This window comes from Qipengyuania vulgaris, assembly GCF_009827325.1.
GTDB lineage: Bacteria > Pseudomonadota > Alphaproteobacteria > Sphingomonadales > Sphingomonadaceae > Qipengyuania > Qipengyuania vulgaris.
The window spans coordinates 112,029-224,289 of record NZ_WTYC01000001.1; the positions used below are offsets into that span (position 1 = coordinate 112,029).

At 59.8% G+C, this 112,261-nt stretch carries 110 protein-coding genes, 5 tRNA genes, 1 other RNA gene and 1 pseudogene (1 of these 117 running past the window's edge); 61 read left to right on the forward strand and 56 right to left on the reverse strand.

Annotation, left to right across the window (positions count from 1 at the left end):
* Nucleotides 1-44 precede the first annotated feature (44 nt).
* Genes GRI69_RS00570 through GRI69_RS00580 form a run of 3 tightly spaced genes read right to left on the reverse strand, consistent with a single transcriptional unit; the run spans nt 45 to nt 3,894 of the window.
* Entirely contained in the window at nt 45-437 is a 393-nt protein-coding gene (locus GRI69_RS00570) for a YdbL family probable chaperone protein (protein WP_160726985.1), read from the reverse strand.
* 11 nt (nt 438-448) lie between these two features.
* Nucleotides 449-703 carry a YnbE family lipoprotein gene (locus GRI69_RS00575; protein WP_237452874.1) on the reverse strand — a complete coding sequence of 85 codons (255 nt, stop codon included), beginning with the start codon at nt 701-703 and terminating at the stop codon, nt 449-451.
* A 5-nt stretch (nt 704-708) separates the two neighbouring features.
* Entirely contained in the window at nt 709-3,894 is a 3,186-nt protein-coding gene (locus GRI69_RS00580) for an intermembrane phospholipid transport YdbH family protein (RefSeq protein ID WP_337191001.1), read from the reverse strand.
* 61 nt (nt 3,895-3,955) lie between these two features.
* On the opposite strand from GRI69_RS00580, the gene radC reads away from it, so the two are divergent.
* On the forward strand, nt 3,956-4,690 hold the full coding sequence (gene radC, locus GRI69_RS00585) for a RadC family protein (protein WP_237452875.1): 735 nt from the start codon (nt 3,956-3,958) through the stop codon (nt 4,688-4,690).
* Nucleotide 4,691: 1 nt separating this feature from the next.
* Here the strand turns inward: radC and GRI69_RS00590 are convergent, their stop codons facing one another.
* Nucleotides 4,692-7,502: a DUF3857 domain-containing protein gene (locus GRI69_RS00590; protein ID WP_160726391.1), complete on the reverse strand. Its 2,811-nt coding sequence runs from the start codon at nt 7,500-7,502 to the stop codon at nt 4,692-4,694.
* A gap of 169 nt (nt 7,503-7,671) precedes the next feature.
* Here GRI69_RS00590 and purB point away from each other — a divergent pair, with 169 nt between their 5' ends.
* From purB to GRI69_RS15680, 6 genes are all read left to right on the forward strand, one after another.
* Nucleotides 7,672-8,982 (forward strand): adenylosuccinate lyase, encoded by a 1,311-nt coding sequence (gene purB / locus GRI69_RS00595; protein WP_160726392.1) that lies wholly within the window; start codon nt 7,672-7,674, stop codon nt 8,980-8,982.
* A 59-nt stretch (nt 8,983-9,041) separates the two neighbouring features.
* Nucleotides 9,042-9,404 carry a DUF1049 domain-containing protein gene (locus tag GRI69_RS00600; protein ID WP_160726393.1) on the forward strand — a complete coding sequence of 121 codons (363 nt, stop codon included), beginning with the start codon at nt 9,042-9,044 and terminating at the stop codon, nt 9,402-9,404.
* On the forward strand, nt 9,401-10,075 hold the full coding sequence (gene pyrF, locus GRI69_RS00605; protein WP_160726394.1) for an orotidine-5'-phosphate decarboxylase: 675 nt from the start codon (nt 9,401-9,403) through the stop codon (nt 10,073-10,075). The genes GRI69_RS00600 and pyrF overlap by 4 nt, the downstream gene beginning before the upstream one ends.
* A gap of 9 nt (nt 10,076-10,084) precedes the next feature.
* Nucleotides 10,085-10,726 (forward strand): phosphoribosylanthranilate isomerase, encoded by a 642-nt coding sequence (locus tag GRI69_RS00610; RefSeq protein ID WP_160726395.1) that lies wholly within the window; start codon nt 10,085-10,087, stop codon nt 10,724-10,726.
* A gap of 173 nt (nt 10,727-10,899) precedes the next feature.
* A complete protein-coding gene (rpsD, locus tag GRI69_RS00615; protein ID WP_160726396.1) occupies nt 10,900-11,514 on the forward strand; it encodes a 30S ribosomal protein S4 in 615 nt (204 codons plus the stop codon).
* Nucleotides 11,515-11,648: 134 nt separating this feature from the next.
* Nucleotides 11,649-11,819, forward strand: coding sequence for a hypothetical protein (locus GRI69_RS15680; RefSeq protein WP_202391772.1), 171 nt, complete (start codon nt 11,649-11,651; stop codon nt 11,817-11,819).
* A 5-nt stretch (nt 11,820-11,824) separates the two neighbouring features.
* Here GRI69_RS15680 and GRI69_RS00620 read toward each other — a convergent pair whose 3' ends face one another.
* The 13 genes from GRI69_RS00620 to GRI69_RS00680 form a co-directional block, all read right to left on the reverse strand.
* A complete protein-coding gene (locus GRI69_RS00620) occupies nt 11,825-12,550 on the reverse strand; it encodes a M50 family metallopeptidase (RefSeq protein ID WP_160726397.1) in 726 nt (241 codons plus the stop codon).
* Nucleotides 12,547-13,227 (reverse strand): SDR family NAD(P)-dependent oxidoreductase, encoded by a 681-nt coding sequence (locus GRI69_RS00625; protein WP_160726398.1) that lies wholly within the window; start codon nt 13,225-13,227, stop codon nt 12,547-12,549. The genes GRI69_RS00620 and GRI69_RS00625 overlap by 4 nt, the downstream gene beginning before the upstream one ends.
* Complete coding sequence (gene tgt, locus GRI69_RS00630) at nt 13,227-14,360, reverse strand: tRNA guanosine(34) transglycosylase Tgt (protein ID WP_160726399.1); 1,134 nt, start codon at nt 14,358-14,360, stop codon at nt 13,227-13,229. Before tgt ends, GRI69_RS00625 begins: the two co-directional genes overlap by 1 nt.
* 3 nt (nt 14,361-14,363) lie before the next feature.
* Complete coding sequence (locus GRI69_RS00635) at nt 14,364-15,314, reverse strand: DUF481 domain-containing protein (protein WP_160726400.1); 951 nt, start codon at nt 15,312-15,314, stop codon at nt 14,364-14,366.
* 99 nt (nt 15,315-15,413) lie between these two features.
* Nucleotides 15,414-15,971: an outer membrane beta-barrel protein gene (locus tag GRI69_RS00640; RefSeq protein ID WP_160726401.1), complete on the reverse strand. Its 558-nt coding sequence runs from the start codon at nt 15,969-15,971 to the stop codon at nt 15,414-15,416.
* A 115-nt stretch (nt 15,972-16,086) separates the two neighbouring features.
* Complete coding sequence (locus GRI69_RS00645) at nt 16,087-16,851, reverse strand: ABC transporter permease (protein WP_160726402.1); 765 nt, start codon at nt 16,849-16,851, stop codon at nt 16,087-16,089.
* Complete coding sequence (locus tag GRI69_RS00650; RefSeq protein ID WP_160726403.1) at nt 16,848-17,789, reverse strand: ABC transporter ATP-binding protein; 942 nt, start codon at nt 17,787-17,789, stop codon at nt 16,848-16,850. Before GRI69_RS00650 ends, GRI69_RS00645 begins: the two co-directional genes overlap by 4 nt.
* A gap of 9 nt (nt 17,790-17,798) precedes the next feature.
* Nucleotides 17,799-18,827, reverse strand: coding sequence for a tRNA preQ1(34) S-adenosylmethionine ribosyltransferase-isomerase QueA (gene queA / locus GRI69_RS00655; RefSeq protein WP_160726404.1), 1,029 nt, complete (start codon nt 18,825-18,827; stop codon nt 17,799-17,801).
* 37 nt (nt 18,828-18,864) lie between these two features.
* Nucleotides 18,865-19,551, reverse strand: coding sequence for a peptidylprolyl isomerase (locus GRI69_RS00660; RefSeq protein ID WP_160726405.1), 687 nt, complete (start codon nt 19,549-19,551; stop codon nt 18,865-18,867).
* An 84-nt stretch (nt 19,552-19,635) separates the two neighbouring features.
* Nucleotides 19,636-20,148: a pantetheine-phosphate adenylyltransferase gene (gene coaD, locus GRI69_RS00665; RefSeq protein ID WP_160726406.1), complete on the reverse strand. Its 513-nt coding sequence runs from the start codon at nt 20,146-20,148 to the stop codon at nt 19,636-19,638.
* Nucleotides 20,145-20,426: a hypothetical protein gene (locus GRI69_RS00670; protein WP_160726407.1), complete on the reverse strand. Its 282-nt coding sequence runs from the start codon at nt 20,424-20,426 to the stop codon at nt 20,145-20,147. Before GRI69_RS00670 ends, coaD begins: the two co-directional genes overlap by 4 nt.
* Before the next feature lie 77 nt (nt 20,427-20,503).
* Nucleotides 20,504-21,394, reverse strand: a complete 891-nt coding sequence (locus GRI69_RS00675) for a polyprenyl synthetase family protein (protein WP_160726988.1) — start codon at nt 21,392-21,394, stop codon at nt 20,504-20,506.
* 21 nt (nt 21,395-21,415) lie between these two features.
* The gene (locus GRI69_RS00680) at nt 21,416-21,670 is read right to left on the reverse strand and encodes an exodeoxyribonuclease VII small subunit (protein ID WP_160726408.1); all 255 of its coding nucleotides are present in this window, start codon (nt 21,668-21,670) and stop codon (nt 21,416-21,418) included.
* A 64-nt stretch (nt 21,671-21,734) separates the two neighbouring features.
* On the opposite strand from GRI69_RS00680, the gene GRI69_RS00685 reads away from it, so the two are divergent.
* Genes GRI69_RS00685 through GRI69_RS00705 form a run of 5 tightly spaced genes read left to right on the forward strand, consistent with a single transcriptional unit; the run spans nt 21,735 to nt 26,197 of the window.
* Complete coding sequence (locus GRI69_RS00685) at nt 21,735-22,130, forward strand: DUF2177 family protein (protein WP_160726409.1); 396 nt, start codon at nt 21,735-21,737, stop codon at nt 22,128-22,130.
* A gap of 14 nt (nt 22,131-22,144) precedes the next feature.
* Nucleotides 22,145-22,825, forward strand: a complete 681-nt coding sequence (locus tag GRI69_RS00690; protein WP_160726410.1) for a hypothetical protein — start codon at nt 22,145-22,147, stop codon at nt 22,823-22,825.
* Nucleotides 22,826-22,874: 49 nt separating this feature from the next.
* A complete protein-coding gene (gene purL, locus GRI69_RS00695) occupies nt 22,875-25,121 on the forward strand; it encodes a phosphoribosylformylglycinamidine synthase subunit PurL (protein ID WP_160726411.1) in 2,247 nt (748 codons plus the stop codon).
* Nucleotides 25,122-25,529 carry a DUF3052 family protein gene (locus tag GRI69_RS00700; protein ID WP_160726412.1) on the forward strand — a complete coding sequence of 136 codons (408 nt, stop codon included), beginning with the start codon at nt 25,122-25,124 and terminating at the stop codon, nt 25,527-25,529.
* Entirely contained in the window at nt 25,526-26,197 is a 672-nt protein-coding gene (locus GRI69_RS00705) for a nitroreductase family protein (protein WP_160726413.1), read from the forward strand. Before GRI69_RS00700 ends, GRI69_RS00705 begins: the two co-directional genes overlap by 4 nt.
* Before the next feature lie 4 nt (nt 26,198-26,201).
* On the opposite strand, the gene GRI69_RS00710 is transcribed toward GRI69_RS00705, so the two are convergent.
* Nucleotides 26,202-27,035, reverse strand: coding sequence for a Coq4 family protein (locus GRI69_RS00710; RefSeq protein WP_160726414.1), 834 nt, complete (start codon nt 27,033-27,035; stop codon nt 26,202-26,204).
* Between the two features lie 59 nt (nt 27,036-27,094).
* Nucleotides 27,095-27,979, reverse strand: a complete 885-nt coding sequence (gene serB / locus GRI69_RS00715) for a phosphoserine phosphatase SerB (protein WP_160726415.1) — start codon at nt 27,977-27,979, stop codon at nt 27,095-27,097.
* Here serB and miaA point away from each other — a divergent pair.
* The 12 genes from miaA (at nt 27,972) to GRI69_RS00775 (ending at nt 40,285) form a co-directional block, all read left to right on the forward strand.
* Nucleotides 27,972-28,925 carry a tRNA (adenosine(37)-N6)-dimethylallyltransferase MiaA gene (miaA, locus tag GRI69_RS00720; RefSeq protein WP_160726416.1) on the forward strand — a complete coding sequence of 318 codons (954 nt, stop codon included), beginning with the start codon at nt 27,972-27,974 and terminating at the stop codon, nt 28,923-28,925. The genes serB and miaA overlap by 8 nt on opposite strands.
* A 94-nt stretch (nt 28,926-29,019) precedes the next feature.
* The gene (gene ilvB, locus GRI69_RS00725; protein WP_160726417.1) at nt 29,020-30,768 is read left to right on the forward strand and encodes a biosynthetic-type acetolactate synthase large subunit; all 1,749 of its coding nucleotides are present in this window, start codon (nt 29,020-29,022) and stop codon (nt 30,766-30,768) included.
* The gene (locus tag GRI69_RS00730) at nt 30,768-31,067 is read left to right on the forward strand and encodes a hypothetical protein (protein WP_160726418.1); all 300 of its coding nucleotides are present in this window, start codon (nt 30,768-30,770) and stop codon (nt 31,065-31,067) included. The genes ilvB and GRI69_RS00730 overlap by 1 nt, the downstream gene beginning before the upstream one ends.
* The gene (ilvN, locus tag GRI69_RS00735; protein ID WP_160726419.1) at nt 31,064-31,579 is read left to right on the forward strand and encodes an acetolactate synthase small subunit; all 516 of its coding nucleotides are present in this window, start codon (nt 31,064-31,066) and stop codon (nt 31,577-31,579) included. Before GRI69_RS00730 ends, ilvN begins: the two co-directional genes overlap by 4 nt.
* 28 nt (nt 31,580-31,607) lie before the next feature.
* Nucleotides 31,608-32,642, forward strand: coding sequence for a ketol-acid reductoisomerase (ilvC, locus tag GRI69_RS00740; RefSeq protein WP_160726420.1), 1,035 nt, complete (start codon nt 31,608-31,610; stop codon nt 32,640-32,642).
* Between the two features lie 108 nt (nt 32,643-32,750).
* Nucleotides 32,751-33,395, forward strand: a complete 645-nt coding sequence (locus GRI69_RS00745; RefSeq protein ID WP_160726421.1) for a YceI family protein — start codon at nt 32,751-32,753, stop codon at nt 33,393-33,395.
* A 72-nt stretch (nt 33,396-33,467) separates the two neighbouring features.
* Entirely contained in the window at nt 33,468-34,076 is a 609-nt protein-coding gene (locus GRI69_RS00750) for a DUF4329 domain-containing protein (protein WP_160726422.1), read from the forward strand.
* Nucleotides 34,073-35,221 (forward strand): alpha-hydroxy-acid oxidizing protein, encoded by a 1,149-nt coding sequence (locus GRI69_RS00755; protein ID WP_160726423.1) that lies wholly within the window; start codon nt 34,073-34,075, stop codon nt 35,219-35,221. Before GRI69_RS00750 ends, GRI69_RS00755 begins: the two co-directional genes overlap by 4 nt.
* Before the next feature lie 180 nt (nt 35,222-35,401).
* A complete protein-coding gene (gene leuA / locus GRI69_RS00760; protein WP_160726424.1) occupies nt 35,402-37,090 on the forward strand; it encodes a 2-isopropylmalate synthase in 1,689 nt (562 codons plus the stop codon).
* Nucleotides 37,091-37,202: 112 nt separating this feature from the next.
* On the forward strand, nt 37,203-38,018 hold the full coding sequence (locus tag GRI69_RS00765; protein WP_160726425.1) for a hypothetical protein: 816 nt from the start codon (nt 37,203-37,205) through the stop codon (nt 38,016-38,018).
* 152 nt (nt 38,019-38,170) lie between these two features.
* Entirely contained in the window at nt 38,171-39,232 is a 1,062-nt protein-coding gene (locus tag GRI69_RS00770) for an amidohydrolase family protein (protein ID WP_160726426.1), read from the forward strand.
* Between the two features lie 81 nt (nt 39,233-39,313).
* Nucleotides 39,314-40,285, forward strand: a complete 972-nt coding sequence (locus GRI69_RS00775) for an NAD(P)H-dependent flavin oxidoreductase (RefSeq protein WP_160726427.1) — start codon at nt 39,314-39,316, stop codon at nt 40,283-40,285.
* 19 nt (nt 40,286-40,304) lie between these two features.
* Here GRI69_RS00775 and GRI69_RS00780 read toward each other — a convergent pair whose 3' ends face one another.
* Entirely contained in the window at nt 40,305-40,790 is a 486-nt protein-coding gene (locus tag GRI69_RS00780) for a flavodoxin family protein (protein ID WP_160726428.1), read from the reverse strand.
* An 82-nt stretch (nt 40,791-40,872) separates the two neighbouring features.
* Between GRI69_RS00780 and recJ the strand changes: the two genes are divergently transcribed.
* The 11 genes from recJ (at nt 40,873) to phoB (ending at nt 51,699) form a co-directional block, all read left to right on the forward strand.
* Nucleotides 40,873-42,660 carry a single-stranded-DNA-specific exonuclease RecJ gene (gene recJ, locus GRI69_RS00785; RefSeq protein ID WP_160726429.1) on the forward strand — a complete coding sequence of 596 codons (1,788 nt, stop codon included), beginning with the start codon at nt 40,873-40,875 and terminating at the stop codon, nt 42,658-42,660.
* A gap of 83 nt (nt 42,661-42,743) precedes the next feature.
* Nucleotides 42,744-42,818, forward strand: a tRNA-Glu gene (locus tag GRI69_RS00790).
* A gap of 47 nt (nt 42,819-42,865) precedes the next feature.
* A tRNA-Glu gene (locus GRI69_RS00795) sits at nt 42,866-42,940 on the forward strand.
* A gap of 68 nt (nt 42,941-43,008) precedes the next feature.
* Nucleotides 43,009-44,178: an ATP-binding protein gene (locus GRI69_RS00800; protein ID WP_160726430.1), complete on the forward strand. Its 1,170-nt coding sequence runs from the start codon at nt 43,009-43,011 to the stop codon at nt 44,176-44,178.
* Between the two features lie 139 nt (nt 44,179-44,317).
* Complete coding sequence (locus tag GRI69_RS00805) at nt 44,318-45,658, forward strand: OprO/OprP family phosphate-selective porin (RefSeq protein WP_160726431.1); 1,341 nt, start codon at nt 44,318-44,320, stop codon at nt 45,656-45,658.
* 124 nt (nt 45,659-45,782) lie between these two features.
* Nucleotides 45,783-46,832: a substrate-binding domain-containing protein gene (locus GRI69_RS00810; RefSeq protein WP_160726432.1), complete on the forward strand. Its 1,050-nt coding sequence runs from the start codon at nt 45,783-45,785 to the stop codon at nt 46,830-46,832.
* A gap of 18 nt (nt 46,833-46,850) precedes the next feature.
* Complete coding sequence (gene pstC, locus GRI69_RS00815) at nt 46,851-48,236, forward strand: phosphate ABC transporter permease subunit PstC (protein ID WP_160726433.1); 1,386 nt, start codon at nt 46,851-46,853, stop codon at nt 48,234-48,236.
* Nucleotides 48,229-49,479, forward strand: coding sequence for a phosphate ABC transporter permease PstA (pstA, locus tag GRI69_RS00820; RefSeq protein WP_160726434.1), 1,251 nt, complete (start codon nt 48,229-48,231; stop codon nt 49,477-49,479). Before pstC ends, pstA begins: the two co-directional genes overlap by 8 nt.
* Complete coding sequence (gene pstB, locus GRI69_RS00825) at nt 49,473-50,264, forward strand: phosphate ABC transporter ATP-binding protein PstB (RefSeq protein ID WP_160726435.1); 792 nt, start codon at nt 49,473-49,475, stop codon at nt 50,262-50,264. Before pstA ends, pstB begins: the two co-directional genes overlap by 7 nt.
* A 12-nt stretch (nt 50,265-50,276) precedes the next feature.
* Nucleotides 50,277-50,948: a phosphate signaling complex protein PhoU gene (gene phoU, locus GRI69_RS00830; RefSeq protein ID WP_160726436.1), complete on the forward strand. Its 672-nt coding sequence runs from the start codon at nt 50,277-50,279 to the stop codon at nt 50,946-50,948.
* Between the two features lie 61 nt (nt 50,949-51,009).
* Nucleotides 51,010-51,699 (forward strand): phosphate regulon transcriptional regulator PhoB, encoded by a 690-nt coding sequence (gene phoB, locus GRI69_RS00835; protein ID WP_160726989.1) that lies wholly within the window; start codon nt 51,010-51,012, stop codon nt 51,697-51,699.
* On the opposite strand, the gene GRI69_RS00840 is transcribed toward phoB, so the two are convergent.
* From GRI69_RS00840 to GRI69_RS00855, 4 genes are all read right to left on the reverse strand, one after another.
* Nucleotides 51,700-52,425, reverse strand: coding sequence for an extensin-like domain-containing protein (locus GRI69_RS00840; protein ID WP_160726437.1), 726 nt, complete (start codon nt 52,423-52,425; stop codon nt 51,700-51,702).
* A complete protein-coding gene (locus GRI69_RS00845; RefSeq protein ID WP_160726438.1) occupies nt 52,422-53,060 on the reverse strand; it encodes a LysE family translocator in 639 nt (212 codons plus the stop codon). Before GRI69_RS00845 ends, GRI69_RS00840 begins: the two co-directional genes overlap by 4 nt.
* Before the next feature lie 75 nt (nt 53,061-53,135).
* Complete coding sequence (locus GRI69_RS00850; RefSeq protein WP_160726439.1) at nt 53,136-54,572, reverse strand: UdgX family uracil-DNA binding protein; 1,437 nt, start codon at nt 54,570-54,572, stop codon at nt 53,136-53,138.
* Nucleotides 54,569-55,813, reverse strand: a complete 1,245-nt coding sequence (locus GRI69_RS00855) for a putative DNA modification/repair radical SAM protein (RefSeq protein WP_160726440.1) — start codon at nt 55,811-55,813, stop codon at nt 54,569-54,571. Before GRI69_RS00855 ends, GRI69_RS00850 begins: the two co-directional genes overlap by 4 nt.
* Nucleotides 55,814-55,965: 152 nt before the next feature.
* Here GRI69_RS00855 and GRI69_RS00860 point away from each other — a divergent pair, with 152 nt between their 5' ends.
* The 3 genes from GRI69_RS00860 to GRI69_RS00870 all read left to right on the forward strand — a co-directional run bounded on the left by GRI69_RS00860 (nt 55,966) and on the right by GRI69_RS00870 (nt 57,331).
* Nucleotides 55,966-56,364, forward strand: a complete 399-nt coding sequence (locus tag GRI69_RS00860) for a PilZ domain-containing protein (protein WP_160726441.1) — start codon at nt 55,966-55,968, stop codon at nt 56,362-56,364.
* A 55-nt stretch (nt 56,365-56,419) separates the two neighbouring features.
* Complete coding sequence (locus GRI69_RS00865; protein ID WP_160726442.1) at nt 56,420-56,767, forward strand: hypothetical protein; 348 nt, start codon at nt 56,420-56,422, stop codon at nt 56,765-56,767.
* Nucleotides 56,768-56,845: 78 nt separating this feature from the next.
* Entirely contained in the window at nt 56,846-57,331 is a 486-nt protein-coding gene (locus tag GRI69_RS00870; protein ID WP_160726443.1) for a pyridoxamine 5'-phosphate oxidase family protein, read from the forward strand.
* A gap of 65 nt (nt 57,332-57,396) precedes the next feature.
* Here GRI69_RS00870 and GRI69_RS00875 read toward each other — a convergent pair.
* Both GRI69_RS00875 and GRI69_RS00880 read right to left on the reverse strand, forming a co-directional pair.
* Nucleotides 57,397-58,970: pseudogene (locus GRI69_RS00875) on the reverse strand (amino acid permease).
* A 102-nt stretch (nt 58,971-59,072) separates the two neighbouring features.
* Nucleotides 59,073-60,503 (reverse strand): sodium-dependent transporter, encoded by a 1,431-nt coding sequence (locus GRI69_RS00880; RefSeq protein WP_160726444.1) that lies wholly within the window; start codon nt 60,501-60,503, stop codon nt 59,073-59,075.
* Between the two features lie 126 nt (nt 60,504-60,629).
* On the opposite strand from GRI69_RS00880, the gene panB reads away from it, so the two are divergent.
* Both panB and GRI69_RS00890 read left to right on the forward strand, forming a co-directional pair.
* A complete protein-coding gene (gene panB, locus GRI69_RS00885; protein ID WP_160726445.1) occupies nt 60,630-61,502 on the forward strand; it encodes a 3-methyl-2-oxobutanoate hydroxymethyltransferase in 873 nt (290 codons plus the stop codon).
* A 14-nt stretch (nt 61,503-61,516) separates the two neighbouring features.
* The gene (locus GRI69_RS00890; RefSeq protein ID WP_160726446.1) at nt 61,517-62,584 is read left to right on the forward strand and encodes a DUF475 domain-containing protein; all 1,068 of its coding nucleotides are present in this window, start codon (nt 61,517-61,519) and stop codon (nt 62,582-62,584) included.
* On the opposite strand, the gene GRI69_RS00895 is transcribed toward GRI69_RS00890, so the two are convergent.
* From GRI69_RS00895 to GRI69_RS00915, 5 genes are all read right to left on the reverse strand, one after another.
* A complete protein-coding gene (locus GRI69_RS00895) occupies nt 62,517-63,488 on the reverse strand; it encodes a bile acid:sodium symporter family protein (protein WP_237452876.1) in 972 nt (323 codons plus the stop codon). The two genes, GRI69_RS00890 and GRI69_RS00895, sit on opposite strands and share 68 nt — an antisense overlap.
* Nucleotides 63,489-63,549: 61 nt before the next feature.
* Nucleotides 63,550-64,914: a PEP-CTERM-box response regulator transcription factor gene (gene prsR / locus GRI69_RS00900; protein ID WP_160726448.1), complete on the reverse strand. Its 1,365-nt coding sequence runs from the start codon at nt 64,912-64,914 to the stop codon at nt 63,550-63,552.
* Entirely contained in the window at nt 64,914-67,022 is a 2,109-nt protein-coding gene (gene prsK, locus GRI69_RS00905) for an XrtA/PEP-CTERM system histidine kinase PrsK (protein ID WP_160726449.1), read from the reverse strand. The genes prsR and prsK overlap by 1 nt, the downstream gene beginning before the upstream one ends.
* Nucleotides 67,023-67,210: 188 nt before the next feature.
* Nucleotides 67,211-67,507: a hypothetical protein gene (locus GRI69_RS00910; RefSeq protein WP_160726450.1), complete on the reverse strand. Its 297-nt coding sequence runs from the start codon at nt 67,505-67,507 to the stop codon at nt 67,211-67,213.
* Nucleotides 67,508-67,588: 81 nt separating this feature from the next.
* Nucleotides 67,589-68,971 (reverse strand): helix-turn-helix domain-containing protein, encoded by a 1,383-nt coding sequence (locus GRI69_RS00915; protein WP_160726451.1) that lies wholly within the window; start codon nt 68,969-68,971, stop codon nt 67,589-67,591.
* Nucleotides 68,972-69,125: 154 nt separating this feature from the next.
* Between GRI69_RS00915 and GRI69_RS00920 the strand changes: the two genes are divergently transcribed.
* A complete protein-coding gene (locus GRI69_RS00920) occupies nt 69,126-70,724 on the forward strand; it encodes an isocitrate lyase (RefSeq protein ID WP_160726452.1) in 1,599 nt (532 codons plus the stop codon).
* 20 nt (nt 70,725-70,744) lie between these two features.
* Complete coding sequence (locus tag GRI69_RS00925) at nt 70,745-70,927, forward strand: hypothetical protein (protein WP_160726990.1); 183 nt, start codon at nt 70,745-70,747, stop codon at nt 70,925-70,927.
* A gap of 109 nt (nt 70,928-71,036) precedes the next feature.
* Here the strand turns inward: GRI69_RS00925 and GRI69_RS00930 are convergent, their stop codons facing one another.
* The 6 genes from GRI69_RS00930 to efp form a co-directional block, all read right to left on the reverse strand.
* Nucleotides 71,037-72,377, reverse strand: coding sequence for an amidohydrolase (locus tag GRI69_RS00930; RefSeq protein ID WP_160726991.1), 1,341 nt, complete (start codon nt 72,375-72,377; stop codon nt 71,037-71,039).
* 125 nt (nt 72,378-72,502) lie between these two features.
* Nucleotides 72,503-74,329, reverse strand: a complete 1,827-nt coding sequence (locus GRI69_RS00935; protein ID WP_337191002.1) for an SLC13 family permease — start codon at nt 74,327-74,329, stop codon at nt 72,503-72,505.
* 112 nt (nt 74,330-74,441) lie between these two features.
* Nucleotides 74,442-74,526, reverse strand: a tRNA-Leu gene (locus GRI69_RS00940).
* 79 nt (nt 74,527-74,605) lie between these two features.
* Nucleotides 74,606-75,424, reverse strand: a complete 819-nt coding sequence (locus GRI69_RS00945; protein WP_160726453.1) for an inositol monophosphatase family protein — start codon at nt 75,422-75,424, stop codon at nt 74,606-74,608.
* A 9-nt stretch (nt 75,425-75,433) separates the two neighbouring features.
* Nucleotides 75,434-75,787 (reverse strand): hypothetical protein, encoded by a 354-nt coding sequence (locus tag GRI69_RS00950; protein WP_160726454.1) that lies wholly within the window; start codon nt 75,785-75,787, stop codon nt 75,434-75,436.
* Nucleotides 75,788-75,797: 10 nt separating this feature from the next.
* Nucleotides 75,798-76,361, reverse strand: a complete 564-nt coding sequence (gene efp, locus GRI69_RS00955; RefSeq protein WP_160726455.1) for an elongation factor P — start codon at nt 76,359-76,361, stop codon at nt 75,798-75,800.
* Nucleotides 76,362-76,502: 141 nt separating this feature from the next.
* On the opposite strand from efp, the gene GRI69_RS00960 reads away from it, so the two are divergent.
* A complete protein-coding gene (locus GRI69_RS00960; protein WP_237452877.1) occupies nt 76,503-76,868 on the forward strand; it encodes an elongation factor P in 366 nt (121 codons plus the stop codon).
* 4 nt (nt 76,869-76,872) lie between these two features.
* Here GRI69_RS00960 and GRI69_RS00965 read toward each other — a convergent pair whose 3' ends face one another.
* The 3 genes from GRI69_RS00965 to thiE are packed head-to-tail and all read right to left on the reverse strand — an operon-like array spanning nt 76,873 to nt 79,470.
* Nucleotides 76,873-77,574 (reverse strand): M23 family metallopeptidase, encoded by a 702-nt coding sequence (locus tag GRI69_RS00965; protein WP_160726456.1) that lies wholly within the window; start codon nt 77,572-77,574, stop codon nt 76,873-76,875.
* Between the two features lie 17 nt (nt 77,575-77,591).
* The gene (locus GRI69_RS00970; protein ID WP_337191003.1) at nt 77,592-78,785 is read right to left on the reverse strand and encodes a L,D-transpeptidase family protein; all 1,194 of its coding nucleotides are present in this window, start codon (nt 78,783-78,785) and stop codon (nt 77,592-77,594) included.
* Nucleotides 78,786-78,837: 52 nt separating this feature from the next.
* Nucleotides 78,838-79,470: a thiamine phosphate synthase gene (gene thiE / locus GRI69_RS00975; RefSeq protein WP_160726995.1), complete on the reverse strand. Its 633-nt coding sequence runs from the start codon at nt 79,468-79,470 to the stop codon at nt 78,838-78,840.
* Nucleotides 79,471-79,548: 78 nt separating this feature from the next.
* On the opposite strand from thiE, the gene GRI69_RS00980 reads away from it, so the two are divergent.
* On the forward strand, nt 79,549-79,941 hold the full coding sequence (locus GRI69_RS00980; protein WP_160726457.1) for a hypothetical protein: 393 nt from the start codon (nt 79,549-79,551) through the stop codon (nt 79,939-79,941).
* 18 nt (nt 79,942-79,959) lie between these two features.
* Here GRI69_RS00980 and GRI69_RS00985 read toward each other — a convergent pair whose 3' ends face one another.
* Nucleotides 79,960-80,847, reverse strand: coding sequence for a fructose bisphosphate aldolase (locus GRI69_RS00985; protein WP_160726458.1), 888 nt, complete (start codon nt 80,845-80,847; stop codon nt 79,960-79,962).
* Nucleotides 80,848-80,971: 124 nt separating this feature from the next.
* On the opposite strand from GRI69_RS00985, the gene GRI69_RS00990 reads away from it, so the two are divergent.
* The gene (locus GRI69_RS00990) at nt 80,972-81,730 is read left to right on the forward strand and encodes a flavodoxin family protein (RefSeq protein ID WP_160726459.1); all 759 of its coding nucleotides are present in this window, start codon (nt 80,972-80,974) and stop codon (nt 81,728-81,730) included.
* Between the two features lie 12 nt (nt 81,731-81,742).
* Here the strand turns inward: GRI69_RS00990 and GRI69_RS00995 are convergent, their stop codons facing one another.
* From GRI69_RS00995 to tkt, 3 genes are all read right to left on the reverse strand, one after another.
* Nucleotides 81,743-82,942, reverse strand: coding sequence for a phosphoglycerate kinase (locus tag GRI69_RS00995; protein WP_160726460.1), 1,200 nt, complete (start codon nt 82,940-82,942; stop codon nt 81,743-81,745).
* Nucleotides 82,943-83,053: 111 nt separating this feature from the next.
* Nucleotides 83,054-84,061: a type I glyceraldehyde-3-phosphate dehydrogenase gene (gene gap / locus GRI69_RS01000; protein ID WP_160726461.1), complete on the reverse strand. Its 1,008-nt coding sequence runs from the start codon at nt 84,059-84,061 to the stop codon at nt 83,054-83,056.
* 15 nt (nt 84,062-84,076) lie between these two features.
* On the reverse strand, nt 84,077-86,068 hold the full coding sequence (tkt, locus tag GRI69_RS01005; RefSeq protein ID WP_160726462.1) for a transketolase: 1,992 nt from the start codon (nt 86,066-86,068) through the stop codon (nt 84,077-84,079).
* 179 nt (nt 86,069-86,247) lie between these two features.
* On the opposite strand from tkt, the gene GRI69_RS01010 reads away from it, so the two are divergent.
* The 7 genes from GRI69_RS01010 (at nt 86,248) to GRI69_RS01035 (ending at nt 90,106) form a co-directional block, all read left to right on the forward strand.
* Complete coding sequence (locus tag GRI69_RS01010; RefSeq protein WP_160726463.1) at nt 86,248-86,430, forward strand: hypothetical protein; 183 nt, start codon at nt 86,248-86,250, stop codon at nt 86,428-86,430.
* On the forward strand, nt 86,427-86,759 hold the full coding sequence (locus GRI69_RS01015) for a cell division protein ZapA (RefSeq protein ID WP_160726464.1): 333 nt from the start codon (nt 86,427-86,429) through the stop codon (nt 86,757-86,759). The genes GRI69_RS01010 and GRI69_RS01015 overlap by 4 nt, the downstream gene beginning before the upstream one ends.
* Before the next feature lie 11 nt (nt 86,760-86,770).
* Nucleotides 86,771-86,938: non-coding RNA, 6S RNA (ssrS, locus tag GRI69_RS16460), on the forward strand.
* A gap of 94 nt (nt 86,939-87,032) precedes the next feature.
* On the forward strand, nt 87,033-87,605 hold the full coding sequence (locus GRI69_RS01020) for a 5-formyltetrahydrofolate cyclo-ligase (RefSeq protein WP_160726465.1): 573 nt from the start codon (nt 87,033-87,035) through the stop codon (nt 87,603-87,605).
* Nucleotides 87,602-87,817: a DUF2842 domain-containing protein gene (locus tag GRI69_RS01025; RefSeq protein WP_160726466.1), complete on the forward strand. Its 216-nt coding sequence runs from the start codon at nt 87,602-87,604 to the stop codon at nt 87,815-87,817. Before GRI69_RS01020 ends, GRI69_RS01025 begins: the two co-directional genes overlap by 4 nt.
* A gap of 48 nt (nt 87,818-87,865) precedes the next feature.
* On the forward strand, nt 87,866-89,287 hold the full coding sequence (locus tag GRI69_RS01030; RefSeq protein ID WP_160726467.1) for an MFS transporter: 1,422 nt from the start codon (nt 87,866-87,868) through the stop codon (nt 89,285-89,287).
* Between the two features lie 36 nt (nt 89,288-89,323).
* On the forward strand, nt 89,324-90,106 hold the full coding sequence (locus GRI69_RS01035) for an Fpg/Nei family DNA glycosylase (RefSeq protein ID WP_160726468.1): 783 nt from the start codon (nt 89,324-89,326) through the stop codon (nt 90,104-90,106).
* Nucleotides 90,107-90,121: 15 nt separating this feature from the next.
* Here GRI69_RS01035 and GRI69_RS01040 read toward each other — a convergent pair.
* The 5 genes from GRI69_RS01040 to thyA form a co-directional block, all read right to left on the reverse strand.
* Nucleotides 90,122-90,198, reverse strand: a tRNA-Asp gene (locus GRI69_RS01040).
* A 337-nt stretch (nt 90,199-90,535) separates the two neighbouring features.
* On the reverse strand, nt 90,536-91,849 hold the full coding sequence (locus GRI69_RS01045) for a dihydrolipoamide acetyltransferase family protein (RefSeq protein ID WP_160726469.1): 1,314 nt from the start codon (nt 91,847-91,849) through the stop codon (nt 90,536-90,538).
* Nucleotides 91,850-91,854: 5 nt separating this feature from the next.
* Nucleotides 91,855-92,916, reverse strand: coding sequence for an alpha-ketoacid dehydrogenase subunit beta (locus GRI69_RS01050; protein ID WP_160726470.1), 1,062 nt, complete (start codon nt 92,914-92,916; stop codon nt 91,855-91,857).
* A complete protein-coding gene (locus tag GRI69_RS01055) occupies nt 92,913-94,217 on the reverse strand; it encodes a 3-methyl-2-oxobutanoate dehydrogenase (2-methylpropanoyl-transferring) subunit alpha (protein ID WP_160726471.1) in 1,305 nt (434 codons plus the stop codon). Before GRI69_RS01055 ends, GRI69_RS01050 begins: the two co-directional genes overlap by 4 nt.
* A 90-nt stretch (nt 94,218-94,307) precedes the next feature.
* Nucleotides 94,308-95,249: a thymidylate synthase gene (gene thyA / locus GRI69_RS01060; RefSeq protein WP_160726472.1), complete on the reverse strand. Its 942-nt coding sequence runs from the start codon at nt 95,247-95,249 to the stop codon at nt 94,308-94,310.
* Nucleotides 95,250-95,389: 140 nt separating this feature from the next.
* Between thyA and GRI69_RS01065 the strand changes: the two genes are divergently transcribed.
* The 3 genes from GRI69_RS01065 (at nt 95,390) to GRI69_RS01075 (ending at nt 97,323) form a co-directional block, all read left to right on the forward strand.
* A tRNA-Pro gene (locus GRI69_RS01065) sits at nt 95,390-95,466 on the forward strand.
* Nucleotides 95,467-95,770: 304 nt separating this feature from the next.
* A complete protein-coding gene (locus GRI69_RS01070) occupies nt 95,771-96,742 on the forward strand; it encodes a hypothetical protein (protein ID WP_160726473.1) in 972 nt (323 codons plus the stop codon).
* Complete coding sequence (locus tag GRI69_RS01075) at nt 96,739-97,323, forward strand: hypothetical protein (RefSeq protein WP_160726474.1); 585 nt, start codon at nt 96,739-96,741, stop codon at nt 97,321-97,323. Before GRI69_RS01070 ends, GRI69_RS01075 begins: the two co-directional genes overlap by 4 nt.
* A 3-nt stretch (nt 97,324-97,326) precedes the next feature.
* Here GRI69_RS01075 and GRI69_RS01080 read toward each other — a convergent pair whose 3' ends face one another.
* Both GRI69_RS01080 and GRI69_RS01085 read right to left on the reverse strand, forming a co-directional pair.
* Nucleotides 97,327-97,905: a recombinase family protein gene (locus GRI69_RS01080; protein ID WP_160726475.1), complete on the reverse strand. Its 579-nt coding sequence runs from the start codon at nt 97,903-97,905 to the stop codon at nt 97,327-97,329.
* A gap of 138 nt (nt 97,906-98,043) precedes the next feature.
* Nucleotides 98,044-98,688 (reverse strand): competence protein CoiA family protein, encoded by a 645-nt coding sequence (locus tag GRI69_RS01085; protein WP_160726476.1) that lies wholly within the window; start codon nt 98,686-98,688, stop codon nt 98,044-98,046.
* 613 nt (nt 98,689-99,301) lie between these two features.
* Here GRI69_RS01085 and GRI69_RS01090 point away from each other — a divergent pair.
* Nucleotides 99,302-99,817: a hypothetical protein gene (locus GRI69_RS01090; protein ID WP_160726477.1), complete on the forward strand. Its 516-nt coding sequence runs from the start codon at nt 99,302-99,304 to the stop codon at nt 99,815-99,817.
* A 520-nt stretch (nt 99,818-100,337) separates the two neighbouring features.
* Here the strand turns inward: GRI69_RS01090 and GRI69_RS01095 are convergent.
* The 3 genes from GRI69_RS01095 to GRI69_RS01105 all read right to left on the reverse strand — a co-directional run bounded on the left by GRI69_RS01095 (nt 100,338) and on the right by GRI69_RS01105 (nt 103,057).
* Nucleotides 100,338-100,775, reverse strand: coding sequence for a Ros/MucR family transcriptional regulator (locus GRI69_RS01095; RefSeq protein ID WP_160726478.1), 438 nt, complete (start codon nt 100,773-100,775; stop codon nt 100,338-100,340).
* 50 nt (nt 100,776-100,825) lie between these two features.
* Entirely contained in the window at nt 100,826-101,206 is a 381-nt protein-coding gene (locus tag GRI69_RS01100; RefSeq protein ID WP_160726479.1) for a hypothetical protein, read from the reverse strand.
* A 108-nt stretch (nt 101,207-101,314) separates the two neighbouring features.
* On the reverse strand, nt 101,315-103,057 hold the full coding sequence (locus GRI69_RS01105; protein ID WP_160726480.1) for a site-specific integrase: 1,743 nt from the start codon (nt 103,055-103,057) through the stop codon (nt 101,315-101,317).
* Between the two features lie 301 nt (nt 103,058-103,358).
* Here GRI69_RS01105 and GRI69_RS01110 point away from each other — a divergent pair, with 301 nt between their 5' ends.
* A complete protein-coding gene (locus GRI69_RS01110; RefSeq protein WP_160726481.1) occupies nt 103,359-103,832 on the forward strand; it encodes a low molecular weight protein-tyrosine-phosphatase in 474 nt (157 codons plus the stop codon).
* Nucleotides 103,819-104,625, forward strand: coding sequence for a fructosamine kinase family protein (locus GRI69_RS01115; RefSeq protein ID WP_160726482.1), 807 nt, complete (start codon nt 103,819-103,821; stop codon nt 104,623-104,625). The genes GRI69_RS01110 and GRI69_RS01115 overlap by 14 nt, the downstream gene beginning before the upstream one ends.
* Here GRI69_RS01115 and recG read toward each other — a convergent pair.
* Nucleotides 104,622-106,685, reverse strand: coding sequence for an ATP-dependent DNA helicase RecG (gene recG / locus GRI69_RS01120; protein WP_160726483.1), 2,064 nt, complete (start codon nt 106,683-106,685; stop codon nt 104,622-104,624). The genes GRI69_RS01115 and recG overlap by 4 nt on opposite strands.
* 119 nt (nt 106,686-106,804) lie before the next feature.
* Here recG and GRI69_RS01125 point away from each other — a divergent pair, with 119 nt between their 5' ends.
* Both GRI69_RS01125 and mfd read left to right on the forward strand, forming a co-directional pair.
* Nucleotides 106,805-107,083 carry an FAD assembly factor SdhE gene (locus tag GRI69_RS01125; RefSeq protein WP_160726484.1) on the forward strand — a complete coding sequence of 93 codons (279 nt, stop codon included), beginning with the start codon at nt 106,805-106,807 and terminating at the stop codon, nt 107,081-107,083.
* A 36-nt stretch (nt 107,084-107,119) separates the two neighbouring features.
* Entirely contained in the window at nt 107,120-110,611 is a 3,492-nt protein-coding gene (gene mfd, locus GRI69_RS01130) for a transcription-repair coupling factor (RefSeq protein ID WP_160726485.1), read from the forward strand.
* Here the strand turns inward: mfd and GRI69_RS01135 are convergent.
* The gene (locus GRI69_RS01135; protein WP_337191004.1) at nt 110,608-111,978 is read right to left on the reverse strand and encodes a bifunctional diguanylate cyclase/phosphodiesterase; all 1,371 of its coding nucleotides are present in this window, start codon (nt 111,976-111,978) and stop codon (nt 110,608-110,610) included. The genes mfd and GRI69_RS01135 overlap by 4 nt on opposite strands.
* 79 nt (nt 111,979-112,057) lie before the next feature.
* Between GRI69_RS01135 and GRI69_RS01140 the strand changes: the two genes are divergently transcribed.
* Nucleotides 112,058-112,261, forward strand: partial view of an NAD kinase gene (locus GRI69_RS01140; RefSeq protein ID WP_160726487.1) — the 5' end (the start) only. 579 nt of this gene lie beyond the right edge of the window; the window shows 204 of its 783 coding nt (coding positions 1-204); the start codon lies at nt 112,058-112,060; the stop codon falls past the right edge of the window.

Below are 112,261 nucleotides of genomic sequence, written 5' to 3' on the forward strand. Positions count from 1 at the left end.
CCAGCCGGTAGAGAGGCTTTCAAATAGGCTGATGGCCTATCCCCTCAGGGGCAACGGGAATCGCGCATCGGCGGAGCGCTGGTCCGTGTCTGCCAGCTACCGTCAGGTGCCTGGTATTTCTCGCCGGGCGACGTGGCGAGTATCGCCTGGCAACCGGCAGTTAGCGCGTATTCTTCCAGAGTGGCATTATTTGCCTGTGCACGCTGGGAATAAACCGCGCGGCGCTTGATGTTGATGTCGTTGACGATGCGGCGAAGTTCGGCGGTCTCGGAACCAACGATCCCGATGTAACCGTCCATTTTTTCACCGATCTGCCCCGCTGCACGGGCGGAGGCATAGGCCGGATCGCGCTGGGCCGAAGCTGGCGCCATGATGCCGCCAAAGGCCAACGCAAATGCGGCACCGAACAGGGCTGCCCTGGTAAATCGCTTGGTCATGAAATCACCCATCAGAAAATATCCGCATTCTCTTCGATCGTATTGCCCGCATCCTCTGCGAGGCGGTAGATTACTTCCTGGCGTATGTTGACGTTGAGCTCGATCACGATCGGTTCTGTCGGTGCTTCCACGGTGACACAACCGGATAACGCGAGCGAGGCCAGGCCGGCCACCGCCGAAATCTTCAGACCATTCATGCCTGCCATCCCCTGCATGCTGCGGGTTGTCGCACGGCCCTCATGGTCGGTCAATTCGCGGGTTCTCATAGCGGCTACTCGCTTTCCTGGTCCTGAATGGTGGGTTCATCGGGCATCACGTCGTCCGGATCGATCTCGGGTTCGACTTCTTCACCGGTAATGGAGCGGCGGAGAAGCCGCTTGCCGTCGTCGCTCAGCAAGCCGAGTTCGCGCGGATCGCGCACGGAAGCCGGATCATACATCGCCTTCACCGAGGTGATGAGCTGATAGAATTGCGCGCGGATGTTGATGCGGAACTGAATGGGCAGTTTGGCGAGTTGGCGGGTAATGAAGTTCGTTTCTGCATCTTCGCCCTGCCGCACACCGTCGAAGCGCACCTGGGTGACGATTTCCCCCGTCAGCGGACCGTTCATCACTACCCGCATCTGCGAATAGTCGAGACTGCGGAGCGCATCGAAGGCAAAATTGGCGATAGCCGACAGGTCTTCGTAGGTCAGTTCTCCGACATAGGATATATTTCCGCCGGGCTCGCGCGACACCAGGACGCCCTCTTCTATTCGCCCGTTTCCGGCGGCATCGAAAATGATCGGAACGGTGCCATCGAAGATGCCGGTCGCGGAGATATTCTCCAGCTCCATCTGGGCGATGAACTGAGCTGCATCCAGTCCCACAATCTCGAAGATGTAGGCGCGCTCTTCGCTGACGCCGAGGTTGAGATCGACCTCTCGCAGGATAAGCTGCCCGCCCATGAACGGCCAGCTGCCACCTGCCACGGACAATACTTCCCCGTTCTGCAGGCTGAATTCCACCTCTCCTTCGAGCACTTCGACGCCGGGATTGACCGAAGCCACCCGGATCCGCTGGTTTGGTGCGGTCGTAAGGCCGAGCAGGTCCGTGAATTCGATCGTTCCGCTCGCCCCCTGAACGGGACCGAAAGCTGCTGCGAAATCGAGGTCTTCTGAGGAGAATGTTCCGGTGCTGGTCACTTCGCCGCTCGGTGACCAGTCGATCCGGCCCTCGCCAGTGATCACACCTTCCGCATTGGCGATGACACCGAGCGCAAGTCCGCTGACATCTTCGGGTTGAAGCTGGTCATCGAAGGCAAGGCCTTCGACTTTCAGATCTGCATGGCCTTCGCCAGACGCGAGATTGTGGCGGATGTCGGCCAAGGTGACGATCCGGTCCGTCTGCGGATTGCGCAAAGCGGCAGCGGCAGTAATGATATTGTCTACCAGGGAAAGCGACGCGTCTCTCGCAATCAACGGCTCGAACCTGTCCGGTTCTTCCCTGTCGCTGAGCCGGAAAGTCGCATCGCCAATACTAAGGGTGCCGTCGGTGTAATCCCAGTTGCCGGACGTGTCATCCAACGTCATCGGTACGGCTGCGAGTGCGATTTCAGCATCGCTGAACGTCCCGGCGATATTGTCCCCTATTTCCGCTGAAAGATCGGAAATCAGAAAGCGGCTCGCGGTATCGACGGGGCCTAGCGAGATATCCAGATTTTGCGCACGAAGCGTGCCGGGATAGGCGAAGCCCACAGGGCCGCTCGCGAGACGGATCGGCGTTTCGCCAAGCGAGCCGTTGAGGTCGAGCGCCGGTGCACCTGCGGCGAATTTCAGGCCGCCCTTGCCGAATTGCAGCATGGGCTTTCCGGGCGGTGGGCACAGGGTAAGACCCGGGCCGGACAGATTCAGTTCGGCAAATGCAAACCGGCGGAACGCGAACTCGGTGCATTCTCGCCATAGCGCCAGATCGCCGCCCGATTCCCATCTGCCACTTATCGGCAAGGACAACTGGTCGACTGCACCGCCGGGGAGCGGACCGCTCGCTTCAATCGTGCCGGAAAAACCGAGAGCGCCTGAACCGCCCTGTACTATTGTCATGCCTGGTATGGCCAGTTGCGCGCGCCCGGCTTCGTAAGGCGCCATGCTGAGCCTGAATACCGAACTGCCGTTTTCTGAGCGCTCCATGCGCCCGCTGATCCGCGGAAGATCGGGCCCTCCGGTTGCAATGTTGCCGAAAATCCTCGCGGGTTCTTCTCCGCGGGAAGCAATTTCGAATCGGGAAAGAGACAGAATTCGATTGCCGCTGCCGCCGGTCAATTCCGCCTGCGGCACAGATAGGGAATAGCCCTCATCCGTGCGCCGGAAGAGCAAATCGGCCGCCAGCGCACTGCCTCGCGTCTCTGCCTGCAAGGCTGCAGAGATGCGGCGCGCGATCGGGTTCAGGAGAGTGCCCTCCCCCGAATTTGCCAGACTTTCTATCGAATTGATGGAGACGGGCCCCAATCGCAGGCCATTGCCTTCGACATCGCCTTCCAGCTCGATCCGGGCAAAATTGTCGCGTGAGCGCAGGGTTCCTTCGATCGTCATCAGCGCGGCAAGCGCTTGAGGAGTTTCGACCCCGCGCGCCGCGACGGTGTACCGCGAAGTCATCGATCCACCGTTCAACTGCGCCCTGAGCGTGCCCGAAAGCGATTGCGCGCTGTTCGTAGCCAGGCGAACATCATCGGTCGCAATCCGGGCCTCGATCTCGGGCTGCGAAAGATCCTCGCTGGCCGTGACATCGAGTTCGGCCACCAGATCGGAAACCGAAAGCTCATTCTCGGCACATCCCAGCGAAGTCACGCGCAAAGGACCCGTGAAACTGGGTTCTCCTGCCCGGGAAGTAACTTCTCCGAAGATCGTCGAATCTGCGGCTTCGCATCCGTCAAACGCCAGCGCCGGGGCAGTGGCGGCGAAAATCCCGGCGAAGCCATTTGCGATGTTGCCCTGCCCCACCAGCTTCAGGCCGATCGGACCGTATTCGGTTTCCAGCAGACCGCGACCATCCCGGATTGCCACGTCGATATCGGGCAGCCCGGAAGGTTCACCGGTGTCGCGGAAGATTACCCGGTCGAGCGATCCGAAACTGAGCCGCCCATCGACATATCGGCCGAAGAGGCGGGGCTCTACGAGAGTTACTTCGCCGATTTCCGGCAGCCCGAAGCGATGTCTGAGGCGGACGATAACGCGCTCTGCCGTGAAATTCGGTGCGTTAGGATCGCCGATTACGAGATCGGAGATTACCTGCGTCTGCCCACCTACCCGCTCGATTTCGTAGGTCGCTGGCAGGTCGTATGCTTCCAGCTGGTCGGCAACGAAGTCGTCGGCAATGGCGAAGCGGTTCATCCATACCAGTACGGCAATCACCACCAGCATCGAAACGACGAGCGCAGGCACCTGCCAGCGCTTCTTGCGCCAGCGCGGTCTATCGCTCACATATTGGCCTGCTGACCCGTCCATCGAACCCCGCACTTGCGCGCATCGCGGCACAAAGGCAATGCAACGCCTTGAAACGGCTGGGGGAGGAAAAAGGTTGCCGGAGGTCGAGAAAAAGGCGGCAAGCCACGCCGGGGCGGGTCATCGCGCACGCCTCCGCACGCGCCTTCTGAGCGGCGGGGCCGAAGCGCTGGCGGACTACGAACTGCTGGAATTTCTTCTCTTCGCAGGCATCAGACAGGGCGATACGAAGCCTCTGGCCAAGAATCTGATCGCCCGGTTTGGTTCCTTTTCCGGCGTTCTCAATGCGGCCCCGAGCGCTCTCGCCCAGGTGAAGGGAATGGGGGAAGTGAGTGCGGCATCCCTACATGCGGTGTCGCTGACTGCCCGGCGAATGGCGCGCGGATCGGTGCAGCAGCAACCGGTGCTGGGAAGCTGGCAGGCGCTGCTCGATTACCTCGCCATCGACATGGGCGAATTGAAGCACGAACGCGTCCGTGTGCTTTATCTCGATACGCGAAACCGGTTGATCGACGACCACCTCGCTGCCGAGGGCTCCATCGACGAGGCTGCGATTCACCCGCGAGAAGTCATCCGCCGCGCCTTCGATGTAGGGGCCAGCGCGCTTATCCTCGTCCACAACCACCCCAGCGGCGATCCGGAGCCCAGCCGGGCGGATATCCAGATCACCAACCGCATCGCGGAAGCTGGCCGGCTGCTCAACGTCACGGTCCACGATCACGTTATAGTGGGGCGCGGCACGCATGTTTCTCTGCGGGCCAAGGGACTGATCTAGCTCAATTCACAGTCAGTCCGTGCCGGGCATATTGAGCCTTGAGCTCGGGTGCCATGCGAAGCGCAGTTGCGATATCGTCGCTGCCCGCCCGGTCCCCCTGTTCCATCCGGATGATTCCGCGCATGTAGAGCGAGGCGGCCATACCGGGATTGAGTTCGAGAACGCGGTTGAGGTCTTCGATAGCCGCATCGAAATTGCCCATGCGATAATGCACCATCGCCCGGCTATCGAGCATCGGCGTACTGTTCGACGCGCGCTCGATTGCCCGCGTGCAAATTTCCAGTGCACCGTCGAGCCCGGTATCGAATAGCCCGCGATACCAGCAATCGTAGTTCAGCGCGGTTTCGTTCAGTGGCTTGTCGGCCACCTCTTCCGACATGATGGCGAGACCGCCCGCGACATCGCCCGACAACCCGGTCCCGATAGCGTAGATGCCGGCATAATAGGCGCTGTCCTCATCGGAGACCGGCAGACTTTCGAGCAATTCGATCGCTTCGTCCGTTCGCCCGGCATAGGCCAGCCGCTCGCCGAGAATAAGGGCCACGTCGGTATCGGGTTCCAGATCATAGGCGCGCTGGAGGTCGGCGAGAGCGCTCTCCGTCCTGCCCAGCGAATGAAGGACGTTTGAACGCCATTGCAGAACCCATGCCGAAGTATCCTCCTCCACCAGCTTGTCCAGATCCAGTAGAGCGTCTTCGAAGCGGTAAATATCGTGCAGGAAGCCTGCCCGTTCCCCGAGAGGACCGTAATCATCCTCCTCGGCGAATTCGATCGCAGCTTCATAAGCGGCGAGGATGGGCTCGCTTCGCTTGTCGAGTTCCTTGCGGTCCAACTGCCAGCGCCAGACCATGTCTTCGGGAGCAAGAAGCCTGCTTTCCTCGCTCGCGAAGCGGCGTACTTCACGTTTCACTTCAGGCAGTTTGTCGGCGCCGATCTCACCCAATTGCTGGACTACTTCGACCGCGCCCGAGAAGCGATTACCTTTGAGCGTGTTCGCCCCTACAATGCGGGTATTGGCGTAACGGACCTCGATATTATCCGGACCTTCGAAGACGAATCCATCCATTCCGACGGGAAGAATCATTTCGCCGACAATGTGATTCCGGAGCGGTCCGTTCGTGGCGACGGGAATATCGCGCCATTCGGGTTTGGCGCGGCTCGCACTGAACGCCTCGTCGGGCTTGAGGTCCGCATCGAGCACCAAGCGCCCATCTTTCCATTCGAAGTCGGATGACGTTATGCCGGTAACACGCAGCATTCCCAGCGCTTTCTCTTCATTATAATCTACGCTGACGGAACTGACTGCGCTCCCATCCTGACCCTGTGCAAAGCTTTTAGCGATCTCGCGCAGCGAGTCCTCGTCACCCTCGTCAACCAGCTTGCGGAAGCCGGCACCTTGAGGTCCGTAGAATTCCATTTCCAACGTGTAGAGGGCCGGAAGGTCGATACCTGCCGTATAGTCGGTGACGACATTCATCACCAGATTGGGCGATGTCTGCTCACGCTGGGACATCTGGACAAGGTCGGACCCTTCCGCACTCAGCGGCAATGCATAGTAAAAAGGCGGAACCCATCCGACGTTCGCCAGACGCGTAGCCGCGCTCGTACCGTCCAGCCAGTAATCCTGTCCGTCAATCTGCGCGCGCACGATCATATGGTCGAAATTGCCCGGCACCGGCAGCAGTTCGGGTATCGCGTCACCGCCGCCTGTCTGCACCAGCACGGTCTGCGACTGGATGCCCATCTCCTTTAACAGAGCATGCAGGAGCACCGACTTGGCCTTGCAATCGCCATAGCGGTTCGCCCAGGTTTCCCCGGCATCCTGCGGCAGGTAATTCCCCCCGTCGAGCCCGTTGAGAAGATAGCTCACCTCGTCCTGTACGAGCTGTGTCGCCAACGCAGCTCGGTGCAGCGGATCGGGGGTCTTTGCCATTATCGCACGTGCTTGAGCGACCACGTCGCTATCAGGCGCGACATCGGCCGCCTCGGTAAAATGCGGAGCCATGGTGCGCGACAATTCCTGCCAATCGGAATAAGTCCCCACGCGCAGCACGGGATTGCGGCGAAAGCGCCAGGGTGCATCATTCGGCATCTCGGGTAGCTCGGCCAAGGGAAGAACGACTTCCAGCCTGCTCACGCCGTTTTCGGTCGCCGGCGCCGCGAGTCCGGCATGATCTTCCACCCGCCAGTAAACATCTTCGTCCGCTGGCCAGCTGACCACCGCTCGGGCAAAACCTACCTGCCAGGGTTCGCTGCCGAGAAACTGGAGAACCTGCATCTCGTCACCAAGGGCCTGATCGTCGATGGTGACCGAGCGGGTCACTCGCAGAACGTCACCGACTTGCAGGCCGGGGACCGCCATCGTGGCAGTCAGTTGTCCGTCGAGCAGACGTTGCTCAAGTCCTTGCTCTCGGCGGAGAATATCGAATTCCGCACCGCTGCCGATCAGATCGATCCGTTCGTCTCCGCGAAGGATCTCCACCCGGTGGATGGTCAGATCGCCCTTGTCCGGCAACCAGTCGAGCGAGATGGTGCCCTGTTCCATCAAGGCCTGCGGATTGTCTATCCGCATGGCGTTATCGGCATATGTAGTAACGACACCGTCTTCCAGCCAATGCTGCCAATCTGCGATCAGCTGGGATGGCCCTTCGTCAATTGCGGAAGTGTCGAGGCTCGCCTGGTCGATCCAGCTGGGCGTATCACCATACAAAACTTCTTCGCCGGCAAGCACGGGATTCGCGCAGCAGATGGCGAGCGCAGTTCCGCAGAACAAAGGAAAGCGGAGCGCGGATTTAATCGATTTATCGTTCATGTAGCACAGTTTACCGAGATTAATGCGTTGCGCAATCCACCTGCGATGAGCCGGTAAAGCCTGTGTTGACCAAGGATTTTAAGGGTTGGACGGGAGCCCCAGCCTTGCCAGCCTGCATCTGCCACTCTAGCGGGGCGCGGCACATTCCCGCCATTCACGGAGTCGACCCATGGTCCCCCGCTACGCCCGCCCAGAGATGTCCGCAATCTGGGAGCCGGAGTCGAAATATCGGATCTGGTTCGAAATCGAAGCGCATGCGACCGAGAAGCTCGGCGAGCTTGGCGTGGTGCCGAAGAGCGCTGCCAAAGCGCTTTGGGACTGGTGGGCCACCGATCCGAAGATCGACGTGGAAGCCATCGATGCGATCGAGGCCGTGACCAAGCATGACGTAATCGCATTCCTCACGTGGGTGGCAGAAAACGTCGGCGATGAAGCGCGCTTCATGCACCAGGGTATGACCAGTTCGGATGTCCTCGATACCACCTTGGCTGTGCAACTGGTCCGTGCGACCGACTTGCTGCTGGAAGACATGGACGCTCTGCTCGAAGCCATCGAGCGCCGAGCGAAGGAACACAAATACACCCCGACCATCGGCCGCAGCCATGGCATCCATGCAGAACCGGTAACCTTCGGCCTCAAGCTCGCACAGGCATATGCCGAGTTCGATCGCTGCAAATCGCGCCTTCTCGCTGCGCGCGAGGAAATCGCCACATGTGCCATTTCGGGTGCGGTTGGGACCTTCGCGAATATCGATCCGAGCGTGGAAGAATACGTCGCCGAGAAATTGGGCCTCAAACCCGAGCCAGTCTCGACCCAGGTTATTCCGCGGGACCGGCACGCGATGTATTTCGCGACACTCGCTGTGATCGCCGGTTCGATCGAACGGGTCGCGGTTGAAGTCCGCCACTTGCAGCGTACCGAAGTGCTCGAAGCCGAAGAGTTTTTCTCCAAGGGGCAGAAGGGTTCGAGCGCGATGCCGCACAAGCGCAACCCGATCCTGACCGAAAACCTGACCGGTCAGGCACGCATGATCCGCGCCTATGCACTGCCCGCGCTCGAAAACGTCGCGCTGTGGCATGAACGCGATATTTCGCATTCCTCGGTCGAGCGCTTCATCGGCCCGGATGCCACGATAACGCTGGATTTCGCCCTCGCCCGCCTGACCGGCGTAATCGACAAGCTGCTCGTCTACCCGGAACGCATGCAGGCCAATATGGACCGCATGGGTGGCCTGATCCATTCGCAGCGCGTCTTGCTTGCCCTCACCCAGAACGGCGTGAGCCGCGAAGATGCCTACCGCCTGGTTCAGCGCAACGCGATGAAGGTCTGGGAATCGGACGGGAGGCTGATGTTGCTCGATCTGCTCAAGCAGGACGATGAAGTGACCGCTGCGCTGACGGAAGAGCAACTCGAGGAGAGGTTCGACCTCGAATACCATTTCAGGCAGGTCGACACCATTTTCGACCGCGTGTTCGGCTAGACGCGGCGAGTTTCAGGGCTTAGCATCTCGTTCAAACGATAGAGGGGAGCTGCATTTCCATGCAAATTGTCCGAACCATACTCTGGATCCTGCTGCTGGTAGGTGTGCTCGCATTTTCATTTGGCAACTGGGATCGGCAGATCGATGTACGCATCTGGCCGGGCATTGTCTGGGATACACGCGTTCCTGCCTTGGTGATCGTGTCCTTCCTTCTCGGACTTGTCCCGATGTGGTTGTATCACCGCGGCGTGCGCTGGCGCCTCAGCCGCCGGATTTCAGGGTTGGAGACGGCGACAGCATCGATGGCGGCACCCAAAGCCGACCCCACTCCGCCGGCGCCCGTCCGCCCGGAACCGGCGCACAAGGAAACACCGGCAGAGCCCGACAATCCCGTTGAGCCGGAACCCACGACCAGGCCATGAGCAATCCGATCTTTCTCGCGCTGGACGTGCCGCGTTTGCGCGATGCCGTGGCTCTGGCAGAAAACGCCAAGGCACATATTGGCGGGGTCAAGCTGGGTCTCGAGTTCTTCAATGCCCATGGTGCGCATGGCGTTCACATGCTTGCACAGCTCGGGCTGCCGATATTTCTCGACCTCAAGCTCCACGATATTCCCAATACGGTCGCTGGCGCTATGCAGGCCATTCATGTGCTGGAACCTGCTATCGTTACAGTCCATGCCTGCGGCGGTCGCGCCATGATGGAAGATGCGAAGGCCGCTGCCGGGGAGAATACGAAAGTCGTGGCCGTCACGATGCTGACCAGCCTCGACGAGCGCGACATACAGGAAATGGGCATATCGGATTCTCCTTCCGATCATGTCCTGCGCCTGGCTGAACTGGCGCATCGGGCCGGCCTCGACGGCGCGGTATGTTCGGGCCACGAAATAAAGTCGGTCCACAACCAGTGGAAGGATGGCTTCTTCGTCGTGCCCGGCCTTCGTCCGGAGGGCGGTGCATCGGGCGATCAGAAGCGTGTGGTCACTCCTCGCCAGGCCCGGGACGACGGGGCAAGCGTGCTGGTAATCGGACGCCCGATTAGCCGTGCGGAAGACCCCGCAGAAGCAGCGCGTGCGATCGAAGCGACGCTTTAAAGCGGATCAATGCCTGCCCTTATCAAGATTTGCGGCATCTCGAGTGTGGATGCGCTGGACGCTGCAATCGAAGCCCGCGCGGATTACTTCGGAATGGTGTTCTTTCCGCCCTCGCCGCGTCATGTCGATCATCATGCAGCCAGCGCGCTTGCGATGCGCGCCGGAGTTAGGATCGGCCGAATTGGCCTATTTGTCGATGCGGACGATAATCAGATCGCCGAGGGCGTGCAGGCAGCGCGCCTCGATGCCATCCAGCTCCACGGAGAAGAAACACCTGCGCGTGTCGCCGTGATCAAGGAACGCTTCGGTCTCCCTGTCTGGAAGGCGATACCTGTCGCATCGGAAAAAGACATGGGGGCTGCCGCAGCGTACGAAGACGTTGCCGACCTCCTGCTGTTCGATGCCAAGACGCCAAGGGACGCGGCGCTGCCCGGAGGGATGGGTTTGCGTTTCGACTGGAATCTCCTGGGGCGCTGGCGCGGGCGTTCAGGCTGGGGACTGGCAGGAGGGCTTTCCCCCCTGAATGTCGCTGGAGCGATTGCCGAGACGTCTGCGCCGCTTGTCGATACCTCCAGCGGAGTGGAGAGCGCTCCGGGCGTCAAGGACCCCCAGCGCATACGGGCCTTCTGCGAGGCCGCCCGCAAAGCTTGACGCAATGCCCAATCCTGCTATGCGCGCGCCTTCGCTGATTGGCCCCGCACCCCGGTGAAGCGGTGGCCGCGTCCAAGCTCATGAGCTTGGGCGGTGCGATGCCGGGTTAGATGGCCGCCCTTGATTCCGTAGTGGAGTTGGGGGGACGGCTCTGCAAATTGAAGGAAAGACCTATGTCGAAGCGCAAGAGCGCCAAGTACAAACTCGACCGCAGGATGGGTGAAAACATCTGGGGTCGCCCGAACTCCCCGTTCAACAAGCGTCCCTATGGTCCCGGCCAGCACGGCCAGCGCCGCAAGGGCAAGGTGAGCGACTTCGGCCTGCAGCTTCGCGCCAAGCAGAAGCTCAAGGGCTACTATGGCGATGTGACCGAGAAGCAGTTCAAGCGCACCTACAAGGAAGCGTCGGCCATGAAGGGCGACACCGGTCAGAACCTGATCGGGCTGCTTGAGCAGCGCCTCGACATGGTCGTGTATCGTGCCAAGTTCGCACCGACCATCTTCGCCGCCCGCCAGATCGTGAGCCACGGCCACATCTTCCTCAACGGCGTGAAGACCAACATCGCATCGGCCCGCGTCAAGGTCGGCGACGTCGTCAGCCTCGGCAGCAAGGCCAAGGACATGGCTCTTGTCATCGAAGCGCAGAGCCTGCCCGAGCGTGAAATTCCCGATTATGTCGCGCCCGACGGCACCGACAAGATCACCTTCACCCGCGTGCCGAAGCTCGACGAAGTGCCTTACCCGGTCACCATGGAGCCGAACCTCGTTGTCGAGTTCTATTCGCGCTGAGATTTGCAGCAGAGCAAGCGGCAAAGGGCGGTCCTGCGGGGCCGCCCTTTTCGTTTCCGCGCTTGCCAACGGTTCGTCGCATTTTCAGTCACTTGCCGGAAACCTGCCGCGACGAAAGACGTTCAGATGAGACTATGACACAATATCGTTTCGTGACCCGCAATCGAGCGGGGAAATGGTACACCTCACTCGCCGAAGCACAGCATCAGGCCAACCGTATCGGAGCCGGTTTCACCGACGCTCTCGGACGGTTCATTGCCTATCGCGGAACCGTTCTGGAAATGCGGGAGATGCCTGCGACCTGAGCGCCTCAACGCTGATGGGCTATCTTCAGCGCATAGAACACCATGGCCATGATAACGGCCGTGATGAGCGCGCCCCACACCCAATAGGGCAGGAAGAGAGCTTGGGCGATATGCTCCGTATCGGACATCTGGAGACGCCCCTCCATGTATCCGCCCCTGCTGAAGAGATAGCCGAAATCGCGGTAGATCGAGATGCAGCCCTGAACGCCCAGGAACTGCACGGCGAAACGGCGATGAGCTTCTTTCCCATAGAAGGCCAGCAGGAGGCTGGCTCCGCCAAGCAGCGGAAGGACCATCCAGCCGGTCGTCGAGCGAACCCATATGACGGTAGAACCAAGTAGCGCCGCGCCCAGCAGAACCAGCGCAGCCTTAGTCGCCCGTTTCGTGCGCGAGGCAAGGATGAGGAGACACCCGGCCACGGTAGGCCCAAGGAGACCCGCCGCGGCAATCATGGCCTGAGATATACGCGAGGGATCGCCTTCAGCCAAATGGAGCGCGTAGCCCGATCCATTTGGAAAAATGACAAGCCGCTCGAATTCGTGGCCGAAAGCCATCGCGGCGAGACCGTGGCCCATTTCATGAAACCACGTCGCCAAGATACTGAACGGATAGAGCAGATACCCGCCGTAAGGCGAGTGCCAGAGCAGGATCGAGACGAACCCCAGCACGATAAGCAGGGTAATCTCCTGCCTTCCCGCTTGACTGGAATAGGACGGCGGACGTGCGGTCATGGTGCGATCTCCTGTCCAGCCCAATCGAAACAACGTCCACTCTGCTCGGGCCTCAAGGATGATAAGACACCAAGCAACTTTTCGGCGGAATATGCCGGCGTGAAGAGCTTGCCGTCCGGCACATTGCGACGAAATGGCTGACTGAGATTGGTCTCGACGGTACCTGGATGAAGAGCGACGCAGAACGCATCAGGTTTCTTGCGCGCCAGTTCTACCGAAAGCGTCCGGATGATCATGTTCAGCGCCGCCTTGCTGGCGCGATAGGAATACCAGCCACCCAGCCGGTTGTCCGATATGCTGCCGACCCGTGCCGAAAGGACTGCAAATCCTCCACGTTCGCCCTCAGGAAGAAGCGGAAGGAAGTGCTTGGCGACAAGAGCAGGGCCGGTCGCGTTTATCGCAAAATTATGCGCGAGTTCGTCGGCGGAAAGATGCCGCCAGTCCTTCTCCGGTCCTTCGCCCCCGTTATGAAGATAGCCGGTCGCGACAACGATAAGATCGAGTGGACCATCCTCGCCCAGAACCGATGCTGCCGTTTGAATGCTCTCCTCGTCTGTCAGGTCGAGAACCCCGCGCGACAAACGATGGACCTGCGTGCCTTGGTCTTGGAGCTGGCCTGCCAGCGCAGAACCTATGCCGCCGGAAGCCCCGACAACCACAGCACGCTTCCAGACCATCAGGTGTCCGCGCCCAGATAGTCGCAGCGAAAGTCGTCCGCAAAAGTGGCAAACCTGCCATCGCCGATTGCGTCCCTCACGGCCTGCATCAGCTGCTGGTAGAAGGCGATATTGTGCTCGGTCATCAGCATTGCGCCGAGGATTTCCTGGGATTTGACGAGATGGTGAAGATAGGCCCGGCTGTAGATGCCGCAGGTATCGCATGAACAGCGAGAATCGAGCGGCTCCTGGTCTTCCGCAAACCTCGCATTGCGCAGGTTCAGCGGGCCGTTCCAAGTAAACGCTTGGCCGTTGCGGCCGGATCGGCTGGGCAGCACGCAATCGAACATGTCGACCCCGCGCTCCACCGCGCCGACGAGATCGTCGGGCTTGCCGACGCCCATCAGGTAGCGAGGTCGATCTTCCGGCAACTGGCCGGGCGCAAAATCTAGCGTGGCGAACATCGCTTCCTGTCCCTCGCCCACTGCGAGACCCCCGATAGCATACCCATCGAAGCCGACTTCCGTCAGCTTTTCGGCGCTGATCTTGCGAAGATCCTCGTCGAGTGCGCCTTGCTGGATACCGAACAGCGCCGCGCGCTCCGCATGGTCGCCGCCTGCATCGAATCCGTCGCGGCTACGCTTCGCCCAGCGCATCGACATTTCCATGCTCGTGGCGATTTCATCCCGAGGACGATCGGCACGCGGACACTCGTCGAAGGCCATCACGATATCGCTGCCGAGGAGCCGCTGGATTTCCATGCTGCGTTCGGGCGTCAGCATATGCTTCGACCCGTCGATATGGCTGCGGAATTCGACGCCCTTCTCGGTCAATTTCCTGAGATCGGACAGGCTCATCACCTGGTAACCGCCGCTATCAGTCAGGATCGGGCGGTGCCAATTCATGAACTTGTGCAGCCCGCCGAGCTTCGCGACCCGTTCCGCCCCCGGTCTCAGCATCAGGTGATAGGTATTGCCGAGGATGATGTCTGCGCCCGTTTTCCGCACGGTTTCAGGCTTCATTGCCTTGACCGTAGCGGCGGTCCCGACCGGCATGAAGGCAGGTGTGCGGATGTCGCCGCGCTGCATGCGGATCGTGCCGCTACGCGCTTTTCCATCCCGCGCATGGATGGTGAAATCAAACCGCTCGCTCATCGTCTAGAAGCCGTAGACTACTGAGAAGCGGGTAATCGTGTCGGTAGACTCGGTGTCGACCGGCGGGTTGCTGTTGTAATCCACCGCATAGGACATCCGCGACCGCAGCTTTTCCGAGATTTTGAAATCCAGCCCGCTGACGAGATTGATACTGGTGTTGTTGCCATCGATGAGCACCTGCACTTCGCCCCCGCCCTCAGCCAGAGCGTTCGCGTCCTGCGTGAAGGTAAGACCCTCGACAATCTGCCAATCGAAATCGGCACCGAACAAACCTGCTATTCGGCTCGCGTTGGTTCCATCGGTATATTCGGTAATCCGCCAAGCCGGTCCGGCCTTGACCGACAGACTGACGCCCTCGTCATCGACTACTTTGTAACCCAATCCACCGGAAGCGGCGTAACGCGCATCGAAGCCTTGAAGTCGATCCCGTTCGAATTGCGCCAGACCATAAATGAACAAATCGTCGTTGAACTGCCAGCGCGGTTCGTAGGCCGCCACAAACTGCTCGCGGCTCGTCGCCCCGTTTTGCCGCTGATAGTCGGCCCGGGCGCGCAGCAGATGGGTCCACTCCAGGCCTTCGCGCTTGAGCTGCAACGCCGTGGTTACCCCGATACTTTCAGTGTTCCCGGTCGAATGAAAGCCGCCGAATTCACCTTCCCCGCTCCATCGGGCGAAGATACCGGCTTCGCTAATTGCCTTCTTCCGGGCAGCTTCGGCTGCAGCGTGCTTTGCTGCCTGACTTGCCTTCCACTCCGCTTCGATCGCATCGATTGTCGCTGCGTCATCGGGATGGGTTGTCCTTGCCAGATCAAGAACTGTCGAGACTTTCGCGGCATCATCGGTAGCGATCGCCGCGTCGATCATGGCCTGCACACCTTGCGGCAGTTCCGCAGAGGCCGGAACAGCGCCAAGGACCAGGCAGCCAGAAGCGATGAGTGCGCAAATCGTTTTCATGTCGTGTCGCCTAGCGTGCGAGAAACGCTATCGCCACCCCGTAAAAAAGAAGGGCGGCTCTCTTTCGAGAACCGCCCTCCGTGATTGCAGATCGATCGATCAGAACTTGAAGCCGACACCTGCGGTAGCGCGCAGCGTATCGAAGCCGATCGTGTCGAGGTTCACGCGAACCAGCGAACCACCAAGCGGGAAATCGGCACCCAGGCCGACCAGATAGTCGCCGTCGCTATCGTCGAGATCGTCGAATTCGTCACCGAGATCGACGTTCACGATTTCTTCGAGGTCGAGATCGACATGCTGGTAACCGCCGCGGGCGTAGAACTTGGCACCGCCGGGAGCGCGGACGCCGAGGCGTAGCGAAGCGCCGATTTCGCTGTCGATGGCGTCGAAGCCGTAGGTGTAGTTACCTTCGATGCCGGCGAATGTGGTGGCACCGATGGGCAGATCGTAACCGGCGAAGACGCCAACAATCGGGCTGGCCGTATCGATGTCGAGTTCGGCGCTGTCGAAATCGTCTCCGTCGACGCCGAGATCGTGATATCCGCCGGAGATTCCGACGAAGCCTTCACCAGGAACGACGTCCTGAGCCTGCACGGCAGTCGGAAGAGTGAATGCGCCAGCCGTTACGGCGGCAAACAGGAATGCTTTAGCTTTCATTATTACCCTCGTTGTCCGTTCGCCAAACTGACGAACCGAGGGGCCTGTGCGCCTCAATTGCTTGCGGAACAATGAACAAAAAATACCCTGCTGCGCAATATTAACTAACACCCGTTCAGGCACGGAGTCTCCAACCCGTTTTGAATATGTATGCAATCACGGCAGTGCAGGTAGCCAGGAAACCGAGGGTGATGCCGAAGCTCACCCAGATGTTCACATCGCTGCTGCCATAGAACGTCCAGCGCAGCCCGCTGACGAGATAAACGATGGGATTGGCCAGAGCGATGGTGTCCCACGGTTTTGGCAGCATATCGATCGAATAGAAGGTCCCGCCGAGGAATGTGAGCGGAGTCAGGAAAAGCATAGGGATGATACCCAGCTTTTCGAAATTGTCCGCCCAGATGCCAAGGATGAAACCGAACAGGCTGAAAGCCGCCGCAACCAGCATGATGTAGATCACCGCCAGCAGCGGATACGCGATGCTGTAGTCGACAAACAAGCGCGCCGTGACGAGGATGATCGCCGCAAGTATCAGGCTCTTGGTCATGGCCGCGCCGACGAAGCCGACAAGCGTTTCGGACACGCCAACGGGCGCGCTGAGCAATTCGTAGATGGTCCCGGTAAACCGCGGCATGTAGATGCCGAAACTGGAGTTGCTGGTCGTCTCGCCCAGCAACGTGAGCATAAGCAGGCCGGGAATGATGAAAGCACCGTAATCGACGCCGCCGAGATCGGGCATCCGCCCGCCGATCGCTGCGCCGAAGACGATGAAGTAAAGCGCGGTCGTCAGCACCGGTGCAAGGACCGACTGGAAAGCCGTGCGCAGGAAGCGCATCAGTTCGCGGGTGTAAATCGACCAGGTGGAACGCCAGGAAATCATGCCGCTTCCTCCTCGCCGAGCAGTGATACGAAGATATCTTCCAGGCTGCTTTCACGAAGGTCGATACCGTCATAGTCAATCCCGGCTGCAATCAGAGCCTTGGTAATCTCGGCCACCTCGGCCTTGCCGCGCCCGGTGCCGTCACCGCCGCGGTAGCACAGAGAGGTCCCGCCTTTCTCTATTTCTACCGGATATTGCGCGATAGAAGGCGGCAGTTCAGTGATCGGGCTGGAGAGCGAGATATGCGCCTCGGTGCGCCCGAGGCGGGCCATCATCGCCTCCTTCTCGTCGACCATGAGCAGCTTGCCGCGATTAATGATCCCTACCCGGTCGGCCATCAACTCGGCTTCCTCGATGTAATGGGTGGTCAGGATGATCGTCACCCCGCGATCGCGCATCTCATCTACGATCGCCCACATACCTTTGCGCAATTCGACGTCCACACCCGCGGTAGGTTCGTCGAGAAACAGCAGGTCAGGCTCGTGCGCCAATGCCTTGGCGATCAAGACCCGGCGCTTCATTCCGCCCGAAAGCGCCATGATCCGCTCGTCGCGCTTGTCCCACAAGCTGAGGCTGCGGAGTATTTCTTCGATCCGTTTGGGGTCGGGAGCCAGCCCGAAGAGCCCACGAGAATAGGCAACCGCGCGTTCGACCGGTTCGAACATATCAGTCGCGAGTTCCTGAGGTACCAGGCCGATCCGTGCCCTCGCTTGCCGCCAGCCTGTCGCAAGATCGTGGCCAAAGGCGCGCATCGTTCCGCTGGTGGGCCGGACCAGCCCGCAGATGGCACCAATCAGCGTTGTCTTGCCCGCTCCGTTGGGTCCGAGAAGTGCGAAGATTTCGCCCTGCCGGATTATCAGGTCGACATTGTCGAGGGCCTTGAGCCCGCCGGGATAAACCTTGCTGAGGCCATCGAGCTCGAGGATCGGTTCGTTCATGAAACCGATCTAGGGAAGGAGCAACGAGGAGTCACCATAGGAATAGAAGCGGTACTCACCAGCGATGGCGTGAGCGTAGGCTTCCTGCATCCGTTCCCTGCCCATCAGCGCGCTGACCAGCATGAAGAGCGTCGATTTCGGCAGGTGAAAATTGGTCATCAGACCGTCGATGGCACGAAAGGTGTAGCCCGGGGTGATGAAAATGTCGGTATCACCCGCGAACGGCCTGATTATCCCGTCTTCGCCGGTGGCGCTTTCAAGCAGGCGAAGACTCGTTGTACCGACTGCAATCACGCGATTGCCCCGTTCCCGCACGGCATTCAACCGATCGGCCGCATCCTGCTCGATCCGGCCCCATTCGGAATGCATCTGGTGGTCATCGGTATCGTCGGCTTTTACCGGGAGGAACGTCCCCGCACCGACGTGAAGCGTCAGGGTCTCCGTCCCGATACCACGCTCGGCAATGGCGGCTATAAGACGATCGGTGAAATGCAGCGCTGCCGTCGGCGCCGCCACCGCTCCGTCTTCGCGCGCGAACATGGTCTGGTAATCCTCGCGGTCCTGCGCATCGGTGGGTCGCTTGCCCGCGATATAGGGAGGCAGCGGCATCGTGCCGGCGCGTTCCAGGAGAACTTCGACAGGCTCCTCGCCCTCGAAGAACAGCACGAAGCTGCCGTCGGCCAGCCGTTCTTCGGCGATTGCCGTCACACCGCCGCCAAATTCGGCAACATCGCCCACACGAAGCCGCTTGGCGTTGCGGACGAAGGCCTGCCATCGCCGCAGGTCGATCCGCTTGTGCAGCGTGGCCCCGATCTTGGCCTCCCCCCGGCGCCCTTCGAGTTGTGCGGGAATGACCCGGGTGTCATTGAAAACAAGCACGTCACCCGGTTCGATCAGGTCGGGCAGATCACTCACATGGCGATCAGAGAAGGGTCCGTTTCCCTGCACGACCAGCATCCGCGCGGCATCGCGAGGCCGCGCCGGACGCAGGGCTATGCGTTCGTGGGGTAGTTCGAAATCGAAAAGGTCGACGCGCATGGCAGCGCCCCTAGACGCTGCCCCGCCCGGAGGAAACTCAGTTTTCGCTCGACGCGTTCAAATCGTCGAGAGTGACTTCTTCTTCCATGACCGCAGGCGCAGCGGCCGGCATCGGTGCCGGAACGGGCTTGCTATCCGACGCGAGCGAAGCCTGCAGGATGCGGGTGGGATTGGCGGGCGGTTCGCCGCGGTTGATCGCGTCGACTGCATCCATGTTGGAGATTACCCGGCCGAAATTGGTGTACTTCCGGTCGAGGCTGAAGCGCGGATAGAACACCATGAAAAACTGGCTGTTCGCGCTGTCCTCGCTGGCCGCACGGGCCATCGCGACCGTGCCGCGGACATGCGGCATCGGATTGAATTCTTCTTCGAGGTCGGGAAGCTCGCTGCCGCCCTGCCCGGTGCCGGTCGGATCGCCGGTCTGTGCCATGAAGCCGTCGATCACCCGGTGGAAAATTACGCCATCATAGAAGCCCTGACGCGAGAGCGTCTTGATCCGCTCGACATGATTGGGTGCCCAGCTCGGCATCAGACGGATGCCGACACGCTCGCCATTCGACAGGTCGAGGAGAAGGATATTCTCCGGATCTTCCTGCAGGTTGTAATTGATTGGCTGGTAGACCGGCTGCGCCGCGGTCTGGGCCTCGGCATCCTGCGCAGTCGCAGCGGTCGGGGCAAGCGCGGTAAGTGCGGCGGCGGCAAGGGCAAGCGAAGACTTGAGCATCGAAAATTCCGTTGAATTATGCTGTATGTGCCACGCCCTAGCGGGGCGGCGCTGTCGGTTCAATGAATGGATTACGGGATCGCGTCAGTAGTCGCCCAAGCGGCCTTTCTCATCCACCCTCGCAACGACTTCCTCGCATACTTCCTTGCTGACGAAGGGCGCAATGTTGCCCCCGAAGAGCGCGATTTCCTTGACGAGCCGCGACGCAATCGGCTGGAGCGAGACATCCGCCATGAGGAAGACGGTCTCGATATCGTCGTCGAGCTGCTGGTTCATGCCCGCCATCTGATATTCGTATTCGAAATCGGCGACGGCGCGCAGCCCCCGGATCAAGACGTTCGCGCCCATTTTGTGCGCGAATTTCACAAGCAGGGCGTTGAACCCCACCACTTCGACATTGTCGAGGCCCATGCCGGCGATTTCCCGCTCCACCATGGCAAAGCGTTCTTCGTTGGAGAACATCGGGTTCTTCGACGGGTTGGTGGTCACGCCGATGATCAGCTTGTCGACCAGCTTGCTACCCCGGCGGATAATGTCGGCATGGCCAAGCGTTATCGGATCGAAGGTCCCCGGATAAATGCCGATACGCTGAGTCACGGGTAGATTTCCTCCCAAAAGACGTTCGCTTCAGAGCCGGCGCTTTGACGCGCTATGATGAGCGTTTCAGTCCAACCTTTTTCCCGGCGTGCTACATAGACACCAGGAAGCGTTTCGGAAAAATCGAAAGCTAGTGCGGCCTTTTCGAGAGCCGACAAGCAGCCATTGTCCGCACGGTATTCGCGTATGACTTTCTGCATATTTTCCTCGCGCGAACCGGCTATTCGTAACGCCTCGATGCCAGCGCACTCGGACACGTCGAAACGGTCGACGAGCATCTCGTCGATGACAGTTAATGGCCCCTCACAGGCTGAAACAAGGCCGAAAGCGCTTGCTGCGAGAACTGGCCCGAACCTCACCGGTCACGCTCCACCACGAAGCGTGCCAGTTCTACGAGTACGCGCGCATCCTCGCCATAGCTCGACAAATGCTCACCCGCCTGCCCGACCAGCATTTCGGCCTGCGCCCGTGCCTTGTCGCGGCCCATCAGCGTGACGAAAGTCTGCTTGCCCTGCCCTTCGTCCTTGCGCAGGGCCTTGCCGGCTTTCTGCTCGTCGCCTTCCACATCGAGGAGGTCGTCGGCAATCTGGAAGGCAAGTCCGATGTCGCGGGCATAGGCACGTAGGTGCGTCCTGCCTTCGGGCGGAACCCGTCCGAGAATCGCGCCCATCTCCACGCTCGCCGCGAGCAGGGCCCCGGTCTTGAGTTGCTGGAGGCGAGTAACCTGCCCAAGGTCATATTCCTGTTCGTCCGAAACGATGTCCATCATCTGGCCGCCTGCCATGCCATCATGGCCACTTGCCCTTGCAAGCGTCGCGATCAGTTCGGAGCGGACGAATGGATCGCTGCTGGTGCCCTGCATCGAAAGGATATCGAAGGCGAGCGCATGGAGGCAATCGCCAGCCAGCACCGCCGTCGCTTCGTCATACACCTTGTGCAACGTAGGCTTGCCGTGGCGCAGATCGTCATCGTCCATGCATGGCAGATCATCGTGAATCAGCGAATAGCAGTGGATCGCCTCGACAGCGCACCCGGCAGCGATCGCAGCATCGCGGTCCACCCCGAACAGCTTGGCGGTCGCGCATACGAGTAGTGGACGCACGCGCTTTCCGCCGCCGATAACCGCATAGCGCATCGCTTCCACCAGCCTTGCGCGCGTATCCTGCGGCACCGGAAGGAAGGCGTCGAAAGCAGAGTCGACATCCTCCTGTACCTGTTCGAATGCCTCGGACAGCAGGTCGGGCATCGCTGTCATGACATTCACGCCTCAGCCTTCCGCATCGAAGGGCGCCGTGCCTGTAGGCTTGCCTTCACTGTCGGATACGATCTTGTCGATCTTGGCCTGCGCGGCATCCAGGCGCGCCTGGCAGGCCTTGCGCAACTCTTCGCCGCGTTCGTAAAGTTCGATACTCTCGTCGAGCGGGACATCGCCGCTTTCCAGCCTGCGCACGGTGACTTCCAGCGCACGCAGAGCCTCTTCAAAGCTCATTTCGCCGATCGGTTTATCTTGACCCTCTGCCATGGTCGCGGAGCATTGACGGCGCGGGGGCGCGCGGTCAAGAAGGTGCATCGGACGGGGAGCGGATATGACGTGGATTGTCGCCTTCATTGCCGCAGCTGTAGCCTTCGGCGCGCTGGACGCGCTTTGGCTCGGATGGGCAGGGCCAAATTTCTACCGGCCAAGGCTTGGCGATCTACTGGCCGACAGCTTTCGCATGGCGCCCGCGCTTGTTTTCTACGCGGCTTACGTCGCAGCCATTGTCTGGTTCGCAGTTCGCCCCGGCCTGACTGCAGGGATTGGTGCGGCAGTGCTCAACGGAGCGCTGCTGGGTGCCATCTGCTACGCGACCTATGACCTGACGAACCAGGCGACCCTGCGTCACTGGTCGACCGCGGTGACGGTGGCCGACATCGCCTGGGGCGCTTTCGCGACAGCTGCCGCGGCGGGCATCGCAACATTTGCCGCAAGCAGGATCGGCTGAGGTAGCCGAAACGCATGTTCATCGGTCATTTCGCCCCGGCCCTTGCCGCCCGTGCAATCACCAGCGAGGCGCCAAAGCTCGGCACGCTGTTCATCGCCGCGCAGCTGGTGGACTGGGCCTTTTTCATCCTTTTCCTTGGCGGTGTCGAACAGATGAGGCTGGTGCCGGGGATCACGGCAATGAATCCTTTCGACTTCTACCACTACCCGATTACGCACAGCCTCGTGGGCACGCTGGTTTTCGCAGCGGTATTCGGGCTGCTCGTGGCCATGAGGATGCGCAACTCAATCGCTGCGACATGGGCCGCCATTGTGGTCGCATCGCACTGGATGCTGGACTGGATCAGCCACAGGCCGGACCTGACCCTGGCAGGAGGCGAGGAGACCTTCGGCCTCGGCCTCTGGAACCATCCGCTCGCTGCCATCGGAGCCGAACTGGCGATCGTGGGCCTCGCATTCTGGGCGTACATGGCGCGCACCAAAGGACCGATCGTGCCTCCCATAGTGCTGTTGGGCACCATGCTGGTATTCCAGGCGATCAACTGGTTTGGTCCGGAACCGACCGATCTCGGCGCGCCATTCATCCTGCTGGCTCTGTTTGCCTTTGCCGTGCTGACCGCAATCGCCTTCTGGGTCGGATCGACCCGGTGGCACCGGAACGAGCTCGGCTTGGGAGTAGCGAGCCCGCCGATCTGAGCCGCATGGATATTGCACCAGCGCGCCCCGCACCGTAAGGGCGCGGGCCATGAGCGAAATCGAGCAGAAGATCACCGGTGACATCGTCGCCCAGCACGGACTTTCCGAAGAAGAATACGAGCGCGTGCTTCACGCTCTGGGCCGCGAGCCCAACCTGGTGGAACTGGGCATCTTCTCGGTCATGTGGAGCGAACACTGCTCCTACAAGTCCAGCCGCCTGCACCTGAAGAAACTGCCAACAGAGGCGCCGTGGGTAATCTGCGGTCCGGGCGAAAACGCGGGAGTGATCGACATCGGTGACGGTCAGGCTGCCATCTTCAAGATGGAGAGCCATAACCACCCTTCGTATATCGAGCCCTATCAGGGTGCAGCGACCGGCGTCGGCGGCATCCTGCGCGACGTCTTCACCATGGGCGCGCGTCCGGTGGCAAATGCCAATGCGCTGCGCTTCGGCCGTCCTGAACACCCGAAGATGAAGCACCTCGTGCAGGGAGTCGTCGCCGGCATCGGCGGTTATGGCAACTGCGTGGGCGTGCCGACCGTTTGCGGCGAGACCAATTTCCACCAGGCCTATGACGGCAACATCCTCGTCAACGCGATGACAGTGGGCGTCGCCGATGCAGACAAGATCTTCTATTCGGCGGCCACTGGTGTCGGCAACCCGATCGTCTACGTCGGCTCCAAGACTGGCCGCGACGGAATCCACGGCGCGACCATGGCAAGTGCGGATTTCGAGGAAGATGCCGACGCCAAGCGCCCCACCGTGCAGGTGGGCGATCCCTTCACCGAAAAGCTGCTGATAGAGGCCTGCCTCGAACTGATGGCCACCGACGCCATCGTCGCTATCCAGGACATGGGCGCCGCGGGCCTCACCTCCTCCAGCGTCGAGATGGCGACCAACGGCAAGGCGGGCATCCGTCTCGACATGGACAAGGTCCCCTGCCGTGAAGAGGGCATGACGCCGTACGAAATGATGCTGAGCGAGAGCCAGGAGCGCATGCTCATGGTGCTGAAGCCCGGCAAGGAGGCAATGGCTGCAGAGATTTTCAAGAAGTGGGAACTCGATTTTGCGGTAATTGGCGAAGTCACTGATACGCAGCACATGGTGCTCGAGTTCGGCGGCGAAGTGGTGTGCGATATACCTCTCGGGCCGCTTGCAGCAGACGCGCCCGAATACGACCGGCCCTACCTCTCGAAGGAAGAATACACCGTTTGGGCGGGTATCAAGCCGATGACGGACCGTCCCGATACGGACGATGTCGGCGGCGATCTGATGAAGCTGCTCGCATCGCCCAACCTGTCCTCGCGCAAATGGATTTCGGAGCAGTACGACAGCCAGGTTGGTGCGGACACGCTTCAGACCGGCGGCGATGCGGGCGTGGTCCGCGTGCACGGCACGAAGAAAGCGCTGGCGATCAGCACCGACTGCACCCCGCGCTATGTCCATGCCGATCCCTACGAAGGCGGCAAGCAGGCGATTGCCGAGGCATACCGTAACCTTTGCGCAGTGGGCGCGCGTCCGCTGGCTGTGACCAACTGCCTCAACTTCGCCAACCCGCAGCGTCCAGAAATCATGGCGCAGTTCGTCCACGCGCTTGAAGGCATGGGTCGCGCCTGCCGCGTGCTCGATTTCCCAATCGTGAGCGGCAACGTCAGCCTCTACAACGAGAGCAAGGCGACCGGTGGCGGCAGCGCCATCCTGCCCACGCCTGCCATCGGCGGCGTCGGCCTGATCGACGATTACGACCGCATGATGACCATGCCCTTCAAGGCCGAAGGCGAGGCGATCTATCTCATCCGCGCCGAACATTGGGCCACGCCCGATCCGGAACGCTCCCACCTCGGCAAGTCGCTATGGCTCAGTGAAATACATGGCCGCGACGAAGGGCGCACTCCTCCAACCGACCTGACGGTAGAAAAGAACGCTGGCAAGATCGTGCTCCAGCTTATCGCCGATGGTCTGGTGAGCGCCGTGCACGACGTTTCGGATGGTGGCCTGGCCGTCGCGCTGGCCGAGATGGCCATGGCCGGCGGAATCGGTGCCGAGGTCGAATGGCACGAAGACTACACGCAGGCGCAATGGTGGTTCGGCGAAGATCAAGGCCGCTATCTCGTAACCGTGCCCGATACGCAGGCGCTGAACGAAGCGCTCGCCAAGGGTACCGAGAACGACGAAACCGCCTCGATCGGCTTTCGCCGCATCGGCAAAACCGGTGGGGCAACGCTGTTCGGCAAGTCGATTGACGAAATGCGCTCTGCTCACAGCAGCTTTTTCGACAACTGGATGGAAGCCTGAATGGCGGCCGGATGTTCCGGCACGCCGCTGGCGAAGAAGCTTTCGCTGCGTGACGGGCAGCGTGTGTGGTTCGATGGCATGCCCGAGCACGTCATCGACGAGATCGACGAGTATGCACTCGAACTGACCTTCGTGGCCGCGCCGGAAGACGCACCAGATGCCGCGCATATTTTCGTGACCGACCGCGCGGCGATGGCGGAAAAGCTGACCGTGCTACGCGAAAGCATGGCGAAGGACGGTCACATCTGGGTGAGCTGGCCCAAGCAGACCTCCGGGAACGAAACCGATCTCACCGAAGACACCATCCGCGAGGTGGCGCTGCCGATGGGGCTCGTCGACACCAAGGTCTGCGCGGTCGATGATATTTGGTCTGGCCTAAAGCTGGTAATCCGCAAAGACCTGCGATGAGGGACCACGACGACCGTCCCTATTCGCTCGAGCGTTTTACGGACCGGGAGTCCGTTGCACGCGCCCGCGCGATGCGTGACCGGCTGAAGCAGCGCCGCACCTGTCGCTATTTTTCAGGCGATCCGGTTCCGCGCGAAGTGATCGAAGCGGCCATCGAGGCTGCCGGTACCGCACCAAACGGGGCAAACCATCAGCCATGGCATTTCGCGGTCGTCTCATCGCCCGACAAGAAGCGCGCGATCCGTCAGGCGGCGGAACAGGAAGAGCGCAATTTCTATGCAGGAAAGGCAAGTGAGGAATGGCTCGATGCGCTTGCCCCCCTTGGCACCAATGAAGACAAGCCTTTCCTAGAGACCGCTCCTTGGCTGATCGTCGTCTTCGCGCAGCGGAAGGGCGGGATCGAGGAAGACGGCACGACGCAGAATTACTATGTCACCGAAAGTGTCGGCATCGCGTGCGGTATGCTCATTGCAACATTGCACGAAGCCGGGGTGGCAACGCTGACCCACACGCCCTCACCCATGGGTTTCCTGCGTGATATCTGTGACCGGCCAGAGCATGAAAAGCCGCTGATGGTGATCGTGGTCGGACATCCGGCCGAAGGTGCGACCGTTCCCGAATACGCGCTGAGAAAGAAACTGCTGGAACAGATCGCCAGCTGGCTCTGAGCACTTATGCGGCGAGCGCCTCGTCCTCTTTCTTGGGGGCGAGAAGATCGTAGGGATCGATGCCCTCGTCGCGCCAGATTCGATGACATTCGCGGTACCAGTGCGGCTCCGGAATGTTCAGCTTTGCCCGCGCTTCCTCCAGATTCATCGCGAGCAATTCACGTATGGACATGGCGACAAGCGGCGGACAGGCAACGCCCGTCTTGTGCGCCTGACGGCAGGCCTTGAACACTGGCGCGCGGCTGTCGATCAGCTTCTTGATGTTGAAGGCGCCAGCATATCCAATCAGCAGGTGGCCATGGCTGGGACTTTGGCCGTGAGTGAATAGCAAAACGCATTGTTCGCCCAGCCCATCGCGGCCGTAACCGGTAAGCACATGCATTAGATCGTGCGTATCGCGCGACCGGTTGGCGAACCATTCCACGAGATCGCCGTATTTGGGTCGGCCGAGCTTGTCAGCTTCGGCGACCAGTCCGGCGGCTGACAGGCCTTCGCTCTCCATGAAATCGCAGTAGGCATGGGCGACGCTGCCTTCAGGCAGGTCGCGCAGAGCGTCGTGATCATCAAGGATGGGCGGCAGGGTCGGCTCGGTTGCCCGAAGCATTTCACCCTGATCACTCAACGCCAGCTTGCGAACGCGCGGAATGAAGGTCTTCGACGGCAGCGATTCGAAGATCTTGAAAACGTGACTTGTCTCTTCCTTGTCCTTCAGCAGGTCACGGAAATGACCATAGGCCTTGGGCAAGGAATACTTGGGCTCGGGCCTGCGAGGATCGCGCAGCATTGTTCCGTCGCTCGCACGCTCGATATCGGCAGGAGGGGAGTTCTGAGTGTTCATTTGGCGGCTCTACTGACAAGGATGTCAATATATCATTTCCGGTTCCAAAAGAAAACCGACTATCCCGTCACCCATTCTTCCCGCGGAATTCCAAGCAGTTTGAGTACTACGCTCAGATCCTCGCTAATGATGCGCCCGTTCGCCGCATCGCGTGCCTTCGGTTTGCCGCGATAGGCGATGCCGTAATCGGCTGCCTCCATCATCGGGATATCGTTTGCGCCGTCACCTGTCGCGAGAACGCGCGCGCCGTCGCCCAGCTTTGCGCGCTCTTCCTGCAAGGTGGTAAGCTTGGTCGAAGCATCGCTGATTGGGCCAGCGAGTTTTCCCGTCAGCACACCTGTCGAAACGGCCAGCCGGTTTCCAACCACGCGCTCGAAGCCGAGTTGCTGCCCGACCCGGTCGGCAAAATGATGGAAGCCGCCCGTCACAAGCACGGTGCGGCAGCCCTTGCTCTTGAGCGTTTCTACGAGGATGCGGGCGCCCGGAACCGGCGCGATCCGCTCGGCAAGGCAATTGTCGATCGCCCTTTCGCCCAGCCCCTCGAGAAGGGCGACACGTTCGCGCAGGGCGCTTTCGAATTCCAGTTCTCCGCGCATGGCACGTTCGGTAATTTCGGAGACCTTTTCCTTGATCCCGGCGAAATCAGCCAGTTCATCGATGCACTCCTGCCCGATCATGGTCGAATCCATGTCGGAGACGAACAGCCGCGGAATTTCGATTTGGTGGTCTGCCACCAGCACGTCGACCTCGCCGAAATGTTCGGTCAGCGTATCGACTATTTGACTCGTCTCGCCATGCGGAAATGAAATCTGGAGGACGTCCCCACAGAAATCCAGCATGCCCGCCATGGCGACTGGCGTCCCCGCCTGCTCGAACGCCGTGCTGGCCGCGTCGAGGCGGGTTTCCAGACTGTTCGCCTCTGCTATCAGCCGGGCGATGATCATTGATAAATCCCCTGATTTGCCACCGCTCGCGCTCATCGCAGGGCCGACCGCCAGCGGCAAGAGCGATTTGGCGGTGAAATTGGGACAACGGATAGAGGCGCAGGGCCGGAAGGCCGTGGTGATCAATGCCGATAGTGCACAGGTCTACGCTGATCTGCGCGTGCTCTCCGCCCGGCCAAGCGAGGAGGAGAAGCGCGGGATCGAGCACCGGCTTTACGGCGCATGGGATGGAGCAATAGCCTGCTCGGCAGCAGACTGGGCCGCAGCAGCCAAGCGCGAGATAGCCGAAGCACATTCGAATGACGCGGTGCCGATCCTGTGCGGCGGTACCGGCCTCTACATGCGTACACTGCTGGAAGGCATCGCGCCGGTACCCGGTATCGACCCGGAGATACGCGCACAGGTGCGCGCGCTGCCGCAAGCCGAGGCCCGGGGTGCGCTGGAAGTGGAGGATCCCGAAGCCGCGGACCGGCTCGCACCCGCCGACGCCTCGCGGACCGCGCGCGCGCTCGAAGTTGTGCGCTCGACCGGCCGAACGCTCATGGATTGGCAAGCGCATAAAGCCGGAGGGATCGGCGACGAGATAGCGCTTTTTCCAATGATGTTGCTCCCAGAGCGCGAATGGCTTTTCGAACGGTGCGACAGGCGTTTTGCGACAATGTTGGAACATGGAGCAATCGAAGAGGTGGAAGCCCTTATCGCACGCAATCTCGATCCGACGCTGCCCGTGATGCGGGCGATCGGCGTGCCCGAGATCGCAGGGCTGCTGCAAGGCGATCTATCGCGTGCTGAAGCCATCGTCGCTGGCCAGACGGCCACGCGCCGGTACGCGAAGAGGCAATACACTTGGTTCAGGAACCAGCCGCCGGAATCTTGGCCGCGCGATGATAACAAAACTATCGATCAATACGATATTTTTGTTTCATTGTTGCGCCGATTAAGTTGACACAAGGTATTTCGTTTCTCATACGAAAGGTCCAGTCGGCCCGGCGCTACGACCCCAGCGCCGGGCCGATTTGCGACTGAATACGGAGGAATACGTGTCGGAAGAGCGCAGTGGCGCCGCCATACTGATCGAATGCCTGAAGCGGCAGGGTGTCGAATTCGTCTTCGGCTATCCTGGCGGCGCGGTGCTGCCGATCTATGACGAACTCTTCGCCGACGATGGCATCCGCCACATCCTGGTCCGCCACGAGGCAGGCGCTGCGCATGCGGCGGAGGGCTATGCGCGTTCGACCGGGAAGCCCGGCGTGGTGTTGGTCACCTCCGGCCCCGGCGCGACCAATGCAGTGACCGGTATTGCCGATGCCTACATGGATTCAATCCCCATGGTGGTGATCACCGGCCAAGTGCCGACTGCGCTGATAGGGACCGATGCCTTCCAGGAGGCCGATACGGTCGGCCTCACACGCCACTGTTCCAAGCACAATTACCTCGTGAAAGACCCCGAGCGTCTGCGGGCCACGATCGAGGAAGCCTTTCGCATTGCCACGACCGGCCGCCCCGGCCCAGTGGTGGTGGACATTCCCAAGGACGTACAGATCGCGCTTGCCGGCTGGAACGAGCAAGACGAGGCGCCGCTTCCATCACATCGCTACCAGCCGCGCATGGTCGGCGCGGCGGATGAAATTGCCGAAGCGGTGGAAATGCTCGCTGCGGCGGAGCGACCTGTTTTCTACACCGGCGGCGGCGTGATCAATGCGGGCCCGCAGGCATCGGGGACACTCCGCAAGCTCCAGCGCGCGACCGGCGCTCCTGTAACCAGCACGCTTATGGGCCTCGGAGCTTTCCCTGCCGATCATCCCGACTGGCTCGGCATGCTCGGCATGCATGGCACTTACGAAGCGAATATGGCGATGAACCGAGCCGACCTCATCATTGCCGTCGGCTCGCGTTTCGACGACCGGGTGACGGGTCGCCTCGACGCATTCGCGCCCGAAGCTAAGAAAATACATATCGACATCGACCGTGCGCAGATCAACAAGATCGTCCCTGTCGACCTCGGCATCGTGGGCGATTGCGGCCATGTGATCGAGCAGCTTCTGGAAGGCTGGGGCAGCCGCAAGGGTCGCGACTTGTCTGAATGGAAGGCGCGCATCCTAGGCTGGAAGGCGCGCGATTGTCTCGCCTATCCGGAAAAGTCCAAGCAGATCATGCCGCAAAAGAGCATCGAACGCCTTTTCGCGCTGACGAAGGATCGCGATCCGATCATTACGACCGAGGTTGGCCAGCACCAGATGTGGGCGGCCCAGTATTTTGGCTTCTTCGGGCCGAACAAGTGGCTCACCAGCGGGGGGCTCGGCACGATGGGCTATGGCCTGCCCGCCGCGATCGGCGCGCAGCTGGGCAATCCCGACAGTCTCGTCATCGATATCGCCGGAGAGGCGAGCATCCAGATGAATATCCAGGAACTGGGCACCGCGAGCCAGTTCCGCCTTCCGGTGAAAGTGTTCATCCTCAACAATGAATATATGGGCATGGTCCGCCAGTGGCAGGAACTGACCTATGAAAGTCGCTATTCGAACTCCTATTCGGATAGCCTGCCCGATTTCGTGAAACTGGCCGAAGCATACGGCTGGAAGGGAATCCGTATCGAGGACGAAGGAGATCTGGACGCTGGGATCGAGGCCATGCTCGCACATGACGGCCCTGTGATGGTCGATTGCCAGGTGGCGAAGGAGGCGAACTGCTTCCCGATGATCCCCAGCGGTGCGGCACACACCGACATGCTGCTCTACGGCGACCAGGTGGGCGGTACAATGGACGACGAAGCGAAGGCACTCGTGTGATGGTTATCTCGAAAGAACTCCCCCAAGCGCTTGCCGCCAAGGCCCAACGCCGCAGCTGGTACGCTCGCGAAGATGCCGAGCAACTGCTCGATTGGATCGAGGACAGCGGCCAGCGCTTTCTCGGTATCGACGTCGCGCAAAAGCAGGGTGATGGCAGCTGGCTGCTGACAGACGAGGGCCTCGACCTTGCACGTCAGACCGACAATTTCGAAGCGGTACGCCGCGGCCGCCAGTTCATCGTGGAATACGATGGCGAAGGCCGCATGTTCGCACCGGTGTGGCAGGATCGCGATCAGTGAAAATTGCCGAACAGGCCAGCGAACGACACGTTCTCAACGTGATCGTCGACAACGAGGCGGGTATCCTTGCGAAGATATCCGGCCTCTTCACCGCACGCGGCTACAACATCGACAGCCTGACCGTCGCAGACATTTCAGAAGACCACGCAATCAGCCGCATCACCATTGTCACCAAGGGCCCGGAACCGGTGATCGACCAGATCCGCGCCCAACTGGAAAGGCTGGTGCCGGTACATCGGGTGATCGACCTCACCGAAAGCGGCGCGCATGTCGAACGCGAGCTGGCTTTGGTCAAGGTCGCGGGCAAAGGCGACGCGCGCGTCGAAGCGCTGCGCATTGCAGAGTTGTTCCGCGCCAATGTCGTCGACACCACCACCCAGAGTTTCGTGTTCGAGCTGACCGGCTCACCCGACAAGGTGGACAGTTTCATCGCCCTGATGCGCGAACTCGGCCTTGTCGAAGTTGGCCGCTCGGGGATCGTGGGAATGATGCGCGGACCGACTGCCGAATAGCAGCCGCAAAAGTAGAACGAGGAATCCAATGCAAGTCTATTACGATGCCGATTGCGACCAGCAACTGATCAAGGACAAGAAAGTCGCCATCGTCGGCTATGGTAGTCAAGGCCATGCCCATGCCCAGAACCTGCGCGACAGCGGGGTCGGCGAGGTCGTCATCGCTCTGCGCGAAGGCTCGGCCACGGCGAAGAAGGCCGAAGGCGCGGGCTTCACCGTGAAATCCGTCGCCGAGGCCGCCGAATGGGCGGAGGTGCTGATGATCCTTGCGCCCGACGAGCACCAGGCCGCGATCTACGCGAACGAAGTCGCAGGCAAGCTACGCCCGGGCAGTGCCCTCGCCTTCGCGCACGGTCTCAACATCCATTTTGGCCTGATCGACCCGCCCGCCGATGTCGATGTTATCATGATCGCCCCCAAGGGACCGGGCCACACGGTGCGCGGCGAGTACATCAAAGGCGGGGGCGTACCCTGCCTCATCGCCGTTCATCAGGAATCGAGCCAGTCGGGCGGGAACGGCTTCGCCAAGCAGCTTGCCCTTTCCTACGCCAGCGCAGTCGGCGGCGGCCGTTCGGGTATCATCGAGACCGATTTCAAGGAAGAGTGCGAAACCGATCTCTTCGGCGAACAGGCGGTGCTGTGCGGCGGGATAACCCATCTCATCCAGGCCGGATTCGAGACGCTGGTCGAAGCCGGATACGCGCCTGAAATGGCCTATTTCGAGTGCCTCCACGAAACCAAGCTGATCGTCGACCTGCTCTACGAAGGCGGCATCGCCAACATGCGCTATTCGATCTCGAACACCGCCGAATACGGCGACATCAAGACCGGCCCCCGCATCATAACCGACGAGACCAAGGCCGAGATGAAGCGCGTCCTCAAGGACATCCAGTCTGGCAGGTTCGTGAAGGATTTCGTGCTCGACAACCAGGCGGGCCAGCCCGAACTCAAAGCCAGCCGCAAGGCAGCGGCCGCGCATCCGATCGAACAGACCGGCGCCCAGCTACGCGCGATGATGCCGTGGATCGGTGCCAACAAGCTGGTCGACAAAGAGCGGAATTGATGCCGCGCATCGGAAAATTGGTCAGTCTCATCGCAATTTCCGCCGAACCCTGAGGAACGGCCGCGGCTTAATTGCTTTCGACAGGCAGATACCAACGGGAGATTACGCGTGAAAAAGTCGATTTTGGCCCTTGCCCTTGTTGCCAGTGGAACGCTGGCGATCACCTCCATCTCAGCACAGGATCAGGCTCAAATTCCCGGCGCAATTGATGTCAGCCGAGTAGAGGCGGGCAATTATGCGCTCGATCCTGCGCACACCCTCGTAAGCTGGCAGGTCAGCCATTTCGGCTTCAACGACTACTTTGGCCTGTTCGGCGACATCGAAGGCACGATGACGCTGGACCCCGCCGACATAGAGGCCACGCAGTTCGACATCACCGTTCCGATCACTAGCGTTGCAGTTCCGAGCGAAGGCTTGCGCGATCACCTGCTGCGTCCTGGTACCGATGGGGCAGAACCAGATTTCTTCGGCGCAGATCCCGAACCGGCGCGTTTCGTTTCGACCTCGGTCCGCCGGACCAGCGAGACGACCGCCATCGCTTCGGGACAGTTGACGATGAACGGCAACACGGGTCCCGTCACGATGCTGGTCGAATTCACCGGTGCCGGGCAAAATCCGATGAGCGAAGCGCAAACAGTCGGCTTCCAAGCGCGAACAACCATCGATCGGACGGACTGGGGCGTGAACTACGCCGCGCCCATGGTTGGCAGCATGGTCGATCTGGAAATCAGCGCTGCTTTCGAGCGCCAGTAACGCGCCAAGAACACAGACCGGACGATCATTTCCGGACGCTTTTCCCAGTCGACAAGCGATTGATGCTCCCTCATGAATAAACCCATGGGGGAGCCATCTACGACCAGAATCCTTTATGCTGTCTGCGCTCTCGCCTTCACGATTATCCTGTTCAACCAGCTTACTCGCGAGCGAGCGCCACCTTATGAGCGCGTGGCCAGCACCGACGAACTCTCCCGTTACGCCCGCTCAACGCTGGCTGGCCTTCAAGAGAGATCGATCGTCAACAACCAGGAATATTGCGGCGTCATCTTCGAAGACGATCGCGGCAATCTCCAGACTTCGAAAATCTACGAAGGGGAGCGCGCCACCTGCGACCTCGACTGGGGCGTCCCGTTGGGCAACCATGTCGTCGCCAGCTTCCACACGCACGGGGGCTATGACGCCGATTTCGATTCCGAAATGCCGTCGGTAGGCGATCTGGCCAACGACATCGATGCGCGCATAGACGGTTTCATCGCTACTCCTGGCGGTCGCATCTGGCATGTCGGATGGAAAGATGAAGCGGTAACGCAGCTGTGCGGCGAAGGCTGCCTGAAGCAGGATCCCCGCTATGACGGTGTGCAGGAAGAAAGGATTGCGCTCACATACAGCTTCGATGACTTGCAAGCCCGCGAGGGTTACGTCACGAAACCGGAGTGAAGCTTTCCGACTGTCATAACATCGACGATTTCCGCCGCCTCGCCAAGGCGCGCCTGCCCTGGCCGGTGTTCGACTATATCAAAGGCGGAGCGGATGACGAGATAACGAAGGCCAGAAACACGTCTGCTTTCGACGATGTCGACCTCGTGCCCGACGTACTGGCGGGTGTCGAAAACATCGACACGAGTTGCACGATCATGGGCCGCCGCAGCGAATTGCCGCTGGTCCTCAGCCCCACCGCATTGCAACGCGCCTTCCACCGTGATGGAGAGCGGGCGGTTGCGAAGGCGGCAGAGAAATTCGGCGTATGGTTCGGCATCTCCAGCCTTGCGACGCATTCGATCGAGGAAATCGCCGCTCTCACCGACGCGCCGAAGCTGTTCCAGCTGTATGTTCATAAGGACAAGGGGCTCAACGCGTCGATGATCGATCGCTGCAAGACCGCCGGTTTCGATGCCCTTGTGCTTACCGTGGACACCATAGTTTCCGGCAAGCGCGAACGGTGCCTGCGATCGGGATTCACCACTCCGCCGCGCTTTTCCCCCTCCTCCCTCTGGAGTTATGCCACCCGCCCTCGCTGGACGCTGGACTATATCCTCGGGCCGAAATTCCGCCTCCCCAACCTCGACGGATACGTCAGTGAGGGGACCGGCAAAGCCGTGAGCATTCAAGATTATTTCAACACCATGCTCGACACAGCGATGGACTGGAACACCGCCGCGAGCATACGGCGCGAGTGGGGCGGGACTTTCGCGCTCAAAGGCGTGATGAGCGCAGCCGATGCACGCCGCGCAGTCCAGATCGGCGCGGATGCGATATGGATTTCCAACCATGGCGGGCGCCAGCTCGATGGCAGCCGCGCCCCGTTCGACCAGCTTGCAGAAATCGTCGACGAAGTCGGCGGCGAGATCGAAATCATCCTGGACGGCGGCATACGCCGCGGCACGCACGCCCTGAAAAGCCTTTGCCAAGGTGCGACGGCATCCTCGGGCGGGCGCCTCTATCTCTATGCTCTAGCCGCAGCCGGACAGGAGGGCGTCGAGCGGGCGCTGCTTATTCTCAAGGAGGAGATCGAGCGCGGTATGCGCTTGATGGGAGTGACCAGCGTGCAACAATTGAACCGCGACAGGCTGAGAAAGCGATGATTTCGCAAACTGCAGCTTGAACTGGCGGCAATATTACGCAATGCACCATGGCATGAACCGTATCGGACTACTTCTACGACTTAGCCGCCCTTGGGCGTGACATGTGCGTGCCATAAGGGTGCGCCGCGCACCCAAGGGCCGTCGAACCCGTAGCAGCCATCCGATGCGAGTACCCCCGAAATGACCATGCTCCGCGATCCGAGCGTCAAATACTCGCCATTCCCGCAGGTTCCGCTGACCGACCGGCAATGGCCCACACGTACCATCACAGCCCCGCCCCGTTGGCTGAGCACTGATCTTCGCGACGGGAATCAGGCGATTGTCCATCCGATGGACGCGCACAAGAAGAACCGTTTCTTCGACCTGCTGGTCGAAATCGGCGTGAAGGAAATAGAGGTTGGCTTCCCCAGCGCGGGCGCGACCGAGTTCGAGTTCATATCCGGCCTCGTGCGATCGGATCGCATCCCCGACGATGTGATGGTCCAGGTGCTGACGCAAAGCCGCGAGGACCTGATCCGCACCAGCTTTGCCAGCCTCACCGGCGCGCGTTCGGCGATTGTCCATCTCTATAACGCTGTCAGCCCCGCGTGGCGCGAGGTCGTATTCGGCATGAGCAAGGATCAAGTGCGCGATATCGCCGTCCAGGGCGCCAGGATCATGCGCGACGAGGCAGCCCGGCAGCCCGGTACCGATTGGCACTTCCAGTATAGCCCGGAAACGTTCTCCACCGCCGAACTCGATTTCAGTCTCGAGGTTTGTGAAGCGGTGATGGACGTTCTCGCACCCACTCCCGAGCATCCGATCATCCTCAATCTGCCCGCCACGGTCGAAGCGGCGACACCGAACATCTACGCCGACCAGGTCGAATATTTCATCCGTAATCTGCCCAATCGCGAAAGCGCGGTCATCAGCCTGCACACGCACAACGATCGCGGGACCGGCGTGGCTGCAGCCGAACTGGCACTGATGGCCGGTGCCGACCGGGTGGAGGGGTGTCTGTTCGGAAATGGTGAGCGCACCGGCAATTGCTGCCTCGTGACCATGGCACTCAATATGTACACGCAAGGCATCGATCCGAAGATCGACTTCTCGGACATCGACCGGGTTATCGAGACGGTGGAATACTGCAACGAACTGCCCGTCCACCAGCGCCACCCCTATGGCGGAGAACTGGTCTACACCGCCTTCTCCGGCAGTCATCAGGATGCGATCAAGAAGGGTTTCTCCGCGCTGGAGAGCCAGAACGACCCGCACTGGCGTGTACCGTACCTGCCGATCGACCCGGCAGATCTCGGCCGTAGCTACGAGGCTGTGATCCGCGTGAATTCGCAGTCCGGCAAGGGCGGCTTCGCATGGGTGCTCGAACAGAACCAGGGCCTCAAACTGCCCAAGAAGATGCAGGCGGATTTCAGCCCACACGTCCAGCGCATGGCCGACGAACTGGGCCGCGAACTCAATGCTGCGGATATCTGGGAGGCCTTCAAGACGGCCTACAACGTTCAGACACAGCCCCGACACTTCCAGCTGATAGATTACGAAGAACGCCGCGCCACCGACGGTTCGCGCCTGTTTACCGGCACGATCGCGGTCGAGGGGCAGGAGCAATCCGTCTCTGGCCGCGGCAACGGTCTGATCTCATCTGTGCTTTCCACGATCGAGGATTCCTTCGGCCTCAGTCTCGAAATCATCGATTACACCGAGCACGCGCTCAGCACTGGTCGCGATAGCCGCGCTGCCGCCTATCTCGAATGCCGTACTCCGGAAGGCAAGACCATCTGGGGTGTAGGCATCGACGAAGACGTCGCCACTGCAAGCGTTCGCGCGGTCCTCAGCGCCGCCAATTCGGCCAGGGTGGCTAAGGATCAATGAGACGACTCACGGTTGGCTCAGTTCAAACCGTTGGCCCCAACCTGTTTCCCAAGATGAAACAGCGGCAAAAACTTCTTTGGATATCTGTTGCTTTTGAGTTAACCATCTCTTTATGGGTAATGTTGGGGGCACTGCTCACGCTTACGTGGTGAAGGCAGAAGAACTGCCTGCACTCTATTATCTGGACGAAGCGCACCCCCGACCAAGCGAACTCGAGTGGATAAACCGGGGCACCGATCAGAAACTCCGGCGCACAACAGTCGAAATGCTGCTGCGCACGCTTTTCGCCAAGGTTCAGACACCCAGCGTCCAGAAGCTTCACGACTCTGCGGGCCTTCGGGCCAGCTTCCGGAATCAGCGTGAACGTGATCGTTTCTCCAAGGCCTTTCTTAAGGCGCGCGACGAGTTGAATCGCGAGCGCGAACACCTTGTCACTGCCGCCTTCGACCATCCCGAGGCTGCCAATCGTGCCGTCACCATCCTCAGCGTGGAAGGTGTTCCCGAAGAGGCCATATCCATGCTGTGGCGGGCAAGCGAATATCTGGAAGAGAAATACCGGCCAGCCGGGGGCTACAGCCCGGGAAGCGTGGCTAGTGCAATTACCGGCGCGGGCGTGGCCGGTGCCATGCTGGGCGTCGGTATCCTGATGATACCGGGGATTGGGCCGGTAGCGGTGGCAGGTGCGCTGGCCAGTTCAGCGATCGCCCCCGTCGCAGCCTTGAGCAGCATCATAGGTGCGACCGGCGGCGCTATTGCCAAGATGCTGACTGACCATGATGTCGACGGGGTCTCCGCAACGCTTTACGAACGCGAGATCAAACGCGGGAAAATCTTCGTTTCGGTGAACAGCGACATCGAGGGAGTCGACAAGGCCGAGGTACGACGTTTGCTGGTTTCGCAAGGTGGGCACTCCCCGGAAAGCGAATAACCGGTCTCCGGTGCCGAATGGGCTCATACACCTTCCGAAGATCCAACCGTCGAGAGCGAGGCATACGAGCCCGTCACATATCCGATGGATTTTTATCCGCGACCATGTTCCTACTGTATCAGGATGCGGGAACGGGATGAGAGGAAACGTATATGACCGAAGATATCATCGATCCCGATCTGCCGATCATTGATCCGCATCACCACCTGTGGGACCTGCGCCTGCTGGTCCCCGCTTTCCCCGAACCGCGCCATCCCTTTATCGAGGCGATTGCAGGGGCGGCCTATTATACTTTTGACGAATTGCAGCAGGACACGCGCGGCGGTCTGGACGGCGGGCATAATATCGTCGGAACGGTCTTCATGGAGTGCGGTGCATTCTATGATGCAAGCCGCGGGGATGCGCTGAAGAGTGTCGGCGAAGTCGAATTCGTGGGCGGGGTAGCGGCGCAGGGCGCAAGCGGGCTTTATGGCAACTACCGCCCCTGTGCGGGCATCGTCGGACATGCGGACCTGACGCTTGGCGATGCAGTGAAGCCGGTGATCGAGGCATTGCAGGCGGCGGGCCATGGCCGCTTCCGCGGCATTCGCCACACCGCCGCGTGGGATGCCGATCCGGAAGTCCTCGGACCTCCTTTCCATGCGCCTGAAGGCCTTTATACCTCCGATGCTTTCAGGGCAGGATTTGCCGCCTACGCGGAATATGGCCTCACATTCGATGCCTGGCTACTCGAACCGCAACTGAGCGATGTGCTCGACCTTGCAAAGGCATTCCCGGACCAGACGATCGTCCTCGATCACTGCGGCACCCCGCTCGGGATCGCGTGTTATAAGGGCAAACTGCACGAGAACTTCGACCGTTGGCGGCATTCGATCCATGCTCTTTCAGAATGCCCCAACGTCTCGGTCAAGCTTGGCGGCCTTGCCATGGCGTTTTGCGGACTGCCCGAAGATGGCCCGATGAGCGGGCACGGTTCCGAACACCTCGCCGCACTGTGGCGCCCCTATATCGAAACCTGCATCGAGGCCTTCGGGGCGGATCGCGCCATGTTCGAATCGAACTATCCGGTGGACCGCTGGGGCGCGAGCTACGATGTCCTGTGGAATGCCTTCAAGCGGCTGGCGCGCAACCACTCGGCTGACGAAAAGCGCGCACTGTTCTCCGGAACATCGGCGCGGATCTATGGGATCGAACACGTCATGCCTAACGCTTGACGTTTACGTAACGTCACTCTCGACAAGGCCCGCCGAGCGCCATACGCCCTGCCTCGACATCACTTGAGGAGCCGCCACACCATGACCCTGCCCGCCCCCTTCGACAAGCTGCGCATCCCCGTGATCGGCTCGCCGCTGTTCATCGTTTCGGGGCCGGAACTGGTCATCGCCCAGTGCAAGGCAGGCATCGTCGGCAGCTTTCCGGCGTTGAATGCGCGCCCGCAGAGCGAGCTCGACGAATGGCTTCACCGGATTACCGAAGAACTGGCCGCGCATAACCGCGATCATCCGGACCGCCCGGCTGCGCCCTTCGCGGTCAACCAGATCGTCCACCGCTCGAACGACCGAATCGAGGCCGACATGGCGACCTGCGCCGAATGGCAGGTCCCGCTGGTCATCACCTCGCTCGGTGCGCGGGAAGAAATCTTCAATGCGGTGCGCGACTGGGGCGGCATCACCATGCACGACGTGATCAACAACCGCTTCGCTCACAAGGCGATCGATAAGGGCGCGGACGGCCTGATTCCCGTGGCGGCGGGTGCTGGCGGGCACGCAGGGACGCTGAGCCCCTTTGCCTTGATGCAGGAAATCCGCGAATGGTTCGATGGACTGATCGCTCTCTCGGGCTCGATCGGACACGGTCGATCGATCCTGGCTGCTCAGGCGCTGGGGGCGGACTTCGCCTATATCGGCTCGCCCTGGATCGCGACCGAGGAAGCCAATGCGGTCGACGGGTACAAGCAGGGCATCGTCGAGGGCAGCGCGGACGGGATCGTCTATTCGAACCTGTTCACCGGCGTTCACGGCAATTACTTGCGCTCCAGCATCGAGAATGCAGGGCTGGACCCGGAAAACCTGCCGACGAGCGACCCGAGCAAGATGAATTTCGGCAGCGGCGGCAACACCAAGGCCAAGGCCTGGAAGGATATCTGGGGTTCCGGCCAAGGTATCGGCACGGTGAAGAAGGTCGGCCCCGTCGAAGACATGGTGGCGCGTCTTGAAAGCGAATATGTCGCGGCCAAGCAGGCGCTCGCCGAGAGGACTGCCAGCTAGAGACTTCTCCCCAGCGTTTCTAAAGGATACCCTCGGCAATGCCTTCGCCGAGCCCACGCCCAAGGTCGCGAGCCTTTGAAAGATGTTCGGCGTCGATGGTTTTCGGCGCGAGGATTTCTTCCTTGGTTTGCGCATGCGTGCCGACGATCATCTTCTCTGCGACACGCTTGAGCCGCCATCCCTTGGCAATCCGGTCGATCTGCTTTTGCGCCCCCTCGCCATCTGAACCCGCCGCGATCATCGTCGCGTAAGGCCGTCCTTCGATCTGGCCGAGGACCGGATAGTAACATCGGTCGAACATTTCCTTCATCTCGCCGCTCATGGTGGCGAGATTTTCCGGGCAGGCAAAGAGATATCCGGACGCTTCGAGCAAATGGTCCGGCTCGACCTCCTTCGCCCGCATGATCCGGGCACGAGTGCTGCCACCTTCGAAAGCAGCTTTGGCAAGCGCCTCGCAGCTTCCGGTCCGGCTGTGCCAGACGATCAGCAGATACCTGTCGTTCATACCTTAGGAGTCGCCCCCAAGCTGTCGATTGTCAACGCGGGCGCGCTTGCTGCACGCAGGGCTCTCAAGGTAGGAGGCACGCATGGCTTCCACTGCCCTCCCCCAGGTTTTCGGCGTCTCGCAATCCCTCACTGGCCGCGCGTGGCGCTGGCGCGGAGGGAACATGGACCTCGGCCAGGGTCATCTGGCCGATGGCGAGGCGATCGTGCGGCAAATCCTGCTCGCGCGCGGGGTCGCGGCGGAAGACTTGCAACGACACCTTTCGCCGACTCTTAGGGATTTCCTGCCGGATCCGTCCGAATTCAAGGATATGGAGATTGCCGCCGATCGCATCGCCCAGGCGGTGCTGAGCGGCGAACGCATTACCATCTACGGCGATTATGACGTTGACGGTGCAACCAGTTCCGCCCTGCTGATCCGCCTGCTGCGTGATCTGGGCGTCGAAGCTGGCTATTACATACCGGACCGTCTGCTAGAAGGATATGGGCCGTCAGGAGAAGCGCTGGTCAAGCTTGCCGAAGCCGGCTCGAGCCTGATCGTGACGGTCGACTGCGGGGCCATGGCGCATGAAGCTCTTGCCATGGCGAGCGATGCGGGCGTCGATGTGATCGTGGTCGATCATCACAAATGTTCTCCCGATCTGCCGCGCGCCGCCGCGCTGGTGAACCCTAACCGTCTGGACGAGAACGACCTTGCGGCGGCGCACGGCCATTTGGCGGCGGTCGGCGTAGCCTTCCTGCTCGCTATTGCACTGGTGCGTACACTTCGCGCCCAAGGCTTTTTCGAGGATCGCAAGGAACCGGATCTGTTCGCCCTGCTCGATGTCGTGGCGCTGGGCACTGTGGCCGATGTCGCAGCGCTCCATGGCCTGAACCGGGCGTTCGTGGCGCAGGGGCTGAAGGTCATGGCACGGCGCGACAATATCGGCATGTCCGCGCTGATCGACGCCAGCCGGCTTAAACGCGTGCCTGCCTGTTCGGATCTTGGTTTCGCGCTGGGACCGCGCATCAATGCCGGTGGCCGCGTGGGAGAGTCCACGCTGGGCGTCCGCTTGCTGACCACCTTGGACCCGGAGGAAGCACGAAGCATTGCCGCGCAGCTTTCGGCTCTCAATGACGAGCGGCGCGCGATTGAGGCCGAGGTGCAACAGGCGGCAGAAGAGCAACTTGCAGGACAGCACAATCGCGCCGTGCACGTGGTTGCCGCGCGCGGATGGCATCCGGGCGTCATCGGTATCGTAGCGGGGCGGATCAAGGAAAAGACCGGCAAACCTTCGCTGGTCATCGCGCTCGACGGGGAAACCGGGGAAGGCAAGGGATCGGGACGTTCGATTTCCGGCGTGGATCTGGGTGCGGCCATCATCAGGGCACGCGAAGAAGGTCTGCTCGCCAAGGGCGGAGGTCACGCCATGGCAGCCGGACTGACTGTTCTGGAAGACAAGCTCGATGCCTTTGCCGACTGGATCAACGACCATCTCGAGGCGGCAGTTTCGCGTGCGGGCGAGAATAGCGAAATGCTGCTCGACCTTGCCGTTGCCCCCGGCGGACTAACACCGGAACTCGTGGAGGCGCTGGACGGCGGCGGCCCCTATGGCGTCGGATGGCCGGGACCCCGCGTGGCAGTCGGTCCGGTTAGACTGGTCAAGTGCGACATTGTCGGAACGGACCATGTTCGCCTGATCGCCAGCGGTGACGACGGCAAGAGCTTCAAGGGCATCGCCTTTCGTGCAGCTGAGAGCGATATGGGCCAGGCACTGCTCCACGCCTCGCGCGGGCGGAGGCTTTGGCTGGCTGGCCGCGTCAAGATCGACGACTGGGGAAGCCGCCCCCAGGCGGAACTGCATTTGGAGGATGCGGCGTTCGCCGATTGATCGCAAATCGCCCGATTGAGGGTTGACGGTTTTTTCCCTCCCGCCTAAGTGCGCCGCCACGCCACCGACCCGGTAACGGGACTGGCCCCTTCGTCTAGCGGTTAGGACGCGGCCCTTTCACGGCTGAAACACGGGTTCGATTCCCGTAGGGGTCACCATCGGTGGCGTTATTGCATCTGCAATCTGCACCAAGTGCCACGCCTGTGGCCCCTTCGTCTAGCGGTTAGGACGCGGCCCTTTCACGGCTGAAACACGGGTTCGATTCCCGTAGGGGTCACCATCTCCTTGATGACAAATCGACAGTCGCACTAGCGCGCCGGGCCCGGCCTCGCTAAGCGCGAGCACGCTATGAGCGAAAGCCCCTTTCCCTGGTCCGGTTTTGCGCTGGCTCTCGCAACGGCAGTTGGCCTCATTGCGCTTGGCCTTCCACCACTACCGATCCTCCTCATGCTGCTCGTCTGGGCGGGTTCACTCTGGCTTGTCGGTTCGACCCCGCCCCCGCCTGCGCCAGCAAATGGTAATGGCGGTATTTCGCGCGACATGATGGGCGATCTCGTCGAGCATTCCGAGACCCCTGTGATCGTAACGGAGGCTGGCCGCGTGATCATCGCCAACCTCGCCTCGCGGCGCCTTCTGGGTTCACATATTCTCGGACAGGACGTGCGCATGGCGCTCCGCCAGCCCGAAGCTGTCAGCCTGCTCGAAAGCGGCGAAGACGGAGCAGCAGTGGTCCGCGGGCTCGCCCGGCGAAAGGACATCTGGCGGATCAACAGGAAAAACCTGGATGGCGGGCTTTCCATTGTCGAGTTCGTGAACAAGACGGCGGAGGCGGACATCAGCCGCGCGCACACCGATTTCGTGGCCAATGCCAGCCACGAGTTGCGCACACCGCTCGCCTCGATCCTCGGCTATGTCGAAACGCTGCGCGAGGATGTTGAAAATTTCGATCCGAAGATCGGCGACAAGTTCCTGGCCACCATCCAGCGCGAAGGGCGCCGCCTGCAGGATCTTGTCAGCGACCTCATGTCGCTCTCTCGTATCGAGGCGGAAAAGCACGACCTGCCAAGCGATACCATCGATTTCGGCAGGCTGGTGGAACGTGCAGCACGCGATGCCGCCGGCGATCGCGCCGAAAGGCTCGACATCGAGGCTCATGGCGACTTCCGCGTTTGCGGTGATGAACAGCAGTTAGAGCAGCTCGTGCGCAACCTCGTCGACAACGGACTCAAATATGGTGACGAGGACAAACTTGTGACCATCCGCCTCCAGCCGCAGGGCGACAAGCGCGTGGTGCTATCTGTCCAGGATCGCGGCGACGGGATCGCCCCCGAGCACCTGCCCCACCTGACGCGTCGCTTTTATCGAACTGATCCCGGCCGGAGCCGCGCATCCGGAGGTACGGGTCTCGGACTCGCCATCGTGAAGCACATCGTCGAGCGCCACCGCGGCAAGCTCGCGGTCGAAAGTACTCTTGGGGAGGGTACGCGGGTCAAGGTCACTCTTCCGCTGGATCTTTGAGTCGGCAAGATCGAGGATATGCATGGCTGCGTCCGGGGCGCTTTCAGCCGCCACGATGCCGCACGGGTTGTGTCATAAAGACGTAATAGAGCGGTCATAGATGCGACGCCGGATCGTAACCTTGTAAGAGATTCGTAACATGAATACCGCTTTCCGGCTTTCAGTCGTCGCGACGGCATTGAGTTGCACCGTCGCCACTCCGGTCTTTGCTCAGGATACCCACGCATCCACCGAGGAAGAGCTGGCGACCATGCGCTCGCAACTGCGCACACTGGTTACTCGCATCGATCAGCTCGAAAACGAGCTCGCGGAAACCAAAGCCGCAAATGGCGCTGTGATCGCCGCCAATGCGCAAAGCGCCGCGCCTACTGCCGACCCCGCGCCGCCAGGGGAACTCACTGATTCCGACGGCTGGAGTTTTAAGCCTCGCGGTCGGCTGATGTTCGACGCAGGTACGATAAGCGCACCCGAAACGACCGGCGCCGACGATGGCTTCGGTAATGAGGTCCGCCGCGCCCGCCTCGGCGCTTCGGGCGACATTCCCGGCGGCTTTGGATACAAGTTCGAACTCGACTTTGCCGGGAATGAAGTCGAGGCGGCCGATGCTTACCTTTCCTATGCTGATGGACCGCTTGAAGTGATCGTCGGTCATCACAACAATTTCCAGTCGCTCGAAGAACTGACCAGCTCGCTCCATACGAGTTTCATCGAACGCGCGGCTTTTACCGATGCCTTCGGCTTCGAGCGGCGCATCGGTATTTCGGGCAGCTATGAGTCGGGGATCGTCCGTGCACAGGCTGGTGTCTTCACGGACAATTTCGACGATACGGGCACAGACAATCGCAGCATCGACGGCAGGTTGGTGCTCATGCCGGAAATGGGCGAGGCTCAACTCCATTTCGGCGGATCGCTTCATTACAATAAATTCGGTGAAGACGACGCAAGTGCCCGCTATCGCCAGCGTCCGCTGGTGCACTTCGCCTCCACCCGGTTCGTCGACTCCGGCGATCTTGGTGCAGAAAGCGAATTTGGCTTGGGCATGGAAGCCGCTGCGATCAGCGGACCTTTCCATGCCGCTGCCGAAGGCTTCTGGCAGAATGTGGATATGCCGATTGCGGCCAACCCGACATTCTTCGGTGGCTATGCCGAAGTGGGCTATTTCCTGACCAATGGCGATACACGAGGTTACAAAGGCGGAAAGTTCGATCGCACCAAACCGGTCAACCCGGTTGGCGAAGGCGGCTTGGGTTCGCTGCAGGTAAACCTTCGTTACGACCACCTCGATCTCAGCGATGCAGGAATAATCGGAGGTGTGCAGAACGGTTACCAGGCATCTTTGGTTTGGAAGCCAACCGACTACACTCTTTTCAGTCTGAACTATGGCCGGATGGACTACGAGGATGCTGTACTGCCAACTGCGGAGGGCGACACGAATTATGGTGTCGATGTCGTTGGCGTGCGCGCGCAGGTCGATTTCTAACTGCAATGTCGCTAAGGGCACTGCGGATTCGCGGTGCCACGAAACGAAAGTCACACTCTTGTCGTCAACACGTAACAATTTCGCGCTTCTGCGCGGCTAGTGGACATCTAAGGGGTACCAACCAATGACCAAGACCATCAAATTCGCTTTTGTCGCGGCTTCGGCCCTGGCGCTTGCAGCATGCGGCGGCAATAGCGCTGGCGGCGGCGCTTCGCGTGACCAGATCAAGGCAGTCGGTTCTTCAACCGTCTATCCTTTTGCCAAAGCGGTTTCGGAAACCTTCACCCGCTCGAACCCTGAGTTCAAGTCGCCGATCATCGAATCGACGGGTACCGGCGGCGGCATCAAGTTGTTCTGCCAGGGTATCGGCGCGGCCACACCGGACATCGCCAATGCATCGCGCCGGATGAAGCCAGCCGAGTTCGAGAGCTGCCAGCAGAATGGCGTAACCGACATCATCGAAATCCAGGTTGGACTCGACGGTATTGCCCTGGCTTCGGCGCAGGGCGGCATTCAGATGAACCTGACGCCGAAAATGGTCTACGAGGCGCTGGCTGCTTCGCCTTATGGCGGTGAACAAACCAACCAGACCTGGTCCGACGTCGATCCCTCGCTCCCGAATGTGGAAATCCTCGTTTACGGTCCGCCGAGCACTTCCGGTACGCGTGACGCGCTCAAGGAACTCATCCTCGAGATTGGTTGCGATACGAACCCCGAAATGGAAGCACTCAAGGAAAGCGACGAAGATCGCCATGCACAGCTGTGCACCGAAGTTCGCAGCGATGGAAAATACGTCGATCAGGGCGAGCAGGACAATCTGATTGTCCAGAAGATCGAAGGTAATCCCAATGCCGTGGGGATTTTCGGCTACTCCTACCTTGAGGAAAACGCCGACAAAGTGCAGGGCCTCAACATGAACGGTGTTGCCCCGACCTACGAAAATATCGCAAACTTCGAATATCCGGGGGCGCGCCCGCTTTATATCTACGTAAAGAAGGCGCACCTCGATGCCATCCAGGGCCTCGAGGAATTTCTCGCCCAATGGACGACAATGTGGGGCCGGGACGGTCAGCTCGCACAAATCGGCCTCGTCGCAAATCCCGAAGACGTGATGGCCCGATCAATGTCGGCTGCCACGAACTTCGACACCCTCGACGGCGCGGAACTCAACTAAAGGCTGTATGTAAGCACGATGTCGCTGACCCTCCTGCTCCTCCTGGCCCTTGGGCTCGGGCTCGCCGGATGGTTGGCGGCTCGTGCACGCGCATGGTCGTTCCGGCGTGCCAGCCCCGACGGGCGGCTGGCCAGCCTTCCCAGCTATCACGCTTGGTATGTGGCGCTCTGGATAATCCTGCCCGTACTGATTTTCGTCGCAATCTGGAGCGCGATCGCACCGGGTCTGATCACCCAATCGGTTCTTGCCGCGCCAGCAGCAGACCAGCTCCCCGCTTTCGGCTTCCAGCGCCAGACCATCCTCAATGAAGCGCGTGCCGTCGCAACCGGCGCAGCTCAGGGCGTCTTCAATCCACTCGCGCGCGAATTCGTGGAGCCCTATCGGGAGGCGATAAGCCGCTACAACTGGATCGGCGTCATCGTCACGCTGGCGATCGCTTTTCTTGGCGGTGTCTACGCTTTCCTCCGCCTCAAACCCGATTTCGCCGCCCGCAACCGCGTGGAGAAGATCGTTATGGCGATTCTGCTCGGAGCATCGCTGGTCGCCATCCTGACCACGCTGGGAATTTTCGTCAGTCTCGTATTCGAAACCATTCGCTTCTTCGGCATGGTAAACCCGATCGATTTCCTCTTCGGGCTCCATTGGGGACCCGACCCCATGTCCAGTGCAGATAATCCGGATCCGAGCCGCTATGGTGCAATTCCGCTGTTCTGGGGCACTTTGTTCATTGGAGCGATCATAGCCATGATCGTGGCCATTCCGCTCGGGCTCATGAGCGCGATATATCTTACCCAATACGCCAAACCTGCAGTCCGCGCGTGGGTGAAACCGGCGCTGGAAATCCTCGCCGGCGTACCGACGGTGGTCTATGGCTATTTTGCAGCCCTGACCATTGCCCCCGCCATTCGCGATTTTGCCATCTCGCTCGGCGCTTCGAGCGCTTCGAGCGAAAGCGCGCTTGCGGCAGGTCTAGTCATGGGTGTGATGATTATTCCTTTTGTCAGTTCGATGGCTGACGATAGCATTGCTGCCGTCCCACAGACGATGCGCGATGGCAGTCTGGCCATGGGCGCCACCACCAACGAAACCATCCGCCGCGTGCTCGTACCCGCTGCATTGCCTGGTATCGTCGCCGGCGTGATGCTGGCGATCAGCCGCGCAATCGGGGAAACCATGATCGTCGTCATGGCGGCCTCGACGGCAGCGAACCTTAGCGCCAACCCGCTCGACTCCATGACCACGGTGACGGTTCAAATCGTTGCCATGCTGACGGGCGAAGGCAGCTTCGACCACCCGGCGACGCTGAGCGCATTCGCGCTGGGATTCGTGCTCTTTCTCGTCACCCTCGGGCTGAATTTCATCGCCTTGCGCGTCGTAAAGAGGTTCCGCGAAGCTTATGAGTGAGCAGATCGCCCCCACGCGTACGCCCGTATTCGAAGCGCGGCTGAAAAAGCGGTACGCCGCCGAAAAGCGCTTCAGGTCCATCGGCCTTGCGGCCATCGTCTTCTCGATCGCGGTGCTCGTCTATCTTCTCGGAACGATGACGATAAACGGAATTGGCGGCTTACAGCGCGCCGAAGTATCGGTGCCGATCGACTTCACCCAAGCCGGAATCTCCGCCGATCCCGCTGTTATGGGTACATCGGAAGCGACACAGTCGCTCGAGGCCCAGGGTCTGCCGCAGGTCGTGGAATATTTCGCCGACCAGGCGCTTGGCGAAGAGGGCGCTGCCCAAATCGGAGGGCAGGCCTGGCGCGATGTGGCGGCTGCGATTGCGGCCGATCCGGGCATTGTCGAACGGCAGGAAACCTTCTGGCTCCCCGCCAGTGCCAACCTTGCCTCGGGTTACGAGGGTGAAGGCTCGCCGGAGATGCAAGCTCTCGCCGACAGTCTTGCCGCAGAAGGCAAGCTTGAGAAGAATTTCGACGTAGGTTTTTTCAGCCGCGCCGACGCCACCAATCCGCAGCAAGTCGGCATCTGGGGCGCACTTAAGGGTTCAATCCTCACCATGATCGTGACGCTCGCGCTGGCTTTCCCGATCGGGGTCCTCGCCGCCCTTTATCTGGAAGAATATGCGCCGAAGAACAGATGGACGGACCTGATCGAGCTTTCGATCAACAATCTGGCGGCAGTTCCTTCGATCATTTTCGGTCTGCTTGGCCTGGCGGTGTTTCTCACGATCTTTCCGAACCTTCGCTCGGCCCCGCTGATCGGCGGTATGACTCTTGCCCTGATGACCATGCCGGTAATCGTCATTGCCGGCCGCAACGCCATCAAGGCAGTCCCGCCGAGTATCCGCGACGGCGCACTTGCCGTCGGCGCGAGCCCCGTGCAGGTGGTGTTCCACCATGTCTTGCCGCTGGCCCTGCCCGGTATCCTGACCGGCACGATCATCGGCATGGCCCGGGCGCTTGGTGAAACCGCGCCTTTGCTGATGATCGGGATGCGTGCTTTCGTAGCCTCCCCGCCCGATAGCTTCACATCGCCTGCCACTGTCCTGCCGATGCAGATTTTCCTCTGGTCGGACGAGATCGACCGCGGTTTCGTGGAGCGCACGAGTGCTGCTATCATCGTCCTCTTGGTGTTCCTCCTCGTGATGAACGGCCTCGCAATCTACCTGCGCAACAAATTCGAGAAAAAATGGTGACTGTAGTTCACGAAAACCTTGAGAACACCGACGCCAAGATGAGTGCGCGGGACGTGTCCGTATTCTACGGAGACAAGAAGGCGATCGATAATGTTTCGATTGATATCCCCACTCGTTACGTGACCGCCTTTATTGGCCCGTCCGGCTGTGGAAAATCAACATTCCTGCGCACTCTCAACAGAATGAACGACACGATCCCCTCGGCGCGGGTAGAAGGCGAGATCACTCTTGATGACGAGGACATATATTCGCCCCGCCTCGACGTGGTGCAGCTGCGGGCCCGCGTGGGTATGGTTTTTCAAAAGCCCAACCCGTTTCCGAAGACGATCTATGAGAACGTAGCCTACGGCCCCAAGATTCACGGATTTGCGGAGGGCAAAGACGAACTCGATGCAGTGGTCGAAAAGTCGCTGCGCCGTGCGGGTCTGTGGGAAGAGGTCAAGGATCGGCTACAGGACAGCGGCACTGCACTCTCAGGCGGTCAGCAGCAGCGCCTGTGTATCGCGCGCGCTATTGCCGTCGATCCCGAAGTCATCCTGATGGACGAGCCCTGCTCTGCCCTCGATCCGATCGCCACGGCCAAGATCGAGGAATTGATCGATGAACTGAATGGCCGTTATGCTATCGTGATCGTTACCCACTCGATGCAGCAGGCTGCACGTGTCAGCCAGAGAACGGCGTTCTTCCATCTGGGAAAGATGGTGGAATATGGGCGCACTTCTGACATATTCACAAACCCGATCGAGCAGCGGACCCAGGATTACATCACCGGACGCTATGGCTAAGGCTTTGAGACAATGAACGAACATACCGTAAAAGCCTTCGATGAAGACATCACCCGTCTGCGCGGTCTGATCGCGGAAATGGGCGGGCTGGCCGAAGTCGCCATACAGGAAGCGCTCGATGCGCTGGTGCGGGGCGATGACGAACTCGCCAAGAAGGTCGTCAAGAACGACAAGAAGATCGACAAGCTCGAAAGCGAAGTGGACAAGCTCTCGGTTCGCATCATCGCGCTCCGGGCCCCAATGGCCGACGATCTCCGCGAAGTCATCGCCGCGTTGAAGATTGCCGGTGTCGTGGAACGCATTGGTGATTATTCGAAGAATATCGCCAAGGCGAGCCGTCAGATCGGTGACAACCGCAAGAAGTTCGAGCCGCTGACCTTGCTACCTGCAATGGCCGAAGTCGCCAGCGAGATGGTTCACGACGTGCTGACCGCCTATGCTGCACGCGATGCCGAACTAGCACGAGAGGTGATCGCTACCGACGAGAAGGTCGATGCCTTCTACAATTCGATCTTCCGCAACCTCGTCAGCCACATGGTCGAGAACCCTTCGACCATTTCGAGTGCAGCCCAGCTGCTGTTCGTAGCGCGCAACCTTGAACGCATCGGCGACCATGCCACCAACGTGGCAGAAATGGTTCATTTCGCTGCCACGGGTACTTATCCGCCCGATGAGGACGGTTGACACAATTCTGTAGCTTGAGGGTCATACTGCTGTGTCGAAGAAACTGCAGGAAGGGGCCAAGGTGCAGGCTGGCAAGCTACTTCTCGTAGAGGACGATCCCGCCCTCTCGGAACTTCTCGAATACCGCTTTTCCAACGAGGGCTACGGCGTTCGCACCACTGCGGATGGCGATGAAGCATTGCTTCTCGCTGCGGAAGATGTGCCGGACCTGGTCATCCTCGACTGGATGATAGAAGGCACCAGCGGGATCGAAGTCTGTCGGCGCCTTCGGCGAGACAAGACCACCGCCCATGTTCCGATCATCATGCTCACTGCGCGCGAGGCGGAAGACGATCGCATTCGCGGGCTCGAAACCGGTGCCGACGATTACCTGACAAAGCCCTTTTCGCCACGCGAGCTTCTTGCACGCGTAGCAGCAGTGATGCGTCGCATCCGCCCGGTCCTCGCCGGGGAGTCCATCGAGGTAGGTGATCTGACCCTCGACCCGGTCGCCCACAAGGTGACGCGCCGGGGCAATGTTCTCAAGCTCGGACCGACCGAATACCGTCTGCTCAAGTTCTTCATGGAAAGCCCAGGCCGCGTCTTTAGCCGCAACCAGCTACTCGACGGAGTTTGGGGCACTGAAAGCGACATCGAACTGCGTACCGTCGACGTGCACATTCGCCGGCTACGCAAGGCGCTTGAGATCGACGGCGCCAAGGACCCGGTTCGCACTGTGCGCAGCGCGGGCTATTCGCTCGAAGCGGCCTGATCAGCGGCAGACGCCGGTCCAGCGGTCGTCCATGTCGAAGTGGAAATGATCGGCATGGGCCGCATTGTAATCGGGTGAAAGCACGGTAGAAAACGCTCCGCAGGCGCCGTCGCGCACCTCGCGCAGGAAACGTTGCTTGTCGCCTTCGCCCTGCCAATCTGACAGAACGCTGATCCGGGTACCGTCTTCGAGAACAAATCCGGCGATATCAATTGCATTTGCGGTAGCATGTTCGCTCCACGGGCCGTCGTTCCGACCGTACAATCTGCGGCAGGAATATGATCCCAGATGCTCGATGCTGGCGACCTCGCTGCCGAACAGCTCCTGCGCCGCCGGATCGAGCGTATCGCGCTTCCACAACTCCATCGCGACCGCGACCGGACATGTAGTGGCGGGCGCTGCCGGGGTGAGCGGATAACCCGATAGCCGGGTGCGATCCCCGCGCCGACATTCGCCTTCGCCTGCCGGTTCCAGAACGTCGAAAGGAACCTCGCTTCGTTCAAGCACTGCTCGGCAGGTCGGCACGTCGTCCCTCAGTGCCACCAGCTTCTGCTGCGTGGCCCAGCCCTTCGGATCATTGAGGTCCAGCGGCGCCCAGGGATTGTGTTCGGGGTGCGCGGCGAGCCAGCTGCGTCCGGCAATGAACAGTCCTGCCAGAACCAGCAGCAGCAGCACGCGCCGGTCGAAGATGAACGTTCCGATGCGCCGCGAAAAGGTGAGTTTCAAAGCTGCGTCCCATAGAGATCGGCCGCGATTGCAGCCGCTATCAGGATAAATACGATCCCGATGGCCCGATCGATCCAGCGCCGTGTGGCGGCGCGCTCCATTGTCTTTGCCAGCCGCTTGCCCGCACCGATGTATAACCAGCCAACCAGTAGATCGAGCACCAGTGCGATAACCGCGAGAACAAGGATCTGCCACCCGACCGCCCTACCCGGATCGACGAAGGGCGGAATGATCGCGACCATGTATACGAGCGACTTGGGGTTGCCGATCGCAACTGCAATCCCTTCGCGGAAGGCGTGTGCCGAGGGCTGTTGTGCCGGTTCGGCATTATCATCCGCGACCGCGTGGAAGGAGTGGCGGACAGCCTTTACGCCGAGCCATGCAAGATAGAGAACCCCAACGACAGCAAGCAGACGAAAGGCCAACGGATAGGTTCTGGCCAAAGTGCCAAGACCCAGCGCAGCGGCTAACCACCATACAATATAGCCGATCTGCATGCCCAATAGCGCGGCCCAACCGGATCGTGCCCCGCGCCAGACCGCCTGGCCCATGACGAACATCATGGAGGGGCCGGGCACGATGCTGGTCGTGGCGGTCACGAGTGCAAAGGCCAGCAGTCTTTCCGGATCGAACATGGCGCGCGCCCTAGCGATCGTCTCAATGGAAGTCGCGCGATTTCGGGATGATGCGCGCCGCATCACTTCGGCATGTCACGTGAGTTCTTCCAGACGCTCCTTCACTGCGGCGAGATCGGCGTCGAACAGCCGGGCCTGTTCATCACGCGCTGCGCCATCCAGGCGGAGCAGGTAAGAGGGGTGCGCGGTGACCCAGAGCTCGCTGCCGTCCTCCAACGCAATGGGCGCGCCCCGGACCTTCGAAATACTTACCGTCTTGCCCAGCATGCCTCGCGCCGCGCTCGCCCCCATGGCGAGCACAATCTTGGGCTGCACGATTGCCCGTTCGCTCTCGATCCACCAGCGGCATGTGTCGATCTCCTTTGCGCCCGGGTTCTGGTGCAGCCGCCGCTTGCCCCGCTGGACGTATTTGAAATGCTTGACCGCATTGGTGACGTAGGATGCACGGCGGTCGATACCGACCTTGTCGAGGTGCACGTCGAGCAATTGTCCGGCCGGGCCGACGAAGGGGCGGCCCGACCGGTCCTCCTGGTCGCCCGGCTGTTCGCCCACGATCATCAGTGCGGCATTCTGCGGCCCCTCACCCATCACCGGTTGGTTATCGAGACTGCCGATGGGGCACTTGCGGCAGGCGTGTATCGCCTTGTCGATCTCCCCCAGCGTTTCGGGACGTTCCTCGAATTCCAACGTGCCCTTCTCGACCATGGCGGCCTCCCGCTTCTGCGCGCCCGCCACCAGTTCGGGAATGAGCGCGGCTTCGGGCATGTTTTTCCAATACTTCTTGGGCATTTCCTTGAGCATGGCCCCGATCTTCAAACGCGCAGGGTTGAAGATCGATGCGTAATAGGTGCGCCAGAGATCTTCCATCGGATCGCCGCCAGGCGCATCGCTGCGCTGCGCGGGCGGGCCTTCGGACATGGTCTCTCCATCCCAGTGCAGGCTACCGCGCGGGGTCAGGATCGACCAGCGCATGTTGGCAAAGCGCCGCATAAAGAAACCCGCGTTGGCGCGCAGGATGTGATGCTCGGGTTGGAACCAGGCGACGTAATGCTCGCCTGCCTCTTCCTTTTCGCTTTCCACCAGCCGGAAGCGGACAAAGGCGTGCATCTTGTGGCTGTCGCGCCGAACGTTCTTGTCGAGTTCTTCTATCCGACGAACATCGGAATCGGCCTTGTCCTCCATAATGCCGGGATTGGCCTGCAGCCGCCACAGAAGGCGATAGAGGACCGCAAAACGTTCGGTATCGGAATGGAGAATGGCGTTGCGCGCCAGCTGCACGAAGCGGCGATTTGCGCGAACAATAGGCGCACTTTCGGGCGGCACAGGCATCCTGCGTTCCCCATCTGCGAAGAGATCACCGCTGCCCCCCGGCTCTACCCAGGCGATCCGGTCGGGCGGCACGTCGCACTGGACAAGCGCACGCGCTCTCTCACGCCAGAAGTCGAAATCGTCTGCTTCAGGCAGATGCACCACGTAATAGGTGCCGAGCTTGACCTGCCGGAGCGCGGTCATGCTGCAAACAGCTCCAGTTGCTCGGTCCTTGGCGCAAGCAGGCTGCGCAGGTCGGCGCGGTCGGTCAGCATCACCGGCCGCCAGTCCACGGTGCAGATGAAAGGTCGGACCTTGGTGATCGACTGCGTGAGCAACGCCACATCGTCGAGCCTCAGCGCACGGTGACGGCGGCTCGCCAATATCTTGGCGACCGCTTTCACCCCGAGGCCCGGCACACGCAGCAATTGCTCCTTGCTCGCCCGATTTACATCGACCGGAAACGCCTCACGGAATTTCAGAGCCCAGGCGAGCTTGGGATCGATATCGAGCGGCAGGTTGCCGTCCGCCTCGGTCGCCTGCATAACTTCCGACGGCTTGTATCCATAGAAGCGCATCAGCCAGTCCGACTGGTAAAGCCGGTGTTCGCGGATCAGCGGCGGACGCTTCAAGGGAAGCACCGCGCTCGCATCGGGGATTGGCGAGAAGGCACTGTAATACACGCGGCGCAGGCGAAAATTGTCGTAGAGTCGGCTTGCCTTGCCCACGATATCGGCATCGGTCGCGGCGTCTGCGCCGACGATCATCTGCGTCGATTGGCCTGCGGGGGCGAAGCGCGGTGCGTACTTGAACCTCTTGCGCGCGTCTTTCGCTTCGGCGAGATCCGATCTCACCTTGCCCATCGCGCCTTCGATCTGGCGTGCGTCCTTGTCGGGCGCGAGGCGGGTGAGACCGCTATCGGTCGGCAGTTCGACATTGATCGAGACGCGGTCGGCATAAAGCCCCGCCTGATGAACGATCTCCGCATCCGCTTCGGGGATGGTCTTGAGATGGATGTAGCCGCGAAAATCATGCTCCTCGCGCAATATCCGGGCGACCTCGACGATCTGCTCCATCGTGTGGTTCGAGTTCTTCACGATACCCGAGGAGAGGAACAACCCCTCGATATAGTTGCGCCGGTAGAAAGCGAGCGTGAGATCGACCACTTCCTGCGGATTGAAACGGGCGCGCGCCACGTTCGAGCTCTTTCGATTGACGCAGTAATGGCAGTCGAACACGCAGTGATTGGTCAGCAATATCTTGAGTAGAGAAATGCAGCGGCCATCGGGCGCATAAGCGTGACAGATACCCATCCCCTCGGTCGAACCTATGCCCTTGCCAGCAAGACTGTTCTTCTTCGCTGTGCCGGAAGATGCACAGGAAGCATCGTATTTCGCCGCATCCGCGAGAATCCCGAGCTTTTGAAGAACAGAGTGGGCAGCCATTTGTTCGCTATACGTTCCGCCACGGGATTCGCCAATGTCAAAAGGCATATGAAAGGCAGCAAGCCATTTTCTAACGCTGTATCAACCATGTCATCGAAGTCCATCTTAACCATTCCAAGGCAGGTTTTACCGGCGTTAAGAAGGACAAGTGCTTGGCCCTATTCCAGAAATCACCCGCGCTGAAGCAGGGCGAGCGTCGTGCCGTGCAGCGATACACGGTCGATTGCGCGGCGAAGCTCAAAATGCCCGGGGGCGATCGCAAAGGCCGTCTGTCGGATCTTTCTGAAGCAGGTGCGCGCTTCGATACGCAAGACCCACCGCAGAAAGGCGTATCGGGTTTACTGGCATGGGGCGATCACGAGTTTTTCGGCAAGATTGCTTGGGCGAACGAAAACAGCTGCGGTATGATCTTCGAACGTCCCATTCCGCCATCCATCGTGGAAAGCACGTGCGAGATAGTGGAAGTGCAGGCCGGTCCGGTGGCGAATTTCGGCAACATTCCCGTTGCCAAACGCGGTCGCCGAGCCTCCCTCGTCTCGCGCGACAGCTGACACGTTCAGCCCGGTGCAACCTTGTCTGCTGCACCCGCGTGAAGGAGGCAAATTCATGAAATCTTTCGTTACCGCCGGCTTGGCGCTGTCGGCCCTGCCCTGTGCTTTATCCGCGCAGGACTACTCCGCTGACAACGAGAACCGCGATACATCCTTCAAACGCTGTGTCTCGGCAACAACGCTCGTGCCTCCGTTCAACAATACACCCGGCGCCCTCGAACAATCGCGTGTTGCAGCGACCACGGTCGAGAGCATCCGCCATCGTCGCGGAGAGGCCGCTTATCGCGTGTGCAACACCAGCGCATTGGCTCCGGAAATTTCGCAGGTCCAGGGTATCGACGAGAAGCCACTCACCGACGAGGAAATGCGTAAACTCGATCCCCAGGGCACTCCTGCCGACTAGGGCACAATCCAGGATGGCAGCCGGGACCAAATGTGGGCCTCACTCATTGAGAGATTAAACCCCACTTAGGAGACCCTCATGAAACATGCCGAAGGCAATCCCGACGAACTCAAGACGAAATTCTGGAAGGCGCTGGCCGACAGCCCGTTCCTTTTTCTCCAGCTTAATGGTGACAGCTCCACAGCCGTCCCGATGAGTCCCCAGCTCGACAAGGATGCAAACAGCTCGATCTGGTTCTTCACCCATACCAAGAGCGATTTCTGCAAGCTCGGCCCGGTGACCGCGACCTTTGAAAGCAAGGGCCACGATATCTTCGCCCGCTTCAACGGAAATCTGGTCAAGGAAACCAGCCAGGAACGCTTCGATCAGTTCTGGAACAACTTCGTCGAAGCCTGGTACGATGGCGGCAAGGACGATCCCGACATCTTCTTCATGCGCATGGATTTGGGCGACGCCGAAATCTGGAACGGGGACATAGGCCTGCTCAACACAGCTAAGATGGCACTCGGCATGAACGTCCACGAAGAGGCGGAAGAACGCCACGTCGACAAGGTCAACATCTGACCCGCCCGTAGCAGTGATACGAACTGAAAAGGCCGCTCCGATTGGGGCGGCCCTTTCTTGTTAGGTTAAGCCTTCGGCGGATGGATGGGAATCATCGTTTCCTCACCCGCAACATCGTCGATGACTTCAACAATACCCTGTCCGAGATGGCTGTTTCTCCGGCCATAGCCGAAATATACGACCAGCCCGATCACCGTCCATACTGGCAACACCATCATCGCAGCGCTTGGCAGGTTGAGGAACAGGAAGGCGCATCCGCCGATGGTTGCCGGTCCGACAAGCCAGAGCATGGGCGTACGGAAATCGCGTTTCCTGTCAGGCGCAGTCCGTCGCAACACCATCACCGCAACTGCCACCATCAGGAAGGCGTATAGAGTACCGGCATTGGCAATATCCGCCAGCTGGCCGACTGGGAAGAAAGCTGCACCCACGGCCACGATTACCCCCGTCAGGATGGTCACGACATAGTCTTCCAGCGTGGATGCACTTTCGAAAGTCCCTCAGGCAGCAGCCCGTCACGGCTCATCACGAAAAAGATGCGCGTCTGAGCGAACAGCAGCACGAGAATTACCGAAGGTAGAGCCAGGAAAGCGGCAATGCCCAGCATGTTGCCGATCCCCGAAAACCCGATCTGGCGAAGGACATGGGCCAATGCCTCATTCGAACAGACCAGTGCATCGGAATATGCCGGAAGCGCGCATTGCCGCGCCAATTCTTCGGACCCTGCCGGGAAGGGAATTCCCCCCGGCCCCATGATGGGCTGTCCGCCGATCGTACCGATCGCTCCAGCCGCCACCAAGATGTAGAAGACGGTGCAGAATACCAGCGAACCGACGAGGCCGATCGGCACATTGCGTTGCGGGTTCTTCGTCTCTTCCGCCGCCGTGGAAACCGCATCGAAGCCGACATAGGCGAAGAAAATCGTAGCCGCCGCACCGACCGCGCCCACACCCGTACCGAAACCACCGAAAATGCCGGCGGGCAGGAACGGGTTGAACTTGTCCGGATCGAAATAGGCGCTGGTCAGCGTCAGTCCGATGAAGACGGTCAGCGCTGCCACCTTGATCGCAACAAGGATCGCGTTGACCTTGGCACTTTCGCTGGTGCCAATCATCAGCAACCACGTCACGAGCAGGGCGATGACGAACGCGGGAAGATTGATGAAACCGCCGGGCTCGCCGCCCAACGCGAGCGGCCCAGCAGCCAACCACTGCGGCAAAGCGATACCGAGGAATTCGTTCAGGATCGTCCCGCTGAAATAGCCCGACCAGCCTACGGAAACTGCCGATGCTGCGATGGCATATTCGAGGATCAGCGCCCAACCAACCGTCCAGGCGAGCAATTCGCCCATAGTGGCATAGCTATAGGTATAGGCGGAGCCCGCTACCGGTATCATCGAGGCGATTTCGGCGTAGCATAATGCGGCGACGATACAGACCGCCCCCGCTATGACAAAGGCCAGCATCAGACCCGGGCCCGCTTTCTGGGCACCGGCAGAGGTCAGCACGAATATCCCCGTGCCGATGATGCAACCTATGCCGAACAACATGAGCTGCAGCGCGCCTAACGAACGGTGCAGGGACTTCTTTTGCGCCGCCGCCAAGATGGCGTCGAGCGGCTTCACTCTGTCGAGGATCATTTCTGGCCGATGGGCTCCACCGGTCCGCAGCGGGCCCTCCCCGCTCTGCCAACCGGAGTGCGCTCAATACGCGCGATTCTCCGGTTGGAAAAGAGAGATTCGTCAGGCGCCTAAGATACTTGGGAACAGACCGGTCACGAGGATGATCGTAACCGCAATCGGGCACAACCACGCGATAAGGAAACGCCACACGCCGAATGCCAGTGGCGAAAGACCGGTGGTTGTCCGCAAGAGGTTCGCATCGGCCTTCCAGCCGATGAAGATCGAGGTCAGCAATGCGCCCAGCGGCAGCATGACCTTGCCGGTAAAACCGTCAATCGTATCGAGGATGTCGGTATTCTCGAACAGCGACCAGAAACCTAGCGGACGCACGTCGGCCAGCACATTGTAGCCAAGCAGGCAGAGCACTCCGATCAGCAGGGCACCGACGCCGAACACCAAGGCGGATTTCGCCCGGCTCCAACCCAGTTCACCGATGCCCCATGCAGTTGGCACCTCGAGCAGCGAGATCGAACTGGTCACCGCGGCCACAAGGATCAGAACGAAGAAGAGGAAGCCGAACAGGGCGCCTCCGGGCATGGTCTGGAAAGCAAACGGGAGGGTCTGGAAAACCAGCGTCGGGCCGGCAGCAGGGTCAAGCCCAACCGCGAAAACGATCGGGAAGATCATCAGGCCGGCAAGCAGCGCCACGCTGGTATCCGCGACCGCGATTATCGCCGCGGTGCCGCCAAGATTGCTCTTTTCCTTGATGTAAGAGCCATAGGTAATGAGACCCGCCACGCCGAGTGAGAGCGAGAAAAGCGCTTGGCCCAGAGCCGAGTTCATGACCTGCGGAGTCAGCTTAGACCAGTCCGGGGTGAACAGGAAGGCCGCCGCCTCTGCGATATCGCCCTCGATCGCGCCATAAATCACGAGGCCGAACAGCAACACGAAGAAGGCGGGCATGAGATAAGTTGCTGCCTTTTCAATTCCCGAGCTTACCCCGCGGGCCACGATGTAAAGCGTCAAACCCATGAAGACGAGATGCATGGCAAGCAGCAGGCCGGGGCTGGCAAACATATCACCGAGGCGTTGCTGGATCTGTGCTTCGTTCTCACCGGCCAGTGCGCCGCGGAATGGATCCCCCGCCATGATCGCCTGAAGGAAATCCCAGCCCATGACGCCGGCGTAATAAAGCACCCACCCCGCCACTACCGAATAGAACGATACGATGAGAAACGCGGCGACCGCCCCGATTCCGCCGAAGATCGACCATCTGTGCGAGGCCTTGGAATCCTGCGCCACCTTGCGGATCGAGCCGACCGCATCGGTTTGGCCAACTCGGCCAATGAAGATCTCGGAGAGCACCAACGGTAGCCCGAGCAGGAAGACGCAGCCGATATAGAAAATGACGAAAGCGCCGCCCCCGCTTTCCCCGGCAAGCGTAGGAAAACGCCAGATATTTCCAAGACCAACTGCTGCACCGACGGCAGCGAGAATGAATGCGGAACGTGAGGACCAACCCTCACCGGTGGTTTTGCCAGCGGCGACCATTTACGTGATTTCCCTCTCGATTGTCGGCGCTTGCCGCGCCCTTATGTACGCGAGGCTTAAAGCACGGAATCCGCCATTGTCCAAGCCTCGCTTCCAACTGTCGACAGGGCTTGCTAGGGCACCCGCATGTCGACGACCTTCCAGCTTGATACGAGCACCAGCCGGGCCAATCCCACTCCGCAGCCGATGAAGCGGTTGACCGTGCCAAAAATCCGCGCTCACAAAGCGGACGGGGAAACCAAGCAGCCCCTGGTCATGCTCACCGCCTACACGGCGCGGCAAGCGCAATTGCTCGACGCGCATTGCGACCTTTTGCTGGTGGGCGATTCGCTGGGACAGGTGATCTACGGCCTCCCCTCCACCATACCGGTGACGATGGAAATGATGTCGAACCATGCGGCAGCCGTGGTACGCGGAAGCTATCGTTCGGTGGTCGTGGTCGACATGCCATTCGGCTCTTACGAAGCCTCGAAAGAACAAGCCTTCGCGAGCGCATCTCGCCTGTTGAAGGAAAGCGGCGCGGCAGCAGTGAAGCTCGAAGGTGGCGAGCAGATGGCCGAAACGGTCGCGTTCCTGAACCAGCGCGGCATCCCGGTAATGGGGCATGTCGGTTTGACCCCGCAGGCGGTCAATGTGCTCGGCGGCTATATGGCGCGCGGTCGCGACAATGCCGAAGCGGACAAGATCGTCGGCGATGCAAAGGCATTGGACGAGGCCGGGGCCTTTGCCATTGTGCTCGAAGGAGTTCTCGAACCTATTGCCATCGAAGCTACGAAAGCGGTGTCGTGTCCGACGATAGGTATCGGCGCATCCGCCCAGTGTGACGGGCAAGTTCTGGTGACAGACGACATGCTGGGCATGTTCGAACGTGTGCCCCGCTTCGTGAAGAAATACGAAAATATCGCTGAAGTCATCGAGAATACCGTCGCACAATATGCACAAGAAGTGCGCGACCGAAGCTTCCCGACGCCTGAACAAACCTACCAGCCCAAGGGCTGAGGAACCCCACCCCGATGAACACGATACGCCAGTATTATACCTTTTCGCTCGCCTTCACGGCAGTCTGCTTCGCGTTGGCAGCCTGGTACGGATGGAGCAGCACCGGGTCGATCACTGCCACTTTGGGCATCCTCTGGATCGTGCTGGTACTTTCCATCTTGGAGGTTTCGCTCAGCTTCGACAACGCCGTGGTCAACGCCACCGTCTTACGTGAAATGGATCCGGTCTGGCAGCAACGCTTCCTCACGATCGGTATCCTCATCGCGGTCTTCGGCATGCGGATCGTGTTTCCGATCGCGATCGTTGCAATTGCAGCGGGTGTCGGGCCGATCGAGGCCATTTCGCTATCGCTGAACGATCCGCAGGAATACGAACGGATCGTTTCATCAGCCCACATTGGCATTGCCGGTTTCGGCGGCGCGTTTCTTGCTATGGTCGGCCTGAATTTCTTCTTCGACAGCGACAAACAGATCCACTGGATCGCGGTGCTGGAGCGTGCCGTAAACAAATTCTCCAACGTCCCGGCCGTAGAAATCGGCATTGTCCTGCTCCTGATTTATGGCGTTTCAACCATGCTCACGCCGGATGATGCAATCGTCTTCCTGACCGCCGGGATACTCGGTCTCGTCACATTCATCGGTGTGCACGCGATTGCCGCGATCATCGAACAGCGCGAAGCGCGGAAAAAAGCCGCCGGTGAAATCGTTAAGTCCGGGTTTGGCGGATTTCTTTATCTCGAGGTGCTCGACGCGAGTTTCAGTTTCGACGGTGTCATCGGCGCCTTTGCGCTTTCGAACAACATGATCATCATTGCGCTAGGTTTGTCTGTTGGCGCGATGTTCGTGCGCTCGATGACCATCCACCTCGTCCGTACAGGAACGCTGGCTCAGTATCGTTATCTCGAACACGGTGCCTTCTGGGCGATAATCGTACTGGGAATGATCATGCTTTTGTCCGCGCGCTACCACATCCCCGAAACCATCACGGGCCTGATGGGCGCGGCCTTGATCGGCCTCAGCTTCGTGTGGTCCGTCCGTCATAATCGGAAGCATGGTGACGAACCGATCCAGCTAGATAACTAGCTATCGGAGCGGCCAGCACCAGTTGAAAGAAATGGTAGAGCAAAAGGGGCAGGACGATAAAGCCTGCCATTTCGGGCGCAAAGAGCACCGTCGCCAACGGCGCACCGATCGCTGCTGATTTTTGTGCACCAGCGAAAAGAAAGGCGACGCGATCGGATTGCGAAAGCAGCAGTGCTGTTCCGGTTAGCCATGCCCCGACGTGACCAATGACCAGAAAGGCCAGAACCAGTAGGCCGGTCCATAGCCAGCCGACACCATCGATGCGGGCCCAGACGTCTTGCTCGACCGCGCCGGAAAAGGCTACGTAAACAGCCAAGGCGATCACCAGTCGGTCGAGCGTGGCAATTCGCGGCTTGTGAGAAGCTATGAGCTCTTGCGTTCGGCCTTGTATCAGTTGCCCAATCGTAAAGGGGACAATCAAGATTGCAATGATCTTCAGAACGGCATCGGACCCCACCATTCCGTCCCCTGCCCCACCCAGGGCGAGAAACAGCGGTACGCTCAGGAAAACGCCGATGAGGCTAAGCAAGGCAGCCGCAATAACCGATAGGGCCACATTCCCCCGCGCAAGCGAGCTATAGGAAGTCGACGATTGGATCGTCGTCGGCAACACGCCGAGATAGAGAAAACCTGTAGCTACGACTGTCGGAACATCTGCAGGTGCCAGACGCGAAAATCCCAGTCCGACCAGCGCCATGGCCCCGAACACCCAAATCGATAAAGGTAGCAAAAAGCGCACATTGGCAGTGCCGGCGATAATTTCGCTGCGTCGGATGCGCATTCCGTTGAGCAGAAACAGTACGAAAATTCCGATATTTGCCGCCCATTGGGCCAAGCTTCGCGCGTCTCCCGTCGCTGGCAGAATAGCTGCCAACGCAATTGCCAGCGCCAGCATCCGCAGCATGGGATCGGAGATGATACTGCGCAGTGCCATAGTTGCGCCCTAGCTTCGACAATAGCCGAAGTCAGGCCTGCAAATCATACTGCTTTAGCAGATCATAAAGTGTGGGCCGACTGATACCGAGCAGCTTCGCCGTCATGGAGATATTACCTTGGCTGCGGGCCAAGGCCTGACGGATCATCCTTCGGTCGGCGGCTTCGCGTGCCTGTTTCAGGTTCAGAGCCATCTCGCCGTCCTCGGCACGCTCTCCAAGATCGAGATCCTCCGCACTTATCAGCTTGGCATCGGCCATGATTACGGCGCGCTTCACGCGATTTTCAAGTTCGCGGACATTGCCGGGCCAACTCCAGGAATCGATCACCGCGAGTGCGTCGGGGGCGAAGCCTTTGACCTGGGGGTTCATCTCCGCGGCGAAGCGGGTGAGAAAATGCTTGGCCAGGAGAACAGCGTCCCCGGGTCGCTCGGATAGGGTCGGAATTTTCACTACAACCTCGGCCAGGCGATAGAACAAGTCCTCGCGAAACGTCCCCTCGCCAATCATGGACTCGAGATCCTGATGCGTTGCACAGACGATCCGGGTATCGACCGAAATAGGCCTGCGACCTCCAATACGCTCGATTACGCGTTCCTGCAGAAAGCGCAGCAGTTTGACCTGCAATGGCAGGGGAATGTCTCCCACCTCGTCCAGGAACAGCGTGCCGCCGCTCGCCATCTCTATCTTGCCTTCAGTCGTCTTCACGGCACCGGTGAAGGCACCCTTCTCATGTCCGAACAATTCGCTCTCGAGGAGGTTCTCCGGGATTGCTGCACAGTTTATCGCAACGAAGGCGCCGCTTCTGCGATCACTGGCCTGATGTAGTCCCTGTGCCAAGAGTTCCTTGCCCGTGCCGCTCGCTCCCAGCAGCATGACCGAGACCTTGGTTGGGGCCACGCGTTCGATGGTTCGGGCCACTTTCGCCATTTCAGGGGCGGCCGTTATCATCGTGCCAAGTACGGTTTTATCTTCACCCACCTTTCCGGCGAGGCGGCGGTTTTCCCCCTCGATCTGACTTAGCCGGAACGCCCGGTTCACAATCAGTCCGAGTTCCTCGATATCGACCGGTTTCTGGTAGAAATCATAAGCACCGCGTTCGATTGCCTGAAGGGCACTCTCACGCGCACCATGCCCAGATGCGACGACGACCTTGGTATCCGGCTTCATTGCCATGATCGCATCGAGGACGGCGAAGCCCTCGCTTGTTCCGTCAGGATCTGGCGGCAATCCGAGATCAAGCGTGACCACGGCGGGCTCTTCGCTGCGCATGGCTGCCAGTGCCTGATCGCGATTGCCCGCGATAATCACCTCGTAATCGTCATAAGCCCATTTTAGTTGCGCCTGCAGGCCTTCGTCGTCTTCAACTATCAGCAATTTTGGTGCGTTCTGGGCCATCAGGCAATTTCCTTCCGCTCGGCGGAGTAGGAGGACTTCAGGAGCTCATGCGCCGATTGGAGCGGCAGGCTCAGGGTGAAACGTGTCCCGAGATCAACCCGGGATTCCACCTCTACGCGCCCGCCCATCGAACGTATCATCTCGCGCGCTTCGTATGCTCCGATTCCGAAGCCATCTTCTCTTGATGACACGAAGGGCTTGAACAACCCGTTGCGGAGGAAGGTCGGTGTCATACCTCGCCCGCTGTCGATGATCTGCACCACTCCGGAAATGCCGTCGCTATAGGATTCGAGCATTACTGCGCCGCCGTCCACGCTCGCATCAATGGCATTCTGCACGATATGAGACAGCGCCTGCTCAAATGCATCGGCCTGCCCATTAACAAGCATCGGCTCGCTGCGGACCAGCAGGACCTGATGGTTTCGCGCATATCTTTCGCAGGTGGCTCGGACCATCGCGGACATGTCGAATGCGCCAGTATCCTCCTGACCTCCCTTGGCATAGCGGCCGAGACGAGAAAGCATCGTGTTCAGCTTGTCTGCACTGTTGCGTACGGTGATCAGCATATCCTTGCGGAATTCGGGATTTTCAGCATGCTTTTCCGCATTGCGCAGCAATAGCGACATCTGGCTGGAGAGATTCTTGATGTCGTGCATGACGAACGCCATTCGGCGGTTGAATTCGTCGAACCGCGCAGCTTCGGAAAGCGCTTCCTGGCTTGCCTGCTCCGCGAGATAGCTGGCCAACTGCCTGCCGACGATCGCCAGAAGATCGAAATCCTCCCAATCCAGTTTTCGTTCGATCTCCGGCCGGGCAAGGATGATTACGCCTATCAGGCGATCGAAATGCAGAAGCGGGACCGCCGCCCACGCCTGCAGATTTTCCAACAGCCAGGAAGGTGCATGCTCGAGTTCCCCCTGGTGCTCTATCCCGGCGCGAGCCTCGTCGAAATCGAGGATCAGTCCTTCATTTTCGAAGATGGTGGCCAAAGCAGAAGGGATCGGATTGGCGGGCACCTCCATCTGGGGCCAACGCCAGTTCGCACATTGCTCAACCTGTCCTTCTTCGTTCACCAAGAGAAGCAGCCCTGAAGGGCTGTCCGTGATGTCGGCCAAGGACCGGATCGCTCGCTCCTGCAGGCTGTCCTCGTCAGGGCCGCCGAGGCCGATGGTGTGGGTGAAGCGGATCCACTCGTTCCGATAATCGAAGCGGTGCTTGAATAAATGCTTCACCGCGGTGACCCGCAACCAGCCCCGCAGTCTGGCCGAAGGAAGCCAGATAAGTGTCAGTGCACCTGCCGCGATGACGAGGCCAACTTGGGTCATTCGCGCAACGCTGCCCGATAGCACATCAAGCCAGCTCCCAAGACCGAGCATGAGGAGCAGATAAGCGCCGATCACCAGCAACGAAAGGAAATGGAAGGTCACGGCTCGCGAAGGCCTGAATGTCAAACCAGCCGCGCTCTTGGTGTAGCCTAGTGCGAAGGGCACGGCGATGATCATCACGGCCAAGCCACGAAGAGCGACCAACTCGATCGGAAACGATCCGACCAGATATGCGATGGTATAGAAATTCAGCGTGAATGCCCAGAATCCAGCCATAGCCGCTGCGTTCCAGCGCAGGATTTTGCGTGATGCGGGCGCGGCACCTACGTAAAGATTGTGTAGCAACACGAGCGCCCCAACGGCAACGAGAACGTGAAAGAGCGCGGAGGTCTGCGAGACAAGTGACTGCACATCCGCAGAAAAGGGATGACGTTGCTCGATACCGAGAAGCGCAAATTGCAGCATCTCCACGAATACCAGAGCCACCACGACCGGCCTGACAAGGCGAAGGCTTTCATCGCGGCCGTCGTTGGCAAAAATGCGGAAGAGAACGAAAATCCACGCGAGGTTTGCGAATATTTCGGTGAGACCCACAACCGGGTGTTCGAATTCGAAGCTAGCAGCGGCAATGCACCAATTGGCGGTGAATATCAGTGCAACGACACCCGCCCAGCGGTCTGAGCGGTCATCCGCACCCTTCCGCGCGATCCAGAACGCAGCGATCCCGCTGACAATCGCGCCGATCCCGTAACATAGATACGATAGGGAGACGGCCCAATCCATCAGGCCGGTCCTGCACCTTTTCCAGCCAAGCACACCACCGTCATATCTCACCCGCGCAATCGAACATCCTGTCCGCTGCCTAGCGTGAGATTGGTGAAATGTCGGTAAATTTTACATGATACAATATATGAAAAGCGCGAAGGACGGCCGGAGACGCCCCTCGCGCTTTGATGCCTGCAGTTGAGGCCTTAGTTCTCGACCGATTCCTGGACCGCGTCGCCTGCATTCTGGGCAGCATCGCCCACCTGGCCGGCGGCCTCGCCCACCTCGGCTGCGGCCCCTGCCACTGCATTGTCCTTGGCGACTTCGGCTCCGCTCATCTGAGAGAAGATGAAGATGGCACCAATGGCCAGTACCAGCACGATCAGGGCAATCACCCACCCGGATCGGCCGCTGCGGCGACCTTCGCCGTCGGTCACGACGGTGTGAGTGGTATGCGTATCGCCCGAGGGAGTGCGCGTTTCAGTTATCCGTTCTTCGGTCATTTCAAGTCCTTCCTGGAACCTTTATTGTGGCGAAAACGCGGCGAGGGGCAGAGCGGTTCCGCACAAAGAGGGTTAACGCACTTAGGGATCGCCGAATTCGAAAGGTGTGGTGCCCCTTCGCATCCGATCGAACTGCAACTTGCGGCCACGAGGAGGAAGAGATCGTTGAGGGCAGCTCTCACGGTGACACCGTGCGCAGCCGGGTCCGATCGGCTGGGCGTTGGCAGATCGGAGGGAAAGACCCCGCGCCTGCGCCAATTCACTGGCAAGTACCGCTTCGATCCCAACTGCGATGACGAAACGCGCCGAGCCTGCGGCTCCGCTGCCTTCGACGCTCCTCATCATCGTCAGCCACCCCCCCTGCACCTCGCTTGAATCTGCGAGCGAAACATATTGTACCACCAGCTCGCCGCCACGCTCGAACGCGCGATGCGCGTCCCAGAGGGGGCAGGAAACGTCTTCTCCGGCAAAACGCGCAGTGCTTGCGCCCATGAAGCTCTTGGAAAACTGCCCGGCCCGATCGAGACGAACCATGAAGAACGGCAGACCGCGTTGGCCGACACGCTGGAGCGTCGTAAGGCGATGCGCGAGTTGTTCGAAACTCACCGAAAAACGGCGTTCCAGCACAGGGAGATCGTAACCGGTCGCTTCGCAGGCTCTCAGGAAGCGGCCATAGGGCATGAGCAGCGCCGCCGCGAAATAGCCGTCGAGATAGCGCTTAAAGAGTGCACGTGCAGCCTCGTCCTTGAATTGAGCCCCTTGTGCCACGGCCATAATCTCGTCGCGTTTTTCGAGTTGCGCGATCTGGAGAGCGAGCTGGAAATTGCGCGAGGCGGGTCCCAGCATTTCCGAAAGCTGGACCTGGCGAGCATGCAGGTCGAGCCGACTGAGGCTGTCCGGCAAGACCTCCTGCGGCAATATTCGCACCGAAAGCTGATGGCGCTCGCGCAGACGTTCCGTCAGCGCAAGCCCGATGTCACCGCGTGAGAGACGCATTTCGTCCGCGAGTTCTTCTGCAGCGTGATCGAGGTCGGCGAAATGGTTCCGCCAGCGCTCGATCTCCTGCCGCGAGGCAGCGAGGGGATCGTCCCCGGGATCGCCGCCGGGTCCGACATTGTCGTAAAGCCGTGCAAAAGCGGCGGCCGCATGCGGGGCTGTCGCAAGGAACTCGTCAAGCTCTTCCCTATCGATTCCCAGATCCACAAAGCGTTCGTCGGCGAAGCGACGCACAAGGCCGTCCAGTCCGCCAATGCTTTCATCCTCTCGTATGCTTCGCGGATCGAAGTCGAACTGCTCGACCAGAGCCATGATCACGCGCGCGCTGACCGGGCGCTGATTACGCTCGATCAGATTCAGATAACTGGGCGAAATCGATAGTCTTCCAGCCATTGCCGCCTGCGACAGCTTTTCGCGCTTTCGAAGACGGCGAATGGCCGGCCCGGCACGCACATTCCCGTCAGCCATTTTTGTAAATTCCTTGACAGCTTGACAAGGTGATTAGCCAATAAAGCCAATTTAGACAACAAATCTTGTAAATTTCTCTCTCTCATTTGCGCTTCGGTGCCCATAGTCCCTGCAACGCCTTCGGCAGGCGACCCGAGCATCAGGAGACGACCCAATGACCTACCAGAGCAACATCGCGGAAATGAACGAAGCGATCGGTCGCAGCGGAGATAGCTGGGCCGCGATCGACGCTGCCAGCGCTGCTCGCATGGCTGTCCAGAACCGCTTCCCGACCGGGCTCGATATCGCCCGCTACACCGCGAAGATCATGCGCGAAGACATGGAAGCATACGATCGCGATCCGGCAAACTACACCCAGTCGCTCGGCTGCTGGCACGGATTCATCGCGCAGCAGAAGATGATCTCGATCAAGAAGCACTTCGGCAGCACCAAGCGCCGGTACCTCTATCTTTCGGGCTGGATGGTTGCCGCGCTGCGCAGCGACTTCGGTCCGCTGCCTGACCAGTCGATGCACGAAAAGACGTCGGTCCCGGGTCTGATCGAAGAAATCTACACTTTCCTCAAGCAGGCGGACGCCCGCGAACTCGGGATGATGTTCCGTGAACTCGACGAGGCGAAGGCCGGGGGCGACGCGGTGAATACACATCGCCTGCTCAAGGAAATCGACGAGCACCAGACGCATGTCGTGCCGATAATCGCCGATATCGACGCCGGATTCGGCAATGCCGAAGCGACCTACCTGCTCGCCAAGAAGATGATCGAGGCGGGCGCTTGCGCCTTGCAGATCGAGAACCAGGTGTCGGACGAGAAGCAGTGTGGCCACCAGGATGGCAAGGTCACCGTGCCGCATGAGGAATTCCTCCAGAAGATCCGCGCCATCCGCTATGCATTCCTCGAACTTGGCGTTCCAGAGGGCATCATCGTCGCTCGCACCGACAGCCTCGGTGCCGGCCTCACCAAGCAGATCGCGTTCTCCAAGGAACCCGGTGATCTGGGCGACCAGTATAACAGCTTCCTCGACTGCGATGAGGTCGACACTGCTGACATCAAGAACGGTCAGGTCTTCATCAGTCGCGATGGCAAGCTGCTCGCTCCGAAGCGGTTGCCCAGCAACCTTTACCAGTTCCGTGCTGGAACCGGAGAGGACCGCTGTGTCCTGGACTGCATCACCGCGCTCCAGAACGGGGCCGACCTGCTGTGGATCGAGACCGAGAAGCCGCATATCGGCCAGATCGGCGGGATGGTAAGCCGCGTTCGGGAGGTTATCCCGAATGCCAAGCTGGTCTATAACAACTCGCCCAGTTTCAACTGGACCCTCAGCTTCCGCCAGCAGGTTCACGATCTCTGGGAAGAAGCGGGCAAGGACGTCTCGGCCTATGACCGCGCCAAGCTGATGAGCGTGGATTACGACGGCACCGATCTCGCCGCCGAGGCCGACGAGCGTATCCGCACCTTCCAGAAGGATGCGGCGCGCGAGGCGGGCATCTTCCATCACCTCATCACCCTGCCGACATACCACACGGCAGCACTGAGCACCGACAACCTCGCCCGTGAATACTTCGGCGAGCAGGCGATGCTTGGTTACGTGAAGAACGTGCAGCGCGAGGAGATCCGCCAAGGTATCGCCTGCGTGAAGCACCAGAACATGGCCGGATCGGATATCGGCGATGACCACAAGGAATACTTTGCCGGCGAAGCGGCCCTCAAGGCCGGCGGCAAGGACAATACCATGAACCAGTTCGCTGCGGCGTAAGGAGAGGAAGGATGACTACGATGACCGAAGACACTCCGAAGACTGAACCGGGTCGCGCCCGCGCCCTTTTTTCGACCGCCGATTTCCGCCTGCTCCGTACCGCTCTCACCAGCTACGCGCGACAGACGGAGGACCGCGAGGAACTGGCCAAGATCAACGCGCTGCACCACCGCCTCGGCACCTACGTGCCGTCGGACGCCTGACTGGGCTCAAGTAACGAAGAGGTAGCGCGAGAAGCGCCTATCCTCAAAAAGTTCTCCTGGGGAGGAGAAGCGGCTGCCGGAGTGCCCCAACGCTCCGGCAGCCGTCAATTTATCCGCCGTTGGCTGGCATCAGGTCGAGTGCCGCAGCAGCGAGTGCTTCGGCACCGGTCCGCACAACCGCTTCCGCGTCTGGCGCCCAGAACGGCGAATGCAGAGACGGGAGGGGCTTGCCCTCCTCTTCCAGCGCAGTGAGCATTTCGGCCGGGGTTCCGCTGATCCAGAAGATCATCGATTTTACGTCATCCGGCGCAGCGCGGCGAAACTGGCTGAAATCCTCGCCGCCCATGACTGCGGGCCATTGCATGACGCGGTCCTCGCCGAACCGCTGGCGGAAACCGGCTGCAAGCTCTTCGCTGAAGTCGGGATCGTTGAAGGTCGAGGGCGTATAGGGCTCTTCCACCGTCACCACAGGATAGAGATCTTCGGACAATCCTGTAGTGATCGCTTCGCCGCGGGCTACGCGCTTTATGCCGTCGAGCAGCAGTTGGCGGCTTTCATCCGAATAGCTGCGCACGGTCAGTTGTAACTTCGCCTCGTCGGAAATGATGTTGTGTTTCGCGCCCGAATGGAAGCTGCCGACCGTTATAACGGCGGGATCGAGAGGCGAGGAATTCCGGCTGACGATCGTCTGCAGTTTCATGACGATCGCGCTGGCCAGGACAATCGGGTCCTTGGTGGTGTGCGGATAGGCACCGTGTCCGCCAACTCCCTTAACAGTGATATCTACACTGTCGACGTTCGCCAGTGCATACCCGGGTGTATAGCCGATTGTGCCCGCCGGTGCGGGCGCGGCCGCATCGTGAAACGCAATCACATATTCGGGCTTGGGGAACCGCTCGTACAATCCGTCTTCCAGCATTGCGAGCGCACCCAGACCCAGCTCCTCGGCAGGCTGGAGGATCATGACCAGCGTGCCCTGCCATTCGTTCTTTCGCTCGGCCAGCAATTGGGCAGCGCCGATGAATCCGGCCATGTGCGTATCGTGTCCGCATGCATGCATGACACCCGTCGTGACACCGCTGGCGGGCGTAGCCGTTTCCTTGCTGGCAAAGGGAAGCCCGGTCTGCTCGACAACGGGCAGCCCGTCCATGTCTGCACGCAGCATTACGGTAGGACCGTTGCCATTGCGCATGACCGAGACCACGCCCGTTTGCCCCACGCCCTCGGTTACCTCGAAGCCAAGCGCTCGCATACGTTCGGCGAGCTTGGCGGCCGTCTCGTGTTCTTCGAAGCTGAGCTCGGGATGGGCATGAAGGTCGCGGTAAAGCTCCATCAGACCGGGCATGTCTTCGTCTAGCGAAGTGCGCAGGTCCTGGGCGCTAGCCGGCGACGCGAAAGCGAGCGTCGTTACGCAAGCGGCAGCGAGTGCTTTAGAATGAATATAGGACATAGTCTGGTACCCCTCCAGAATGGAAAACATGGAACGCGGGGCCAAAGGGGAAAACTTCCTGCCTCCGGTCTTCCCCGCGTTCTGCGCTGCAAGACTGGCAGAGGCGCGCGCGATAGGAAAGGCCCTTAGAGCTGGTAGGTCAGGACCAGTCCCACAGAAAGCGCAGCAACCATGATCACCACCAAGGGGATTCCGGTGCGGATATAATCGCCAAATTCATAGCTGCCCTCGGCCATTATGAGCATATTCGTCTGATATGCGATCGGCGTCGCATAGCAGAGATTGCAGCCGAACAGCACGGCCAGCACCAATGGCTCTGGCGGCAAGCCGAGTTGCGCAGCGATGCTGAAGGCAATCGGCGTACCGACGGTGGCCGCAGTCGCGTTCGACGCGAAGTTCGTGAGAAGAGTGACAAACAGCATGATCGCAGCGAGCACGCCTGCAGGCGGCAGATGCTGCAGGCCGGATGAAATCAGCAGTCCCAGCCAGTCTGCCGCCCCACTTTCCAGAACGATCCGTCCGATCGCAATACTGGCGGCGACCAGTACGATCACCTTGCCGGACAAGGCACGGCCGACCCGGTCGAACTTCACGCAACCGGTCACGAACATCAAGATCGCACCCGCCAGCGCTGAAATGGCGATCGGAACCTTGAGCAAGAAGAACCCCTCGCTCCCGAAAAAGGGTAACCCGACCGAGGCAAGGGCCACCGATCCGATCATGATGGCCGCGGCAAGCGTTGCTTTCGAGCGGCGCGGCAATTCGCGCATGCCTTCGAGCTTGAGGAGACTATCGCCTTGGGCGAAATTTTGCAGGTCGTCGGGCAGACCCATCACGAGCAAGACGTCGCCCTCGACGATACGCATGTCCCCGCCGACAGAGAATTTATTCCTTTCCCCTACCAGCCGCTTGGGCCTGTGAAGGCCAATCACCGCTACACCATAGAGGTCCGCAATCCCTGAAGTAGGCAGGGTCCGGCCGATGAGGCGAGAGTCGGCCGTGACGGTCATTTCGACGACGGCAATATCGATGCGCTTTTCCTGGGAACTCCGACGGATACGCTCCATCACCCAAGAAGGCGCAGCGTCCCCCCGAAGAACTCTTGCGGCTTCCTCGATCACCTCGTGAGTGCCGGTCATGGTGAGGCGCTGGTTCGCCCGCATCAATCCGGGTGGCACTTCCTCGAACTCGATTCCTTCCGGGAGGCGCTTGACCACTTCGGCCAATTCGCGCCCGTTGAGCATCGAATCCTCGGTCACTCTCAACCGGGTCACAAAGCGGCGCAATTCATGCTGATCGAAGACCCGGTTATCGCCAAGCAGGCGCGGCATGACCAGCCAGAGGTAAGGCAGGGCAAACACCGCCGCAAAGAGGACGATCGGCGTGTAATCGAATACGCCCATTTCGCGCATGCCGAGATCCACGGCGATAGATACGACGAGGATGTTCGTGGACGTACCAATCGTCGTGGCCATTCCTCCAATCAGTACCGCTGCGTTGATGGGGATCAGCGTCTTCGACGCCGGCATGCCTCCGCGGTGCGCCAGCGCGACGAAGATGGGCAGGAGAAGCACGAGTACGGGCGTGTCGTTGACCGCCATCGACAGAAACATCGCAACCACCAGCGAAATCAGCAGGCCGAGTTGCCCATTGATCTTGAAGACACGTTCAAGGAGGCGTGCAGCAGGTTCCAGCGCACCGGTAACGACCAACCCGCGCCCCATGATCATGAGGGCGCAAATGGTGATGAGCGCGTAGTGGCCGAAGCCCGAGAACGCGAGCGAGAGGCCGTCGGTCGGAGCCGTGCCTTCGAGCGGGAAAAAATAGAGCCCCACCGCAATCACGGCGATGGTCATCAGCGAGATAATCTCGACCGACATTCGCCCTCGAGCAAAGGCGATAAACATGGCGATCGTTACCGCCATGGCAGCAATCGCGTGGTAGGACGGCATCCCGATCATTCGGTCAGGTCAATCCCATCGCTATCGCCGAATATCAAGCGATTTCGCGAGCATATCGGGCGCTGAACCGCGGTCTTTTAAACCAGATTCCGATTGCGCTGGATGGTACCCCTGGCCGGACTCGAACCGGCACTTCGTAAGAAACTCGATTTTGAGTCGAGCGCGTCTACCAATTCCGCCACAGGGGCACTGTGTTGGAGCGCGACGCGTTAGCCGCGCCGCATCGCTCCATCAAGCATTCAATGACTTCGATGCATCAAGCGCTGACTATTTGAGCGCGTTGGCAAGCATCTTGTGCAGCTTGGAGTGCAACTGATCGTTCGCTGCGAGGACCTGCTTGGAATGAATCTGCTGCGAACGGCCGCGGTAATCCGAGACGAATCCTCCCGCCTCACGAACGATCAGGCAGCCAGCTGCCGTATCCCAGTCTTTCAGACCGCTTTCCCAGAAGCCGTCGAAGCGACCCGCCGCAAGCCAGGCGAGATCGAGCGAGGCCGCGCCGAACCGGCGGATGCCCGCCACGTTCGGGCCGATGGCGTTGAAAATCTTGGACCACTCGCCGAAATCGCCGTGCCCCGCGACAGGGATGCCAGTTGCGATCAACGCTTCCGATGGATTGCGGCGAGATGAAACGCGCAGGCGCCCGTCATGCAGCCACGCGCCGCGCGTCTTCTCGGCCCAGAAAGTCTCGTCGGTCACCGGGTTGTAGACCACCGCAGCGGTGACATCGCCCCAATCGTCGCTACCCAGCTTGCGCTCCTGCACGGCAATGCTGATCGCGAAATGCGGGATTCCGTGAAGGAAGTTGCTGGTTCCGTCGAGCGGATCGACGATCCAGCGCGGCATCCCATCCTTGCCCTCGATGGTGCCCGCTTCTTCCATTTCGAAGCCCCAGTCCGGACGCGCAGCCAGAAGCTCGTCGTAGATCGCACGCTCGGCGCGCATGTCTGCCTTCGATACGAAGTCGGCAGGGCCCTTGCGGCTAACCTGCAGGTGCTCGATCTCGCCGAAGTCGCGGCGCAGGCGGCCACCCGCCTTGCGGGCGGCCTTCTCCATCACGCGGATCAGTCCGGAAATTGCGGCCATTATACTCTCTTATTCGGTCAGGACACGGATCGAACGGGCCTGGAGGTGGATGTCGCCCCACTCGCAGGCCATGTCGAACTTCGTGCCTTCGATGTTGAATGTCTCGATTGCGAAGCGGCGCTGCATTCCATCGCCGGCGGTCTCGCGCCGATCGAGTTGCAGCTTGCTGATCCCGGCGAACTTGAGCAGGCCGGGATGCCAGCAGCATTCCTCATCCGCGCCCGGATCTTCATAGTCCGGATGCGCAGGCTCGAGGCAGAAATCCATCTCCAGCGTCAACTCGTCATCGTTGATGATGACTGCGCGCAACGTGCTCTTGGCGATGTCGATATTATCGAACCGACTGGCGATGGATTTGCCCATGTGACCGCCCTTAGCTCGCCTTGCCGACGTAGCTCTGATCGTAGACGTCGACGATGATGCGCGTCCCGCTTCCGATATGCGGAGGAACCATGATGCGCACGCCGTTGTCCAGCACGGCAGGCTTGTAGCTGGAAGAGGCAGTCTGTCCCTTCACAACGGCATCTGCCTCGACGATTTCGGCTTCGATCTGCGCGGGAAGCTCGACCGAGATCGGCTTCTCTTCCCAAAGCTCGAGCTTCACCTGCATTCCGTCCTGCAGAAACGGGCGGGCATCGCCCAGAAGATCGCTCGGAAGCGTGATCTGCTCGTATGTGTTCTGGTCCATGAAAACGAGCATATCGCCATCTTCGTAGAGGAACTGGTATTCTTCGGTATCCAGACGGACCTTTTCGACCGTATCGGCACTGCGGAAGCGGACGTTGGTCTTGCGGCCATCCTGCAGGTTCTTCATCTCGACCTGCATGTAGGCGCCGCCCTTGCCCGGCTGGGTGTGCTGAATCTTGGCGACTTTCCAGATGCCGCCTTCGTATTCGATGATGTTGCCCGGACGGATGTCCACGCCGCTGATCTTCATGGGAGTCTGCCTCGATGTGAAAGAGCGCCGCCCGGCATCGGACGGTCGTGCGTGAGCGCCCTTACAGGCTGACAGGGCGCTCGGCAAGGCAGTGGAAATTTTGCCGCGATATCCCTATATGAGGGCCTTGGAGGGTATGAAATGAAATCGTTTGCTATCGCCGTCTTGGCGTCCGCTGCGACGCTTACCGCATCTCCCGCACTGGCGCAGGGCCGCCTCGGCCTGCTTCCGCAGGGCGAATATGTCTGCGCACTTCCAGGCAGCGCCGACGGGTCCGCCTGGCAAGAGGTCGAGGGGCGCAATTTCGCGATTACCGGCGCATCCAGCTACAAGGCCGGCAACGGGTCGGGCACCTATTTGATGGAAGGAAAGCGCATCACTTTTACCCGCGGACCAATGAAAGGCATGCGGATGATGCGCGTATCTTCGGGCATGCTTCAGGAAGTCGACCGCGGCGGAAAATTGGGTCGTCTGCGCTGCCACCGGGCAGGTCCGGTAAGCGACTGAAATTTCAGCGGCGGCTCAGCAACGGATACGGATTGACGGCATTGGCCGGTTCCCACCACGCCGCATCCGGCGTGGTTTGCAGGATGGCGAAATGCAGATGGGGCGCCTCGGCGGAGGCATTCCCGCTCGATCCCACCGTTCCCAGACGCTGGCCGCGGCGCAGCTGCTGCCCTTCCTTCAGGCCTTCGGCATATTCTTCCATGTGGGCGTAATAATGAATCGTTCGCCCGTCGGCCGAGCGGACGTAAATAGTGTTCCCGCCGGCATCGGAGCGGAACAGTTTTTCGATCGTGCCCGGGCCTGCAGCGATCACGCTGGTACCTCGCGGAGCCATGATATCGATGGCTTCATGCAATCGTTCGCCGCCGCTCCGAGAATCGGTGAAAGTGTCACTCAGTTCGGCGGGCCGGACATTCAGAACCGGGATGATCAGTTCTCTTGCGGCGCGTGCATCAACTTGCCTTGCGAAGTCGGTCGTCAGCGGCGCTGAGCTCCGTGCTTCCTCTGAGACAGGCGTTTCCGTTCCTGGCGGACCGGACCCGGCGCCGGCAGGTGAAGGACTCGGTGCCGCCTCGGCCGGACGAGTGGTATCGCGCTGGCTGTTGCCTGTCGCGTTTTCGATAAGGCTGCCACCCGCCACGATCCAGATCGCGCTGGTAACGGTGGCAGTGACGACGATGGTGAGCAGACGATCGATCAGGTTCATTTCAGCTCCCTAGCCCCTCAGCTCTCGAAAATCACCTGCGTCGATTGCGACACCATTCCGGCGAGCCGGGCAGCATCCCAATTGGTAAGGCGGACGCAACCGCTCGACTGGGCGCGGCCGATCGTTTCCGGGTCGGGCGTTCCGTGGATGCCGTAATGCTCCTTCGACAGGTCGATCCAGACTACCCCGACCGGGCCATTCGGGCCGGGTGGGAATGTGTGCACGCTATCGTCCGCATTATCCTTCCCAAGCACATCGGGGTCATATTGGTAAGGCGGATTGTATGCCTCACCCACAATGTCCCATTCGCCCAGCGGCAAGGGGAATTCGCTCGAGCCCGAACTGACGGTGAAAAGCGCGACAAGCTCTTCGCCCTGGTATGCCTTCAGCGTCTTGCCCGCCTTGCTGACCACGATCCGGTCCACCTCGGGCTGTTCGGTGCCCACTCCCAGGCTCGCGAGCGTCGTTTGCCAGTCGCGATCCTCTATCGCGCCCTTCTCGATGCGGTCGGCACCGATATTGGGCACGCGGACTTGCTGACCCGCCGCAAAATAGCCCTCGCTCGAATCTGCGGATGCAGGTTGATCGGCATCTCCTTCGCTCGGCCCGGCAGGCGAACCGGCCCCGGCAGGTCGTCCGTTCGGATTGAGTTCGCGGAGCACCTCTACCGTCGTGTGAAAGCGCTCGGCCAACCGCTCGTCGAGGGATTTGTATCCAAGCCTCTCCATCTCGACTTTCTCTGCCGGGTCCTCCGGAATCTCGTAATACCGGGCGTCTCCCCAGCTTGCGGGAATGGTGACAACGCGGGTCGCAGGTATCGAATCCCAGTCCGCCAGTGCCGTTTCGGTCTCCTCGTCCAGCTCGCCGGTGATTTCCAGCTCGTTGGCTTCCTGGAAACCGCGCAACGCGTTTTCCGTGCTCATGCCCATCTTGCCGTCGATTACGCCCGGCCCCCAGCCTTGCCGGTCCAGCACGACCTGCGCCTGCATGATCGGGCGTTCTTCCGGGTCGGGGATCGTCTCGGTTTCGCGCGGTTCATCGTCGTTCGATGCCATGGAGTCGGCGAGATTGTTCTCGTCGTAGGTTTCGTATCCGTAATCTTCGGCAGGTTCAGCCTGCACGGTGGCCGGTTCGGTTTCCTCTTCGGCCCCGTTCATACCGCATGCGGCGAGGGCAACCGAAGAAACTGCAACGAAAAGAAGGGTGCGCACGAGGTATCTCCTGAAACTTGGGGAGGCGACCCGCCCCGTTCAATAAGACAACTCATGCCTTGGAGATTTGCTCCACGAAGGCTTTCACCGCTGCAACTTCATCGCCCGACCATACTGCGCCGGATACCGCCAGGAAGTCTGCCCCAGCTTCGATGATTGGCCTGCAATTCTCCGGAGTAATCCCGCCAATCGCAACCGACGGAATTTCGACTATTTCGTGCCACCATTCGAGCAACTGCAATTCCGCACGATGCTCGGTCTCCTTGGTTGCGCTCGGGAAAAAGGCGCCAAACGCGACATAGTCGGCACCGGCTTCGCCTGCTTCGATCGCGAGATGGCGCGATGCATGGCAGGTCACGCCGATCTGGGCTTCGCGGCCGAGCTCCTCGCGCGCCTCCTTCACATCGCCATCGCCTTGGCCCAGATGGACGCCATCGGCCTTCAGTCTCTTGGCGAGCGCAACCGAATCGTTGACGATGAAGGCCACGTCGTGCGCCGCGCAGATTTCCTGCAATGGTTCGGCAAGCGCAGCGGCATCATGCTGGTCGAGCCCTTTCACCCGAAACTGGAAAGCGGTGACGACCCCCTTCCCCGCTTCGAGCGCGCGTTCGAGCCGGCGGGGGAAGTCGCCCGCCACGTCGAGCGGCGAGATCAGGTAAAGCTGCGTGGTTATCTTTTGGGCCATCGCTCCGCCCGTATCGCCAAGAACGCCATTCGTCGACATTCAGATTGGGGAAAGCGAAGCGGGCGCTATCTCGCGGCCATGGCAAGATTATTCGCGCTCGCGCTCATCGCCCTCCCGCTCGCTTCCTGCGCGGTAATCCCCGACACGCCCCGCGTGGGACAGGATGCGGCGGCACAGGGGACCCCGGTGGGCATTGGCCAACCCGTCTGGACGGGTGATGCGATCCTTACCCCGCTCGCGGTGGTGGAGGACAGCAGGTGTCCGGAGAATGCGCGCTGCGTATGGGCCGGCAAGCTTACCGTTTCGACCCGCATCACCTCGACCCACTGGGCGCAGACCGTGGACCTGACGCTGGGCGAACCGCACGAGGTCCTGAGCCGCACCTACGTGCTAGTCTCCGGCTTGCCGGAAAAACGGCAGGACCGCGAAACGCAGCCCGGCGAATACCGCTTCGTTTACGAGCGGCGCTAGGCCGCTCGCTGCGAGAGATCAGGCCACGCTGGCGGCGTGAATCCGGTCGATCGCGCTCGAAAGCGTGCCGTCGAATTCCTCATCGCTCTGCTGCTTGCGCAGATCCTGCAGCAAGCCGCGGCTGAAGCTGGCGATCATGCCGGGATTCTTTGCAAGCTCGCTGCAAGCCTCTTCCGTCGAATACCCGCCCGAAAGCGCAACCACGCGCAGCACCCTGGGGTGCTTCGTCAGCCCAGAATATAGCCCGGCGTACTTGGGGATCGAAAGCTTGAGCATGACCTGCTGGCTCTCGGGAAGAGCTTCCAGCCCCTCCTCGATCGCTTCCAGCATGATCTTCTCGCCCTCGGCACGGTCGGCAGAGGTGATGTCGTATTCGGGCTCGAGCATGGGCACGAGGCCGCAGGACAAGATGCGTGCGCCTTCTGCAAACTGCTGACGCACCGCTTCCTTGATCCCCACCGGATTGGCCGACTTGATCACGCTGCGCATCTTGGTGCCGAACACGCCGAGATCCTTCGCCCGCGCGCACATCGCCTCAAGGTTTGGGTTCTGCTTCATCAGCTGCGCGCCCTCGCGCTCGTCCTCGAGGCCCTTGTCGACCTTCAGGAAAGGAACGATGCCGCGTTCCTTGAGACGCGCTGGCACGCTCTTGCCGCCGCTCGTCCCTTCCATGGTCTTTTCGAACAGGATCGCGCCGAGGACCTTGCCATTGCCGAAACAGGGTGCCTCGATGATGCGCTGGCGCATTTCGTGGATGAGGCCGAACATCTGCTCATCGCCTTCCCAATCGCCTTCTTCCACGCCGTATCCGCGCAACGCCTTGGGGGTCGATCCGCCCGACTGGTCCAGCGCCGCGATAAAGCCCTGTCCGTGTGCGATCCGGTCGCGCATTTCGTCGAAAGTCATCTGTAAATCCCCATGGGCTGCATTCGTATGCGCGGCCCATACAAAAGGCCCTTCGCACCTGCAACAGCCTCCGGGCAACAATTCGCCACTTCGTTCGTAATCCACGGTAGAGACAGGAGAATCCATGCTCGACGAGACCCAGAAGAAGCTCTGTGAAGACCATTCGAACGATTATTCGGATCTGAAAGCGCTGACGGTCAACTGCACCTTGAAACGCTCACCCGAAGGCTCGCATACCGACAAGCTCCTCGGCGTGGTCGAGGCGATCCTAGTGCGGAACAATGTATCGCTCGATCAGGTGCGGCTGGTGGACCACGAGATCGCGCCGGGTGTCTATCCCGATATGACGGAGCACGGGGCGGAGAAAGACGACTGGCCCGATATCTGGAAGAAGGTGGAGGCTGCCGACATCCTGGTGGTCGGAACTCCCATCTGGCTTGGCGAAAAATCCTCGGTCTGCCAGCGCCTGATCGAACGGCTGTATGCCCATTCCGGCCAGACCAACGGGAAAGGCCAATACGTCTTTTACGGAAAAGTCGGCGGATGCATCGTTACCGGGAACGAAGACGGGATAAAGCACGTCGGCATGGGGGTGCTCTATTCGCTCCAGCATGTCGGCTACACGATCCCGCCGCAGGCCGACGCGGGATGGATCGGCGAAGCGGGGCCCGGCCCCAGCTATGGCGATGCCAAGGAAGATGGCAGCGGATATGTCGGTTTCGACAATGATTTCACCCGCCGCAACGCCACATTCATGACATGGAACCTGATGCACATGGCGCGCATGCTCAAAGACGCTGGCGGCATCCCGGCATGGGGGAATTCGGTCGACCTGTGGGAAGACGGAAGCCGCTTCGACGCACCGAACCCGGAATATCGCTAGGCCCGTTTCGCGTCAGGCCTTGAGCGCAGCCACCCCGGGCAAATCCTTGCCTTCCATCCATTCGAGGAACGCTCCGCCAGCGGTCGAGACGAAGGTGAAATCATCCTTCACACCCGCATGGGCAAGCGCCGCCACGGTATCACCGCCGCCGGCTACCGAGGTGAGGGAACCATCCTGAGTCAGCGCAGCCGCAGTCTTGGCGAGTGCGACGGTCGCCGTGTCGAAAGGCTCGGTCTCGAATGCGCCCAGCGGGCCGTTCCAGACCAGCGTGCGACAGGTCTTGAGCACGTCACCCAGAGCTTCGACGGCTTGCGGTCCGACATCGAGGATCATCTCGTCCGAAGCGACTTCGTGTACGTTGCAAGTCCGCATGCTCGGCGGGTTCGCCGCGAATTCCTTCGCGACCACGACGTCATACGGAAGATGGACGGTACACCCCGCATGATCGGCCTGATCCATGATGCGGTTCGCCGTATCGGTGAGATCGTGCTCGCATAGCGACTTGCCCACATCGACCCCGCGCGCGGCGAGGAAGGTGTTCGCCATTCCGCCCCCGATGATGAGGTGCTGCACCCTGCCGACGAGATTCTCCAGCACATCGAGCTTGGTGGAAACCTTTGCTCCGCCAACGACGGCCGCGACCGGTTGCTCCGGCCTGCCGAGCGCCGCATCCAGCGCCTTGAGTTCGGCCTCCATCGCGCGGCCCGCATAGGCCGGCAGATGATGCGCCAGGCCTTCGGTGGTGGCATGGGCGCGGTGCGCGGCGGAAAAGGCGTCGTTGACGTAGAAATCGCCGAGCGTGGCGATGCCCTTGGCGAATTCGGGATCGTTCGCCTCTTCACCGGGCCAGAAGCGGACATTGTCCAGCAGTCCGATATCGCCATCCGACAGGATGCCGATCGACTGTTCGACCACCGGTCCCTTGAGCTCGGGAATGAACATGATCTCCTTGCCCAGCACCTTTTCGACATCACCCTGCACGAAGCTGGTGCTCATTGTCGAATGACGCTGCCCCTTGGGACGCCCGTAATGGGCCAGCAGCAGGACCTTGGCCCCACGCTCGCATAGCTCGAGGATGGTGGGCTTTACAGCTTCGACCCTCGTGACGTCGGTGGCCGACCCGTCCTTCATAGGGAGGTTCAGGTCGACCCGCACGAGCGCGACCTTGCCGGTTATGTCGCCAAGGTCGTCCAGGGTCTTGAATTTCGCCATGAGCCAGTTCCGTTCGGGCTGAGCCTGTCGAAGCCCCGTTCTTACTTCTGGCCCAGCACTCAAAGAAAAGGACGGCCCTTCGACAAGCTCAGGGCGAACGGGTGAGATTTGCTAGAGGAACTTCGCCATCACGCCGGCGGTGTCGATCATCCGGTTCGAGAAGCCCCATTCATTGTCGTACCAGCTGACGACACGGGCAAGCTTGCCTTCCATCACGCTGGTTTCGAGGCTGTCGATGGTCGAGCTGGCCGGATAGTGGTTGAAGTCGGAAGAAACGAGCGGCTGGTCGGTATAATCGAGAACGCCCTTCATCTTGCCTTCCGAGGCAGCCTTGAGCGCTGCGTTCAATTCCTCGGCACTCGTGTCACGCCCGGGGGTGAAGACCAGATCGACGAGACTGACGTTCGGCGTCGGCACACGGACCGACGACCCGTCGAGCTTGCCGGCGAGTTCCGGCAGGACCAGGCCGACGGCGCGGGCTGCGCCAGTGGTGGTCGGGATCATGTTCTGTGCACCGCCGCGCGCACGGCGCATGTCGCCATGCATCTGGTCGAGCATGCGCTGGTCGTTGGTATAGCTGTGGATCGTGGTCATGAAGCCACGTTCGATACCCACGGTGTCGTGGAGCACCTTCGCCATCGGCGAAAGGCAGTTGGTGGTGCAGCTGGCGTTGGAGACGATCACGTCGTCCGCCGTCAGCGTTTCGTGGTTTACGCCGTAAACGATAGTGGCGGAAACGTTCTTCGCCGGAGCCGAAATGAGCACGCGCTTGGCGCCCGCCTTCAGGTGCGGTTCGGCCTGCTCGTGACTCTGGAAGAAGCCGGTGCATTCGAGCACGATATCGATGCCCTGCGATGCATGCGGCAGGTCGCCCGGGTCACGCTCGCTGGTGACTGCAATCGACTTGCCGTTCACGATGATGGCATTGTCCCCGACCTCGACGGTCCCGGGAAAACGGCCATGCGTGCTGTCATACTGGAACAGCAGGGCGTTGGATTTGGTGTCGGCTAGATCGTTGATGCTCACTAGTTCGAGATCGTGATCGTCGCGTTCCAGGATTGCGCGCGCCACGAGGCGGCCGATACGTCCGAAACCATTGATTGCAACCTTGGTGGCCATGCGAAAAGCTCCTGCTTAACCGTTCAATTTGTTCATGATTTGCGGAACGATGGCGTCCGCCGTGATACCGAATTTCTCGAAGAGATCGCTTGCCGGTGCACTGGCGCCGAAGCGATCGATCCCGATATTGAGGCCGTTCGACATGGTATAGCGCTCCCAGCCGAAGGTCGTACCGGCCTCGATGCTCACGCGCAGGATCTCGCCCGGCGCGACATTCGGCAACAGGTCCGCCTTGTAGCTTTCGTCCTGCTCGTCGAACAACTGCGTGCAGACCATCGAGACGACGTCCGCGCCCACGCCTTCCTGCTCCAGCCGCTCTGCACATTCCAGCGCGACATGGACTTCCGATCCCGTGGCGACCAGAATGACCCGGCGCTCGCCTTCGGCCTGCTTGAGGCGGTAGGCGCCCTTCGAGGACAGTCCGGTTTCGTCCGCGGAAGTACGGACCTGCGGCAGGTTCTGGCGGCTCAGCGCGAGTACTGTTGGACGATCACTCTCACGCAGTGCGATATCCCAGCACTCCGCCGTTTCGACTGCATCGGCAGGTCGCATGACCAGCAGGTTCGGGATCATCCGCAGCGACTGGACATGCTCGATCGGCTGGTGCGTGGGACCATCCTCGCCCAGCCCGATGCTGTCATGCGTCATCACGTAGATCGCGCGCGTCTGCTGCAGCGCCGACAGGCGGATCGCGGCGCGGCAATAGTCGGTGAAGACGAGGAAGGTGCCGCCATAGGGGATCACCCCGCCGTGCAGCGCCATGCCGTTCATCGCCGCAGCCATGCCGAACTCTCGGATGCCGTAATAGATATAGCGGCCCGAATAATCGTCAGCCGTGAACGGACCGATGCCGCCCGCCTTGGTGTTGTTGGAGCCGGTGAGATCGGCGCTGCCGCCCATGGTCTCGGTCAACTGGCCGTTGATCTCGCCGAGCGCCATTTCGCTGGCCTTGCGGGTGGCGACCTTCTGCGGCTCTGCGATCAGCGACTGGATATAGCCGTCGAGACTGAAGTTTTCCGGCAAGTCACCCGCCATGCGGCGTTCGAACTCTGTACGCTGGCTGTGGGCGGAGAGGCGGTCTAGCCATTCACCGTGCGCCCTTGCCCCGGCACCGGCCGTACCGCGCCAGTCGGACAGCACCTCTTCGGGAATTTCGAACGGCTTCGCTTCCCAGCCAAGCACATCGCGTGCGGCGGAGATTTCATCGTCGCCCAGCGGCGCGCCATGGGTGGCGCTGGTACCCTGCTTGTTGGGCGCGCCCTTGCCGATGACGGTGCGGCAGGCGATCAGCGAGGGGCGCTCGTTTGCCAGCGCCTCGTCGAGCGCGCGGCGGATATCATCGAAATCGTGACCGTCGCAGGTCGCGACGTGCCACCCGGTCGCCTCGTAGCGGGCCTTGATGTTCTCGCTCGTCGATAGGTCGGTCGAGCCGTCGATGGTGATCTGGTTGTCATCCCACAGCACGTTCATCCGGCCGAGCTTGAGATGCCCGGCAAGCCCGATCGCCTCGTGGTTGATGCCTTCCATCAGGCAGCCGTCGCCCGCGACCACCCAAGTGCGGTGGTCGACAAGGTCGTCGCCGAAATCGGCGTTCAGCTTGCGCTCCGCAATCGCCATGCCGACTGCCATGGCAAGCCCCTGGCCCAGCGGACCGGTGGTGCATTCGACGCCGTCGAGCAGGAAGTTTTCCGGGTGGCCCGCGCAGGGCGAACCCAGCTGGCGGAAGTTGCGGATATCGTCGATCGTCGGGTGCTCGTACCCCGAAAGATGCAGCAGGCTGTAGATCAGCATCGAGCCATGTCCGGCCGACAGCACGAAGCGGTCGCGGTCGGCCCAGTCGGTGGCCTTGGGATCGTGCCGGAGATATTCACTCCACAGCACGGTGGCCACATCCGCCATCCCCATCGGCATGCCGGGATGCCCCGAATTTGCCGCCTGCACCGCATCCATGGAAAGTGCCCTGATGGCGTTGGCCATCCGGACCATGCGAGCGGTGTCGAGACTCATGGGGATCATTCTCCGAAAATATGGGGCGATTCGACGCGCGCGCACCCTTCGCGGAGGGCGCGCGCAAGGTCAACCCGAGGCTCGGTGTGGAACGCCGCTCCGCCTTGCTTGCGCGATTTATCAACAGGCAGCCGCAAGCCTTTGCCAAGGCAGCCTCTTGGCGTTAATTCCGGACCTGTATGAGCGAGCAACGTATCTCCGGCGCTATTGATAGGATCGAACGCGCGCTTGCGCGGATCGAGGCGCAGGCCGGCAGATCCGGTGGCGAGGGCGAAATCGCGGCCCGCCACGAGGCGCTGAAAGCCCGTGTATCGGCAAGCCTCTCGCAACTGGACGATCTCATCGAAAGCCTCGAGAAATGAGCGATGTAAGGCTCAAGGTCGGCGGACGGCACTACACCGTTTCCTGCGCCGACGGGCAGGAAGAAAACGTCCAGCGGCTCGCGTCGGTGATCGACGGGAAGCTGGCGGCAATGGGCCCGAACCTGTCGAGCAACGAGGCCAAGAACCTGCTCTTTGCCGCGCTGATACTGGCCGACGAACTTGAAGATGCCCAAGGCAAGGCGGCGCGGGCAAGCGCCCCGCCCCCGCCCGCAATTGACACCGACCGCGTTGCCGAAAAGCTCGAACGGCTCGCAGTCTCGCTCGAAAATGCAGCGATGAGGCTTGAGGGCGGCTCGCAGACCTCCTAAATAGGGAAACGGCGGGGCTGCCCGGCACGAGCCGCATGAACATCCCTGAGGCTATAAGCAATCCTAGGGAGCTGTCCCTACCGGATTGGCGGGTTTGTCCTGGCAATCTGGATATACGGCGCCCACCTGACGTAAAGGCGTCAGAGGATTTTCCGGCAACGACCCATGGCGGTCCCGTCACTTATACTCGCTGCCGGAAGGCCGGTGGCCCGCTGCGCTTCCGCTGCCTTGGCGGAGAAGTTGTGATCGCGGTATCGGATTTATGAGGGACGCGTGACCAAGGACGAACTTCGCAAGCAATTGCGCGCCGCCCGGCGCGATCAGGTCGCGGCGCTGCCCGCTTCGATGCGCAGCCTGGTATTCCACCGCCCGCCTGCCCCGCTGCTCGATCTCGTGCCCGAAGGCACGGTGGTCGGCCTGTACCGGGCAAACCCGTTCGAAGCACCCGCAGCGTCCTACGCCAAGTTCTTCCTCGATCGCGGCCACGAAATTGCCGTGCCCCGCTTTGCTAGCCGCAATGCCGCGATGGAATTCGCGCGTTTCTCCGATCCCTATGACGAAGAGGACCTGGAAGTCGGGCCGTTCGGACTGCTCCAGCCCTTCGCCGACGCGCCCGTCCTGACGCCTGACGTGCTCTTCGTGCCGCTCATCGGCTTTTCCAGCAGTGGCAAGCGCCTTGGCCAGGGTGGCGGTCATTACGACCGGTGGCTGGCGGACCATCCCAAGGCCACGCCCATCGGCCTCGCCTGGGACTGCCAGCTGGCCGAAGACCTGCCCACCGAAGATCACGACCAGCCCCTGAGCGCCGTGGTCACCACCACCCGGTTTTACGGACCCTTCGCATGAGAACCGAACCGACCTGGCGCATTCCCGTGGGGCTGCTCGGCCTGCTGCTGGCGCTGATCGTCTATGGCATCGTGATCGCGCGCTACATGCCGGAGTTGATCGGCGACTGGCCGACGCTGGTTCAGACCGCGATCTATCTGTTCCTCGGCCTCGTCTGGCTGCTGCCGCTAGGCCGTTTCCTCAAATGGATGGAAACCGGCACCTGGCGCTGATTGCCAAGGACAAGCTGCTGGGATAGCGTCGCTCCCGAGGGAGAGATCATGGCAGGTGATGGCGCGGGCGCCGACAAGCCGTCGGTGGGATTGAAACTTGCGCACGGCTTCGGCGCCGCGGCGTTCGGTATCAAGAACAACGGTTTCGATTATTTCCTGCTGCTCTTCTACGGCACCGTCATCGGGCTGGAGCCGGGCCTCGTTGGCCTCGCCATCCTGATCGCGCTGGTATTCGATGCGCTGTCCGATCCGCTGGTGGGATACTGGTCGGACAATTTCCGCAGCAAATGGGGCCGGCGCCATCCCTTCATGTATGCCGCCGCCCTGCCCGTCGCATTCAGCTACTTCCTCCTCTGGAACCCGCCCGAACTGAACCAGACCGGGCTCTTCCTCTATCTCACCGGTCTCGCGGTGCTTATCCGCACCTTCATCACCTTTTACGAGACGCCGAGTTCCGCCCTCATTCCCGAACTTTCGACCGACTACGACGAACGCACCAGCCTCCAGTCCTACAGGCTGTTCTTCGGCTGGTCCGGTGGGAGCATCATGAGCGTAGTCATGTTCGGCGCCCTGCTGACCGGCCCGCTCGGCATGCTCGACCGGGAAGCCTATGCCACCTACGGCATCATTTCCTCGGTCCTGATTTTTGCCGCGATCATGGTATCGGCGCTCGGCACCCACAGCCGGATACCCCACCTCCACCGCCCCGTCGCCACGGGTGAGCGATACAGCGTCACGCGGATCTTTCGCGAAATGATCGAAACGCTGAGCGAGAAAAGCTTCCTCGCCCTGTTCTTCGCCACCGTCCTGTTCGCCATTGCCACCGGGATCTCGGCTGCCCTCGCCTTCCTGATGCTGCGGTATTTCTGGGGCTTCGGCGAATTCCAGATTTTCATCTGGACCTGCACCGTCTTTTTCTCCGCGCTTCTGGGTTTCCTGCTTGCCCCCTGGGCGACGCGGCGGCTGGGCAAGAAACGCGCCACGATTACGCTTGGGCTGCTTGCCTTCACCATTCAGCCGGCGCCCGTCCTCCTCCGCCTCTTCGGCCTGATGCCCGAAAATGGCGATCCACTGCTTTTCCCTCTGGTGCTGGGGATCAACGTGATCGACCTCGCGCTCATCATCGCGGTGCAGGCGGTCTCCTATTCGATGATTGCCGATCTCGTGGAATCGAACCAGCTGCGCACCGGCCGCCGGAGCGAAGGGGTCTATTACGCAGCGATGACATTCACGCGGAAAGTCACCCAGGGGATCGGGGTGGCGGCCGCTGGCCTGATCCTGTCGCTCATTGCCTTTCCCGAAGGCGCCGACCCCGACGCTGTTTCGCCGGAAACGCTGTGGCGTCTGGGGGCCTTCTATGCCCCCACCCTCCTCCTGCTGTGGCTGAGCGCGCTGTACTGCGTTTCTCGCTACAAGATCGACAGGGCCGGTCATGAAGAGAACCTGCGCCGCCTGCGCGCAGCGGGTTGAGCGGAACCGTCACGCCCGGCCTTCCGTTTCCAGGCCATGCCGGAACTGCCAGAAAACGAAACCCAGCGCCTGACGCTGGAACGCGAATGCCTCAATCGCACCATCGAAGCGGTCGAGCTGGGCGAGAATGTGAGCTATATCGAACTGCCCGGCGACAACGAGCGTGCCCGGCTGGTCGGCCGGCAGTTCACCGAGACGCGGCGGCACGGCAAGAACATCTTCGCCGGATCGAAAACCGGACCATGGATGACCGTCCATCTCGGCATGACAGGCAGTCTGGTCCCCTTCGACGCTCCTGACGATCCGCCAGATCACACCAAGCTGCTGATCCGGTTCGAAGGCGATCGCCGTCTTGCCTTTCGCTGCCCGCGCAAGCTCGGCCATGTCCGGGTGATCGACGATCCCGACGATTATATCGCGCAGCAGGGCTTCGGACCCGATGCCCTGGACATCGGAAAGGACGCTTTCGTTCAGGCCTTCGGCAAGACGCGCAGCGCGATCAAGGCGGCCTTGATGAAGCAGGAACGAATGGCCGGTATCGGCAATCTCTGGTCGGATGAAACGCTATTCCAGTGCGGCATCAACCCGCAAGCCCGCGCCAGCGATCTGGGCGACGCGAAACTGGCGGAGATACATGGCACGATGCGCGATGTGCTGAAGGCCGTTGTCCGGGCCGGGGCGCAATATGGCGAACTGCCGGAAGACTGGCTGATCCGTCACCGCAAGAAGGGTGCCGAATGCCGCCGCTGCGGCGGGGAAATCACCAGCGCAAAGGTAGGCGGACGGACCGCCTATTTTTGCGACAAGCATCAGAAATAAGGTAATATCCCAAGGTGGCGCGAGTGACGGGACTCGAACCCGCGACCCTCGGCGTGACAGGCCGATACTCTAACCAACTGAGCTACACCCGCGCATTTGCGCTGTAGCGCCCCTTGGGAGCCGCGCATCTAGTGGAGGCTCCGATTCCTGTCAACGCAAATTGGCTGGGAAAATTCGCTCTTTTTGCCGGGGCTGGACCGGCCATCGGTATTTACCCGAAATTTACCTTTCGGGCCGACTTTGGACGCACGAAATCACGTGGGGCAAAACGGGGGTTTCGCTATGTTGCAGAAGGCACTTCTGGTCGCATCGCTCGCCATGCTGGGCGGCGGCGCACTGGCAGCCAAATCGGTAATCGACATCCAGCATTCGTTCGAGCTGGAACCGCCTGCCAAATGAAAACTCCCGCCGAAGCGGGAGCCTTCAAAATCAGTCGACCAGTATCAGCGCCGGGGTTTCCAGCAGCTTCTTCAAGGCCTGGATGAAGCTTGCCGCATCGAACCCATCGACAACGCGGTGATCGCAGCTGATCGATATGTTCATCAGCTTGCGCTTCTCGACCCGCTCCGTTCCATCGCTGCCTGTCACATACATCGGGCGTTCGATGATGCGGTTCGGGCCGATGATGGCCACTTCGGGACGGTTGATGACTGGCGTGGTCGCTACGCCGCCCAGCGGCCCGAGCGAGGTCACGGTCAGCGTGCCGCCTTCCATGTCTTCTTTCTTCGCAGTGCCGTTGCGCGCGGCATCGGCGAGACGCGAAATCTCGTTGGCGAGCTGCCACAGGTTCCGGGAGTGCGCATTCTTGATGACCGGTACCATCAGCCCGGCATCGGTCTGCGCCGCCATACCCAGATTTACCGCACCGTGGCGTGTCACCACGCCGCCTTCATCATCGTAGCGGGCGTTGATCATCGGGAATTCGGGCAGCGTCTTGCAGATCGCCGTGATCAGCATCGGCAATATGGTGAGCTTGGGCTTGTCGCCGCGGCTGTCGTTGAGCTGGGCGCGCAGCAATTCCAGGTCGGTGACGTCGCATTCCTCGACATAGGTGAAATGCGGGATATTGCGCTTCGAAGCGGCCATGTTTTCGGCGATGCGGCGGCGCATCCCGATGACTTTCCGCTCCTCGTCCCCGCGCGTTTTCGCGGCCGGCGCGTACCCCGAATTGTAGGACAGGAACTGGTCGAGATCGCCGTGGCGGATGCGGCCTTCTTCGGACGGCTTGACCTGGCCGAGATCGACGCCGAGTTCCTTCGCACGCTTGCGCACGGCCGGGCTGGCAAGAACCTTGGCGGCAGCGGCCGGTGCCGGTTCGGGTGCCGGGGCCGGTGCGGGCGCAGGCGGCGGAGCGGGATCGGCCGCCATCGCATCGTCGGCATCGCTGGCGTCTGAATTCTCGACTTCGAGACGTTCTTCGACTTCCTTGTCCTTCGGGGAAGGGGCAGGCGCCGCTTCGGTTGCGGCCTCGTTCTCTTCGATGACCTCGTCGGGCACTTCGCCTTCGACCTCGATCACCACCAGCATCGAGCCGATCGAGACCATGTCGCCTTCTTCGCCGGCCACTTCGAGGATCTTTCCGGTGACCGGACTTTCCATCGGCACGGTGGCCTTGTCGGTCATCATGTCGACGAATTCCTCGTCCTCCTGGACGATGTCGCCGACTTTCTTGTGCCACTGGACGATTTCCGCCTCGGCAATGCCTTCGCCGATATCGGGCATGTTGAATGTGAACTTGGCCATTGCGGTTACTCGCTCAGAATCTTGTCGAGGGCCTCGCCGATGCGGATCGGGCCCGGGAAATACGCCCACTCGAGGCTGTGGGGATAGGGCGTGTCGAAGCCGGTCACGCGCAGGACCGGGGCTTCGAGATGATAGAAGCAGCGTTCGGTCACCAGCGCGGAAAGCTCCGCACCGAAACCGGCGGTCCGGGTCGCTTCATGGACGATCAGGCAACGACCGGTCTTCCTGACCGATTCTTCGATCGTCTCGATATCGACCGGCACGATGGTGCGCAGGTCGACGATGTCGGCCTCCACGCCCTTTTCGCGGCAGATCGCTTCGACCACGTGGACCATGGTGCCATAGGCGAGGATGGTAAGCTCCTCGCCCTTCGTGGCGTAGCGCGCCTTGCCGAGCGGGATGTTGTAATAGCCTTCGGGCACGATGCTGGCCTCGAAGCGCTTCCACGGTTCGACCGGCTTGTCGTAATATCCCGAGAACGGGCCGTTGTAGATGCGCTTGGGCTCGAAGAAGATGACCGGGTCGTTATCCTCGATCGCACTGATCAGCAGGCCCTTGGCGTCATAGGGGGTGGCCGGGATGACCGTCTTCAGGCCGGAAACATGGGCGAAGATCGCCTCGGGGCTCTGGCTGTGCGTCTGGCCGCCGAAGATGCCGCCACCAAAGGGGCTACGCACGGTGATGGGCGCAGTGAATTCGGCCGCAGACCGATAGCGCAGGCGAGCCGCCTCCGAAATCAGCTGGTCGAGACCTGGATAGATATAATCGGCGAACTGGATTTCCGGCACCGGGCGCAGGCCGTATGCCCCCATCCCCACTGCCGCAGCGATAATGCCGCATTCGGAAATCGGCGTGTCGAAAACGCGGGTCTTGCCGTATTTTTCCTGCAGGCCCGCCGTGCACCGGAAGACGCCGCCGAAATAGCCCACGTCCTCGCCCATGATGACAGTGTTCGGATCCCGTTCCATCATCACATCAAGCGCTTCATTGACAGCCTCGATCATGTTCAGTCGGCGGTCTGTCTGGCCCTCGGTGGCGGGTGCGTCCTTGGTCTTGGTGTCGCTCATGCCTCGGGCAACCCTTCTGGGAATTTGGTTTTGCGCTCGTGAATTGCCTGCTCGCTCTGCTCCTTGAGGTGCCACGGCAGCTCTTCGAAAACGTCTTCGAACATCGTGCGGAACGGGTGGTGGAGACCATGCCCCAAGATGCCGTTGGCCTCGGCCTCCTTGGTGGTCTTCTTGACGTGTTCCGCCGCCTCCAGATCCATCTTTTCTTGCCTCTCCTCGTCCCATTCACCGAGTTCGATGAGATGGTTCTTGAGACGCATGACCGGATCGCCGAGCGGCCATTCTTCCCGCTCCTGCGCGCTGCGATACCCGCTCGGATCGTCGGAGGTAGAGTGCCCTTCGGCGCGGTAGGAGAAGAACTCGATCAGGGTCGGCCCGGCATTGGCACGGGCGCGATTGGCAGCCCACTGCTCCGCCGCATAACAGGCCAGCGGATCGTTGCCGTCCACCCTCAGCGAAGCAATGCCATAGCCCACGCCCCGGGCAGCAAAGGTTGCGCGTTCGGCCCCGGCAAAACCGCTGAAGCTGGAAATCGCCCACTGGTTGTTGACGACGTTGAGGATGACGGGCGCATTGTAAACGGCGGCAAACAGACAGGCGGAATGGAAGTCACCTTCTGCCGTGCTGCCCTCGCCCACCCAGGTCGCTGCGATCCGGCTGTCGCCCTTGATCGCCGACGCCATCGCCCAGCCGACCGCCTGCGGGGTCTGCGTGGCTAGGTTGCCCGAGATGGTGAAGAAGCTGTGCTCCTTGCTGGAGTACATGATCGGCAGTTGGCGGCCCTTCAGCTTGTCACCCTTGTTCGAGTAGATCTGGTTGATCATCTCGATAATAGGGTAGCCGCGCTGGATCAGAATGCCCTGCTGGCGATAGCTGGGAAAGACCATATCGTCCGCCGCAAGCGCCATGGAGGCGGACACGCTGGTCGCCTCTTCCCCCGTGCACTTCATGTAGAAGCTGGTCTTGCCCTGACGCTGACCACGGAACATCCGCTCGTCGAAGGCCCGCGTCATGGCCATGTGGGCGAGCATTTTTCGCAGGGTTTCGGGGTCCAGCTTCGGATCCCAAGGACCGTGAGCTTTGTTGTCCTCACCCAATACTCGGATCAGCCCTTGGGCGAAGTCCAGCATATCCTTTGGATCTGTAGTCTCGTCGGGACGCGGCTGTGCGCCGGCCTCGGGGACTTGGATATGCGAGAAATCGACCGCATCGCCAGGTCGGAACTTGGGTTCGGGTACGTGGAGCGAAAGCCGTGGGCGGTTATCGCCGGCTTTCGCAGTACCTTGAGGCCTATCGGCCATAGAATCGTCTCCCAGACGCAATCTTACGCTTGCGCGTTATTTTATTTCGCGCGGGGGAAACGGTCAAGTGTAGCTTGGCCACGCTTCCGTTCACACCGCGACGGGGGCCTTGATCGGCCCGTGCGGCGTGTAGTCGTGAACCGCGAAATCCTCAATCCGATAGTCGAAGATAGTCGGCGGACGCCGCACGATTTCAAGCCGCGGCAGTCCTTGAGGTTCCCGCGACAATTGCTCCGTCACCAGATCTTCGTGATTGAGATAAAGGTGTGTATCGCCACCCATCCATACAAATTCGCCCGGTTCCATGCCTGCCTGCTGGGCAAACATCCGCAACAAGAGTGCGCCAGACCAAAGATTGAACGGCAACCCCAGGGCCACATCGCAACTTCGCTGGTAAAGAATTCCGTTGAGGCGCGGCTCACCGTCAATTCCAGTCGAGACGTGATACTGATAAGTCTTGTGGCAGGGGGGGAGCGCCATTTGCGGAACCTCGGCAACATTCCATCCTTCGATGATGTGCCTCCGGCTCCCGGGATCCTCGCGTAGAGATCGAACCACCTCTGCAATCTGGTTGATGCCCCGCCCTTTGCGGAACAGCCCGCCCTTCACCGGCTGGTATGTCGGCCAGTCAACCCATTGTTTGCCGTAGACTGGGCCGAGATCGCCCCATTGTTCTGCGAAGTCGGGATCATCGGCAATGCGCTGCACGAACGTTTCCAGTTCGACATCATCGCCCGTTTGCTCGACGTAGCGCGCGTGCGGCCATTCGTTCCATATCTTGACGCCCTGCAGCACGAGCGGCCTTATGTTGGTGTTACCGGTGAGGAACCAAAGCAGCTCGCGTGTCGCAGTTTTCCAATAGACGCGCTTGGTCGTAACCAAGGGCATCGCTCCGTCCGACAGGTCGAACCGCAGTGTCGCGCCGAAGATCGAACGCGTGCCGACGCCGGTCCGGTCACTCCGCTCGTCACCTTCGAACCAGATCAGGCGCATGAGGTCGAGATATTGTTGTTCGAAATGGGTGTCGGGCACGGGTAATCGATACTCTTGTGGTGGGCACGGACGCTAGGGATAAAATAAGGCAAAAGCGCGCTTGCGCCAGTTGCAATCCACACCTATAGGCCGCGCCTGCTTCGCACCCGCCGCCCAGAATGGCTGCGGGCCGATCCGGTCGGGGAGTAGCTCAGCCTGGTAGAGCACTGTCTTCGGGAGGCAGGGGCCGGAGGTTCGAATCCTCTCTCCCCGACCAATTTTGCTTTTTGCTGCTTTTTCAAAGCTTTGCCGCGCCAAATCTGCTTGGCTTTATACATTTTTTTATACAGACAATGACCGGCGAGGAAAACCGATTTCCCGTTGGTAACCTGCAACGCCCGCCCTCAATACCATCGGGCAACGCCCCCTATTTCGCATGGCCTAGCGCAACGACACTCGTGGCGAACAGCTTGAGGTAAAAAAGAGCGCAAGTTCATGCCGATTTGGGGGGAATGTATCGCCTGAACCTTTTCACATTCGAACAGCGCTTGTAGCCTCTTTGCAAAGCAAGGAGTCTATTTGTGGCAATATCCCGCCATCAGCGAAATGTTCTATTTTTTGATTTGATGGTCACGCGCCGTGCCAAGCATGCTCCGTATCCTGATATCAAGCGTCTTGCAGATCTTTGGATCGATGCTGCGCAGAATCCCTCATTCCCTGTGAAAGCATTCGAAAAAGGAACTGTCACTTATCTCGTCAAAGACGCTGAAATCGATGTCGCGAAGGAAACGGTGACCCTGCTGATTGAGGCTTCTAATAAGAATGCTCCAAACGCTAGTTATCTTGATCACGATAAACGGTCGAAGCGAGACTTTCTCAAGAGAGACCCTGAAGGTAGTGGCCATTCCGCCCATTTAGTCGTGTCATTGAAGCAACAGGGCGGCCAGCCGCATACCTATCTTGCTTTGCTAGAAGATGTTCCCATGATGCCAATTCACCGAGTAAAGTCGGTGCTAAATTTCATCATAAGTCAATTGTGTAAGGCTGATCCCTCCAAGTTCGAATTCACGCCGCCGGGGGGAAGCAAGGTCGCCAAACCTTATATCCCTCGAATCGAATTCGGCGGCCATGTGTCGGATCGGTTCCAAACGGATATCGAGACCGCAAAGATACATGCTATTCGGCTTCTCGCTCCGGCAAGCAATCAGACACTCGGCCAAGGGGGACATTTGGCCTATGGCGAGCATGAGCTAGAGATCAAAGTCAAAAATCGTCCGGTGAAAGGGCAGACTTGGACGACTCTGAGAGGCGCATTTACAGCAAACAAATCGAAGTTTCCGGAAGCTCGGATATCATTCCAGCCGGAGGATGGCGGCAAAAGCACCAGTGTGCGGGTCGATACCGCAACTGGACAGATCATCGGGAAAGACTATGTGCGCTTTCTGAAGTTTGGCTCAATCACTCCTCCGCTTGATTCAACAGCATTAGATAAAATTGCGCAGGGGTTCGCAAACCGAGTCAAAACGGTGGTGGAGAAGGAAAGGAAGCCTTGAGCTTTCGCTATCAGTTGTCGCGGCCTCTAGCGTATTGGTCGGTGGAAGCACCGAGTATACCGTTCTATCGCCTATGGGGGCCAGCCGGACTAACATTAATTATCTCTGTGCTGCTACTCGTTTTACCAGTGGGAATTGACATCGTCGGTGATCGATCGCTCGTCTCATTCCTAAGCCAACTTTTCGCTATCCTTCCCGGCTTCTATATCGCTTCGCTCGCGGCTGTTGTCGCCTTTCAGGGAGGCGACTTGGACAAGGAGATGCCTGACGCCACCGCGTCGATTACCGCTAACGGTGACACCTCGGATGTCGAGATAACACTTCGTGTCTTTCTCTGTTATCTCTTTGCCTACCTGACTGTCCTCGCGTTCGTCGGATTTTTCACCTGCATGGCAGGGGCGCTAGCGGCCCCGTCGTTCAATATGATTCTGGCTGACAGCGAGGTGGCGAATTGGGTGCGACCGCTTTTAGCGTCCATCTATGTCGCGTTTTTAATATTCATAACGGCAAGTTTGGTGTTGTGCACTATACAGGGACTGTATTTCTTAGCTGAGAGAGTTCACCAAACTCTTGTCGAGTGATTATCACTCCTTTGAACAATAGCGCTTCACTGTCGCTAGAGACACACCAAAATGTTCCGCAGTTTGCGCAATGCTCGCTGCTTTTTCCCTGCGCCAGCTTGCCACCGCAGAAGCATCAGCGGCGAATGGACGACCTAGGCTAGCTTTGCCTCTGTGGGTCTTCCCATTTGCGGCAAGCGAAGCTCTCGCTGCCGCTCTGCCTGCATCACAGCGTTCTTTGATGCGCTGCCGTTCCATATCGGCAATCTGAGCAAGCACGGCCACAACAAGCTCACCGACGCCTTTCGCAATTGGGCCTAAGCCTTGCACATCAATGATTACGCCCTTGCCGATAAGATCGCGAACTACGCTTTGAACGTCGAGTGCATCGCGACCTAAGCGGTCAATGGCAGTCACACAAACGGTGTCGCCGTCCCGCACATAGGAAAGAAGCTCTGAGAATCCTGGCCTATCTACGGCTCTAACCGAACCAGAGACGCCTTCGTCAGCAAACTCCTTATCGAAGCTTCCCCCAAGAGCCTTTCGCTGACTCTCAGTTGACTGACCTTCGGTGGACACTCGGTAATATGCAATGCGGCTCATATCTAAACTCCGACTCGCTCACAAGTTAGAGGTATTTTATGAGCCTAGATCACAAAAGAGTCCAGTTATCTTGTGCGCTAGTTTTTCACTTAGTTTCGGGTAGGAGTTTAAGTTACAAGTTTTGAGCATAGTTATGGATTAGAAACCAAGCCCTCGCCTGATTGCTTCAATGTCGAGAGGTCCGCTCAATTCGCGTCTGTGAAAATTGATTCCCGTATAAAGCCATTTGCGCGGTGCATCTTCGATAATGGCTTCCGCGATTTCTTCATCCGTGCGGTTGCGGAAAGCATGGAGCGCGATTTCCATCACTGCGACATTCTTTTGCCGTGCCCGCTCCATGATGGAAGCAGACGACTTCTTTTTCAGCTTCGAGACTATAGCGAGTTCTTGGAGTGGTTGACCGGTGACCTTGTGTATTGGAAAGTCACGGTATCCTTCCGCTACCACCGAATGGATCGACTGAACCTTCACTGTGCGATCCAGTTCGGGAAGCGTTATCGCCCCCGCATCTTCTAAGACCCTATGGATGAAGCGTAGCGCAGTTGCCTTCGTGGCTGCTGCACAAGTGCCTGATTGATTGTTCGCATGTGCGAAGTGCCATGAAAGTTCATCGCCTTGTTTTGCGACTAATGCTGCTGCGCACTCGCAACGCAAACCTTGTGAAGCGCCACGTTGAGCTTTGACGATGCTAATAATTTCGCCGTGCGTATCGATACCTTCCACAATCATGGCTTCGCCATCGTGGCCGATACGGTATCCTAGCGAGTTACGGTGAACATCCACGGCAATTGCTCAGTTCATGTTGCTAAGAGCACCCTGGTAAGGCAGATAGAAGAACAGGGGACGGTTACCGGTCACATTCGACTTCTAGCTATGACAACTAGAAGGGCTGCTACACCGACCAGCAACGGTCCCCCCATTCTTTGGTTTGGACCCAAAGAATGTTGTATTCTATTCTTCTAGCACCAGACGCGGATACTGGGGCGAAAAGTTCTCCCCTGTTTCTCCACATACCGGTGCGAACTCTCCTTAATCCTTGGGTCTCGCCTTACAGAGATCACAATGTCTACCCCCAGGCGACCGACCACTAGATACTGAATCGGACCCGACTCCTGTGCAAGAGGGTCAATGAAGATTTAACGCGCCTTGGCTCCGTCTCTCAATGGAGTAATGCAAGGGAGTCTAGCGCAAACCCGCACAAATCCTGAGGTTGTTAGAATTCAAGACGAATAAAGCGAACGGGGAATAAATTCTTGCGGGCAAAAACATGGCTAGCCCGTTGCGAATCATTCGAATCACTTCGCGTAGAGAAGGTTGCAACCAATCCCTTAATGTATATGGTCTCTGTGGACCGAGTTAACTGGGTTGGGGGTATTTGATGCGAACGGTAATTTTTGTGGCTTTGCTGGCCGCGTATTCATTTTCAGCGAATGCTGCTGAATATAGTCGTGACGATGGCGTATGTAGATTGACGCAGGACGTGGGAGAAGGATTTGCGATGTCAGTATCGCAAGACCGAGCAGGGTATCAGAACGATATTTTAACTGTAGAGGTCACCCAGCCCGGAAAAACCCCCGATAATCTGCTGGGTAAGGATTTGGAAAAAACCTTTATCGGAGAAAGGGATGGGGCCTCTGCAACAGTATCGCCAAAATTCACGAAGAATGGCTATACATTTAGTTTGAGAGAGGCAGATTATCGCCGTATCTTTGAGAGAATACCTGATGAAGCTGGTGTTTCAGGCCGTTTACGGACTGCATTAGCAACAAGAAGCAGTTTCATTTTAATAAAAAGACTAGATGGTAGTGTTTTAATCGGTGTAAACTTTCCTACCGCAGGACACGATTACACTTTGTTTAGAGATTGTAGGCTCTATCTTGGCGTAAGGCCGGAAGTTTTGGGCTCAGACTAACTTGAATCGCTAGAGACGGAACCGACGGTTTCTGCCATCCTTGCCGAGCAACGGTCCCGTTTTGAGCAGCCGTGGGTTATCGGCGCTTGCCCTATGTGAGTTCAGAAGTTCTTCGAGCAACTGACAGTCAAGAACCCCATGAACCGACTAATTCAGCACAAATACGGTTAGCAAAAAGATCTGTGAATATGCACCGCTCAATTTTGACTTAAGTTAACTAAATATACCTAAACATAATTGAACCTAAATAAGGCTATGTAGAGTGTGAGGATGGTTTTTCCGAAACCTTTACTCTGGAAAGAATATTATGGGATGAACTGGTTCGCGGTAGGACTTCGCCTTTGCTACAGAGAACCCCTTCCTTTAATCAGTCTTATTTAAACAGTATTTCCTTTATGGCGATTTAAGGCCCCTTCCGTGCGCTTTCTTCTACTGAGCTACCCAAGTAGCCAAATGGGATAGAAACGCATTCCTGATGCATTCTAGGGGCCTGTAGGCTAAATACAGAAAGCCATTGCCTCTACCCTTTGGCTTTGGCCTTCTTACCAGAACCTTTGCGGCCACGCTTCTGATTGGGGTCCGTGCCTAGGCCAATCTTCTTAGCAAGCTCACGCCTTGTCTCTGCATAGTCAGAAGCAACTAAGGGGTAATCACCAGAGAGACCGTAAGCTTCCCGATATTCCGCTGGGCTCATGTCGTGTTCGGTAGCTAGGTGGCGCTTAAGCATCTTCATCTTCTTGCCACATGCTAGGCAAACCAGATGGTCTTTCTTGACGCTAGCTCTGACCGACACAACAGGTTCGAGAGCTTCGGACTCGGCTGACTGCTGTCCAAGTGATGCAAGAGCCTGATGAATGTCGGTAACAAGCTTACCGACGCTTTCAGCACCAACCTTGTTATTAGCTACATATGCTGAGGTAATGTCAGCCGTAAGGACAATGAGGTCTTCGTTTTCCATTTGCTCTCCTATTGAAGGCAGCAATAACGTAAATCGCGAGCATGTCTATCTTATCTAAAGGATTTCACTAAGCCCTTCCATTCATATGAGAAAAATTTCTCTTCAATCTCCGCAGAAGAATTAGCGAAATGTTCTAAAATAATGTCCACAGAAGGATTCTTTTTTACTTCTTCTATTGATACATCTATAAATCTATCCGCATCCCACCCATCCGGAATGGATAGACTTATCCTTAAATGGGTGCTCTCCAGAAAATCCATTATTTCATAATATGAATTAAGTTTATTGTTGTATGATGTTTTCTCATTTATCTTTACTATCGTGTATTTTATAAATCTTCTATAATTTCCATCATAAAAACCGGTGTGAAGTTTTTTGTTATATATGAAAGCGTCTTTTAATGTAACAGATATTAATATTTTTTTATTCATTTTAATCTTCTAATTTATTATGTTTTTCTCTTTGTTTGTTTTATTTAACTCTCAGCAAGTGTATTGATTATACACCGAAGTGTTTATGTCGACAATCGATCTTAGTTTTTAATCTAGGCTGTTCATTACAAAATCCGGTGTCGTAATGTTTTCCAACATCTTATTGATGCGTTTAACCGTTCCCTGTCGAACCTTTCCATAACCAGCAGTTACGGTCTTTTGATTGTGGCCTAGGGCCACTTCAATTTCATCGTCGAGGTAGCCAGCAGTTCGCAATGCATCGGCCATGGTATGCCGGAACGAATGCGCTCCAAGACCATCACTTCCGGCTTTGATGCCAATTCGTTCGAGATAATCGCGCCAGAACCTTGAAGGCTTGGCTCCTATGTGGCCCCGCTCATTCACTTCAATTTCGGGAAAGAGTTGGCTCGTCCGCAAGCCTTTGGCGGCCTTAAGCTGTCTTTCGACAAAGCTCAGGAAGCCTATCCGCTGCAACTCACTGTGAATTGGAACAACGCGGCTAAAACCAGACTTTGTGCACTGACCTGTCTTTTCATCGTGTCGAATAAGCAGGAACGGTATGCCATCTTCAAATTGAACATCATTAATCCGCAGTTGAGCGATTTCTCCAATTCGTGCTCCGGTGAAAAAGCAAACAATCGGAATCCAATATCGCCAATCGTCTGCTTTCTGGATTCCAGGTTCATGCTCTTTCCCGTTCCGTAAGAAGCCAGTGAATAGAGGCGACGAGAAGATTTGCCGAAGCTGTTCTGCCGTGAATGGGGGCCTCGGATTCTTTCCCTTGGCTACATCGAAGAACAAGCCATCGCAGGGATTGCGCTCTGCATAAGCGTTGGTGACGCACCATCCCAAAAAGGGTGAAACGGTAGAAAGATATTTGTTTACGGTAACAGGGCTGATGCTTTTCGCACCGATGGCCTTCGCTTTGGCTGCAGCATCCTGCATCGAAAGGCCTTCATAGGCTTTGGCTTTGCGATAGGTAGGGGGCAACGCTGCCAATGTGTCGCGCCAGTTCCGTATATCAATCGGCGTTATAGAACCTACGCTGCGTTTACCGCCAACAAAGCTGGCAAAGCTTTCGATGACCTTTCTGTCCTGCGCTACCCCGTCTTCGCGTTTTCGCCCTTCTGCCAGCCGATACGCTGCATAACGGTCGAAGAGTTCTAAGATGGTCTCGCCTTGCTCGGCAGACCTCTCCTTTGTTTCCAGACCGGACTTCACAACCAGACTTGTAGGCTCTGCTCCGAGGCTTCCCTCTCGCTTCGCAAGCTCTACCGAAATAACCTCGATAGCTGCTTCGGCAATCATCCCGACAAAGGAATGATAGCTTTCAGAGTCTTTCGGCAACTTCCAGTTGCGTCGCTGAATTTGCTTGTCAGCTAGCTCTAACCATATTGGCAAAGGTTCTGATGCTTTCGCCCTAAGGTAGTGGTCACGACTTGAACGAAGGGTCTTTAGGTAGCCATCGTAGGCTACCTTCGTGTCTAACTTTTTATGCCTGACTAGCTGCTCAAGCTTCGGCTGAATGCGCAAATACGCAGTCTCTGTCGCCGCCAACATGAGTTCAAGATTGTCCGGCTGGTATGCAATTGCGCTAGGGTTGCCCTTTAAGCGCCCTTCCCATTCCGCATGTAGATCGGCCCTCATCTTACCAGCCAGTAATGAGGCGTGGCGAATGTCTGATGTTTTCAGCGATACTTGGATAATCTTCCGTGTTTCGACGGATTGATACCGCTTAGGCACCCCGTAACGGAACCAGTAAATCTGCCCACGTAGCCACAGGTATTTTTGAAAAGTGGCAGGCTTCGCCCGCTTGCGTATTGTGCTCATCCCCAAGCCTCTATGCACGAACACGGTGCGGGGAAATCGCTCCTATTTTTGAACTTAACAAGGCACCTACTGAGAAAACCATCTTGGCGAAATAATTCGGGGTTATCGATCAAGGCAGCCTCAAATGTAGGTGATCTTTCTACAATCCTTTATACATTCTCCTTGAAATAATCGAGTCCTATCAATATCTTATGACTATTCAGGCCTTTAGTGAAAGCCCGTTTTTCATCCTCTCTCCCCGACCAATTTTCTTTAATGCTATCGCTTCACATGCAGTCCGCACTGCTGTTACGCCGCGCGGATGAGCACACCACGCGTCTTGTTCGTTTGTCTGGGCAACATCTGCCGTTCTCCGCTCGCCGAGGCGGCCTTTCGCCGCGCGGCCAAGAAAGCGGGACTAGAGGTACAGGTCGATAGTGCGGGTACGGCCAACTATCATGTCGGCGAACCGCCCGATCCGCGCAGCATCGAGGAAGCGGGGCGGCACGGTATCGATATTTCGCCTTATCGCGGCCGGCAATTAAGCGCGCGCGATTTCCACGAATTCGATCACATCGTTGGAATGGACCGGTCGAACATGACCAATATCGCGCATGTCGATCCGGGCGACGGCAAGGCGAAAGTCACGATGATGCTCGACCTTCTGTCTGGTCACGAGGGGCGCGAGGTGGCCGATCCGTGGTATGGCGGCCAAGACAATTTCCGCGACACCTGGGACGATGTTTCGCGCGGTGCGGAGGCGCTGGTTGCGATCCTCAGCGATGGCCATTCCTGAAGCGATCATCGGGCGGCTGGCGGGCTCGCCGGTCGTCCGACAGCAGCGTTTACCCGGGGGCGATATCTCGGGCGCAAGCGAGGTACGCCTTGCCGATGGTCGCGTCGTGGTGGCGAAGCATGGTCCTGTCGTCGATGTAGAATCGCGCATGCTAGAAATGTTGGCCCGCAGCGATGCTCCGGTTCCCGCAGTGCTTGGACAAGGAGATGACGTCCTTCTGATCGAGCGCCTTCCGTCAGGTGGATCATTGTCCGGTAAGGCCTGGTTGTCGCTGGCAGAGGCACTCCACGCGCTCCATGCACGACAAGGCGATGCCTACGGCTGGCAGGAGGATTATGCGCTGCGCCAGATTGCAGTCGAGAATGCGCCACTGGGCAATTGGCCACAGTTCTGGTCCGAACGACGCCTGTTATGTCACGTGCCGCACATACCGGTTCAGCTCGGCCAGCGGATCGAGCAGTTGGCGATGAAAATGCATGAGCTGTTGCATGCTAAGCCAGCACCATGCCTGCTTCACGGAGACCTGTGGGGCGGCAATGTGCTTGTGTACGAAGATCAGGTCAGCGGCTTGATCGATCCATGCGCCTATTTTGGCGACCGCGAGGTCGATGCGGCAAGTCTGACCGTGTTCGATGACCCGCCAGGATACTTTTTTGAAGCGCTCGGCTTCGATGAAGGCTGGCGCAACCGGCAGCCTGTCTATCGCCTCTGGATGTGGCTGGTGCATGTGCGGTTGTTCGGGAGCAGCTATGTTTCCGCCGTCGAGCGGGAACTGGATGCTCTGGGATTCTAGCCGCCGCGCAGTGTCTTAACCCCGAAATCGCGTTCAAACAGATAAAGCAATACGCGGGCAGCCTCGCCTCGCTTTCCTTCCAGTCCTCCGTCACGCTCCATCAGCAGGCGGGCATCGTCATGCGCCTTGGGTAGCAGCTCGGTGATCTGTTCGAAGCTGGCGACGGTGAACGGCGTGTCGCCCGACTGACGGGTACCCAGCAGTTCGCCCCCGCCGCGCAGCCGCAAGTCCTCTTCGGCAAGCAGGAAACCGTCTTGCGTCTCACGCATCAGCGCAAGCCGCTTCTGCGCGGTCTCGGAAAGCGTTTCTCCATGAAGCAGGACGCAAAAGCTTTTCGCACTTCCCCGCCCCACGCGGCCGCGGAGCTGATGCAGCTGGGCGAGGCCGAAACGCTCGGCCTGTTCGATAACCATCAGCGTGGCGTTGGGCACGTCCACCCCGACTTCGATCACGGTGGTAGCGACCAGCAAGCGCGCATCGCCGCGCGCAAAGCGTTCCATCGCGGCGTCCTTCAATTCCGGTGCTAGCTGGCCATGGACCATGACCACGTCGTTTCCGAACCGCTCCTTCAATGCGGCGTAGCGCGCTTCGGCAGCGGCTATCTCCTCCGGACCGTCCACCTCGCGCACCATGGGGCACACCCAGAAGGCCTGCCGTCCCTCGGAGAATTGCGCAGCCAATCGCTCGACCAGCGCGGGGACCTTGTCCTGCCCCATAACCACCGTGTCGATCGCCTGCCTGCCGGGCGGTAGCTCGTCGAGCTTGCTGACATCGAGTTCGCCATATTGCGCCAGGGTCAGCGTGCGCGGAATCGGCGTGGCGGTCATCGCCAGGACATGCGGCGCGCGGCGGCCCTTGCTGGCCAGCATCAACCGCTGCCCGACCCCGAAGCGATGCTGCTCGTCGATCACGACCATTCCCAGATTGCGATAGGCGACCTTGTCCTGAAAAATCGCATGGGTGCCCACAACGATATCGATGCTTCCATCGAGCAGCCCCATCAGCGTTCCTTCTCGCCCCCGGCCCTTGTCGCGGCCGGTCAGCAGCGCCACCGCGGCACCTGTTGGTTCCGCCATGCGCCGCAAGCTTTCGTAGTGCTGGCGGGCGAGAATTTCGGTCGGCGCGAGCAGTGCGGCCTGCGCACCGGCTTCGACCGCAATCAGCATCGCCTCGAGCGCGACCACCGTCTTGCCCGCGCCTACATCACCTTGCAGCAGACGCAGCATCGGGGCTTCCTGCGCCATATCCCCCTCGATCTCGGCAATCGAGCGCTTCTGGGCGCCGGTAAGCGGAAACGGCAGGTCGAGTTTGCCGCGATAGCTGCCGTCACCCTTCAAGGACTGACCCTTGCGCTTGCGATTGTCGGCCCGCACCAACATCAGCGCGAGGCTGTTGGCCAGCAATTCGTCATAAGCCAGTCGGTCGCGTGCCGCCTTGTGCTCGCCCTTGTGGGCCAGATGCAGCGCTTCCTGCCATTGGGGCCAGGCGGATTTCTCAAACTGGGTTGGTTCGATCCATTCGGGTAACTCCGGCGCTTTCGCCAATGCCTGGTCGACCAGACCTGACACCCGCGGCTGGGTCAGTCCCTCGGACAATCTGTAGACGGGCTCACACAGACGCTGGAGCGTATCGCCTCCTTCCTCGACCACGTGATCGGGGTGGACGATCTGGAGCATGTCCCCATAGCGTTCCAGTTTGCCCGCCACCCAGCGTGTCGCGCCCACGGGCAGCTGTTTTTTTGCGGTAAAGGAAGCCCGCCCGAAATAGGTCAGCGAGACCACGTTACCTAACGCGTCTTGGGCCATCACGCGGTAGGGCGCGCGCGGAGAGCGACCGCCGCGATGCTCTGTTACGGTCAGTTTGAGGACGATCTGTTCACCCTCGCCCGCTTCATCGACATTCCCGACCGCGCGGCGCGTCACGAAACGTTCGGGCAGGTGATAGGCGAGGTCCTTGATCCGCCTCAGCCCCAGCTTGCCGAGCGGCTTCTTCAGCTTTGGCCCTACGCCATCGAGCGTTTCGGTCTCGGCGAAAAGCGGGTTGAGGACGTCGGGACGCATGCGCCCTCTTAACCACCATCGCCATCGAAGCGGAAGCTGGGATCGTCTTCGGCAGGCACGCCGCTTGTGGATAGCCGTCCCACCTTGCGCTCGGAAGACGGGAGATATAGGCGCGCGCTATGCCCGAAATGCTCACTACCGAAGGCCGCCTTGCCCGTTGCAAATTCCGCAGTTGGCATCGCGGCACGCGCGAAGCCGATTACATGATCGGCGGCTTCTTCGACCGCTACCACGCTGAGTGGGGGGAAGAGGAACTCGCCTGGTTCGAAGCGCTACTCGAGGAAGACGATGTGGACATCATGGCCTGGGCTCTGAAAACGCAGCTCACGCCCCCACGCTTCCAAGGCACGCTGATCGAGAAGATGCAGAAGCTCGATTACGTCGACATTCCGCGTTGACGGGAACGGCGGGGGCGCTACGGCGCTGACCCCGTGATGCCCGATCTCTCCCGAATTCTGAAAGCCGACAAACCGCTGACGCTGGCGCAGGTCGCCCGCGGCGCGCAGCCGCTGGTAATGGCCGACCTCGCCCGCGCCGGAACCGGACGCGCGATCTTCATTGCACCCGATGATGCGGCGATGCGCGGAATTGCCGAAGCCGCAAAGTTCTTTGCGCCGGAGCTTGAAGTCATCGAATTTCCGGCGTGGGACTCCTTGCCTTACGACCGCGCAAGCCCCGCATTGTCGGTCAGCGCAAAGCGGCTCGCCGCACTGCACCGCTTGCAGACGGGAAAAGCAACGGCGCAGCTGGTCGTAACCACCGCGAACGCCGTGCTCCAGCGAGCGCTTACGCCCTTCCGCATTCGCGAGAGCGTGCGAGAGTTCAAGCCCGGTATCGAGATCGGGCGCGATAGCCTTTCGCTTCTGCTTCAGAAGCAGGGATATAGCCGGACCGACACGGTCATCGACAAGGGCGAGTACGCGATCCGCGGTTCGATCGTGGACGTGTTTCCTTCGGGATTGGACGAGGCTTTGCGCCTCGACTTTTTCGGAGATGAGCTCGAGAGTCTCCGCAGCTTCGATCCCAATACACAGATGAGTACGGGACGGCTCGACAGCCATCTCCTTCTCCCCGCCAGCGAAGCGCTCCTCGACGAGGAGAGCATCAAGCGCTTTCGCAGCCGGTACCGCGAGATGTTCGGTGCGAACGCTACGCAGGATCCGTTATATGAGGCCGTAAGCGAAGGCCGTCGCCTTGCCGGGATGGAACACTGGCTGCCGCTGTTCGAGGAACGGCTGGTGTCCCTATTCGACCATCTCGACGACAAGGACACTGTGGTCGTCGACAACGCTTCTCTTGCCGCCGCCGACGAGCGGATCAAGGACGTCACCGACTATTACGAGCAGCGCAAGGCGGCGAGCGGACAGGCCAAGGGCAGCTATCGTCCGCTGGAACCCCAAGCGCTCTACCTCACCGCCGACGAGTTCAAGGCGGCATTGGATGGAGCCCCCGCCCACCGTGCAACCGCATTCGACGAACCTGAGAGCGAAGCGGTAATCGACTTCGGCTTCAAGTCGGGACGCGACTTTGCCCCCGAGCGGGCGCGCGGCGACAATGTCTATCCGGTACTTGCCGATCATCTGAAGGCACTGGCCAAGGCGGGGAAGCGTCCGCTGATCGCCGCCTATTCGACCGGCAGCCGCGCTCGTATCGCTTCGATCCTTTCCGAAGCGGGCGCGCCAGTGCAGCTGGCGGATAGCTGGCAGGAAGCGCTTGGCCTGAGCGCAAAGGGCAAGCCCGCGGCGATGGTGCTGCCTCTGGAAGCCAGCTTCGCAAACGATGAAGTGGAACTGCTCACCGAGCAGGACATCCTCGGCGACCGGCTCGTACGACGCAAGAAGAAGCGAAAGGATGCCGACGCTTTCCTGGCCGAACTGCAGGCACTCAGCGTCGGGGATCTCATCGTCCATACCGAGCACGGCATCGGCAAGTATCTGGGCCTCGAGCCCGTTACTGTGGGGAAGTCCAAACACGATTGCGTCCAGCTGGAATACAAGGGCGGCGACAAGCTGTTCATCCCCGTCGAGAATATCGACGTTCTGAGCCGCTACGGATCCTCCGAAGAAGCAGTCATGCTGGACCGGCTTGGCGGCGAAGCCTGGCAAAAACGCCGCGCGCGGCTCAAGGAACGTATCCGCGAAATCGCTGGCGAGCTGATGCAGGTTGCCGCTCAACGCGCGCTTAAGAAGGCACCGGTGTTCGATGTCGACGAAGCCTCGTTCAATCAGTTTCTCGACCGTTTCCAGTATGAGGAAACCGACGATCAGGAACGTGCCATCGAGGACGTCCTAAGCGACCTCGGAAGCGGCAAGCCCATGGACCGCCTGGTCTGCGGCGATGTCGGCTTTGGGAAGACCGAAGTCGCGCTGCGCGCCGCATTTGTCGCTGCCATGAACGGCCAGCAGGTCGCAGTGGTGGCCCCCACCACCCTGCTCGCACGTCAGCATTTCGAGAATTTCAGTCAGCGCTTCAATGGCTTCCCGCTGAATGTCGGGCGCCTATCTCGGCTCGTACCTGCCAAGGAATTGAAGGACACGCGGGAAGGTCTGTCGAAGGGCAATGTCGATATCGTCGTCGGCACGCACGCAATCCTGTCCAAGCAGACGGACTTCAAGAATCTCGGCCTCGTCATTGTCGATGAGGAACAGCGCTTCGGCGTGACCCACAAAGAAAAGCTCAAGCAACTGCGCGCCGATGTGCACATGCTTACCCTCACCGCCACTCCCATCCCACGCACGCTGCAGATGGCGATGACCGGTCTGCGCGAACTTTCGACGATCCAGACCCCGCCCGTCGACCGTCTCGCCGTTCGAACCTACGTCATGGAATGGGACGACATGGTGATGCGCGAGGCGCTGCTGCGTGAACATCATCGTGGCGGACAAAGCTTCATTGTTGTCCCTCGGATCTCGGACATGGAGCAGATTTCCGACTGGCTGCACGAGAACGTACCCGAAGTGAAATTTGTTTCCGCACACGGTCAAATGAGCGCGGGCGAGATCGAGGAGCGGATGAGCGCTTTCTACGAAGGCAAATACGACGTTCTCCTCGCGACGACGATCGTCGAGAGCGGGCTCGACCTGCCGAGCGCGAATACCATCATCATCCACCGCGCGGACATCTTCGGTCTCGCACAGCTTTACCAGCTGCGCGGGCGCGTAGGCCGCGCAAAGCTGCGCGCTTATGCCTATCTCACCTACGAGAAGGACATGGCGCTGTCCGAAGTTGCCGAAAAGCGGCTGAAAGTATTGGGTGACCTCGACAGTCTAGGCGCTGGCTTTCAGCTTGCCAGTCACGACCTCGACATTCGCGGGGCGGGTAACCTCCTCGGCGACGAGCAATCGGGCCACATCCGCGAAGTCGGTTTCGAACTTTACCAGTCGATGCTCGAGGACGCGATCCTTGCAGCCAAAGCCGGGGAATTGGGGCTTGAGGCGAAGCGCGAGACAGTCAGTCCGCAGATCACCGTCGACGCGCCAATAATGATCCCGGAAGATTACGTCCCCGACCTCGCAGTCCGCATGGCGCTCTATCGCCGCCTGAACGATGCCGAGAATCAGGGCGAAGTCGAAGCAATGGCGGCCGAGATGATCGATCGCTTCGGTCCGCTTCCCTCAGCGACCGAGAACCTCGTGCGCCTCATCCAGATCAAGCTGCAGGCGATCCAAGCAAATATCGCCAAGATCGATGTTGGAGCAGCGGGCACGCTGGTGACATTCCACAAGGACGACTTCCCCGACGGGCCCGGCCTCATCGCCTATGTCGACCGCCTGCAGGGCACAGCCAAACTGCGGCCCGACATGAAGCTGGTGATCAGCCGTGCCTGGAACTCGCCCGAGAGCCGCCTGAATGGGCTGTTCCAGCTCACCAAGGGCCTTTCCGGAATTGCGCGGAAAGCGAAGAAGCGCGAGAAGCAACCAGCCTAATCTGCTGCAGTTTCGAGAAAGGCTTGAGCCGTGAGGGGCTTGGATCCCAGGAAGCCCTGATAAAACTCGCAATCCTCTGCGCCGACAAAATCGCGCTGCATTTCAGTTTCGACGCCCTCCACCATAACCCGCAAATCGAGCGCCTTCGCCATACCCATGATGGCGCGAAACACTGCCCGGTCGCGTTCATCGTCGAGTATGCCCTCGACCATCGAGCGATCAAGCTTGATGCAATCAATCGGCAATACCTTCAGATAGCGGAAGTTGCAGAAACCCGCTCCGAAATCATCCAGCGCGATACACACGTCGAGAAGTTTGAGCTGGTGAAGAACTCGGCTGACCTGATCGAGATCTGCCAGCAGGACCTGCTCCGTAATCTCCAAGGTAATGCGGGACAGCGAGACGCCGACCTTGTCGGCCAACCGGGCAAAATCAATCGCGAAATTATCTGCAGCCAGATCGACCGGCGTGATATTGATCGACAGGCGCAGATCTTTCGGCCAGCGGGTCGCAGCGATAAGCGCGCGTCTCACGATGTGGCGCGAAAGATGGGCCACATGATCTGCACGTTCTGCAATCTGGAACAACGACTGTGCACCGATCCGACCGACAATCGGATGATGCCACCGGGCCAAGGCCTCTGCTCCCACGAGCCGATTGTCGATCAGGGAGTACTGTGGCTGAAACAGGATTTCGATCTCATCCTGATCGATCGCTGCCAGAAGATCTGCTTCGAGTTCGATATTGGACCGTGGCGCAATCTCAACCGCTCCGCTCGACCACTCGATCCGGCGACCGTGCGAATTCCGCATCAAAGCAGTCACTTCCGAAAGCCGGTCCAGCATGGTGTCGATATCGTCATGCTCACCAGCCCGCATCAGTGCGATGCGGGGCCAAAGTCGCAAGCTGCTACCGCCTTGCGGATTTGCAATGGGCGCTGCGATTGCATCGCCCAGCGCTTCGGCCAGCCATTGCCAACGCTCCCGGCTGGTATCGGCGCGCGCCACCAGCATGAATGTCCCACCAGATAGGCGTGCAGCCGTCCAAGGATGGCTTTCCAACTCGTCATCGGCGAAATGGCGAATACGGTGGGCAACTTCAACGAGCGCTCCGTCACCAGCGGTTTCACCAAATGCAACATTTACCGTATCGAACCGGCCTAGTGAAATGAGCATGGCATGGATCGGGCAGGCTCCCGCAGAGGCCGGCCAACTTCCGCACCAGGCGGCGACAGTCCGGCGAAGCTGAGATTGGTTTCCCAACCCAGTCAAAGTGTCGCTCGACTCGCTCATTATATCATCGGGCAAGGTTGCCATTCTTGCACCCATAGCAGTGCTTTTATGATTTATTAGGTATAAAATCGACATTGTTGCCAAATAGGACAGCGATCCATAGGGTTGCGTCCGTTCCTGCCGAAATTCAGGTAGACAGCCAACGGAATTGATAATGGCCGAATTCGAGCGACTTGCACTTTTGGTCTCCGATTCCGAGCGAGCCCAAGAGGCCGCCGAAACCATCTTTGGTCCACTGGCCGACTGGGTACTGGTGGATCAGGCCGACGCAGTTGTGGTCGTTGGCGGAGATGGTTTCATGCTCCAAAGTCTGCATGCCATGCTCGATAAAGGCCGGATTATCCCAGCCTATGGGGTG

What these genes read in the sequence shown, in the direction of transcription:
- GRI69_RS00570 (WP_160726985.1), bottom strand. Translation starts at nt 437, where the DNA reads ATGACCAAGCGATTTACCAGGGCAGCCCTGTTCGGTGCCGCATTTGCG.
- GRI69_RS00575 (WP_237452874.1), bottom strand. Translation starts at nt 703, where the DNA reads ATGAGAACCCGCGAATTGACCGACCATGAGGGCCGTGCGACAACCCGC.
- radC (WP_237452875.1), top strand. Translation starts at nt 3,956, where the DNA reads ATGCAACGCCTTGAAACGGCTGGGGGAGGAAAAAGGTTGCCGGAGGTC.
- GRI69_RS00590 (WP_160726391.1), bottom strand. Translation starts at nt 7,502, where the DNA reads ATGAACGATAAATCGATTAAATCCGCGCTCCGCTTTCCTTTGTTCTGC.
- purB (WP_160726392.1), top strand. Translation starts at nt 7,672, where the DNA reads ATGGTCCCCCGCTACGCCCGCCCAGAGATGTCCGCAATCTGGGAGCCG.
- GRI69_RS00600 (WP_160726393.1), top strand. Translation starts at nt 9,042, where the DNA reads ATGCAAATTGTCCGAACCATACTCTGGATCCTGCTGCTGGTAGGTGTG.
- pyrF (WP_160726394.1), top strand. Translation starts at nt 9,401, where the DNA reads ATGAGCAATCCGATCTTTCTCGCGCTGGACGTGCCGCGTTTGCGCGAT.
- GRI69_RS00610 (WP_160726395.1), top strand. Translation starts at nt 10,085, where the DNA reads ATGCCTGCCCTTATCAAGATTTGCGGCATCTCGAGTGTGGATGCGCTG.
- rpsD (WP_160726396.1), top strand. Translation starts at nt 10,900, where the DNA reads ATGTCGAAGCGCAAGAGCGCCAAGTACAAACTCGACCGCAGGATGGGT.
- GRI69_RS15680 (WP_202391772.1), top strand. Translation starts at nt 11,649, where the DNA reads ATGACACAATATCGTTTCGTGACCCGCAATCGAGCGGGGAAATGGTAC.
- GRI69_RS00620 (WP_160726397.1), bottom strand. Translation starts at nt 12,550, where the DNA reads ATGACCGCACGTCCGCCGTCCTATTCCAGTCAAGCGGGAAGGCAGGAG.
- GRI69_RS00625 (WP_160726398.1), bottom strand. Translation starts at nt 13,227, where the DNA reads ATGGTCTGGAAGCGTGCTGTGGTTGTCGGGGCTTCCGGCGGCATAGGT.
- tgt (WP_160726399.1), bottom strand. Translation starts at nt 14,360, where the DNA reads ATGAGCGAGCGGTTTGATTTCACCATCCATGCGCGGGATGGAAAAGCG.
- GRI69_RS00635 (WP_160726400.1), bottom strand. Translation starts at nt 15,314, where the DNA reads ATGAAAACGATTTGCGCACTCATCGCTTCTGGCTGCCTGGTCCTTGGC.
- GRI69_RS00640 (WP_160726401.1), bottom strand. Translation starts at nt 15,971, where the DNA reads ATGAAAGCTAAAGCATTCCTGTTTGCCGCCGTAACGGCTGGCGCATTC.
- GRI69_RS00645 (WP_160726402.1), bottom strand. Translation starts at nt 16,851, where the DNA reads ATGATTTCCTGGCGTTCCACCTGGTCGATTTACACCCGCGAACTGATG.
- GRI69_RS00650 (WP_160726403.1), bottom strand. Translation starts at nt 17,789, where the DNA reads ATGAACGAACCGATCCTCGAGCTCGATGGCCTCAGCAAGGTTTATCCC.
- queA (WP_160726404.1), bottom strand. Translation starts at nt 18,827, where the DNA reads ATGCGCGTCGACCTTTTCGATTTCGAACTACCCCACGAACGCATAGCC.
- GRI69_RS00660 (WP_160726405.1), bottom strand. Translation starts at nt 19,551, where the DNA reads ATGCTCAAGTCTTCGCTTGCCCTTGCCGCCGCCGCACTTACCGCGCTT.
- GRI69_RS00670 (WP_160726407.1), bottom strand. Translation starts at nt 20,426, where the DNA reads ATGCTCGTCGACCGTTTCGACGTGTCCGAGTGCGCTGGCATCGAGGCG.
- GRI69_RS00675 (WP_160726988.1), bottom strand. Translation starts at nt 21,394, where the DNA reads ATGCCCGACCTGCTGTCCGAGGCATTCGAACAGGTACAGGAGGATGTC.
- GRI69_RS00680 (WP_160726408.1), bottom strand. Translation starts at nt 21,670, where the DNA reads ATGGCAGAGGGTCAAGATAAACCGATCGGCGAAATGAGCTTTGAAGAG.
- GRI69_RS00685 (WP_160726409.1), top strand. Translation starts at nt 21,735, where the DNA reads ATGACGTGGATTGTCGCCTTCATTGCCGCAGCTGTAGCCTTCGGCGCG.
- GRI69_RS00690 (WP_160726410.1), top strand. Translation starts at nt 22,145, where the DNA reads ATGTTCATCGGTCATTTCGCCCCGGCCCTTGCCGCCCGTGCAATCACC.
- purL (WP_160726411.1), top strand. Translation starts at nt 22,875, where the DNA reads ATGAGCGAAATCGAGCAGAAGATCACCGGTGACATCGTCGCCCAGCAC.
- GRI69_RS00700 (WP_160726412.1), top strand. Translation starts at nt 25,122, where the DNA reads ATGGCGGCCGGATGTTCCGGCACGCCGCTGGCGAAGAAGCTTTCGCTG.
- GRI69_RS00705 (WP_160726413.1), top strand. Translation starts at nt 25,526, where the DNA reads ATGAGGGACCACGACGACCGTCCCTATTCGCTCGAGCGTTTTACGGAC.
- GRI69_RS00710 (WP_160726414.1), bottom strand. Translation starts at nt 27,035, where the DNA reads ATGAACACTCAGAACTCCCCTCCTGCCGATATCGAGCGTGCGAGCGAC.
- miaA (WP_160726416.1), top strand. Translation starts at nt 27,972, where the DNA reads ATGATCATTGATAAATCCCCTGATTTGCCACCGCTCGCGCTCATCGCA.
- serB (WP_160726415.1), bottom strand. Translation starts at nt 27,979, where the DNA reads ATGATCATCGCCCGGCTGATAGCAGAGGCGAACAGTCTGGAAACCCGC.
- GRI69_RS00730 (WP_160726418.1), top strand. Translation starts at nt 30,768, where the DNA reads ATGGTTATCTCGAAAGAACTCCCCCAAGCGCTTGCCGCCAAGGCCCAA.
- ilvC (WP_160726420.1), top strand. Translation starts at nt 31,608, where the DNA reads ATGCAAGTCTATTACGATGCCGATTGCGACCAGCAACTGATCAAGGAC.
- GRI69_RS00750 (WP_160726422.1), top strand. Translation starts at nt 33,468, where the DNA reads ATGAATAAACCCATGGGGGAGCCATCTACGACCAGAATCCTTTATGCT.
- leuA (WP_160726424.1), top strand. Translation starts at nt 35,402, where the DNA reads ATGACCATGCTCCGCGATCCGAGCGTCAAATACTCGCCATTCCCGCAG.
- GRI69_RS00765 (WP_160726425.1), top strand. Translation starts at nt 37,203, where the DNA reads ATGGGTAATGTTGGGGGCACTGCTCACGCTTACGTGGTGAAGGCAGAA.
- GRI69_RS00770 (WP_160726426.1), top strand. Translation starts at nt 38,171, where the DNA reads ATGACCGAAGATATCATCGATCCCGATCTGCCGATCATTGATCCGCAT.
- GRI69_RS00775 (WP_160726427.1), top strand. Translation starts at nt 39,314, where the DNA reads ATGACCCTGCCCGCCCCCTTCGACAAGCTGCGCATCCCCGTGATCGGC.
- GRI69_RS00780 (WP_160726428.1), bottom strand. Translation starts at nt 40,790, where the DNA reads ATGAACGACAGGTATCTGCTGATCGTCTGGCACAGCCGGACCGGAAGC.
- recJ (WP_160726429.1), top strand. Translation starts at nt 40,873, where the DNA reads ATGGCTTCCACTGCCCTCCCCCAGGTTTTCGGCGTCTCGCAATCCCTC.
- GRI69_RS00800 (WP_160726430.1), top strand. Translation starts at nt 43,009, where the DNA reads ATGAGCGAAAGCCCCTTTCCCTGGTCCGGTTTTGCGCTGGCTCTCGCA.
- GRI69_RS00805 (WP_160726431.1), top strand. Translation starts at nt 44,318, where the DNA reads ATGAATACCGCTTTCCGGCTTTCAGTCGTCGCGACGGCATTGAGTTGC.
- GRI69_RS00810 (WP_160726432.1), top strand. Translation starts at nt 45,783, where the DNA reads ATGACCAAGACCATCAAATTCGCTTTTGTCGCGGCTTCGGCCCTGGCG.
- pstC (WP_160726433.1), top strand. Translation starts at nt 46,851, where the DNA reads ATGTCGCTGACCCTCCTGCTCCTCCTGGCCCTTGGGCTCGGGCTCGCC.
- pstA (WP_160726434.1), top strand. Translation starts at nt 48,229, where the DNA reads ATGAGTGAGCAGATCGCCCCCACGCGTACGCCCGTATTCGAAGCGCGG.
- pstB (WP_160726435.1), top strand. Translation starts at nt 49,473, where the DNA reads ATGGTGACTGTAGTTCACGAAAACCTTGAGAACACCGACGCCAAGATG.
- phoU (WP_160726436.1), top strand. Translation starts at nt 50,277, where the DNA reads ATGAACGAACATACCGTAAAAGCCTTCGATGAAGACATCACCCGTCTG.
- GRI69_RS00845 (WP_160726438.1), bottom strand. Translation starts at nt 53,060, where the DNA reads ATGTTCGATCCGGAAAGACTGCTGGCCTTTGCACTCGTGACCGCCACG.
- GRI69_RS00850 (WP_160726439.1), bottom strand. Translation starts at nt 54,572, where the DNA reads ATGACCGCGCTCCGGCAGGTCAAGCTCGGCACCTATTACGTGGTGCAT.
- GRI69_RS00855 (WP_160726440.1), bottom strand. Translation starts at nt 55,813, where the DNA reads ATGGCTGCCCACTCTGTTCTTCAAAAGCTCGGGATTCTCGCGGATGCG.
- GRI69_RS00865 (WP_160726442.1), top strand. Translation starts at nt 56,420, where the DNA reads ATGAAATCTTTCGTTACCGCCGGCTTGGCGCTGTCGGCCCTGCCCTGT.
- GRI69_RS00870 (WP_160726443.1), top strand. Translation starts at nt 56,846, where the DNA reads ATGAAACATGCCGAAGGCAATCCCGACGAACTCAAGACGAAATTCTGG.
- GRI69_RS00880 (WP_160726444.1), bottom strand. Translation starts at nt 60,503, where the DNA reads ATGGTCGCCGCTGGCAAAACCACCGGTGAGGGTTGGTCCTCACGTTCC.
- panB (WP_160726445.1), top strand. Translation starts at nt 60,630, where the DNA reads ATGTCGACGACCTTCCAGCTTGATACGAGCACCAGCCGGGCCAATCCC.
- GRI69_RS00890 (WP_160726446.1), top strand. Translation starts at nt 61,517, where the DNA reads ATGAACACGATACGCCAGTATTATACCTTTTCGCTCGCCTTCACGGCA.
- GRI69_RS00895 (WP_237452876.1), bottom strand. Translation starts at nt 63,488, where the DNA reads ATGCTGCGGATGCTGGCGCTGGCAATTGCGTTGGCAGCTATTCTGCCA.
- prsR (WP_160726448.1), bottom strand. Translation starts at nt 64,914, where the DNA reads ATGGCCCAGAACGCACCAAAATTGCTGATAGTTGAAGACGACGAAGGC.
- prsK (WP_160726449.1), bottom strand. Translation starts at nt 67,022, where the DNA reads ATGGATTGGGCCGTCTCCCTATCGTATCTATGTTACGGGATCGGCGCG.
- GRI69_RS00910 (WP_160726450.1), bottom strand. Translation starts at nt 67,507, where the DNA reads ATGACCGAAGAACGGATAACTGAAACGCGCACTCCCTCGGGCGATACG.
- GRI69_RS00915 (WP_160726451.1), bottom strand. Translation starts at nt 68,971, where the DNA reads ATGGCTGACGGGAATGTGCGTGCCGGGCCGGCCATTCGCCGTCTTCGA.
- GRI69_RS00920 (WP_160726452.1), top strand. Translation starts at nt 69,126, where the DNA reads ATGACCTACCAGAGCAACATCGCGGAAATGAACGAAGCGATCGGTCGC.
- GRI69_RS00925 (WP_160726990.1), top strand. Translation starts at nt 70,745, where the DNA reads ATGACCGAAGACACTCCGAAGACTGAACCGGGTCGCGCCCGCGCCCTT.
- GRI69_RS00930 (WP_160726991.1), bottom strand. Translation starts at nt 72,377, where the DNA reads ATGTCCTATATTCATTCTAAAGCACTCGCTGCCGCTTGCGTAACGACG.
- GRI69_RS00935 (WP_337191002.1), bottom strand. Translation starts at nt 74,329, where the DNA reads ATGCCGTCCTACCACGCGATTGCTGCCATGGCGGTAACGATCGCCATG.
- GRI69_RS00945 (WP_160726453.1), bottom strand. Translation starts at nt 75,424, where the DNA reads ATGGCCGCAATTTCCGGACTGATCCGCGTGATGGAGAAGGCCGCCCGC.
- GRI69_RS00950 (WP_160726454.1), bottom strand. Translation starts at nt 75,787, where the DNA reads ATGGGCAAATCCATCGCCAGTCGGTTCGATAATATCGACATCGCCAAG.
- efp (WP_160726455.1), bottom strand. Translation starts at nt 76,361, where the DNA reads ATGAAGATCAGCGGCGTGGACATCCGTCCGGGCAACATCATCGAATAC.
- GRI69_RS00960 (WP_237452877.1), top strand. Translation starts at nt 76,503, where the DNA reads ATGAAATCGTTTGCTATCGCCGTCTTGGCGTCCGCTGCGACGCTTACC.
- GRI69_RS00965 (WP_160726456.1), bottom strand. Translation starts at nt 77,574, where the DNA reads ATGAACCTGATCGATCGTCTGCTCACCATCGTCGTCACTGCCACCGTT.
- thiE (WP_160726995.1), bottom strand. Translation starts at nt 79,470, where the DNA reads ATGGCCCAAAAGATAACCACGCAGCTTTACCTGATCTCGCCGCTCGAC.
- GRI69_RS00980 (WP_160726457.1), top strand. Translation starts at nt 79,549, where the DNA reads ATGGCAAGATTATTCGCGCTCGCGCTCATCGCCCTCCCGCTCGCTTCC.
- GRI69_RS00985 (WP_160726458.1), bottom strand. Translation starts at nt 80,847, where the DNA reads ATGACTTTCGACGAAATGCGCGACCGGATCGCACACGGACAGGGCTTT.
- GRI69_RS00990 (WP_160726459.1), top strand. Translation starts at nt 80,972, where the DNA reads ATGCTCGACGAGACCCAGAAGAAGCTCTGTGAAGACCATTCGAACGAT.
- GRI69_RS00995 (WP_160726460.1), bottom strand. Translation starts at nt 82,942, where the DNA reads ATGGCGAAATTCAAGACCCTGGACGACCTTGGCGACATAACCGGCAAG.
- gap (WP_160726461.1), bottom strand. Translation starts at nt 84,061, where the DNA reads ATGGCCACCAAGGTTGCAATCAATGGTTTCGGACGTATCGGCCGCCTC.
- tkt (WP_160726462.1), bottom strand. Translation starts at nt 86,068, where the DNA reads ATGAGTCTCGACACCGCTCGCATGGTCCGGATGGCCAACGCCATCAGG.
- GRI69_RS01010 (WP_160726463.1), top strand. Translation starts at nt 86,248, where the DNA reads ATGAGCGAGCAACGTATCTCCGGCGCTATTGATAGGATCGAACGCGCG.
- GRI69_RS01015 (WP_160726464.1), top strand. Translation starts at nt 86,427, where the DNA reads ATGAGCGATGTAAGGCTCAAGGTCGGCGGACGGCACTACACCGTTTCC.
- GRI69_RS01025 (WP_160726466.1), top strand. Translation starts at nt 87,602, where the DNA reads ATGAGAACCGAACCGACCTGGCGCATTCCCGTGGGGCTGCTCGGCCTG.
- GRI69_RS01030 (WP_160726467.1), top strand. Translation starts at nt 87,866, where the DNA reads ATGGCAGGTGATGGCGCGGGCGCCGACAAGCCGTCGGTGGGATTGAAA.
- GRI69_RS01035 (WP_160726468.1), top strand. Translation starts at nt 89,324, where the DNA reads ATGCCGGAACTGCCAGAAAACGAAACCCAGCGCCTGACGCTGGAACGC.
- GRI69_RS01045 (WP_160726469.1), bottom strand. Translation starts at nt 91,849, where the DNA reads ATGGCCAAGTTCACATTCAACATGCCCGATATCGGCGAAGGCATTGCC.
- GRI69_RS01050 (WP_160726470.1), bottom strand. Translation starts at nt 92,916, where the DNA reads ATGAGCGACACCAAGACCAAGGACGCACCCGCCACCGAGGGCCAGACA.
- GRI69_RS01055 (WP_160726471.1), bottom strand. Translation starts at nt 94,217, where the DNA reads ATGGCCGATAGGCCTCAAGGTACTGCGAAAGCCGGCGATAACCGCCCA.
- GRI69_RS01080 (WP_160726475.1), bottom strand. Translation starts at nt 97,905, where the DNA reads ATGAGCCGCATTGCATATTACCGAGTGTCCACCGAAGGTCAGTCAACT.
- GRI69_RS01095 (WP_160726478.1), bottom strand. Translation starts at nt 100,775, where the DNA reads ATGGAAAACGAAGACCTCATTGTCCTTACGGCTGACATTACCTCAGCA.
- GRI69_RS01100 (WP_160726479.1), bottom strand. Translation starts at nt 101,206, where the DNA reads ATGAATAAAAAAATATTAATATCTGTTACATTAAAAGACGCTTTCATA.
- GRI69_RS01105 (WP_160726480.1), bottom strand. Translation starts at nt 103,057, where the DNA reads ATGAGCACAATACGCAAGCGGGCGAAGCCTGCCACTTTTCAAAAATAC.
- GRI69_RS01110 (WP_160726481.1), top strand. Translation starts at nt 103,359, where the DNA reads ATGAGCACACCACGCGTCTTGTTCGTTTGTCTGGGCAACATCTGCCGT.
- GRI69_RS01115 (WP_160726482.1), top strand. Translation starts at nt 103,819, where the DNA reads ATGGCCATTCCTGAAGCGATCATCGGGCGGCTGGCGGGCTCGCCGGTC.
- recG (WP_160726483.1), bottom strand. Translation starts at nt 106,685, where the DNA reads ATGCGTCCCGACGTCCTCAACCCGCTTTTCGCCGAGACCGAAACGCTC.
- GRI69_RS01125 (WP_160726484.1), top strand. Translation starts at nt 106,805, where the DNA reads ATGCCCGAAATGCTCACTACCGAAGGCCGCCTTGCCCGTTGCAAATTC.
- mfd (WP_160726485.1), top strand. Translation starts at nt 107,120, where the DNA reads ATGCCCGATCTCTCCCGAATTCTGAAAGCCGACAAACCGCTGACGCTG.
- GRI69_RS01135 (WP_337191004.1), bottom strand. Translation starts at nt 111,978, where the DNA reads ATGTCGATTTTATACCTAATAAATCATAAAAGCACTGCTATGGGTGCA.